Source organism: Azospirillum mesophilum (assembly GCF_053470405.2).
Genome location: NZ_JBPXMQ020000020.1, coordinates 1 through 111574 on the forward strand (window position 1 = coordinate 1; position 111574 = coordinate 111574).

Genomic DNA, 111574 nt, shown 5'->3' on the forward strand with positions numbered 1-111574 from the left:
TCACAGACCTCGGGCGCCCAGTGTCAGCCTTCTTTGGCATCAGCGGTTCTATCAGTGACCATTCCTCGTCGGTCAGGTCCGTCGGATACCGCTTCGTCTTCTTCTCGATCTTGGCCATCCGGCCGCGCGTCGCTTCGGTCCACATACAAAGCTTGAATCACAACACGACCTCAGCGCCAACCCTTTTCAAACAGTCTCTTAGCACCTTTTGAGTCGTCACAGCGTAAGTCGATGCGGAATATAAACCACTAGTTCACATCAGTTCGCGCGTGCATAAAGCACTTTTGCGAATCCACAGGCGCGCATATAAATCAAGCCCCATAAGGGGCTTGATTTACGACAAATCTGTGTGAACTCTTTTGGGGAAGCTCACAGAGATCAATCCCCCGTCTCACGGATCGTACGCATGACATTCTTCACGAAACACTCCAACAGTTACTTGTGGACCCGTGCAGTTTAAAGAGCATTATGGGCGATCAGCAAGCTCGATGCAAGCCTATCTAAACTCTTATTTCGGTAAGGATAGCCGAAATTTGAACGCTTCGACGCTTGGCTGGCGATCGCACACCTCCGCAACGAGAAGCCTTTCACCAAGACGGATTGGAAACTCTTTCGACAGCCCCGCGGCTTCAATCAAAGCCCTGGGCAACCCCCTCTCACTGCACGAATACTCAAAGTATATTTTAGCATTTTTTGTATAACGGACCGGAACCCATTGGTGAAATTTTTCTGCAAGAAAGTATCCTTCATGTATAATTTCCACCTTAGCATCTTCTCCGGCAGCGATATTTATTTTCCAGTTAAGCATAGACCCAGTTAGCGGTATTGGAATAGGCAAGTCTGATTCTGCAACCTGGGACACCCCATCTATTTCCACGCGATGCAGCGCCCCAAGGCGATCCAGAGGAGGGTCGTACTTATCTCCTTCATCCGGCTGCATCCCAAACGTGATGCCTATCAGGAACACTAACATCATGTAGGAAATTCTTTGCTTTTGTTACAGAGTGTATTATAACACGGTAAGCTTTGCGGGATTTATCATATTCCACTATTTTATAAGTTCGCTCCACAGAAACGGAATAATATCCAACTTTTTGAACCGCCTGACACAGGTAATCGATTGACGCTAGATCCGTTACGTTAAATAGATTTGCTACTCTTTGCTGAAAGTTGTCCTCACCCGGCCGATGCAGGGAAACCGCAATACCAGCCAAACCGAACATTAAAAACGCCGCAAAGCCTGCAGTCCATGACTGATAAAAGCCGTACCAAAATCCAACTTGAGAAGCCCAATCAACCATAAACGAAAACACAAGAGTGGCAATAATAGAGGCAACAAACGCTGCAAGGACAAATTGAACAGGCCTCTTCCTAAGAAGACCTTTTGATATATCGATAATTCTTAACGAGAAGCGAGAAAAGTCTCGTTTCTCGTTATAAATCGAAAAACCCATTCCAAGGTTAAAGCTAACTATTGGAAGAATTATGCTTATTTGCCAGTAATCTTCAATGCGCGACCACCGAAAAAGAGAAACTGCGACGGCCGTAACTCCAGCAGAAATCATGGCAGCAATAGCTAAATCGCTATCCCTCCTCTGCACCCCGATACCAAAAGAAAACAGCAGCATCGAAAACATTGCCACTGAAGTATAATGAGCGTAGCTATACAACCAAGCCTCCATATGCATTAACTAGGGTGACTTTTGATAAGCATTCAACTTCACCGCAGCACATATTTGCGCATTATGCATCAAAGCCCTGCTTGCCGCCTCAGGTGAGGCTTTAAAGCGAACAATACAACTTAACAGAAGCCTTTCAGTCAGCGATTGAGCGCAAAACGTTTTGATGTTCCTTTTACCTCAATCGGCAATGCACAGGAAGAGGATATTTGTCCTTAACGCTCCATAAGGGATACATCCTTTCCATTTGATTACAAAAGCAGGCGTCTTCAGCGTTCCGCGGCGTTGAGCCCCGCTGTGCCTGCCGCAGCCCACCTATGCTCTCCCCCACAACGAGAGGTCTGGTTTCCGTCCTTCGGGATTGCTAGTGTTGCGGCCCCTATGCATCCGCACGCAATGTTTGATCCCTGAGGTGGACCCATGCCGCACTATCGCTCCCGCACTTCCACGCACGGCCGCAACATGGCGGGCGCCCGCGGCCTGTGGCGCGCGACGGGGATGAAGGACGGCGATTTCGGCAAGCCGATCATCGCCATCGCCAACTCCTTCACGCAGTTCGTGCCGGGTCACGTCCACCTCAAGGACCTGGGCCAGCTCGTCGCCCGCGAGATTGAGAAGGCCGGCGGCGTCGCCAAGGAATTCAACACCATCGCCGTGGACGACGGCATCGCCATGGGCCACGACGGCATGCTCTACAGTCTGCCGTCCCGCGAACTGATCGCCGATGCCGTGGAGTACATGGCGAACGCCCACTGCGCCGACGCGCTGGTGTGCATCTCCAACTGCGACAAGATCACGCCGGGCATGCTGATGGCTGCCATGCGGCTGAACATCCCGGCGGTGTTCGTGTCGGGCGGCCCGATGGAGGCCGGCAAGGTCAACTGGCGCGGCAAGACGAAGGCGGTCGACCTGATCGACGCCATGGTCGCCGCCGCCGATCCCAACGTCACGGACGAGGAAGCGGCGGAGATGGAGCGCGGCTCCTGCCCGACTTGCGGTTCCTGCTCCGGCATGTTCACGGCGAACTCCATGAACTGCCTGACGGAGGCGCTGGGCCTGTCGCTGCCCGGCAACGGCACCATCCTGGCGACCCACGCCGACCGCAAGGAGCTGTTCCTGGCCGCCGGCCGCATGGCCGTTGAGCTGTGCCGCCGCTGGTACCAGGAGGAGGACGCCACCGCCCTGCCGCGCGGCATCGCCACCTTCGAGGCGTTCGAGAACGCCATGACGCTGGACATCGCCATGGGCGGCTCCACCAACACGGTGCTGCACCTGCTGGCCGCCGCGCAGGAGGGCGAGGTGCCCTTCACCATGGCCGACATCGACCGGCTGTCGCGCCGCGTTCCCAACGTCTGCAAGGTCGCCCCGGCCGTGTCGGACGTCCACATCGAGGACGTGCACCGCGCCGGCGGCATCTTCGGCATCCTGGGCGAGCTTGACCGCGCCGGCCTGCTGAACTGCAACGTCGCGACCGTCCACGCCAAGACGCTGGGCGACGCCATCGAGCGCTGGGACGTCAAGCGCACCCAGGACGAGAGCGTCCACACCCTTTATAAGGCCGCCCCCGGCGGCATCCCGACCACCATCGCCTTCAGCCAGGAAAAGCGCTGGCCGGCGCTGGACCTGGACCGCGAGAAGGGCGTCATCCGCGCCGTCGACAGCGCCTTCAGCAAGGACGGCGGCCTCGCCGTTCTGTTCGGCAACATCGCGGAGAAGGGCTGCATCGTGAAGACGGCGGGCGTCGACGCCTCGAACCTCGTCTTCGCCGGGCCGGCCCGCGTCTTCGAAAGCCAGGACGCGGCGGTGGAAGCCATCCTGGGCGACAGCGTCAAGGCGGGCGACGTGGTCGTCATCCGCTACGAAGGCCCGCGCGGCGGCCCCGGCATGCAGGAGATGCTGTACCCGACCAGCTATCTGAAGTCGAAGGGGCTGGGCAAGGCCTGCGCCCTGGTCACCGACGGCCGCTTCTCCGGTGGCACCTCGGGTCTGTCGATCGGCCACGCCTCGCCGGAAGCGGCGCAGGGCGGAGCCATCGGTCTGGTCGAGGAAGGCGACCGCATCGAGATCGACATCCCGAACCGCTCCATCCGCCTCGCCGTCTCCGACGAGGAGTTGCAGCGGCGCCGCGACGCCATGAACGCCAAGGGGGCGGCGGCCTGGAAGCCGGCCAGCCGCAACCGTGTCGTCTCCCCGGCCCTGCGCGCCTACGCCGCCCTGACCACCAGCGCCGACCGCGGCGCGGTGCGCGACGTGAGCCAGGTGGAAGGCATCACCATCCAGCGCTGACGGCGGCAACTCGCCGGACGGGGTGCGACTCGGGACCGACTCGGGACCACCTTCTTCATAAGCGGTTTGTCGTATTTTGCGGCAATTCGATCGATTTGGGCGGCGCTGCAAGCATTTGCAGCGCCGCTTTTCCGTAATCACGGCCCAAACTGCATACTGATGTATGTGTCGGCGCACGCGGTCCGAAAAGATTGCGTGCAGATTGGTATGAAATCTACAAAGGTGAAATTGCATGCCCTAATATGTCAAAGAGGGCTCCGCGGGGGCTTCGATGGCGGACACACGCTCGAACTTGCCAGAGTTGTCGCAGGCGCAGCCGGCACCGGAACCGGCTGGGGCCGCGCTGGCGCGTGGAGATTCCGCGGGCGCGGAAACGAACGGTGACGCCGCCGTCCGCCGCACCCCGGCCGAGCGCAAGGTGCTCACCGTCCTGTTCGCGGACATCGTCGAATCCTCGACCATGGTGTCCGGCCGCGATCCCGAAGAGGCCGACCAGGCGCTTCTCAGCATCATCCGTATCCTGACCGCCGCGGTGAACCGCTACGGCGGCACCGTCGCGCAGGTGCTGGGCGACGGGATGATGGCGGTGTTCGGCGCCCCCACGGCGCTGGAAGACCACGCGCTGCGCGCCTGCCTCGCCGCCCAGGACATCGCCCGCGCCGCCATCGATTCCGCCGATTTCAAAGTGCGCGTCGGCATCAGCTCCGGCGAGGTCGTCGCGCAGGTCGTCGAAAGCGGCGTGTGGAGCGACTACCGCACCGTCGGCGAGACGGTGCACTTTGCGGCCAAGCTGCAGCAACGCGCCGAACCAAACAGTGTGCTGCTGAGCCGCGAGACACTGGACATGGTGCCGACCGGGCTGACGGTACGTCCCGCCGGGGTTTATCGCCTGTCCGCCACGGCCGAGCCACGACCGGTCTACGCGCTGGAAGCGGCCCATGCCATGCGCCGCACCGCCATGGACCTGCTGTCGTCCGAGTCCAGCCTGTTCGTCGGTCGCGAGCGCGAACTGGCGGAGTTGACGGACGCGCTGCGCAACGCCGAGGAAGGAACCGGCGCCTTCATCCTGATGACCGGCGAGGCCGGCATCGGCAAGTCGCGCCTGACCAGCGAACTGGCGCGCACCCCCGCCGCGCGCGGGTTCGGCGCACTGCACTGGCCGCAATTCCCGATCCGCCGCCTGGGCGAGCCCGACGATCTGGAGGCCGTGGCGCGCAGCCTCGTCCGGCTGGTCGCCGGCACCACCGGCGTCGAGGCTGCTGCCCTGGTGGCCGCTGCCGCGGAGCGGGGCGGCGGCGACCTGGCCGCCGAGGCGGTGCGCGAGCTGTTCGGCACGCCGTCCTTCCATCCGCTGTGGCAGGGCTTGGACCAGGCACAGAAGGTCGAATTCAGCATCGAGGGGCTGGTCGCCGCCATCCTCGATCTGTCCTTCGAACGACCGCTGCTGATCGTGGTGGAGGACGCGCACTGGACGCGCGGCCTGACCACCCGGCTGCTCAACGCGCTGGTGGGGGCGGTGGAGGAGGCACGGGTGATGGTGCTGGTCACCAGCCGGCCCGACACCCCCGGCGGCTGGACCCCGCCCGATCAGGTTCGCCGGATCGCGCTGGAACCGCTGGAACCGGTGCAGATCGACGACTTCCTCGACCACTGGCTGGGGCACCACCCGTCGCTGGCCGACCTGAAGGCGCGGCTGGCGGCGCAGAGCCAGGGCGTGCCGCTCTATCTGGAGGAATCGCTGCGCGCGCTGGAGGGGGCCGGTCGCATCGTCGGCAGCCCCGGCCGTTACGAGGCCGCCGATGCCGACGCCGCGCTGGTGCTGCCGGCCACGGTGCATGGGCTGCTGGCTTCGCGCATCGACGCGCTGCCGCCGGTCGCGCGGCGGACGCTGATGCACGCGGCGGTGCTGGGTACGTCGGTCGATCTGAGCCTGCTGCGGCAGATCGCGCCGGTTCCTTCGGCCGACCTGCCGGCGATCCTGGCGCGGCTGGAAGAGGACGGCTTCCTCGCCCGGTCCCGGTTGCTGCCGAATATGGAGGTCAACTTCCGCCACGCGCTGGTGCAGGAGGTCGCCTACGCGACCCTGACCAGACGCGAGCGGCAGCCCCTGCACGGTCGCGTCCTGCGTGCCCTGCGTGCCCGCCGCGAGCAGGAACTGCCCGGCCGGATCGAGTTGATGGCCCATCACGCCTTCCTCGCGGAGGACTGGGCCGCCGCCTGCGCCTATGGCCGCCGGGCCGGACAGCGGGCGGAAGAGCGCTGCAAGCACGCCGATGCCGGGCGCTTCTATGGGAACGCGCTGAAGGCGCTGGACCATCTGCCGGAAACCCGCCGCAACGCCCAGCGCCGGATCGATCTGTGGATCGCCGTCCCCCGCATTCTGCTGCCCCAGGGTGGGCGGGGGGCCGGCGATTTGCTGGAAAAGGCCCGCGCCTTGGCCGAAAGCTTTGGGGACCGAGGCCGATGCGCACGCGCATCGTCGCTGCTCGCGTCGTTCCAATGGGTCTACGGGGATTTGGAAGCGGCCAAGACGCTGAGCTTGAACGCCTTGGCGATCCTGAACGATTCGGACCGGCGCGACACGCGGGTTCAGCTTCTGGTCCGGTTGGGCGGCGCCTTGTACGAACAGGGCAATTTCCAAGAGGCCGATGCAGCGTTCAGGGAAGCGCGCGATTCCATTCCGGAAACGGATTTGCGCGGCCGCTATGGCCTGACCGCCGTAGCCGCCTCGTGCATCGCGTCGTACCGTTCCCGATGCTTGGCGGAACTTGGTGAATTGACCGAGGGCATCCGCATGGCCCAATCCGCCGTCAGCATCGCCGAGGACAGCGTCCACGCCTTTTCCACGGCGTTGGCGCAGCTTCACCTCGGGCTCGTCAATCTCATTGCCCAACGCTTCACGGACGCCATTCCAACGCTGAAATCGGCCCTGACGATCACCGAAGCGGTCCGACTTCACGTGTACCAACCGCTCACTCTCGGCGCGCTCGGTTACGCGTTGGTCAAGACCGATGCGTTCAACGAAGGAGCCTCCCTGCTTCTGGCAAGCCGCGAGCACGCGCGCATGCTGGGCATCAAACGTTCGGTGCCGCAGTTGCTCATCTGGATCGCAGAGGCATCACTTCGAGCCGGCCAAGCCGAGGACGCCCTGCAGAACGCCCAGGAAGCCGCCAACCTCGCCCACGCTGCCGGACAGTTGGCCGACGAAGCGTGGGCTCGCCTTGCATTGGCCAAGGCGCATGGGTCCTTGAATCAGCGCTCCGAAGCCGAAGAAGCGTTGCTGATGGCGGAAATGCTGGCAAACAGCCTGTCCATGAGGACGCTGGCCGACCGCTGCACCAAGGCACGCGCTACCGTCCTGGCAGTTCCCCACCCCTGATGCCGCGCTGACCGGGTCCGGCGCCAGAACGGCCCGCAAACACCGTGACGGCAAGACGGCGGGCGACCGGTCTCCGGTCAGCCCGCTCCCAACGCGCCCTCAGGGAAGGCGCATCGGCGTGCAGCGCACCCCCCTCAGTTGACGAGCGCCGGGGCGGAGCCGAGCCCCTTGCGGAAGTGATTCAGCACGTAGACCCGCACGCTGGTGGCGAAGGGAATGCCTTCGGTGCGGCTCTCGTGAATTTCGGTGCACAGGGCCTCCAGCGTCTTGCCCTCCTGCTGAGCGATTTCCTTCAGCCCATCCCAGATCGTTGCCTCCACCCGCAGGCTGGCGCGGCGCCCGCCGACCATCACCGACCGTGACACCACGGCGGGCGGAACGGTGAGGGAGCTGAGGTCGGCCATCTCGTCGAGGCTGCGGGGGATGCGGCGGTCCATCTTCATCGGGGCGCTCCTGGTTTCGGCATGACGCGCGTGCACGCGAACATGGGATTTTTACCCGCTCCACCACCTTCCGGAGTGTGAAGTTCTTCACAGTCCGAACAGCCCTCCTCGCCTGATGGTCTTGGCATACCGCGGTACTCGCCGCCCCAACAGACCTCAGGCAAGGAGCAACGTCCATGACCACCGCCATCAATCAGTCCGCCCTCGTCCGCGGCGCCGACGGCCGTCTGTTCGCCGTGTCCGCCCAGGGCGTGACCGAAGTGGCTGATCAGGCCGCGACCCTGAACGCCGGCGCCCGCATCGGCGACCGCCGCGGCTTCAACAACGACGACCAGCAGGCTGGCCGCTTCGTGATCACTCCGGGCCTCTAATCGGCGGGTTTACCCTTCGATTTCGGGCCGTGGCGGCCGGTATGTCCCTGGCCGGCTCGCCACGGTCCCGCCCGACTTCAAAAATCCAATTATCATCATGTCACCAGACCTGATGCCGCTCTAAAAAACACGCCGCCCAAAAAATTATTTTAAAATTTGACAATCTTATTGCTGCGATGAAAATTATTGCATCATTGGATTTAGAACTACACTTAATTGCTCGCCTGTTTCTCCGAATTCCCGCAACAAGATAACAACATCTTAGGGAATTGCGTCCGATCATCTGCGCGCATTGACAGCAGATCAGGCCGGCGGCGGAATGGACGCGATATCCTTATGAACCTTGGCAAGTTATCCGGGCTGCGCAGGCGCAGGATGCTTGGGTTCATGTTCGGAGCCTTGGCCTTTCTCGTCGCGCTGGCCGTGCGCCTGTCCATCGACGAGAGTCTTCCGCCGGGCTTTCCCTTCCTGACCTTCTTTCCAGCCGTCATCCTCACCACCATGCTGGCCGGGCTCTGGCCGGGCATCCTGACCGCCGTTCTGGGCGGGACCGCCGCCTGGCTCCTGTTCATCGACCAGCCGGACGGGGGTCTTGCCCTGACACCCGGCGCGCTGCTCGCGATGGGCTTCTACAGCTTCGTGGTGGCCGTGGACATCGCCGTCATCCACATCATGAACGTGGCGCTGGACCGGCTGGCGGCGGAGCGCAACCGCAGCGCCGCCCTGACGCGCCAGACGCAGGTGATGTTCGCCGAGCTTCAGCACCGCGTGTCGAACAACCTGCAAGTCGTCTCCTCCCTCCTCACCATCCAGCAGGCCAAGGTCGAGGACCCGGCGGCACGGCGCGCGCTGGAGGAGGCGTCCGGGCGCCTTGCGACGCTCGGCCGACTGCACCGCAAGCTGCACGATCCGAACCGCGGCGACACCAGCATGGCGGAGTTCCTGACCGACCTGTGCCACGACGTGCTGGACGGCGCGGGCGCCCGCCACATCCTGTGCCCGGTCGGCGCCGTCGACGTGGACATCCCCGCCGACCGGCTGATCCCACTGGCCCTGATCCTGACCGAGCTGGTCAGCAACGCGCTGGAACACGGCTTCGCCGACCGGCCCGGCGGAACGATTTGGGTCGATCTGCGGAACGGGGATGGCGACGGTCTTCTGGAACTGACCGTCCGCGACGACGGTGCCGGGCTGCCGGAAGGCTTCAGCCTGGACATGCCGACGAGCCTGGGGCTCCAGCTCGTCGAGGCCCTGGCCGCGCAGCTGGACGGGCGCTTCGGCATGGCCGGCAGCGCGGAGCGCGGCACCACCGCCACCCTGGTCTTCCGGGCCGGCTAGCGCGGAGCTCCTTTCCGGTGTCCATGTCCATTTGCGGATGGCGGGGCTGCGGCAATTCGAATTGCGGCCGGTGCGACGCCGGGTCACACTGGCGAAATGCCCAATTCTCCCCATTCCCCCGCGCGGACTGGCGACGTCCGCTTCGCCGAATTCGTTGCGCTGATGGCGCTGCTGATGGCGCTGACGGCGCTGTCCATCGACATCATGCTGGTCGCGCTGCCGGACATCGTGCAGTCCTTCGGCGTGTCCGGAGCGAACGACCGGCAGCTCGTCGTCACCGCCTACATGCTGGGCTTCGCGGGCGGCCAGCCCTTCCACGGGCCGCTGTCCGACCGGTTCGGGCGCAAGCCGGTGCTGGCGGCCGGTCTGGTCATCTTCGCGCTCGCCTCGCTGGGCGCGGCGCTCGCCCCCAGCTTCACCACGCTGCTCGCCGCCCGCGCCCTGCAGGGGTTCGGGGCCGCAGCCCCGCGCGTCGTCGCCGTGGCCATCGTGCGCGACCGCTTCGTCGGGCGCGACATGGCGCGGGTGATGTCCTTCGTCATGATGATCTTCATCATCGTGCCGATCATCGCCCCGGCGCTGGGCGAGGGGATCCTGCATCTCGGCACTTGGCCCTGGGTGTTCGGCGCGCTGTTCCTGGCGGCGGCCGTTGCCTTCGCATGGTCGATGCTGCGCCTGACCGAGACCCGGCCGCCGGAGGACCGCATGCCGCTGACCGCCGCGGCGCTGGGCCACGCCTTCCGTGTCGTGGTGACCACACGGGCCACGGTGGGCTACACGGTCGCCATGGGCTTCCTGTTCGGCGGGCTGCTGAGCTACGTCGGCAGCGCCCAGCAGATCTTCGTGGACGTCTACGGGCTGGGCGCGATGTTCCCGGTGGCCTTCGGGGCCATCGCCGGGGTCATGGCGCTCGCCTCCCTGACCAACGCGCGGCTGGTCGGGCGGCTGGGCATGCACCGGCTGTCGCACATGGCGCTGATCGCCTATGTCGCCACCGGTGCCGTGATGGCGCTGTTGGGCTTCCCGGAGCAGCCGCCGCTGCTCGGGCTCGGCGCCTTCATGGCGATGATCTTCTTCTGCTTCGGCCTGATCGCGCCGAATTTCAACGCCATGGCGATGGAGCCGCTGGGCCATGTGGCCGGCATGGGCTCGTCCTTCGTCGGCTGCTTCAGCACGGGGGCGGCGGCGCTGGTCGGCTGGCTGATCGGCCAGTCCTTCGACGGCACCGTCCGCCCGCTGACCATCGGCTTCGCCGCGTTGGGCGCGCTGGCGCTGGTCACCGTCCTGGTGACGGAAGGCGGCACGCTGATGCGCTCCCGCCATGTCCCGGCGCCCCAGCAGGCGGGGGATTAGGGCCTCGTATAGCCGTAGCTCGCCAGCACGGCCTGCCCGGACGGGGACTGGATGTGCTCGGCCAGGGCGGCGCCCTTCGCCGCGTCGCCCTTCTTCAGGATGGCAAGCCCGTAGACGGCGGTGACGGCCAGCGGTTCCGGCACGGGCACGACGGTCAGGACGGGCTCCTCCTCCACCGCTTGGCGGGCGTTGGTGCAGTAGGTGAGGAAAACGTCCGCGCGGTCCTGCTCCATCAGCCAGCCGAAGACGTTGCGGCCGTCCGGCGGGCGCGGGGAATCGGTGGCGCCGGTAAGCTGCATCGCCTTGGCGCGCAGCTTGTTGGCGGCGCCGGGACGCAACGCCTCGGCCTTGGCGAACAGCTCCCACGCGTGGTCGCCCGCCGGGTCGGCCTTCGGGGTCGAGGTGCCGACGCGCACCGACTGCTCCAGCAGCCGGTCCAGCAGCGTTTCCGGCGTCAGCGCCAGCGGCGGCCGGGCCAGCGCGCACATCGGGTTGCGGGCGAAGGGCCGCGCCGGCGTGGCAAGCCCGGCGTGGCTGAGGGCGCGCGGGTGCTCCATGGAGGTGGACAGGAACAGCTCCGCCGGTTCCCCCTTTTCCAGCCTTTCCCTAAGCTGCGCGGGGGTGCCGAAGGTCACCTCCACGCGAGCGTCCATCGTGGCCTCGAAATCCTTGATGATCTCGGTCAGGGCGGCCTTCAGCGGGGTCGCCGCGAACAGGCGGATGAGGTCCTCCGCCGAGGCCTCAGCCGGCCCGAGGGCGACGCAGAACATCGCCGCCACAGCGCCACCCAGGCGTGCCGCCCCGGTCCTCATGCGTCCCCCCGTTCGTACACAGCGCACGGGCGCATCATTTCCGGAATTCGGCAATTCCTGCAAGGTCGTCGCGCAAGCGCGGCACCCCGGAAGCGTCGATTTCTTACGCGACGGGGATCCGTCCGAAAGTCGGAGTGTTTCGGTTTGCAGTGCCGACCCGCACCCTTTTCGCGTAAGAAACCTGTCGCCACTTCCGGGAGGGAACCGTTCGATGGTGCGAAAGCGTAGCTTTGCCGCTTGGCTGCTGGCGGCCGGAATCGGCGCGGCGCCGCTCGCGGCGGCCCCTGCCCTGGCGGCGGACGCGCCCTCCGCCGCTCCCGCGCTGGCCGCCAAGGCTTGCGGCGTATTGGCCGCCCGCGTGGAGGAGATCTCCGGCTCCGGCCCGCTGTTCCTGCGCAGCTACGACAGCAGCTTCGGCATCGGCCAGACCTCCGAACCGGCGCTGGGCAACGCCGCCTTCACCTACGACAACGCGTTGGCGGCGATCGCTCTGGTCGCCTGCGGCAAGACCGCGCAGGCGCTGCGCATCGGCGAGGCGCTGCTGTCCGCCACGACGCTGGACCGCGCGCGGCTGAAGGGGCGGCTGCGCAACGCCTACCGCGCGGGCGCGCAGAATCAGAAGCCGATCCCGCCCATGGGCTGGTGGGACGTGACGGCGAACCGCTGGTTCGAGGATCCCTATCAGGTCGGCACGGCCACCGGCAACGTCGCCTGGGCGGGGCTCGCCCTGATGACGCTGGGCGACGCGACGGGCGAGACGCGCTTCCGCGCCGGGGCTGCGGAACTGGCGCGCTGGGTCGTGGAGCACACCCGCGACCCGCGCGGGCCGGGCGGCTTCAACGGCGGCGTCCAGGGATTCGACGACGCGCCGCAGCCGCTGACCTGGAAGGCGACGGAGCACAACACCGACCTCGCCGCCCTGTTCGCCTGGCTGGAGCGGACCCGCACGCCCGGCAATTGGCCGGAGGCCGGCAAGGCGGCGCGCGGTTTCCTCGACGCCATGTGGACGGCCGGCGAGAGCCATTTCCCGACGGGCACCGCGCCCGACGGGGTGACGGTCAACCGCGCGACCTCCGGCCTCGACGCGCAGCTCTGGCCGCTTCTGCTGCCGGGCGCGCCGGAAGGCTGGCGCGCGGCCCTGGATTATGCCGAGCGCGCCCATGGCGTCGATGGCGGTTTCGACTTCAACGACGACCGCGACGGGATGTGGGTGGAGGGCACCGCGCAGGCCGCCCTGGCCTACCGCGCCGTGGGCCGTCCCGCCGACGCCGACCGGCTGCTGGCCGAGGTCGCGAAGGAGGTCAGCCCCGGCGGATACATCTGGGCGACCCGTCCGGAGCGCATCACCACCGGCCTCGCCCTCGGGCCGGACAGCAAGACCGACGACTTCTACTACTACCGGCGCCCCCACCTGGGCGCCACCGCCTGGGCGGCGCTCGCGGCCGTGGGGTGGAATCCTTTTACGGGCGAAACGGTGAAGTAGAGCACCGCCCCTTGCTTTCAGGGGCACATTCCGCCAGATGAAGGCCCTTCCCGGATCGCCCGCAGACACACCCACAAACACGATCGTTTTTGCGCATGACCGCCATCGCCCTCAGCGTCGCCCCCATGATGGACTGGACGGACCGGCATTGCCGGACCTTCCACCGCCTGCTGTCGAAGAACACGCTGCTCTACACCGAGATGGTGACCACCGGCGCCGTGCTGCACGGCGACCGGGAGCGGCTGCTGGGCTATGACGCGGCGGAGCATCCGGTGGCGCTCCAGCTCGGCGGGTCGGACCCGGCGGAACTGGCCGCCTGCGCCCGCATCGCCGAGGAGTGGGGCTACGACGAGGTCAATCTGAACGTCGGCTGCCCCAGCGACCGCGTGCAGTCCGGCCGCTTCGGCGCCTGCCTGATGGCGGAGCCGGAGCTGGTCGCCCAGCTGGTCGGCGCCATGCGCGACGCGGTGTCCATCCCCGTCACCGTGAAGTCGCGCATCGCCATCGACGAGATGGAGGAATGGCCGACGCTGGACCATTTCGTCCGCACCGTCTCGGCGGCCGGCTGCTCCCATTTCATCGTGCACGCCCGCAAGGCCTGGCTGAAGGGCCTGAGCCCCAAGGAGAACCGGGACATCCCGCCGCTGCGCTACGACCTCGTACACCGGCTGAAGCGGGAAAACCCGCATCTGACCATCGCCATCAACGGCGGCATCCGCAATCTGGACGAAGCGGCGGAGCATCTGGTGACGCTGGACAGCGTGATGATCGGCCGCGCCGCCTACGAGACACCCTACATCCTGGCCGACGCCGACCGGCGCTTCTTCGGCGGCGCCCCCGGTCCGAGCCGCCACGCGGTCGTCGAGGCCATGGTCCCCTATGTGGAGGCGCGGCTGTCGCAGGGCGCGCCGCTGTCGGCGATCACGCGGCACATGCTGGGCCTGTTCCAGGGACTGCCCGGCGCGCGGGCTTGGCGGCGGCACCTCAGCGAGAACGCGCACCGTCCCGGCGCGGGACCGGAGGTGATGCTGAAGGCCGCCTCCCTGGTCCCGCACGCGGAGGCGCGGGAACCGGTCACGCAGCCAGCGGAATAAGCGTCGCCAGCGTCAGGCCGACGATCACGATCAGGCGCGTCCGCAGGGTCCCGAACCAGTCGGGATAGCGCCCCTCCCCGACCGAGCGGCGGTCGGCGGCCCAAGCCGCCGTGAAGGACAGGATCAGCACCAGCACCGTCAGCCCTTGCGGCAGAAGGGTCGCGAACCAGCCCAGAAGCGACGGGGTGATGCCCCAACCCAGCCAAGCCGGCCCGATGTCCTCCCCCTCCTGTCCGGCCAGCACCCGGCCCCAGTGGATGGCGCCGATGAAGGACAGGATCGCCACGGCGTAGACGATCACGGCCTGGAGGGCGGCGGCCCGCAGTTCCCCGCCCGTCGCCCAGGCCAGCGCCGCACCGCCTACGAAGGGGATCAGTCCCAGATAGGACAAGAGTTTCGCGTTTGCCGTCCGGCGGTCCGATTCGGGTATGGGCATGGGCACTCCTCGTCTTTTCCTCCCTGTACGAGCGGCGGGAGCGTCCGGATCACCCCGCTTTGTTGAAAAGACACCATGCCGTTCGCGCGCATGGGTGCCATGGCGACGTTGCCGTGCGCGATTCCGCGCCCGTTGCCCTACGCTTGGCAAACGTACGAATCGTCATCCGGCCGGCACCCATCCATCCCATGCGCCTTCTCATCCTGATCCTCGGGCTTGCGGGCTTCGCCAGCGCCTTTTCGCTGCGGGCGACCGACCCGATGCTGACCGTCATCGCGGCCGACCTGGGCGTTGGGGTGGCGGAGGCCGCCCTGCTTTCCTCCGCCTACACGCTGCCCTACGCGGCGATGCAGCTCATCCTCGGGCCGGTCGGCGACGCCATCGGCAAGACGCGGCTGATCCGGCTGTCGCTGGTGGTCCTGACGACCGGCGTCGGGCTGTCCGCCCTGGCGCCCGGCTATTATGGCGTGCTGGCGGCGCGCGTGCTGGCCGGCGCCTTCGCGGGCGGCATCATCCCGGCCTCCATGGCGCTGATCGGCGACCGCGTGACCTACACGGAGCGGCAGTTCGCCATCAGCCGCTTCCTGCTGGCGGTCATCCTGGGCCAGATGTCCGGATCGGCCGTAGCCGGCGCCCTGGCCGAGGCGGCGGGCTGGCGGGCGGTGTTCGGACTGGCCGCGGCGACGACCGGAACCATCGCCCTGATCGCTGCCTTTGGCTTGCGTGGCGAGCGGGAGGCGCGGCACCCACTGTCGCTGGCCGACGCGCGGCGGCGCTACGCCTCCGTGCTGGCGAACCCGGCGTCGCTCTGGGTGTTCGCCACCGTTGCGGCGGAAGGGCTGCTGATCTTCGGCGTGTTCCCCTTCGTGGCGCCCATGCTGGCCGGCCATGGCGCCACCGGTGCCTTCGAGGCGGGCGTCACCATCGCCGCCTTCGCCATCGGCGGTGTGCTCTACAGCATGGTGGTGCGCCGGCTGCTCGTCCGGCTGGGCCAATGGGGCATGATGCGGGGAGGGGGACTGCTGTGCGGCGCCGCCTATCTGGCGATGGCCGCCCCGGTGCCCTGGCCGGTGGTGTCGGTCCTGTTCCTGGTGGCCGGCTTCGGCTTCTACATGCTGCACAACACGATGCAGACCCAGGCCACGGAGCTATCCGCCACGGCGCGCGGTTCGGCGCTTGCGCTGTTCGCCTCCGCCTTCTTCCTGGGACAGGGGATGGGGCCGGTCCTGTACGGCGCCGTGGCCGCCCACACGGGCCTGAACGCGCTGTTTCTGGGTGCCGGGCTGCTCATCGCAGGGCTGGGCATCGGGGCCGTCCGGCCGATCCGCGGGCACGCCGTTCAGATATCCCCAAAAGCTGTGGATAACTCTGTTGGCGAATCGAGGGGTAACCCTTAGGAGAGGCGAGCCCTCAAGGGTTCGGCGGGCTTTGCACAGTTTTTGGGCAGCCCGAAAATCCGCGGCAATCAAGGATTTTTTCGCGCTGCCGGCCGGAATTCGCGAGCACCAAGCGACAATTCGGTGTCAAAGGGAGAGTCAAGCGAACGATGCGCCAGCCTGTGAACAACTGCGCTTGACAGGGCCGGCGCGCCCCGTTTGCTGGCTATACCATCCATCGCGTCTCCCCCGTTTCGAGAGCCAATCCCAAGCTCTTGCACGACGGCGGCACGACAACGTGGGCAACGCCTTGCGCGCGGGCCGGGGCTGCGGCATCTTGCCACCATGTTCACCGTCAGCGAATCCGAAGCCGAAATCATCCGCCAAGCCTTCCACGAGCGTGGGGAGTGGGCTGCCGTCGTGGAACTGCGCCGGCTATTTCCGGTGTTCTCGAACAACCCGGAGGCCTTGCGCTGCGTCCGCGCCATAGCGGGCTGGACGCCGGTGACGTCCCCGGTTGTGGAAAAGGTCAGCGTCTTCCGTCGGCGGGAGACTGGGCCTTCGGGGAATCCACACGCCCAAAAGTAATACCGACCGGATTATGGTGGATTGGCGATGGCGTGAACGCGCGGATTGGTGGTAAAAGTGCCCGTTACTTCACAGTCCCCGCGCATAAAGCCATGACCGGCCTGACCCATACCGACCGCATTCTGCTCCGCACCGCCCTGAAAGCTGCCAAGTGCGGCGACGTGCCGTCCGTGGGCATGCCGACGGGCACGCTGGAACGGCTTCTCGCCTATCTGGCGGAACTGGAAAGCGCGCAGGCCGCCACCGCGACCGCTCGCCAAACCGGGGCGACCTGACGCCAAAATCCTTATCGGGCGGTTTACGGATTGCGGTCGGCGGTGTCGTCGCGCGGGTCACCGGTTTGCCGGCGATCGTTCCGGGACGAATCGTCGGGGGACCGGGAATCGGACGCTTCTTCCCGTTCGCGCTGCCGTTGCCACTGGTCGAACTTTTCCGGATCGGTGACGAGGTCGATGACGGACGGTTTGTCGGTGCGGTCGTTGTGACGCGCTGGCATGAACGCCTCCATCGGTGCTTCATGACGACAACAGCGCAGACACCCCGAACGCCCCACCGGATCCGCAAAAGAGATGGGGCGGCGTCCAACCGGGGTCGGAAAAAAGAAAAAGGGGCCGAAAGGCCCCTGATTTTTCGAAGATGGTGCGGTCGAGAAGACTCGAACTTCCACAGCATTTCTGCCACAGCGACCTCAACGCTGCGCGTCTACCAATTCCGCCACGACCGCATCGCGCAGGCCCGCAGGCCGCGAACATCCGAACCGAGAGTTGGTGGAGCCAAGGAGGATCGAACTCCTGACCTCTACAATGCCATTGTAGCGCTCTCCCAGCTGAGCTATGGCCCCACAATACTCTCAAACACAGCACTCTCAAACATCCAACACGCCTTCCCCAATAAAGGAAGAGTGTTGGTGCGCTTGGAGGGACTCGAACCCCCACGGCCTTTCAGCCACTAGGACCTGAACCTAGCGCGTCTACCAATTCCGCCACAAGCGCAACTCTTTGCTTTCGCTCCCGCGTCTCTTGGGGTGACGCGGGAGCGCTGATATAGCCGGGCCAATGCCCCCGCTCAAGCAAAATCTTACGTGCCCAGCACTTTCTTTTTCAGGGGTACGGATTCCAGCCCCAGCGGGTCGCCGCTGTCCCGCAGCGCCCGATCGCGCGCGCGTTCGGGCAGGCAATCCAGAAGCCGGTAGGCCAGCCCCGTATCGGTCAGCGAGCGCTCCAACAGCGTGCGCGCCACGATCGAGATGCGGTCGATGATGCGGTCGCGGTTCGGGGCCTCGCCCACCGCCTGCCAGAAAGCTTCCGCCTCGGCCAGGGTCACTGCGTGCCGCTGCCGTTCCAGATCGCGCAGCACCTTGTCCAACTGCTCGACGACGTCGGTCCGCGTCAGATTGCGCTCGGCCCGCGAGACGCGCGCCTGCCCGCAGCCCGCCATGTCGCCAAGCTGCGCCTGGGTCAGCCCAAGGCGGAGGCGTCGTTCCATGATCTGGTAGTTCACATCCGGCGCCATCGGCAAAAAATGTCCCAGAACCGTAATTGCATATCGGGGTATGATATAGCGGCTCCTGCCGCTCAGCCAGTCGGCATCGAAAAATTCCGGGGGCATCTTGCCGCAGTCGCTACCCCGCACATCTCGAAAAGGGTCACGCCTTCGGCGCACCCCGCAAGGGCGCCTGCCTACACCCTTCCCACTTTCGCGCGGGCGCGGATTCGTTGGTACTCTGACCTTGCCTTCAAGGCGTGTGTCTCCCTGTTTTGCACCTCCCCACCCGCCGTCCTTACGGACGGCGGGTATTTCTTTGGGCCCACCCGCCGCCCTTCCGGACGGCGGGCATTTCTTTGCAAAAGGCTATCGGTTTCGAGCCGCGCGCTTGCGGCGGAGCTTCGCCTTGCGCTGGCTCTTGCGACGTTCCGCGCGGGTGTCGTTCGGGTTTCGCCGTGTCATTGTGATGCCCTCCTTCCAATGGTTTCCAGTCAGGTGGCCCACGAACCGGGTGCGGACAGGCCGCCTTTTGGGAGACCCCCTTGCCGGGCGGTGGTGCCGCACATGATCCAGCGCGGCTACGGGCGCATCGTCAACGTCGCCTCCATCGCCGGGAAGGAGGGCAACCCCACCGCCTCCCACTACAGCGCGTCGAAGGCCGGGCTGATCGCGCTGACCAAGTCGCTGGGCAAGGAGCTGGCGACCAAGGGCATTCTGGTGAACTGCATCACCCCCGCCGCGGCGAAGACCGACATCTTCGCGCAGATGAAGCAGGAGCACATCGACTACATGCTGTCGAAGATCCCGATGAACCGCTTCGTCCAGGTGGAGGAGGTGGCGGCGATGATCGGCTGGCTGGCGACGGAGGACTGCTCCTTCACGACCGGCGCCGTCTTCGACATTTCCGGTGGCCGCGCCGTGTACTGACCGCCGCAAGCCGACCAGGGCGCACAACAAGAACACAAGCGCCCTTCAAACCGAGGAAACGCCCATGTCCGCGAACATGTCCGCGAACGCATCCGCCGTTCCGGCGCCCACTCTGCTCGACCGCACGGTCGGCAAGGTGCAGGCCCGGCTTTTGCCCTTCCTGCTGCTGATGTATGTGCTGGCCTTCCTGGACCGCGCCAACATCGGCTTCGCCAAGAAAGCCTTTCAGGTCGACACCGGCATCGGCGACGCCGCCTTTGCGCTCGGCGCCGGCATCTTCTTCATCGGCTATGCGCTGTTCGAAATCCCCAGCAACCTCGTCATGCACCGCGTCGGCGCCCGCGCCTGGATGTGCCGGATCATGGTCACCTGGGGCCTGATCTCCGCCGCCATGGCCTTCGCCCATTCGGAGAGTGCCTTCTACTGGCTGCGCTTCCTGCTGGGCGTGGCAGAGGCCGGCTTCTTCCCCGGCGTGATCCTGTACCTGACCTACTGGATTCCGGGGAACGCGCGCGGCCGGGCCATGGGCCTGTTCTACTTCGGCGCCCCCATCGCCTTCATCTTCGGCAGCCCGCTGTCCGGCTTGCTGCTGGACCTGCACGGCGCCGCCGGCTTGGCCGGCTGGCAGTGGATGTTCATCGTGGAAGGCATCCTGGCCTCCGTCGTCGGCGTCTGGGCCTTCTGGTACCTGGACAACCGCCCGAAGGACGCGACGTGGCTGACCGCCGAGGAGAAGGACGCCCTGAACGGCGCCATCGGGGCGGAGGAAGCCCACAAGCACGCCCACGGCCCGAAGAGCGTGCTGACCGCCCTGTCCAACCCGCGCCTGCTCTACCTCTGCGCCATCTACTTCCTGATCCAAATGAGCGTCTACGGCGTGGTCTTCTATCTGCCGACCCAGGTCGCCGGCCTGCTCGGCAAGAAGATCGGGTTCGAGGTCGGGCTGGTCACCGCCATTCCCTGGATCTGTGCGCTGGCCGCCGCCTACCTGATCCCGCGCTGGTCCGACCGCACGGGGGAGCGCCGCGTTCCCGCCGCCCTGACGCTGGCCGTGTCGGGCATCGGCATCGCGGTGTCCGTCGCCACCAACTCCCCGCTGATCTCGCTGCTGGCGCTGTGCGTCGCGGCGGCCGGCTTCATCGCCGTGCAGCCCCTGTTCTGGACCTTCCCCACGGGCTATCTGGCGGGCGCGGCGGCGGCCGGCGGCATCGCGCTGGTCAACTCGCTGGGCGCGCTGGGCGGCTTCGTTGCCCCGAACGTGAAGACCTGGGCGGAAAGCGCCTTCGCCTCCAGCGCCGCCGGCCTCTACCTGCTGGCCGCCACCACCCTGCTGGGCGCCCTGCTGTTCCTCGGTCTGAAGGCCGTCGGCCTGTCGGAACCGGGGCTGCCCGCCCACCCCTCCTCGGACGAGCTGCGCAACGTGCGCACCGTCACCCCGCAACACCAGCCGTAATTGGAAGTGATCCCATGAGCGTGCCGACTATCCGACAGCTCCGCGCCTTCACCGTTCGCGGCGGCGGTGCCGACTACCACGACCAGGGCGCCGACCACTGGATCGACGACCACATCGCCACCCCCATGAGCAAGTACCCGGAATACCGGCAGAGCCGCCAGACCTTCGGCCTGAACGTGCTGGGCACGCTGGTGGTGGAGGTGGAGGCGTCCGACGGCACCGTCGGCTTCGCGGTCACCACCGGCGGCGAGATCGGCGCCTGGATCGTGGAGAAGCACCTGTCCCGCTTCGTCGAGGGCCAGCGGGTCACCGACATCGAGAAGATGTGGGACCAGATGTTCAACGGCAGCCTGTTCTACGGCCGCAAGGGCATCGTGCTGAACGCCATCTCCGGCGTCGATCTGGCGCTGTGGGACCTGCTGGGCAAGGTGCGCGGGGAGCCGGTCTACCAGCTTCTCGGCGGGCCGGTGCGGGACGAGCTGCAATTCTACGCCACCGGCGCGCGGCCCGACCTTGCCAAGCAGATGGGCTTCATCGGCGGCAAGCTGCCCCTGCACCATGGCCCCGCCGAGGGGGAGGACGGGCTCCGCAAGAACCTCGCCCTGCTGGCCGACATGCGGGAGCGCGTGGGCGACGATTTCTGGCTGATGTACGACTGCTGGATGAGCCTGGACCTGAACTACGCGACCCGCCTCGCCCAGGGTGCCAAGGCGTTCGGCCTGAAGTGGATCGAGGAGGCCCTGCCCCCCGACGACTACTGGGGCTACGCGGAGCTGCGGCGCAACGTGCCCAAGGGCATGCTGGTCACCACCGGCGAGCACGAGGCCACCCGCTGGGGCTTCCGCATGCTGCTGGAGATGGGCTGCTGCGACATCATCCAGCCGGACGTGGGCTGGTGCGGCGGCATCACGGAACTGATCAAGATCTCCGCACTGGCCGACGCGCACGGCGCGCTGGTCGTCCCGCACGGGTCGAGCGTCTACAGCTACCACTTCGTCGTGACCCGGCATAACAGCCCCTTCGCCGAGTTCCTGATGATGGCGCCGAAGGCCGACAAGGTCGTGCCGATGTTCAACCCGCTGCTGCTGGACGAACCGGTGCCGGTCAACGGCCGCCTGAAGGTGCCCGAAACTCCGGGCTTCGGCGTGCGCCTGAACCCGGACTGCGCGCTGGCAAGGCCGCACACGCACTGAGTGAGCGTCGATATCCCTCTCCCGCCCCGGGAGAGGGAACCTCCTACCGCACCAGCAGGAACATCCCCTGCCCCAGATACACGCTCCCGGTCAGCATGACGATGCGCTGGCTCCAGGAGCGGAACTGGCTGTCGGTCATGCCGTCCAGGACGCGGCGCGACAGGTTGGTCCCCAGGATGGCCATGCCGACGCTGAGCAGCGTGGCCGCCACCTCCACCGGTTCCGACGCCGAGCCGGCGATCATGGAGCCGAAATAGATCGCCTTGAACAGGTGGCCGAACACCTGCAGCGTCGCCTTGGTCGCGACGATGCTCTGCCGGGTCAGGCCGGACTTCACGAAGAACACGTCGAGCAGCGGCCCCGACAGGCCGGCGATCAGCTGGATGCCCATGCAGAACAGGCCCGCCACCTCCGCGTGCCAGCGCCGCGTGGCGTTGGGCGACCAGCGCTCCGGCACCGACAGCGCGATGTAGGGCGACACGCCCAGCACGATCAGCGACACCGCCTTGTCGGGAACGTAGCCGACCAGCGCGAAGGCGGTCACCGCCACGGCCCCACCCGCGAAGAAGCGGGCGACGATGCCCCACACCACATGCTGGCGCCACAGCCACGCCCGCCAGCCGTTGGAGGTCATCTGCGTGATGCCGTGCAGCAGCATCGCGGAGCTGACCGGCAGCAACAGGAGCAGCACGCCCATCAGCACCATGCCGCCGGCCATGCCGAACAGGCCCGACAGGAAGGAGGTGACCAGGGCCGCAAGGCCGATCCCGGCCACCAGGGGAAACGTCAGCATCCCGTCACACCACAGATTTTTAAGGCTATGCCCGATCCTGGCACGCGCGATCTTGCGCCGCAAACGGCATTGTCTGATGCTGAGCCACAGGAAATATTGGGGTGGAGCGGAGAGATCCATGCGGCGCCTGCCGTCCCTGAACGCCCTGCGTGCCTTCGAGGCGGCGGCCCGCACCGGCAGCTTCACGGCGGCGGCGCGGGAGTTGAACGTGTCCCAGGCCGCCATCAGCCGCATGGTCAAGCTGCTGGAGGAGCGGCTGGGCTTCCCCCTGTTCGAACGCCACGCCAACGCGCTGACACTGACGGAGCGCGGACGGGCGCTGCTGCCCGCCCTGACCGGCGCCTTCGACGCCATCGCGCGCAGCGTGGAGCAGGTGTCCGCCATGCGCACGGGTCCGGTGCTGACGCTGGGCGTCGGCGCCACCTTCGCGGTGCGCTGGCTGATCCCGCGCCTGTCCGGCTTCCACACCCGCCACCCGGACGTCGAGGTGCGCATCACCACCGGCGGGGCCGGCAACCCGATCCGCGAGGACTGGACCTGCGCGCTGCTGCTGGGCGACGGCCACTGGCCGGGGCACGAGGCGGAGCCGCTGTTCACCGCCGGCATGCTGCCGGTCTGCGCCCCGACTCTCGCCCGCACGCTGCGGGAGCCGGCGGACCTGCTGGGCGCCACGCGCCTGTCCGTCGCGCACTGGCCGGACGACTGGCCGCAGTGGTTCGCGGCCATGGGGCTGACGCCGCCGGCCGGCGCGGGGCTGTCCTTCGGCAGCTACGCCATGGCCTTGCAGGCGGCGCTGGACGGGGTCGGCGTGGCGCTGGGCGCGCAGCCCTACATCGCCGACGATGTAGCCGCCGGCCGGCTGGTCACGCCCTTCCCGCAGCCGGTGCCCATGGGGCGGGCCTGGTACTTGGTGTCGCGCCCGGCTCGGCAGACCGATCCAGGCTTCGCCGAGTTCCGAACCTGGCTGCTCGACACCGCCGCCGCAGAGTCGCCGTGAGAAGCCGTCACAGCGAGCTTTGCAGATCCTCGGCCATGCCGCCCTCCAGCGCGCGGTCGAGCGCGCGGCGCAGTTGCCGGGGGGTGACTGGCTTGCGGACGACCTTCAGCCCATGCTGGCGCGCGTCCTGTTCGCATTCCGGGCCGGATTCGCCGGTCAGGATCAGGGCGGGGATGTCGGCGCCGGCCATTTCCCGGACGCGCAGCACCGCCTCCGTCCCGACGCTGCCCTCGCGCAGGCGGTAGTCCACCAGCATGACGTCGGGGAAGCGTCCCGCCGCCTCCACCCGCTCCACCGCCTGATCGGCGGAGCCGGCGATCATCACCTCGTAGCCCCATTCCCGGAACATGTCGCGCAGCCCCAGCAGGACGATGGCATCGTCGTCCACCAGCAACGCCAACCGCTTGCCGCCGCTTTCCACCCGATCGTCGGCCACGGACCGGACCGGCTCCGCGTCCGCCTCCGCCCCGTCGACCGGGACCTCGATGCTGAAGACCGAACCCCGGCCGGGCTGGGAGCGCACCTCCACCGGGTGGTCGAGGATGGAGGACAGGCGCTGCACGATGGCCAACCCCAGTCCCAGGCCCCGCGCGCGGTCCCGTTCGGGATTGTCGACCTGATGGAACTCCGCGAAGATCTGGGTCAGCTGGTCCGGCGGAATGCCGATGCCGGTGTCGCTGACCTCGATCCGCACCGTGCCGTCCAGCAGGCGGTAGCCGATCTGCACCGCGCCGCGTTCCGTGTACTTGACGGCATTCTCCACGAGGTTGCGCAGCATGCGGCCGAGCAGCACGCGGTCGCTGCGCACCGACACCGCGCGGTCCTGGACGATGCGGAAGGCCAGCTTCTTGCTTTCCAGGATCGGCGCGTAGGAGGCGACGATCTCGTCGATCAGACCGGTCAGCGGGAAGCTCTCGATGCGCGGCTCGATGGCCCCGGCGTCGAGGCGGGACACGTCCAGCAGGCTGTCCAGCAGGCCCTTCAGCGTGTCCAGCCCGCGTTCCAGCATCTCCAGGCTGCGCTGCCCCTGCTCGTCCTGGATGTGGCGGTGCAGGATGCCGGTGAACAGGAACATGGACTGCATCGGCTGGCGCAGGTCGTGGCTGGCGGCGGCCAGGAACTTCGACTTGGCGCGGTTGGCATGGTCGGCCTCCTCCTTCGCCTGATGCAGGGCCAGTTCCATGGCGCGGCGCTCGCCCACGTCGCGCAGCGTGACAATGGTCAGCGTGACCCGCCCGTCGGCGTCGCGCACGGGGGCGGTGCTGGCGGACAGCATCGCCATGCTGCCGTCGGCCCGACGGTAGGCCATGTCCTCCTGCTCGATCATCTCGCCCCGCCGCAGGGCGCGCGCGAAGGGGCATTCGTCCGGGCCGTAGGGCGTGCCGTCCGGCCGGAACGCCCCGAAGACGGCGGACGCGCATTCGGCGGCATCGCTCACAAGATGTGTGGGGATGGGCGCGCCGAGCAGGAGTTCCGCCGTGGCGTTGGTCTTTACGATCCGTCCGGAGGGCGCCTCGGCGACCAGCAGCCCCGACGGCATGTGGTCGAGCACGGCTTGCAGCAGGCTCCGCTCCGATTCCAGCTGCCGCGTCAGGTGCGCGCGCTCCTCCTCGTGCCGCTTGCGCTGGCCGACGTCCTGGAAATAGATGGCCAGGCCCTTGCGCGACGGGAAGGCGCGCACGGAAAACCAGATGCCCGTGGTCGGCCCCAGGATTTCGAACTCCACGGGGACCCGCTCCTCCATGGCCTTGTGCAGGCAGCGCCACATCTCGCTGCCGACGAGGTAGGGAAGCGCCGCCCACCCGTTCTTGCCGTGGATGGTCGCGGCGGCCGGCAGCAGCGCCTTGGCGCGCTCGTTGACGAAGACCACGCGCCAGTCCCGGTCCACCTCGGCCACGGCGTCGTTGGTGCTCTCCAGCACGGCGGCCATCTCCAGCGCGGTCTCGTGCATCCGCTCGCGCACGCGCAGGAACTGGCGCATCCCCCAGGCCGCCCCCAGGCAGCACAGCAGCAGCACGCCCCCGAAGACCGCGAGCGACCGGACCATCGCCGCCTGCACCGGTCGCATGGCCGAGGTCGGGTCGATGCCGACGGCCAGCATCGTGCCGCGTGTCCCGGTTTCCAGGGGCAGCATGGCGATGACGCGGTTCACGCCGTCCACCCCGACCGCCTCGAAGGTTTCCACACCCTGGGCATTGCGCATGCGCTCCAGAATCTGGTCTGGCAGCGGCCGTCCGATCACCTCCGGCCGCTCGGGCGCCCGCGCCATGATTGTGCCGTTGCGGTCGGCAATCAGGATGGAGGCGCCGGGGGGCATCGGGCGGCGTGAGAGTTCCTGCTCGATCCAGCCGACGTCGAGCAGCACGGTGGCGATCCCGGCCGGCTGCCCGTCGGCCCCCTTGTAGGCCAGCCGGAACGGCAGGACGGGGCGGCCGGTCACGAAATCCCGCCCATATTCGCCAAGCACGAAACCGCCGGTGTCCAGCGCCTGCCGAAAGGTGGCGACTCCGGCGATGGACAGGCCCATGGATTGCGGCTGCGTCGTGCACCAGACGGTGCCCTGGCGGTCCGCCAGTTCGACGGTCAGGTAGCCGGGAAAATGCGATTTCAGCCGGTCGAGCGCCGCCTGGCAGCCGGAGGGTGCCGCCTGGGCGACCCCCGTCTCGACCACGGCGGCCAGCACATGCTGCGCATCCGCGACGACGCCCTTCTGCTCCGCGTCGATCAGCGCGAGCAGCCGAACGGCCTCGTTCTGGACTTCAACCTCGCGGTCGCGACGCAGATTGTACTGCGTCGTGAACTGCAAGGCCGCGAGCGGTATCACCGCCACCACGAGCAAAAGAAACAAGCGAAAGTAGTGCGGCATCGCGAATGCTTATGAGTGGGAACCGCAACCGATGCACCCGGGCGGCCAAAACCGTCTCAAGAGCAACCATCACAGCACCGCAGTCCGTTGGTGTCCATTCTTTTTGCAGTGCGCTTCACGCCACAAGGAAAATCGGATGCAATGGGATATTCTATTCGTAATACCTATTCGCGGCTAAAAACTCATCCGACCCAAGATCTTCCGTCGATTTTCCTAAAATCCATATACCCGAAGCACGGTTTGCTCTAACCCGTTCGCGTTCGTCAGATTGATTCGAAAATTCACCAGTCCTTAACGATAAAACTCTAACCTCACCAACGCTCCGGCCGCATCGTCATGGGCCGGATGCCTGACGCGCGCTGACGCGACACAACTACAAATAATCACCTTGGCAGCCCTTCGTCCCGACCGGACCGAAGGGAAACCGCCGGGTTGGAGACGGCGTTCGATGGATTTGAGCAGCCACCACCAGCCGGCGCTGGTGGCCCTTTCGGTCGCGGTGGCGATTTTCACGGCCTATGTCGCGCTGGACCTGTCCGGCCGGCAGCGGACCACCACGGGTGCCGCGCGCTGGGCTTGGCTGTCGGCTTCGGCCGTCGCGATGGGCGGCGGCATCTGGTCGATGCACTTCATCGGCATGCTCGCCATGACGATGGCGGTCCCCGTCGCCTACGACGTCACGATCACCCTGGTCTCGCTGGTCCTGCCGATCGCCGTGACCGGCGGCGGCCTCGCCATCGCCCGTTGCGACGAGCCGTCCTGGCGGCGGCTGGCGGCCGGCGGGCTGCTGATGGGCGGCGGCATCGGGCTGATGCATTACCTCGGCATGGCGGCGATGACCATGGACGCGGCGGTGACCTACAATCCGCGCATGGTCGCCCTGTCGATGCTGATCGCCGTCGCGGCGTCCACGGCGGCCCTGCGGCTCGCCTGCGCCGTCCAGTCTTCGGTTCAGAGGGCCGCCAGCGCGGTCGTGATGGGCGGCGCGGTGGTCGGCATGCATTACGTCGGCATGGCCGCCGCGACCTTCACGGTCCGGCAGGGGGCCTCCGCCCCGTGGTTCCAGGCCCCGCCCATCGAGCCGCGCCTCCTGGCGCTCCAGGTGGCGGCGGTGACGGGGATCGTGCTGGCGCTCGCCCTCACCTCCTCCACGCTGGCCCGGCGCGGCGCGGAAGCCCGGATCCGGGAGACGGAGGACCGGTTCGCCCGCGAACGCGCGCGGACCGAGGAGCGGCTGCGGCTGGCCGTGCAGGCGACCGGGCTCGGCACCTGGGACTGGGACCTGACCGCCGACGCGCTGCTGTGGTCGGACCGGACCTACGTCCTTTTGGGCCTGCCCGCCGGGGCCGAGGCCAGCTACGCCGCCTTCCTGAACGCCCTGCATCCGGAGGACCGCGCCGCGACCGACGCCGCCGTCAAGGCGGCGCTCGACCCCACGGGCGACGGCCGCTTCACCGCGGAATTCCGCGCCCTGCGGCCGGGCGGGGAGCCCTGCTGGGTGAGCAGCCAGGGCCAAACGCATTTCGAGGAGAGCGGCGACGGCCGGCGCCGCGCCGTCCGCTTCCTCGGCACCCTGCTGGACGTCACCGCCCGCCGTCAGGCGGAGGAGCGGCTGCGCGCCTCGCTGATGGAGAAGGAGATGCTGCTCCGCGAGATCCATCACCGGGTGAAGAACAACATGCAGGCGATCACCGCCATCCTCCAGCTGGAGGCCGCGCAGGTGTCCGACCCCGCCGCCCGCGAGGGCTTCGCCGCGGTGGGCCGGCGCCTTCAGGCCATGGCACGCCTGCACGAGCAACTCTACAGCGCGCAGGATCTGCGCCGGATCGACCTGCGCTCCTATTTTGGGGAGCTGGGCCAGGGCCTCGCCGCCCTGCACACCGGCGTTCCGGTCGGCATCGAGCTGGAGGTGGAGCCGCTGGCCTGCGATCTGGACGTGGCGATGCCGCTGGGCCTGATCGCCAACGAGCTGGTGACCAACAGCCTGAAGCACGCCTTCCCCGACGGCCGTTCCGGCACCATTCGCATCCGTCTGGCCCGCAACGGCGCCTCCGTCCTGTTCGAGGTGAGCGACGACGGCGTGGGCTCCGACGGCGGTGGGCGGGCCAAGGGCCTGGGCAAGCGCCTGATCGCGGCCCTCGCGCAGCAGCTTCACGCGGAGATGGACATCGAGCGCGTCGGCGGTTACCGCACACGCTTCCTCCTGCCCGCCGACCGCTTCGAGATGTGGGAGGAGGCGGGCGTGCAGGAGCCGGTGGCCTAATCAGGTGGGCTGATGGTGGGCTCTGATCAGGCTGACCGGAACCACGCCACCGCGTCGGCCAGCGCCTCCGCCGCCGGGCGGGGCCGGTAGCCCAGCCTCGCCCACGCCTTCGCCGAGCTGAAGAACATCCGCTTGCGCGCCAGCCGCACCCCGTCCACCGTCACCAGCGGCTCCGCGGAGGCGCCGGACAGCCGCGCGAAGGCCTCCATGGCGTAGGCGACCGGCAGCAGCGCGCGCTGCGGCAGGCGGACGACCGGCGGCGTCCGCCCGGTCAGCGTCGCGATGATCGCCAGGATATCGCGCAGCATCAGGTTCTCGCCGCCGAGGATGTAGCGCTCCCCCACCTCCCCCTTGCGCCAGGCGAGCCAATGCCCCTCCGCCACATCGTCGACATGGACGATGTTCAGGCCGGTGTCCACATAGGCCGGCATGCGTCCGGCCGCCGCGTCCCGGATCATGCGGCCGGTGGGCGTCGGGCGGATGTCGCGCGGGCCGACGGGGGTGGATGGATTGACGATCACCGCCGGCAGCCCCCGCTCAGCGACCAGCCGCCGGACCTCCGCCTCCGCCAGGAACTTGGTGCGCTTGTAAGGGCCGATCATGTCGGCGAGCGTCGAGGGCGTGTCCTCGTCCGCCTCCCCCTCCGGGACGAGGCCGAGCGTGGCAACGCTGCTGGTGTAGACGACGCGCGGCACACCCGCCTCCAGCGCCGCCAGCATCAGCGCCCGCGTCCCCTCGACGTTGACGCGCCGCATGCGTTCCGGATCCGGCACCCACAGGCGGTAGTCGGCGGCGACGTGGAACAGCCCCTCGCAGCCCGTCACGGCTCGGCGCAGCGAAGCTTCGTCCAGCAGGTCGCCCTCCGCCATTTCCACGTCGAGGCCGTCCAGGTTGCGGCGGTCGGATCCAGCGCGCCGCAGCACGCGGACGGACAGCCCCTCCGCCAGCAGCCGCCGCGCCACCGCCGAGCCGACGAACCCCGTGGCGCCGGTCACCAGGACGGTCATGCGTTCCCTCTCCTGGCCTATTGCCGCCTCTCCTGGCCTATTGCCGCGCCGTGGCCGCGATCTCGCGCGTTTTGGCGTCGAGCCGCGCGACGAGGCCCGGAATGCCCTCGTCCTGAATGGTCCGCGCGAAGTCGGAACGGCGGGTCGCCAGCTCGCTGATGGTCCGGTCCAGATAGACGTCCGCGATCTTCCAGCCGCTTCCCTGGGTGCTATCGACCGGGCGCAACAGGAAGTTGATGCCGGTGGGCTTGTCGTCCTTCGGAACGATCTGCGTTTCCACCACCATCCCGGCCTGGACTTTTTTTTCCCCCTGCACCTCCAGCCGTTCGCCGTCGTAGCTGCTGAAGTTGGCGGCGTAGTTGGCGACGCTGTAGCGGGTGAAGGCCTCCACGGCCTTCTGCTGCTGGTCCGGCGTCGCGTCGTTCCATCGCGGCCCGACGACGACGCGGGTCATGAGGGGCGCGTTGAAGGCCGCTTCGAAGGCCGGCCGGATGCGGTCGAACCGCCCCTGGAAGCCCAGCGCCTTTCCATTCTTCATGGCGTCCAGCAGTGCGTCGTAGAAGGCCTGCACCACCGAACGCGGCGTCCCCTGCGCCCGCGCCATGCCGCCGGAATAGACCACGGAAAAGGCCAGGACGGCGGCGAACAGGGCAAGACGGGCAAGGGATCGGCGGTCGGAGAGCGAGCGTAAGGACATGCGTTTCCCGGAATCCATCGACGTGCCCTCAACCCCCCTCGCCCGGCCCCGCCGGGAGAGGGAGGGGCCCGCGCCGAAGGCGTGGGAGGGTGAGGGCAAGGTCATCCCGAGAATCCCGTGTTCACATCATCAGGACTCTCGGCGAAACCTTGCCCTCACCCTCCCGCTTCGCGGGCCCCTCCCTCTCCCGCCGGAGGCGGGCGAGGGGATTTGGGCGCGACTACTATGAAGGCCGTATCACCCGCGAACAAGAAACCCCTATGATTCGCCACTACCCCCAAATCTGTGTAATTCCGCGAACCAACAATCCAAAAGCATAGAACAAAAACGCAAAAGCTACATTGTCTGGACGGACGTTCTGTTGTTGTCTGTTCCGGCGCGCTGAGCTTACTCCCTCAATCGACAATCGCGGGGGCGATGACCATCCTGACGGTTCTGGCGGCGGTCTTCGCCCTGATGACGGTGGTTGCGTCGGCGTACCTGATCGCCGCCGCCTGGGCGGTCCGCCGCTTCCGCGCCCTGCCCCCGCCCCGCCCCTCCGCCCGTCCGCCAATCACCGTCCTGAAGCCCCTCTGCGGCGCGGAGGCGGAGCTGCTGGAGAACCTGCACTCCTTCTGCGCCCAGGACTACCCGGCCTTCCAGATCGTCTTCGGCGTCCAGAGCGCCGACGACCCGGCCATCGGCGTTGTCCGCCGGCTGATGGCGGAGCACCCGCAGGCCGACATCGCGCTGGTCGTGGAGGCCCGCCGCCACGGCACGAACCGCAAGGTCGGCAACCTGCTCAACATGCTGCCCAGCGCCAAACACCCGTTTCTGATCGTCGCCGACAGCGACATCCGCGTGCCGCCCGGCTATCTGGACGCCATCGCCGCCGACCTCGCCAAACCGGACGCCGGGCCAGACGCTGGATTGATCACCTGCCTCTACACCGGGCGTGGCGCGGAGGGGCTGTGGGCGCGGCTGGGGGTGGCCTTCATCGACCACGGCTTCCTGCCTTCGGTCCTCGTGGGGCGGCTGATGGGCCGGCGGGACGGCTGCTTCGGCGCGACCATGGCGCTGTCGCGCGCCACCCTCGACCGGCTGGGCGGGCTGGAGCGGTTCCGGGACCATCTGGCCGACGACTACGCGCTGGGTGCCGCGGTGCGCGCGCTTGGACAGCCCGTCACCCTGTCGCCATGCCTCGTCGCCACCACCGTGACCGAGCGCACCGCCGCCGACCTGATCGCGCACGAGCTGCGCTGGATGCGCACCGTGCGCGCCATTGAGCCGGCGGGACACGCGGGCTCCATCGTCACCTTTCCGGTGTTCATGAGCGTGCCGGCCCTGGCCTTCGGGCTTGCCGCCGGATTGCCGTGGCTGGGGCTGGGCGCAGTAGCGCTGGCCCTGACCACCCGTTTCCTTGCCGGGCGGGCCATCGACCGGGCGCTGGAGCAGCCGGCCACCCCGCTTTGGCTGTTGGCGGCCCGTGACCTGTTGTCGGCGGGCCTGTTGGTGGCGAGCTTCTGCGGCACGACGGTGACGTGGCGCGACGCGCGCTACCGCGTGGATTCCGATGGGCGCCTGCATTTCTGCGGAGAAGAGCCATGATGCGGACCCTGTTCCTCCAACCCCCCTCCTTCGACGGCTTCGACGGTGGTGCGGGGTCGCGCTATCAGGCCAAGCGCGAAATCCGCTCCTTCTGGTTCCCGACATGGCTGGCCCAGCCGGCGGCGCTGGTGCCCGGCAGCCGCCTGATCGACGCGCCCCCGGCGGGGTTGACGCTGGACGACGTGCTGCCGCTGGCGCGCGACTACGATCTGGTGGTGATGCACACCTCCACCCCTTCCTTCGCGTCGGACGCGCAAGTGGCGGCGGCGCTGAAGGAGGTGAACCCCACCCTGATCGTCGGCCTCGTCGGGGCCAAGGTGGCGGTGCAGCCGGAGGAAAGCCTGAAGGACGCGCCAGCGGTCGATTTCGTCGCCCGCAACGAGTTCGACTTCACCATCCGGGAGGTCGCGGAAGGCCGCCCCCTGTCCTCCATCGACGGACTCAGTTACCGCACCCCCGACGGCGCGATCGTCCACAACCCAGAGCGCGCGGCGCTGGAAGACATGGACGCGCTGCCCTTCGTGACGGAGGTCTACAAACGTGACCTGCGGGTGGAGGACTACTTCATCGGCTATCTGAAGCACCCCTACGTGTCGCTCTACACCGGCCGGGGCTGCAAGTCGCGCTGCACCTTCTGCCTGTGGCCGCAGACGGTCGGCGGCCACCGTTACCGCACCCGCAGCGTCGAGCATGTCGTGCGGGAGATCGCCTACGCCCGCGAGGCCTTCCCGCAGGTGAAGGAGTTCTTCTTCGACGACGACACCTTCACCGACAACCTGCCCCGCGCCGAGGCCATCGCGCGGGAACTGGGCCGCATGGGCGTCACATGGTCGTGCAACGCCAAGGCCAACGTCCCGCGCGAGACGCTGAAGGTGCTGAAGGACAACGGGCTGCGGCTGCTGCTGGTCGGCTACGAATCCGGCAACCAGCAGATCCTGCACAACATCAGGAAGGGCATGCGGATCGAGGTCGCCAAGCGCTTCACGAAAGATTGCCACGATCTGGGCATCACCATCCACGGCACCTTCGTGCTCGGCCTGCCCGGCGAGACGCCCGCGACCATTGAGGAAACCATCCGCTTCGCCATCGAGGTCAACCCGCACACCATCCAGGTCTCCCTGGCAGCCCCCTATCCGGGGACGGAGCTGTACCGGCAGGCGGTGGAGAACGGCTGGTTCGACACCGATCATGCGGAGCTGATCGACGCGCGCGGCGTGCAGATCGCACCGCTGCATTACCCGCACCTGACCCACACGGAGATTTTCGATTCCGTGGAGACCTTCTACCGCCGCTTCTATTTCCGCCCGCGCAAGATCGGCTCCATCGTCAACGAGATGGTCCGCAGCCCGGAGATGATGAAGCGCCGTTTGCGCGAAGGCGTGGAGTTCTTTCAGTTCCTGCACGCCCGCAAGGCCGCGAAGGCCGGCTGATGAAGGCCGGCTGATGGGCGCGGGGGACCTGCGGACCCTTATCGTCACCGCCGACGACTTCGGCCTGGACCCGGCGGTGAACGAGGCCGTGGAGCAGGCCCACCGAACGGGCATCCTGACCGCCGCCAGCCTGATGGTCGCCGGGCCGGCCGCGTCACAGGCGGTCGCCCTGGCCCGCCGGATGCCGACCCTGGGCGTCGGTCTCCATCTGGCGCTGGTCGATGCCGTGGCGGCGCTTCCGCCCGGCGAGATCCCGAACCTCGTCGATGCCGAGGGGCGCTTTTCGGATCGCCAAGCCCTGGCCGGCGTGTCCTACTTCTTCCGCCCGTCCGTGCGCCGGCAGCTCGCCAGCGAAATCCGCGCGCAGTTCCGCGCCTTCGCCGCGACGGGCCTGCCGCTGGACCATGTGGACGCGCACAAGCACATGCACCTGCACCCCACTGTCGGCCGCCTGCTGGTCGAGATCGGCCGGGAATTCGGGCTGAAGGCCGTCCGCATCCCCGACGAGCCCGGCCACCCCGCCTTCCTCTCCCCCTGGATCGCGCTGCTGCGCCGGCAGGCGCGCCGCGCGGGCTTGAGCACCCCCGACCGCGTGTACGGTATCCAATGGACCGGCGCCATGACCGAGGACCGCGTGAGCGCGCTGCTGCGGTCCCTGCCGCCGGGCGTCACGGAACTCTACGCCCACCCCGCAACGGCCAGCACCCCCGCCCTCGCCGCCGCCATGCCCGGCTACCGCCACTCCGCCGAATTCGCCGCGCTGGCGTCCACGGAGGTGGCGCGGCAGGCGAGGGATGCGGGAATACGCCTGGCGACCTACGGCGCGCTTTCCCGCTCCCCACGGAGGACATTAGAAAGCCCTTCTCCCCTTGGGGGAGAAGGGTTGGGATGAGGGGTCGTTACGCCCAGTAGGGCGGAAAAAGCATAGATTTCCTTCCGGCATCCGCCGACGCCACCCTCACCCCAACCCCTCTCCCCTCAAGGGAGAGGGGCTTTTGCATTTAGATCAACCGCTTACTCTTCCTCCGGGGAGAGAGTCAGGCTGAATAGCTCCCCGTATCTCCGGGACTTCCGGACGCAGGAAGAGGCAATGCCGGCCGCCCGAGCATCGCCGGCAGCACGAACACGGTCGTCACCAGCGTGCAGCCCAGCGCAATGGTCAGCAGCAGTCCCATGCTGGCCGTGCCGGGGTGGTTCGACAGGGCCAGCGTTCCGAAGGCGGATACCGTCGTCAGGGCGCTGAACAGCACCGCGCGCGCGGTCGGCGAGCCCAGCGGCTCGCCCTGCCCGGCCCGCCAGTTCACGACGAAGTAGATGTTGAAGGCCACGCCGATGCCCAACAGAAGCGGCAGGGCGATGATGTTGGCGTAGTTCAGCGGCAGCCCCACGACCACGCAGACCGCCATGGTCAGCAGCAGCGCCAGCAGCAGCGGCGCCACCACCAGCACCACGTCCGCCACCCGCCGCAAGGCCACCGCCAGCAGGACCGTCACGGCGACCAGCGCGAAGAGGGCGGCGCGCAGGAAGGCGGTGCTGATGGTGCGCGCCGATTCCTGGATGGTCACCGCCACGCCGGTCGCCTGCGGAGCCACGCCGCGCACCGCCTCCACGAAGCGGATCACCGTCGCGTTGTCGTGGCTGTCCCCGGCGGGGAAGACCGACACCCGCGCCTGCCCGTCCGGCGCCACCCAGTCGCGGACCAGATCGGCCGGCAGGCTGTCGAGCGTCACCGGCTGCGCGCCGAGCATCCCGGAAATCCCCTCCAGCCGCTCCTTCAGCCCGGCGGTCAGCGCCACGGCGGCGCGTTGCACGGTCGCGTCGTCGGCCTTGGCGAGCCGTTCCAGGGGTGCCGCCCGCTCCACGGCCTCCAGCCCGGACAGGCGCGCGGCCACCCCGGCGGCGGCGCGGCGCAACTCGTCCGCCGTGGGCGGAACCTCATCCCCCATCATCGACAGCGTCGGCCCGATGAACTGCGCCGCGTCCTCCAGCAGCGCCAGCTTCGCCGGTTGGTCCTCCGGCACGAAGCTGTTGATGGAGATGACCTCCGCGACCTCCGGCAGGTGGGACAGCTTCTCCGCGAGGTCGGCGGCGGCCGAAACCGTGGGCGTCAGAATCTCGATGGAAAAGGGCGAACTGCGCGGGCTGTCCATCAGGTCATACATGGTCGCCATGGACTCCGTGCCCGGGTCCTTCAGGTTCAGCGGGTTGAAGTCGAAATGCAGCCACGGCAGCAGCGCCGCCGATCCCAGCGCCGCCAGCCCCGCCAGCGCCAGCACCGCGCGTCGGTGACGCAGCAGCGCGCGGTCCAGCCGCGCCGCCGGGGCGATGCCCACCGGCTCCCGCTCGGCCGCCGGGCGCATCAGGGTCAGCAGTGCCGGCAGCAGCGTCAGGTTCAGCACCACCGCGATCACCATGCCCGCCCCGGCGATGAGGCCGAGCTGCGACACGCCCACATAGGCGGTCGGGACGAAGGCCAGGAACCCCGCCGCCGTGGTCGCCGCCGCCAGCAGCAGGGGCCGCCCGACCTCCCGCCCGGTCGCCCGCATGGCGGCGTCCGGCTCGCTGATTTCGAAACGGCGCGCGCGATAGCGGACGCAGACCTGGATGCCGAAATCCACCGCGATGCCGATGAACATCACCGCGAAGGCGACGGAGATCGGGTTCAGCGTCCCCACCGTCAGCGCAGCGAACCCTGCCGTCGCCACCAGCCCGACCGCCAGCGTCACCATGATCGGCACGATCAGCCGGGGCGAGCGCACCGCCAGGAACAGCAGCACCAGCACCAGCAGCACCGACAGCCCCAGCGAGACCTCCGCCCCCTCCGCCACCGTTGCAAATTCTTCGTCGTTCAGCGCGACGGACCCGGTGATGCGCACCCGCAAGCCGTGATCGGGGGTCAGCCCCAGTTCCCGCACCGTGTCCCGGATGAAGCCGGTGGGCTTGGCCGCCGCCCGCAGCTCCTCGAAATCCAGCACCGGCTGCGCCAGCACGAAGCGGCGAAGCTCCTCCGGCGCCGGGGTTCGTCCGGTCAGCAGGCCGGACCAGGAGACGGGCTCCTCCCGCCCCTCCAGCGCGGCGCGGACGGCGGCGCCCATGGCGTCGAGCGGGGCCGCGACCTGCTCCATGGTCGCCTGCCCGCGCTCCACCCCCTCCAGCATGCGGTCGAGCACGGCGAACAGGCCCCGCGCGGTTGGATCGGCGGCCAGCACGCCGATCAGCGGCTGCGCCTCGATCAGCCGTTCGGTCAGGGCGCGCACCTCCTCCACGGGAAGGAAAAGGATGCCGTTGCGCTCGAAGAAGGGGCCGGAGCCGGGTTGCCGCACGGTCTTGAACAGGTCCGGCCGCGCCGCCAGCCGCGCCGCGATCCCGGCCGCCGCCCGGTCGGCGAGGTCCGGGGTCTTGCCGTCCACCACCACGGCCAGCAGGTCCACCTCCTGCGGGAACAGCCGGTCGAAGGTGATTTCACGCTGGCGCCAGGGCAGGTCGGCGGCGATCAGCTTGGCGACGTCCGTGTCCATGCCCAGCCGCTGCGACGCCACCCAGCCCAGCGCCACCGCCACCGCCAGCGCCAGCAGCAGCACGGCCAGCGCGTGACGGATGCAGAAGGCGACGATCCGCTCCACCAGCGCGTCGATCATGCCACGTTCACGCCTCGCGGTAGCCCAGCAGCACCAGCCCGACCAGCATGAAGCACACCGGCCAGACCAGCCCCGGCAGCCGCCGGTCGCCCTCCAGCAGGCGGATCGCCAGCCAGCGCGCCCAGGCGGCGGCAATGCCGAACAGGGCCAGCGGCGTGTGGGTCATCTCGACCAGCAACTCCTCCCGAATGTTGGCGAGCGCGTGGGAGTGGGTCAGCAGCAGCCCGGCCCCCACAGCGGTCAGCAGCGGAAAGACCAGCGCCGTCCAGCCCGCCCGGAACCGCCCGGTGCGCACGCCCCATTCGAACCCCGCGAAGGCAGCGACCAGCAGCACCAGCAGCCGGTGCTGGACCACCTCCGGATCGCGGAAGCTCTCGAAAAAGCCGATGTCGCCCAGCGGCCAGCCCTCGGGGTCGGAGCGCACCAGCAGGAAGGCGGCCAGCGCCAGGAACAGCAGCGGCCAGTGCCGCGCGACGGGCACGCGTCCGGTCTTCTCCAGCAGGGCCGCCAGCCCGACGGCCAGCACGATCAGCCCAGCCCAGTGGTGGTTGTACTCCGACCAGGCGATGTCCGCGGCGTTGCGCGGCGGCGGCGCGCCGGCCCCCGGCACGAAGGCGCGCGGCGGCTCGTCCTGCGCCGCCTTCTCCTGGTCCAGCTTCGCCTGCAAGGCGGGGATGGCGAGGCTGCCGTGGTCGGGGGTGCTCAGCGTCGGCCAGCGCGGCTCCATCCGCTCGGCGATCTCGGCCAGCGTGACGCGGTTGTCGCGGAGGTCCACGGCCGGCGGCAGGGAGGTCAGGGACGCCGCGGCGAACAGCACGGTGAAGCCGATGCCGATCTCGGCCTCCGCGAAGCGCCGCATGCGCAGGGCCGGCGCCGCGCCGCCGCGCACCGCGCGCTCGATCATGCGGAAGTTCATCAGCCCGAAGCCAAGCAGCATCGCCAGCATGGCCGTCTTGGACGACAGCATCACCCCATAGGCCGTGCCCCAAATCCCGTCCAAATCCCCGACGAAGGCCCAGGCCAGCCCACCCCCGCCGATCAGCAGCGCCGCGACCGCGCCCACCGCCATCATCGAATAGCGCCGCCCGATCCGCGCCCAGCAGGGCCGCGCGCCCACCAGCCCCAGCGCGCCGACGAGGTAGGGCAAGCCGCCGATCCACACGGCGGCACCCGTGACGTGCAGCGCGGTCAGCGCCAGCAGCAGCCCGCGCTCCTCCGGCCGGGCCGCCGCGTGGCTGGTCGCGACCAAGGCCCCGATCAGGACCACCGGCAGCAGCGCCAGCGGCCAGCCCGCTCCATACCCCGCCGCCACCGCCAGGGCCAGCGCGGCAGCGAAGGCGACGGCACCGGCCACCACGAAGTCCGCCCCCCACAGCTCGGCCAGCGGCAGATCCGTCGTCCCCGCCAGCACGGCCAACCCCAGGGCGGCGTCCGCGGCCACCACCACGGCAAGGCCCACCGATGCACCCCTCAACAGCCGCCGGCTCCGCGTCTCGATCCCATCCGCGTACGGAATCAGAGCCGGCCGCAACGGCCGCGCCAGCAGCAGGAGGAAGGCACACCCCCCCACGGCCGTCATCGTCCCGACCAGCACCAGCCCGCGCAGGAGGACCGAGAGAAAGCCGAATATGTCGGTCAGCAGGGCCATCGGATCACGGCCCCTTCACGCGGAAACGGATTTCCCCGCGCGTGATGTGCCCATCCACCGACAGCACCTGCCACAGCAGCCGGTAAGCACCGGGCGCCAGCCCCGTCGCCCGCCCCGTCAGCGCGTCCGGCGGGCTGTTGTCCGCGATGGGGAGTGCTGCCGGTTCCCCCTTCCCCGCCGCGAGGCTCAGGCGGCTGCGCGCATGGTCCACGCGGCTGTTGAAGCGCACGGAAACATCGGCGTCGGGACCGGTGAGCACGGCGCCCTCAGCGGGTGTGGAGTCCTTGACCACCGCGTGCGCGTGGCCGACGGAAGGTGTGAGGAGAAGGGCGAGCAGCCCGCAGAGCGCAATCCAAGCCCTTCCGGACGCCACCATCTTGCTCGACCACAAGCATTCACCGTCATCCCCGCGAAGGCGGGGATCCAGGACCATCGGAACACCATTCGGGGCGCCCTGGATCCCCGCCTTCGCGGGGATGACGGCACAAGACATGGGCAGTTTCAGGAACACCATCCCCATCACCCCATCCCCGACAGCCGTCCCAGGCGCCCGCCCTGCCGCAGCACCGCGCCCACCGAGTCCGCCATGCGGCGGTTCGCCAGCGCCGACACCGCCCCCGCCAGCCGGCCCTCCGACATCCGCGCGAAGGCGTCGCCCAGCGCCACGGCCATGTGCAGCATGACGCTGGCGTCGCGGTAGCAGTCCGTCGTGCAGGCCTGGCAGCCGTCGCGGATCATGCGGCCGGCGTCGAACTCCCACACCGGGCAGAGCGGCGCGCTCCAGTCCTCGCAGCGCCACAGGTCGTAGTTCCAGTCCAGGTAGAAGTATTTGTAGCCGGCCAGACACACGAAGCGTTCCGGCTCGCCGCGCAGGCGGCGCTTCATGTCGGCGACGGAGGCGCGCGGGTTGTGCACCGGGAACCGGTCGCGGAGCGCGTCCACCGCGTCGAAGGCGGCCAGCAGCTCCGCCGCCGACAGGTCCACCAGATCGCTGTCCTCCGACCACACCAGCGACGATGATCCCAGTGGCGCCTTGCGCGGGTAGGAGAAGGTGACGGCGGCGAAGCCCAGCCCCTTCAGGAAGTCGACCAGCGCCCCGTAGTCGGGGATCAGCCGGCTCATGGTCACCGACGCGACGGGGGAGATGCCGAGCGCCGGCATGCGGGCGTTGGCCTCGCGGATGCGTTCGCACACGCCCTTCAGGCCCCGGTTGGTCTCGTGCGTCGCCGCGTCCGCCGCGTCGATGGAGACGAAGAGCGTGGTCATCCCCGCCTCGGCCAGCTCGTCCAGCTTCTTCGGCAGCAGCCAGCCGTTGGTGACCAGCGTCGGCTGCATCCCGGCGGCGGTCGCCGCGCGCGCCATCTCCCCGATGCGGGGGTGGAGCAGCGGCTCGCCCCCCATGAAGGTCACGAAACGCACGGCGGCGCGCTCGCGCAGCAGGGCCAGCGCGTCGGGCAGCCGGTCGGCGTCCAGCCAGCTCCGGTGCGTCACGAAGCCCTTGTCGTGCGCGAAATTGCAGAAGCCGCAGGTCGCGTTGCAGGCGTTGGTGACGGAGATGTTGCAGATGGCCGGTCCGCCGCGCGGGATCAGCCGCAACAGGTCGCCGAGCCGTGAGTCCTTCCCCATCATGCGTCCATCCTTGCTGACGATGCGGTTTCGGAACGGCGCCACGCGACCAGCCCCGGCAGGCCGAACAGCACCTCCCGCGTGCGGCGCACCAGCGCAGTGGTCAGCGCGGGCGTGGGCGGCACGCCAACCAGCGCCGACACGGCGACCACCGCCCCCTCCTGCACGCCGATCGCGCCGGGCAGCATGAAGCCGGCGTTGCGCAGCGCCTGCGACAGGCTTTCGATGACCAGCGCGTCGGTCAGCGACACCGGATGGCCGAGCAGCGCCAGAACTCCGGCGATCTCCACCGCCCCCAGCAGCCACGCCGCACTGTGCAGCAGCACGGCGGCGGCCAGCGCACGCCGCTCCTCGTGCAGGCGCAGTACGGCTTCCTGGAAGTCGGCGATCCAGTGGGGCTGCAGGGCCGGCCAGCGGCGGGACAGGCGGGTCAGCAGCCGTTCCAGGGGGCGTAGCGGCAGCCGCCGTTGCAGCGCCACCATGGCGACGACGCTGGCCGCGGCGATGCTGAGCCCCGCCAGCGTGAAGCCGGTCAGCCCTCCCCCTCCACCGCCCCCTTCTCCGCCCCCTTCTCCGCCCTCTGGCCCGCCGGCCAGCAGCAGGCCGAAACCTGCGAGCGTGACGAACAGCTGCGACACCGCCTCCAGCGTCAAGTCCACCGTGGCGGTCGCCCCGGCGACGCTGCCGGGAACGCCGCGCCGCGCCAGCAGCCGCGCGGTCGCTGCCTGCCCGACCAGAGCGCCGGCGGGCAGCAGGGCGTTGGCGGCCTCGCGGTACCAGCGCAGGATGACGACCGTGCCGATGGAGGGGCGCGGCTCCGCCGTGACCAGCACCCTCCAGGCCAGGCCGGTCAGGACGATCTGCGGCAGATGCACGGCGGCGGAGATGGCGAGCGCCGCCGGCAGGTCGGTCAGCACCCGGCCGATGCCGGTCAGGTCGTCGCGGTTCAGCAGGACGATGGCGAGCAGCGCCAGCAAGCCCAGCGCGGTCCCGTTGAACAGGCCGCGCCGCAACGTCCGCGCGTCCGCGTTGCCGCCGGCACGGGGGGCGGATGCCTCCCCTCTCATCTCCCCATCGCGGCGGGCGGCGTCGGTCCCTTGCGGCAAGGCGCGTCCTTTTCCATCGGTGAATCCGGCCCATCAGTGAATCCGGCGGTGAATCCGGCAGGGCAGGTATCCTGGGCGTCGTCACTGTCCATCATCCCTGGCCGTTTTCGCCATGCCGCAGAGGCGGATTCCACCAATGCGCACGGCCGGGCACCCTCCATGAACGGGAATTCATGGAAGAGGGGGCGACCGGCGGCTGTTGGTTTCAGCGATGCCGGGCGAACCGGCCTCAAATCGACCACCAAATCGTTCTGTGAGGGAGCGAACCACGATGATCACCCGCATCTCGACCCTGGCTGCCGTCATGCTGCTCGCCAGCCCGGTCGCCTTCGCCGCCACCACCGGATCCACCACCAGCCCGCAGTCCGGCGCCGTCACTTCCGGCCCCGGCGTCACCGACCAGACGGCGACGACGGGCACCGCCGCCCCGGGGACCACGACGGGGCGCACGCACCACGCCAAGCGCGGCGGGTTCCAGGCGCTGGACACGAACCATGACGGCGTGGTCGACCTGCAGGAATGGAAGGCGGCTGGCCGGAAGGAAACCTCCTTCAACCGCATCGACGCCGACCACAGCGGCACGGTGACCCAGGCGGAGATGAAGTCCTACCGCACCGCGCACGCCAACACCGCTGCCAAGCATTCCACGACGTCCACGACCGCCGCACCCACGACCGCCGCACCGCCCGCCGCAGGAACCAACCCGCAGTGACGGCTTAGCAGTGACGGCTTAGCAGTGACGGCCCAGACGTGACACGTCGGGCCTGCGCGCTTCCCTCCGCCGCGGCATGGCGGCGGAGGGGATCAGCGGTGCCGGCCCAGGAAGAAGCCCGCCAGAACGCAGCAGAGTGACACAACGACCACGCGGGTCGGCGTCGGGTCGTAGCTGACGACGCCGACCAGAAGGGTCAGGGCGCCCACCATCGCAATCGCACCGGTCAACCGCATCACCCGTCCGCCGCGCCCCCGTCGCCCAAACTTCATCTCTCGCTCCACGCCCGGGCGGGAACGGCGCCCCACTGCCGGTGATCCCCAGCCCCGAGGGCATACGCACTTCGGAGGATGTGCGTCCCTGTGCGTTGATGAAGGGGCTGACATCGTCTCCATACTCCGGTATGGCGATTTGAGCGAAATTTTCGGCGCGCCGCTCTCAATCCTGTAATATTCCTGGTGTCGAATATCCGACGAGCAGTCTCGGTGTTTGCGAGAATCCCATGCCTTCGAAACGCGACGCCACGACCCCGGTTACCGCACTCCAGGCCCTGGCCGCGTTGCGCCGGCACAGCCGGGACTGCCGCAACCTTGAAGCCCGCGAGTATCTGTGGGCCGTGGAGCGGCGGCTCGTCCAACTCATCGATCTGCAGCGGGAGCACCCACAGGGTGATCTGGCGGCAGACTGATACCCCCGTTCAGGCGTTGCGACATTCAGTAGTTTTTCCTGTTGCATATTTTTCTAATGAAACACACCGCGGCCGATCTGAAACAACGCAGACACACTCGACTGGTATAGGCCATAGCGTGTTCAACCGACGCGAGGGCCACCGGTTCATGGCGATGCAGGAGGATAAGAATAGCAACCCCGCAGAGCCCGTCGTTCAAGCCGACCCTGTTCACAGCCGCGTACGCCGGGCCCATCAACGGGCCACATCCCTTCTGGCGGAAGCACTGGCACCTTTCAGCCTGACACCACCCCAGTGGGCGGCCCTTTGCGCGCTGCACCAGTTGGGACCGATGTCGCAGATCGAACTCGGCCGCAGCATTGGCATGGACCCCGCGACCATGCAGGGCGTCGTGGTGCGGCTGATCGCCCGTGGCCTCGTGGTTCGAGGCCCCGATTCCCACGACCGCCGCCGCAATCTGGTCAACCTCGCCCCGCACGGGTACGAGGTGTTCGCCAAGGCCTCCCCGCGCATTGCCAAGGCCGAGGAGGAATTTTCCGGACGGCTGTCGCCGGCGGAACGCGACACGCTGATGGACCTGCTGTCCCGTCTGGTGGCCTGACCCTGGTTCGCACCGCCTCTGGGTCCCTCCCTCGGTTGGTGCGACCAATGGTCCGGGGCAAGGCGAGTTATGCACACCGGATGGCACGTCAGGCTTGACTCCGGTCATGTTGCTTTTCTGTTTCCCAAGCCCCGCCGGACACTCGGAAGGCCGCGGAAACGCGAGGATTTGCGCCATTTTGCGCGCGCCTACTTTTTAGGCAAAGCGGCGGATCCCCTGGAGAATCCGATGTGGGTGCCGGTTGCCCCGGATTCGCCCACAGAGTTACCCACAGATTCTGGGGATATCCCAACGGTATTAACCCTATTCCGGATGGCGGAGTGCTCAGCGCGCGACCCGCCAGCTTCCGTCCGGGTCGAGGCAGGCGGTTCCATGCAGGTCGACCCGGCGTCCGTTCACGACACCGGGCATCTGGAATTCGCGGCAGTAACGCCCGCTGGGCGCCAGATAGGTCGGTGAGGTCGGCGTGGCGACCTGCGGCGGTGGCGCGTAGACGACGGGCGGCGGCGGGTAATAGTAGGGCGCCGGCCAGCCATACCCGAAGGCAAGCGGCAGCGACAGGCTAAGGCCGAAGGAAGTGCCACCGTGATGCCAACCGCCGGCCCACGCCGGAGACGACGCGGCGGCCAACGTGGCAACGCACAAAGCCGGCACCGCAAGCACGGTCCGGCCTGTCCGAAGGACGGTCAGGAGCATGGCGCATCTCCCCCGCGGCCATCACTCGGCCGCTTGGGAAGAGATGGAGGCGCGCGGCCCGGCTTTCGGGTCCACCGTTCGGGGCATATCCGTCCGGACAGGCCCCGAGCAATTTACATGGCGGCGCGCAGGACCGGAGCGCGGCTGCTGCGGGTCTCGGCCGAACGGGCGCTGGCCGATTGGGCGCGGGCGGGCTGGGCCGGGGTGGCCTGGGGAGAGCCGGCCGGCAGCGGGCGGTCCGACTTGGGCGGCTCCAGCCGCTTGGGCGTGGAGGCCGTGCCCGCGGAAGCCGGCGGCGTGGAGGATTGCGGCGTCGATGAGGGCGCGGCGGACGAGGCCTGCGGCGTGGTCGGAACGTCGTCGTAGATCCCGGGGTGCACGCGCACGGTGCCTTCAGCCTCCACCGTTGCGGTCCAGTAGACGAAGCGGACGGGAACGGGGTTCGGCAGGGAAACGGTCTTGGTCTTCCCGCTTTCCAGCTGGCGGTCGATGGCGGCGGTGTCCATCTTGACCGCGCGCAGCAGCGTCTCGGCCACCATCCGCGCGTCGGCCAGACGCACGCAGCCGGAACTGGCGGCCCGCAGGTCGCGCTCGAACAGCTTCGGGTCGTTGGTGCCGTGCAGGAAAATGCTCTCGCCGTTCGTCAGGTTGAAGCGGAAGCGGCCCAGCGCGTTGTCGTCGCCCGGACGCTGCACGATGCGCACGCGGTCCGGCGTGACCGACCACCAGTTGACGGACTCCGGCGCGACCTCGTTGCCATCCAGATAAACGATGGCGTCCTTGATGCCGGAATTGCCCTTCTTGCGCAGATTCGGCAGCTTATCCTCGGCAAGGACGGTCGGCGGGACGGTCCAGGTCGGGTTGATGGTGACGCTGACCACGCGGTCCTGGAGCAGCGGCGTCTGGCGGGACGGACGCCCGACCACGGCGCGCATGGTGAAGGCCAGCTTGCCACGGTCGATGAAGGTCACGGTCTGGCTCGGCAGGTTGACCAGCAGCACCGTGTCCGGGACCGTCTGCTGGAACACGCGCAGCGACGCCATGGCGTTGCGCATCAGCGAGGCCGCCTGGGCCGGCGTGCGGTCCAGGGCTTGGCGCGTCACCTCGCCCACCTTGCCGTCGGGCATCAGCCCTTCGGACATCTGGAAGGCGCGGACCGCGATCTCGATGGCGTCGTCGAAGCTGTCAGTCCACTGCTCCGGCGTCAGGAAGCCCAGTTCGATCAGCCGGGTGGCCAGACGGCCGACGCGGTCGGCGCTGCGCGCCCGCACCTTCATGATGAGCGGCGGCGGCGGAGGCAGCGCCGGCAGCGCGGCCACGGCCTCGGCCGGCGCGGCCCCCGGCTCGCCCGCCGCCGGAGCGGCGCCAGCGATCGGAGCGGGAGCAGGAAGGGGAGCCGGCGCGGGTGCCGCGACGGCAACCGGCGCGGCGGCGGGAGCCGCCGGCGCATCGGAGGGCTGGACCGGACCCGGCACGACCGTGTCGACCAGGCCGCCGTCACCCTTCTTCAGGACGGAGCCGGAACCGACCTTGGTCATCTTCACGCGGGGGGCGGCTTCCAGCTCACCGGCCTTCTGGTCGAGCCGCGTGATCCAGGATCCGATGACGTCGCGCGCCGCAGCCGCCTGCGCGGCACGACCCGGCCCCACCAGCAGTCCGGCGAGGAGGCAGATCGCCACCCCCGCCCTCAGCGAGGGCCGAGCGTAGGTGCGGAAAGGGTTCAGCATCGTCAAAGCATCCCAGGAGGCGGTGAACGGACAGCCAGCGGAGCGGCCCAATCGCCGGGAAACCCGTCATCGGGCGCCCACGGCGCTGCGCGCGCACATTCGGAGTAACACATCTGCCGCCGGGCGCCGCGCCACACAAGTGACATCGCGGGGATTGAGGCATCTGTGCCACATTGTGCACAGAGGCGTGGCATCGACGACACAACACCCCATGCCCGCCGAAGCTGTCGGCCATGATAAAACGCCACCGAAGGTTCGACACATTTTTTGTTAACCTATTTCGGATTACAGCAGGCGACCACCCTCCCATCTGGTCGCCACCATGCCGCGTTCGCCGTTCGGTTTCGTCGTGCCGCTGCTCCTGTCGCTCGCGGTCGCATCCCCTTTCATGCTCACCCCTGTCGAGGCCGCCGCCAAGGCCGCCAAGACCGCCGCCCACGCGCCGGCGAAGGTTAAAGCCAAGGCGAAGGCCACGGCGGGAAAGGCCCGCCGTCACGCCGCCGTGCGCCACGCGGCCGGCCGGCACAGGGTTGCCCACGCCGCCCGCGCGGCCCAGGGCTTCCGCCCGGTCCACGCCTATGTGCTGATGGACGCGCAATCCGGCCGGGTGATCGATTCCGAGAACGCGGACACCGCCACCTATCCGGCGTCGCTGACCAAGATGATGACGCTGCTGCTGACCTTCGAGGCGCTGGACCGGGGCACGCTGCACCTGGACCAGGAACTGCCGGTGTCGCGCAACGCCTGCAATCAGAAGCCCTCGCGCCTGGGCGTCGTGCCCGGCGGCACCATCCGGGTCGAGGACGCCATCCTGGCGCTGACCGTGAAGTCGGCCAACGACGTGGCCGTCGTGCTGGCGGAGGCGCTGGGCGACAGCGAGCAGCATTTCGCGGAGATGATGAACGCCAAGGCGCAGGCGCTGGGGATGACCAACACCAGCTTCCGCAACGCCTCCGGCCTGCCGAACCGGGAACAGCGGACCACCGCCCGCGACATGGCGAAGCTGTCCCGCGCCGTCGTCAGCCTGCCGTCGCGCGAATACGCCTATTTCTCCCGCACGCGCTTCGACTGGAACGGCACGGTGGTGCCCGGCCACAACCGCCTGTTCGGCAAGGTGGATGGCTACGACGGCATCAAGACCGGCTTCGTCAACCTCAGCGGCTTCAACCTCGCGGGCAGCGCCAACCGCAACGGCCAGCGCATGATCGCCGTCGTGCTGGGCGGCACCACCGCCAAGGAGCGCGACAAGGAAGTGGCCGACCTGCTGGAGCAGGGCTTCCGCACCGCGCCGAAGCAGACCGTCGCCGCGTCGGACGCTAAGTCGGTTCAGTAAGGCGCCGCTTATGCTACAGTATGCACAGGTTTTACAAGCACGGTAAGTGGCTGGTGCGACTTGCAAAAGCCCCTCTCCCTTGAGGGGGTGAAGCTGAAGGGCGCCAAGGGCGACCGTAGGCTTCACGGGTTGGGGTGAGGGTGGCGCCGGCTCCGCCGGCCGGAAATCTTCTTCCCGCCTTCCGGCGGTAACGACCCCTCATCCCAACCCTTCTCCCCCAAGGGGAGAAGGGCTTTCCTTACGTCCGGCCATTTCCTGAAAAGCAATGTCCGTGCATGCCGCAGGCCACCTATGGGGACGCAGGCCGGCTTCGGTCCGTGTGCCCCAGCGGCTTGTCGGGTGCCACATGGTCGCGCACCCGTTGCTTCAGTTCGGTGATGTCGGGGAAGCGGCCCTCCTCCTTGCGGGACCAGATCACCGCTTCCCCGCTGCGAACGACGAAGGCGCCCCCCGTTCCGGGGACGAGCGTCACCCCGCCCAACTCCTCCTCGAAGGTTGTCAGAAGCTCCTGCGCCATCCAGGCGGCGCGGAGCATCCAGCGGCATTGGCGGCAATATTCGATTTCGACGATCGGGCGGCTGGTCACGATGCGGCTCCTGTCCCTTTTGACCTTTGTCGCGCTGGCGCGATTTTAAGAACATGCGATAGGACTGGCATGCGATTGTAACGGATCTGGCGTAGAGAGTTGGCCTCTCCGCCGGACGCCACAAGCGCGTGGCCGACACGCGGCCGGCGCCGAAGAAAAAATGAGGGAGACGGGAGACATGAAGGCAAGACTCACCGCCGTCGGGGCGGCCATCGCCACGGCGCTGCTGCTGGCATTGCCGGCCCAGGCCGCGTCGGGCAAGCTGGTGCTCTACACCTCGCAGCTGGAGGCCGACGCCAAGCAGACGGTGGAAGCCTTCAAGGCCAAGAACCCTGGCGTCGAGGTGGAATGGATCCGCAGCGGCACGACCGAGCTGATGAACAAGCTCCGCGCGGAGATCGCGGCCGGCGGCCCGCAGGCCGACCTGCTGCTGATCGCCGACGCCGTGACCATGGAATCGCTGAAGGCGGAAAAGCGCCTGCTGCCCTACACGGACGCCCCGGTCCAGGGCTACCGCCCCGGCACGCACGACCCGGACGGCACCTGGTTCGGCACCAAGCTCATCACCACCGGCATCGCCTACAACACGGCGGCCCCGATGAAGCCCGCCTCCTGGCTCGACCTGCTGAAGCCGGAAGCCAAGGGGACCACGGTGATGCCCAGCCCGCTCTATTCCGGCGCCGCCGCCATCCACATGGCCGCCATGAAGAACCAGCCGGCGCTGGGCATGGGCTGGTACGAGAAGATGCAGGCCAACGGCGCCACCGCCGCCAAGGGCAACGGAGGCATCCTGAAGTCGGTCGCCGGCGGCGAGAAGCTGTACGGCGTCATCGTCGATTACCTGCCGATCCGCGAGCAGCTGAAGGGCGCGCCCGTCGCCTTCGTCTTCCCCAAGGAGGGCGTCAGCGCCGTGACCGAGCCGGTGGCCATCCTGAACACCACCAAGAACCCGGACGCCGCCAAGGCCTTCGTCGCCTTCCTGCTGAGCAAGGACGGGCAGGAGCTGGCGGCCAAGCAGGGTTTCCTGCCGGCCCTGCCCGGCGTGGCGCCGCCGGAGGGTTTTCCCGACCCCGCCACCATCACGCTGTTGCCCTATGATCCCGCCCAGGCGTTGAAGGACGACGAGACCAACAAGAGGGACTTCGCCGACCTGTTCGGCGGCTGAGGGCCAGCGGACAAAAGCATGACCGTCACCACGCTCCACGACCGGCGGCCCGCCCGGACCGCCGGCGTTTTTCCCGTTTCACCGACGCCGCTGCTCTTCGCGCTGGTCGGCCTGCTCGTCCTGATGCCGGTGCTGCGGCTCGTGTGGGAAGTCGCCGGGCCGATGCTGGCCGGCGATGCCAAGGCGCTGACCCGCGTGCTGAACGCCCCGATGACATGGCGGGCCACCAGCAACAGCGTCGCCATCGCCGCCGGAGCGACGCTGGTCGCGGCGCTGCTCGGCGGGCCGTTCGCGCTGCTGGCCGGGCTGACCGACCTGCGCGGCAAGACCGCCCTGTCCTTCTGCCTGATTCTGCCGCTGATGATCCCGCCGCAGATCGTGGCCTTGTCCTGGATCCATCTGGCCGGCTCCGGCAGCCCGCTGCTGAAGCCGCTGGGCCTCGCCCCGCCGCCCGGCTCGGCGAACCCGGTCTATTCCTCGGCCGGCATGATGCTGGTGATGGGGATCGAGCACGCGCCGCTCGTCTTCCTGGCGCTCCGCGCCGCCCTGCGCGCCGTGCCCCGCGATCTGGTGGAGGCGGCGCAGGCCTCCGGCGCGCGGCGCGGGCGCGTCCTGCGCACCATCGTCCTGCCGCTGAGCCTGCCGGGGCTGGCCGCCGGGCTGGCGCTGGCCTTCGTGGCAGCGCTGGGCAATTTCGGGGTTCCGGCGCTGCTGGGCATTCCGGCGGGCATCCCGGTGCTGCCGACGCTGATCTACCGCCGCCTGTCCGGCTTCGGCCCGTCAGTCCTGCCGGAGGTCGCGGTGCTGGCCGTGCTGATCGGCGCCATCGCCTGCGTCGGCATCGCCGCGCAGATGGCGTTGCAGGCGCGCGTCGACGCGCGGGTGCTGGGCGGATCGGCCCCCACGGCGGTGCTGCCGCTGGGCCGCGCGCGGCGCGGGGTGGAGGCTCTGTGCTGGGCCGTGGTGGCGCTGGTTCTGGCGGCCCCGCTGGCGGCACTGGTCTCCACGAGCGTGATCCGCGTCTACGGCCTGCCGCTGGGCGCGGACACCGCAACGCTGGCCCATTACGCCACCGTCCTTGGCCTCGATCAGGTGGGCCGTGCCTTCGCCAACTCCCTGCTGCTGTCGGGCACGGCGGCGCTGCTTCTGACGCTGGCGGCGATTCCGCTGGCCCACGCGCTGTCCCAGTCTGGAACCGGGCGCGCGCGGCTGGTCCGTCTGGTCGGCGTTCTGGTCGAACTGCCGCACGCGGTGCCCGGCGTGGTGCTCGCCATCGGCTGCATCCTCGTGTTCCTGAAGCCGTTGCCGATGCTGGGCGTCAGCCTCTACGGGACACTGGGGATCATCCTGGCGGCCTATCTGGCGCGCTTCCTGTCGCTCGCCCTGCGCCCGGCCCAGGCCGCCTGCGCGGCGCTCAACCCGGCGATGGAGGAAGCGGCGCGCGCCTGCGGGGCGGGACGGCTGCGCCGCCTGCGCACCATCGTAGCGCCGCTGGTGGCGCCCGCGGCGGCGGCCGGCGGGGTGCTGGTCTTCCTGACCGCCTTCAACGAGCTGACCGTCTCCATCCTGCTGTGGTCGCAGGGGCGGGAGACGCTGGGCGTGGTCGTCTACGCGCTGGAGGAAGGCGGCAGCCCGACATTGGCCGCGGCGCTCAGCACCATCACCATCGCCGTGGTCGTGGCGGCCATGCTGGCCGTGGGCGCGCTGGGCCGGCGCCTGCCCCCGGGCATCATTCCGTGGCGGGGATAGCCGGTTCCATGTTGGGCACCACCCAGCCGTCGCGGACGGACAGGCGCAGCGCCTCGCCCGGCGCGACCTGGGCATCGCCGGTGACCCGCAGGATCAGGCGGGTGCCAGGCGCCTCCGCCGGTTCCGCCTCAACCAGCACGAAGCCGCCCTTGTAGGCGGCGCGGACCACCGTGGCGGCGATCGGCCCCTGCGGATCGGGCTGCAAGTCCTCCGGCCGCAGGCAGACCGGCGCGGCGCCTTCCCGCTGGCCGGCTTGGCAGCGCAGGACCGTCTCCGCGCCAAACAGCCGGACGCGGGCGCGGCCATCGGCGACCGGACCGGCCACGAGGCCCGGCACCACCGCCCCCTGCCCCACGAAGCCCGCCACCATCGGCGTCGCCGGTTCCCGGTACAGCGTGCGCGGCGCCGCCACCTGGGCAAGGCGCCCGTGGTCGAGCACGGCGATGCGCGTCGCCAGAGCCATCGCCTCCGCCTGATCGTGGGTGACGTAGACCATGGTGGCGCCGGTCTTGGCGTGGAAGTCGGCGAACTCCTCCTCCATCGCCGCGCGCAGATGCACGTCGAGGTTGGCGAGCGGCTCGTCCAGCAACACCAGTTCCGGGCTCATGACGAGGCAGCGGGCCAGCGCCACGCGCTGCCGCTGGCCGCCCGACAGCTCCGCCGGGCGGCGCGCGCCGAAACCGGTCAGCCCCACCGTCTCCAGCGCGGCGAGGACGCGCCGCTCCCGCTCCGCCTTCGGGACGCGGGCGGTTTCCAGCGGATAGGCGACGTTGCCGGCCACCGTCATGTGCGGCCACAGCGCGTAGGACTGGAAGACGAGGCCGATGCGCCGCTCCTCCGGCGGCACATGAGCGCCGGGGCCGGACAGGGTGCGCCCGCCGACCGCGATGCGCCCGGCGTCCAGCCGTTCGAACCCCGCGATCATGCGCAGCAGCGTGCTTTTCCCGCAGCCCGACGGGCCGAGCAGCGCCAGGAACTCCCCCTTCTCGACCGCCAGGGTCACGCCGTCCACGGCGGGCGCGGGCGTCCCGGCGTAGTGCCGCGAGGCGGCGTCGATCAGAAGGGCGGGCGGCTGGTCGGGCATCGTGAATTGCGCTAAGGACGGGAGAGATAAACGAATCCGCACAGTGCGGAACGGGGGCACGATGTCAAGTGACGGTGCAATGACGGGTCCGAATGAAGGCGTCCGTTTCCGCCCCCTGTCCGGCGTCGGGGACAAGGGGCCGGCCTGCTTCCTGGTGGAGGTGGGCGGGGCCCGGCTGATGATCGACCTGGGCGAGGGACCGGACGTCGGACAGGTGCCGCCGCTGGACGGCGTCGGGCCGGTGGACGCCATCCTCATCACCCACACCCATGAGGACCACGCGGGCGGCCTGCACCTGCGCCCCCGCCTCGGCAACCCGCCGGTCCACGCCACGCCGCTTGCCGCGAAACTGTTGCCGCCGGAACTGGAGGCGCGCCCGCTGCCGCCCTTCGGGACCACGGAGGTCTGCGGCGTGCCGGTGACAACCGGCCGTTCCGGCCACGCGCCGGGCGGAGTGTGGATCCACCTCCCCATTGCCGGAGGGCTGCTCTGCATGGGCGACCATTCCGACGAGTCCCTCCTCTACCCCTTCGACCCGCCGCCCCCGGCCCGGACGCTGATCCTCGATGCCTCCTACGGGGTGGACGATACCCCGCAAGCGGAGCGGCTGGCGGAACTGGAGCCGACGCTGCGCGCGGGCGGCGCCCTGTTCCCCGTAGCGGCGGACGGGCGCGGGCCGGAGATGGCGCTGTGGGCGCTGGACCATGGGGTCGTCCCGGCCATCGACGAGGCGCACCGCGCCATGATCGCCCTGCTGCTGGAGCAGGCCGACACCGCCCTGCGGCCCGGCGCGGCCGACCGGCTCCGCCATCTGCTGGACGTGGCGCGGGAGCCCGGCGATCCGCAGGCCGTCACCATCGCCGCCGGACCGAACGCCACCTCCGGCACCGCTGCCGAACTGGTCCAGAGGTGGGCAACCGGCGCCCGGCCAGAGATCGTCTTCACCGGCTATCTTGCCGCCGGAACGCCATCGCGAACGCTGGTGGACTCCGGCCGCGCCCATTTCCTGCGCTGGAACGTGCACCCCACCCTGCGCCAGCTCCGCGCGCTGGTGGCGGCGACGGGGACGGAGCGGGTGATCCCCGCCTACGGCAACGCCCACCACGCGGAGGCGTGGCGCGCGGCCTTCGCCCCGGCCCTGGTCGACCTGGCGCAGGGCTGAAGCGAGAGTTTGCCACGCCGCCCCTGTTGGCGTGCCGGGCTCTACCCTTCTCCCCGGCGGTGCGCATGGGCTTGTTCGAGCTGGTGTCGATCCTGCTGACCCTGGCGGCGCTGTTCGGCTTCATCAGCCACCGCTGGCTGCGGCTGCCGGGCACCATCGGCGTGTTCATCCTGGCCTTCGGCTTCGCCTTCGCCACCATGGGGGCGGGATCGCTGCTGCCGGGCCTGGGCGTCCATGGCTGGGTGGAGCGGTTGCTCGACACCGCCAACCTGCCGGCGACGTTGCTTCAGGGCGCCCTGGCCTTCCTGCTCTACGCTGGCGCCGTGGAGCAGGACAGCGGCGAGCTGTGGCGGCGGCGCTGGACCGTGGCGGGCTTGGCGACGCTGACCGTCGTCATCTCCACCGCCCTGTTCGGCGCGGCGATGTGGCTGGTCTTCGGCCTGCTGGGGGAGGACGTGCCGTTTCTCTGGTGCCTCGTGCTGGGGGCGGCGCTGGCGCCGACCGATCCGGTGGCCGTGCTTGCTGTGCTGGAGCGCTCCCCCCTGCCCACCGGCCTGCGCGCCGCCATCGCGGGGGAGAGCCTGTTCAATGACGGCGTGGGGGTGGTGCTGTTCTCCATGCTCCTCGCCCTCGCCACCGGGGCCAAGGCCGACCTGACCGCCGGGGAGGTCGCGCTGGATCTCGCCCGCGAGGCCGGCGGCGGCACCCTGCTGGGACTGGCGACCGGCTACGCCGCCTTCTGGGCGAAAAGCCGCGCGGAGGAGGCGGAGGTGGAACTGTCCATCTCCCTGGCGCTGGCGGCGGCGACCTACAGCCTCGCGCTGCGGCTCGGCCTGTCCGGGCCGATCGCCGTGGTGGTGGCGGGCCTGCTGATCGGCAACACGGCGGAGCGCCACGTCTCGTCGAAGCGGGCGGGCTTCATCATGAAGGCCTTCTGGACGATGGTGGACGCCATCCTGAACGCCATGCTGTTCCTGCTGGTCGGGCTGGAGGCGGCGGTGCTGTCGTGGAATGGGACGACCGTGCTGGCGGCGCTGGCGGCCCCCGTTCTGGCGCTGGGCGCGCGGCTGGCGAGCGTGCTGCCCATCGCGGCGGCGCATTGGCGGTACGAGCACAAGGGACCGGCCGTCGCGGTGCTGACCTGGGGCGGCGTGCGCGGCGGCATCGCCGTGGCGCTGGTGCTGTCCCTGCCCGAAAGCCCCCACCGCGACCTGCTGCTGGCGACCTGCTACGCCGTGGTGGCCTTCACCATCGTGGTGCAGAGCCTGACATTGGGGCGGGTTGCGCGCCGGGCCTTTCCGGACGGCGCCTGAGTCCCTCCGCCTATTTCACACTTCGCCGGACGCAGGACAGCGATGCATGCAACGGCCTTTCTCGTGGAGGCCGGCCTGTTATCTACTTCCCGACCTTGTTGCGGTCGTCTTTTTTACGATTTCGCTTTTGTGAATTGGAGTGGCGGGATGGCTGACGTGACTCTCGGCCGGGCGGAGCGCCCGGCAACGCTTCTGCCGGGCATCGACTGGCGCGTGGTCGGGGCCGCGCTGCTGGCGCTGGTCGGCGGCGGCCTGTGGATCGGGGGCGCCGTCTCCGGAACCCAGGCGGCGCTGTACCTGATCGGCGGGGCGATGGGCCTCGTGCTCTACCACGCGCTGTTCGGCTTCACCTCCGCCTTCCGCGTCTTCATCGCGGACCGGCGCGGGGCGGGGCTGCGGGCGCAGATGATCATGCTGGCGGTGGCCTGCGCGCTGTTCTTCCCGGTTCTGGCGGCGGGAGCGCTGTTCGGCACGCCGGTGAAGGGGCTGGTGTCGCCGGTCGGCGTGTCCGTGGTGGTCGGCGCCTTCCTGTTCGGCGTCGGCATGCAGCTGGGCGGCGGCTGCGCGTCGGGCACGCTCTACACCGTCGGCGGCGGCAGCACGCGCATGCTGGTGACGCTATTCTTCTTCGTCGTCGGCTCCGTGCTCGGCGCCTATCACCTGCCCTGGTGGCAGGCGCAGCCGACCGCCGCGCCGGTGTCGCTGGTGGCCGCCTGGGGCTGGCCGGTGGCGCTCGCCGTCAACCTCGCGGTCTTCGCCGCCGTCTACGCGGTCACCGTCGCGCTGGAGAAGCGCCGCCACGGTCGCCTGATCGAGGGCGCCCCCGCTCGCACCGAAGGCGTGCAGCGCTTCCTGCGCGGCCCCTGGCCGCTGGTCTGGGGCGCCCTGGCGCTCGCCGTGCTGAACTTCGCCACGCTGGCGCTCGCCGGCCGCCCGTGGGGCATCACCTCCGCCTTCGCACTGTGGGGAAGCAAGGGGCTGGCGGCGCTGGGCGTGGACGTCGCCTCCTGGCCCTTCTGGCAGCCGCCGGCCCAGGCGAAGTCGTTGCAGGACAGCGTGCTGGCCGACGTCACCTCCGTGATGGACTTCGGCATCATCCTGGGCGCGCTGCTCGCCGCCGGGCTGGCCGGGAAGTTCGCCCCGGTGTGGAAGCTGCCGCTGCGCTCGCTGGTCGCGGCGGTGGTGGGCGGCGTGCTGCTCGGCTACGGCTCCCGCCTCGCCTACGGCTGCAACATCGGCGCCTACTTCAGCGGGATCGCGTCCGGCAGCCTGCACGGCTGGGTGTGGATCGTCGCGGCGCTGGCCGGCAACTATCTGGGCACCGCCCTGCGTCCGCTGTTCGGGCTGGAGGTCGAACGGACGCCGCGCCAGACCTCCTGCTGAGCACCTTTGCTCCCGCGACTGGGCCGCGCCTCCGGGCGCGGCCATTCTTTTTGGATCAGGTTCTTGTCGGGATCAGGCCGCGTTGGGCAGCTTCACGATCCCGCTTTCCTTCAACGCGCGGTCGATAGCGGCCATCACGCGGTCCTGGACGCGCACCACGTCGCCACGATAGGGCTGGCTCCACCAGCGGATATGCAGCACGGCCTTCTCCGGCGTGACGGAGCTGGTCAGCACCTCCGGCGCCGGGTCGGGCAGCACGCCGTCCACCGTGCTCACGGTGGAGAGGATGGCGCGGCGGGCGCGGTCCAGGTCCGCCCCGATGTCCACGGCGAGGTCCACTTCGGAGCGCCGGCCCTTGTAGGCGGTGTTGACCAGCACGGCGTCGGTGAACAGCTTGGAATTCGGGATGACCGCGCGCCGCCCGTCGTAGGTGCGCAGCTCCGTCGCGCGGGTCTGAATGTCCTCCACCGTGCCCTCGAACCCGCCGAAGACGATCTCGTCGCCAATGCGGAAGGGGCGCGTCACCAGGATCAGGATCCCGGCCAGGAAGTTCTGCAGCACATCCTTGAAGGCGAAGCCGACCGCCACACTGCTGATGCCGAGCAGTTGGACGAGACTGCCGGCGGTCAGCGTCGGCACGACGATGGTCAGGGCGACAAACGCCCCGACGATGGTCACCGCCCCCTGGACCAGCCGGCCCAGAACCCGCTCCAGCCCCGGCGAGGCGTGACGGCCGATCAGCCGCAGCACCACGGACCGCACCACCCGCGCCGCGACCAGAAAGATCAGAAAAACCAAAATCGCGATCATCAGGTTCGGCAGCAGGGCGACCGCGCCGTGCAGCATGGACTGGATCCGATCGGCAGCGGCGGACAGATCGATGTTCATCAAAATCCTCTCAATATACCGCGCATCCCTTTGTCAATGCCCGCGCGGCAGGGATGTTCCGCCAATGCGGCGTTGCCAATCGGCGCGCGCTGCGACACCTTCGGTGGCACGAAACAACACGAAACGATGGAGACGGTGGGATGGTGAAGACACGCGCGGCGGTGGCCTGGGAAGCGAAGCGGCCGCTGGAAATCGAAGAGGTCGAGGTCGCCGCCCCCAAGCAGGGCGAGGTTCTGGTGCGCATCGTCGCCACCGGCGTCTGCCACACCGACGCCTACACCCTGTCCGGCGCCGACCCGGAAGGCATCTTCCCGGCCATCCTGGGCCATGAGGGCGGCGGCATCGTGGAGGAAGTCGGACCGGGCGTCACCTCCGTCCAGGTGGGCGACCATGTCATCCCGCTCTACACGCCGGAATGCGGCAAGTGCAAATTCTGCCTGTCCGGCAAGACCAACCTGTGCCAGGCGATCCGCGCGACCCAGGGCAAGGGCCTGATGCCCGACGGCACCACCCGCTTCACCGTGAGGGGCAAGCCGGTCTTCCACTACATGGGCACCTCCACCTTCTCCGAGTACACGGTGCTGCCGGAGATCGCGCTGGCGAAGATCAACAAGGAAGCCCCGCTGGAGAAGGTCTGCCTGCTGGGCTGCGGCGTGACCACCGGCATGGGCGCCGTGCGCAACACCGCGAAGGTCGAGCCGGGCTCCACCGTCGCCATCTTCGGGCTGGGCGGCATCGGCCTGTCGGCGATCATCGGCGCGGTGATGGCCAAGGCGTCCCGCATCATCGGCATCGACATCAACCCCGACAAGTTCGAGATCGCCAAGCAGCTGGGCGCCACCGACGTCATCAACCCCAAGGACTACGACCGCCCCATCCAGGACGTGCTGGTCGAGATGACCGACGGCGGCGTCGACTACAGCTTCGAGTGCATCGGCAACGTGAAGGTGATGCGCGCGGCGCTGGAATGCTGCCACAAGGGCTGGGGCGAGTCGGTCATCATCGGCGTGGCCGGCGCCGGCGAGGAGATCAGCACCCGCCCCTTCCAGCTGGTCACCGGGCGCGTCTGGCGCGGGTCGGCCTTCGGCGGCGTGCGCGGCCGGTCGGAGCTGCCGGGCTATGTGGAAAGCTACCTGAAGGGCGAGTTCGAACTGGACACCTTCATCACCCACACCATGGGGCTGGAGGACATCAACCATGCCTTCGACCTGATGCACGAGGGCAAAAGCATCCGCTCCGTCATCCTCTACGGCCAGAAGTGAGGGCCTGATGGCGCTGACGCAGATCGCCGCCAACCGCTGTTTCGGCGGTTGGCACAAGCGCTTCCGGCACCGCTCGTCGGTGCTGGAGTGCGACATGGTCTTCGCCGTCTACCTGCCGCCGCAGGTGGAGGCCGGCCCTGGAAAAGAACAACAGAAAGTGCCGGTGCTCTACTGGCTGTCCGGCCTGACCTGCACGGACGAGAACTTCATGCAGAAGGCCGGCGCCATGCGGACGGCGGCGGAACTGGGCATCGCCATCGTCGCGCCGGACACCAGCCCACGCGGCCCCGACGTGCCGGGCGACCCGGACGGTGCCTGGGACTTCGGGCTCGGCGCCGGCTTCTACCTCAACGCGACGCGGGAGCCGTGGGCGAAGCACTACCGCATGCACGACTATGTGGTGCATGAATTGCCGGCGCTGGTGGAAGCCGAACTGCCGGTGACCGACCGGCGCTCCGTCTCCGGCCATTCCATGGGCGGGCACGGAGCGATCACCTGCGCGTTGCGCAACCCCGGCCGCTACCGGTCGGTGTCGGCCTTCGCGCCCATCGGCAACCCGGCCAGCGTCCCCTGGGGCGAAAAGGCGTTCGAGCGCTTCTTCGGCTCCGACTACGCGACGTGGCTGGAGTGGGACAGCTGCGCCCTGATCGCCCGCGCCACGGAACGCCTGCCGATCCTCGTGGACCAGGGCGACGCCGACGGCTTCCTGGAAACCCAGTTGAAGCCGGAGTCCCTGCGCAAGGCGGCGGAGGCCGCCGGCTATCCCCTCACGCTGCGCCTGCAGCCGGGCTACGACCACAGCTACTTCTTTATCGCCAGCTTCATCGACGACCACCTGCGCCACCACGCCAAGGCTCTCCTCGGTGCGTAGTGCGTAGGTTGGGTTAAGGCGCAGCCGCAACCCAACATCGTCCGCATGGCGACGGCTGTTGGGTTGCGCTGACGCTTAACCCAACCCACGGCCCCCCATCTCGCACCCGCGAAACCCCGTTTCGGAACCCGTCGAGGCGCCCGCTGTTGGCAAGGGGTTGCCCCGGCCCGACAGGAGTTTCCATGCCCGAACCGGCACTCACCGCCGCGATGACCGCCGATGTGGTGCTCGACATCAACGGAACGCGGCACCGGCTGCACCTCGACGTGCGCACCACGCTGCTGAACGCGCTGCGCGACCATCTGAACCTGACGGGAACGAAGAAGGGCTGCGACCTCGGCCAGTGCGGGGCCTGCACGGTGCTGGCGGACGGCAAGCCCATCGTGTCCTGCCTGACGCTGGCCGTCGCCCAGCAGGGCCGCGCCATCACCACCGTCGAGGGGCTGGAGCGGGACGGCCAGTTGCACCCGGTGCAGGAAGCCTTCATCGAGCATGACGCCTTCCAGTGCGGCTACTGCACGCCGGGCCAGATCATGGCGGCGGTGGGGCTGCTGAACGAGGGCATCCCGCTCACCGACGACACGATCCGCGAGCGCATGAGCGGCAATCTCTGCCGCTGCGGCGCCTATGTGAACATCGTGGAGGCCGTGAAGGCCGCCGCCTCCGCGGCAAAGGGTTAGCGCCATGCATCCCTTCGGCTACACCGCCGCCCGGACCCCGCAGGACGTGACGACGCGCGGCTCCCGCCCGCCGCATCCGGACATCATCGCCGGCGGCACCGACCTGCTGCAACTGCTGAAGGAGCGGGTGCGCACACCGGCCGAACTGATCGACATCAACGGCCTGGATCTACGCGGCATCGAGGAGAAGGACGGAAACCTGCGCGTCGGCGCGCTGGTCCGCATGAGCGAGCTGGCCGCCGACCCGCGCGTGCGGCGCGACTGGCCCGTGGTGGCGAAGGCGCTGATGGAAAGCGCCTCCACCCAGGTGCGCAATCTCGCGACCATCGGCGGCAACCTGCTCCAGCGCACCCGCTGCCCGTATTTCCGCGACGTGACCACGCCCTGCAACAAGCGCGATCCGGACAGCGACTGTTCGGCGCTGGACGGGCTGAACCGCATCCACGCGATCCTGGGCGTCAGCGACCGCTGCATCGCCGCCCACCCCTCCGACCTCGCGGTGGCACTGGTGGCGCTGGACGCGCGGGTGTCCATCCTGGGACCGGACGGCGAGGACGAGGTGTCGGTGGAAAACCTCTACCGCCTCCCCGGCAACACGCCGCATCTGGAGACCGTGCTCCAGCCGGGCGACCTGATCACCGCGATCACCATCCCGGCCAGCGCCGCCGCGCGCCATTCCCACTATGTGAAGGTGCGCGACCGCGCGACCTTCGAATGGGCGCTGGTCTCGGCCGCCGTGGCGCTGGAGGTGGACGGCGGCACCATCCGCGACGCGCGCGTCGCGGTGGGCGGCGTCGGCACCAAGCCCTGGCGCCTGCGCCCCGTGGAATCGCTGCTGCTCGGCCGGCCGCCCGGCCCGACGGTCTTCGAGGCCGCCGCCGACCGCGCCGCCGACGGCGCCCAGCCCCGCCGCGACAACGCCTACAAGGTCGAGATGCTGAAACGAACCGTGGCCCGCGCCCTGATGGACGTCGGAGGTGGCCAGTGACCGGAACAGGATCGAGCGAACACGCCGTCATCGGAAAGCCGGTCAGCCGCGTGGACGGTCGCGCCAAGGTGACCGGCCACGCCACCTATGCCGGGGAGTTCCGGCCGGACAGGCTCGCCCACGCGGCCATCGTGACCAGCACGATCCCCGCCGGCCGCATCCGCGCGCTGTTCACCGACGCGGCGGAGGCCGCGCCCGGCGTCCTCGTCGTCGCCACCCACCACAACGCGCCGCGCCTGCCCTACAACAGCATGGCGCAGCGCCCGCAGGTGGACCCGCAGGCGGGCGACCAGCTCCGCGTGCTCCAGGGACCGGACATCCAGTTCAACGGCCAGCCCATCGCCCTGGTGGTGGCCGAAACCATCGAGCAGGCGACCCACGCCGCCGCCCTGGTCCGTGTCGAATACGACCCCGCCCCCGCCGTCACCCGCTTCGAGGACGCCGCCCCGAACGCCCGCAAGCCGGGGGCCGGCAAGCCCACCGATCTGGCGCGCGGACAGGCCGACGCGGCGTTGGCCTCGGCACCGGTCAGCGTCGACGTGACCTACGACCAGCCGATGGAGCACCACAACGCCATCGAGCCGCACGTCACCATCGCCGCCTGGGATGAGGACCCTTCCAACGCCGCCGGAGGCGGCGGCAGGCTGACCCTGTGGGACAAGACGCAGTGGGTCGGCAACGACCGCGCGGAGATCGCGCACGTCTTCGGCATGCCGGAGGAAAATGTCCGCGTCGTGTCGCCCTTCGTCGGCGGGGCCTTCGGCTCGGCGCTGCGGACGTGGCCGCACGTCACGCTGGCGGCCATCGGCGCGCGCATGGCCGGACGGCCGGTGAAGCTGGAGCTGACCCGGCGGCAGCTCTTCTCGGCCATCGGCTTCCGCCCGCGCACGGTGCAGCGGGTGGCGCTGGGCGCGCGTGAGGACGGCCGCCTGACCGCCCTGATCCAGGAGGCGGTCGGCATGACCTCCGCCTACGAGGATTACGCGGAGACGACGGTCGAGCCGGCCTCCATGCTCTATTCCGTGCCGAACCTGCGCACCGCCTACCGGATCGCGCCGATGAACAGCACCTCGCCCTGCCCCATGCGGGCGCCGGGCGTGATCACCGGCGTGCTGGCGCTGGAGATGGCGATGGACGAGCTGGCCGAGGCCGCCAGCATCGACCCGGTGGAACTGCGCCTGCGCAACCACGCGGACCGCGACGAGAACAAGGACCTGCCCTGGTCCAGCAAGTCGCTGCGCGAGTGCTACCGCGTGGCCGCCGGACGCTTCGGCTGGAGCCACCGCAGTGCCGCCCCCGGCAGCATGCGCGACGGGCGGGAGCTGGTCGGCTGGGGCATGGCGACGGCGGTCTACCCGACCCACCGCGCGGCGGCCAGCGCGTCGGTGGTCATCCGCGACGACGGCACCGCGCTGGTGCGCAGCGCTGCCAGCGACATGGGGCCGGGCACCTACACCTCCATCACCCAGGTCGCGGCGGAGGCTCTGGACCTGCCCGTCGAGCGCGTGCGGTTCGAACTGGGCGACACCGACCTGCCCAAGGCGCCGGTGCATGGCGGCTCCATCACCATGGCAAGCGTCGGGTCCGCCGTGCAGGCGGCCTGCAACGCGGCGCGCGCCCGCATGCGCGCCCTGTCCAACGCGGCCACGGAGGTGCGCGGCGCCGACTACGCCGACATCCTGCGCCGCCACGCCCTGCCGCAGATCGACGTGGAAGCCGACGCCTCCCCCGGCAGCGAGCAGAAGCGCTTTTCCATGTACGCCTTCGGCGCCGTCTTCGCGGAGGTGCGCGTCGACCCGCAGCTCGGCACCGTGCGCGTGCCCCGGTTGGTCGGGGCCTATGGCTCGGGGCGGATCGTCAACCCGAAGACGGCGCGCAGCCAGTGCATCGGCGGCATGGTGCTGGGCGTCGGCATGGCGCTCAGCGAGCAGAGCGAGTGGGACGACCGCTTCGGCAAGGTGATGAACGCCAACCTCGCCGAATATCTGGTTCCGGTGAACGCCGACGTGCCGAACCTGGACGTCACCTTCGTCGACGAGCACGACCCCCACGTCAACCCGCTGGGTGTGAAGGGCCTCGCCGAGATCGCCGCGGTCGGCGTGACCCCGGCCATCGCCAACGCCGTCCACCACGCCACCGGCCACCGCTTCCGCAGCCTGCCCCTCACCCCCGACAAGGTTTTGGCCGCGCTGGCGCGGGGGTAGGGCGCCCTATGGCCGGTCCTCCAGAGTCGCGCGGATCGCCGGCGGGCGTTCCACGGGGAGAACCGGCGCCACCACACGCGACACCTCGTTGTTGGTCGCGGCGCCGAAGTCCTCGCGGCGCTGGGGATGGCCGGGCGGACCATCGGGCTTCACATGCAGCGTCCGGGCGATGGAGAGCTGCGTGGCCGCGCGCTCGACCGGGGTCGGCTCCCGCGCGCTGGGCGGCAGCGGCAGGTCGTCGGGCACCAGCGCGCCGCTGCCGTCCAGACGCATCCCACCGGGCAGGCGCAGACGCGGCTGCGGAGCCGCCTCCGGCGACGGGGCGGCAACCACGGGAGCCTCCACGGCGCGGCACCGCACGTCCCCGTTGGCCGTCTTGCCGACGGGAACCATCCCCACAGGACAGGGCGAGGCCGAAGGGATTCGCGGCTTTCGCGCCGGGATCGGAACGGCCGGGGTCGCCGCGACGGCCGCATCCTCCGGTGACAGCGCCGGAGCCGGCGGAGTCGTCTCGACCGTCTCCGGCAGCGGTTCGGGCGGAAGTACCTCGGCTGGATTTGTATCGGCCGGCGGCGGCTCGGCCGTGTCCTCGGGCGCTTCGACCGGGGCGGGAACGACGATCTCCACCACCGGCACCGGCAAGGGCTCCGGCTCCTCGGGAACCGGATTGCCGATCAGTTGGGCCAGCACCACCACGGCCAGCAAAAGGTGAGCGAACAGAGACAGGGCCAAGGGCGCGGCCCTCGGCGACTCCAGGACGATGGTTTGCCGAACAACGGCGGACATAAGGGACTCGCAATACAGCCGCCGATGGCATAGACGGGGGCCATCACCGCTGCCAAGCGGAAAGGCGGCCCCTGCGACACCGTATCCGGGCGGCGCATCGTGGACAGGGGAAGCCCTGCCTACAAGTTTATCGTTCGTTCGATGGAAGAAATTCCCGCTTGCGGACGTTGATGGCAATATCAGCCGTTATCGGCTCATCGTTATAGGAAAGAGCCGACCATTCCTTTTGCCGAATTGGATTTTCGTCTCCATCGGCCCACTTGGACAAGATGAGCGACCGCACGCACCACATTCAGTACGCAGCACTCCCCTACCGGCTGGTGAACGGCCGTCCGGAAGTCCTTCTGGTCACGTCGCGCGAGACCCGGCGGTGGATCATCCCCAAGGGTTGGGCCGAGAAGGCCGTGAAGCCGCACGCCATGGCGGCGCGCGAGGCCTATGAGGAGGCGGGCGTGCGCGGCAAGGTTGAGCACCGCCCCTTCGGTTCCTACCGCTACATCAAGCGACTGACGGCGAACAAATCGGTGCTGTGCGCGGTCACCGTCTTCCTGCTCGAAGTCGATCAGGAACTGGACGAGTGGCCGGAGAAGGCCGAACGCGAACGGCGCTGGCTGTCCCCCAGCCAGGCCGCCCTCGCGGTGGGCGAGAGCGGCCTGGTGGAAATGCTGCTGCGGCTGGGAATCCCGCCGGGTTAGCCCCGGCTGCCGGACATCACCGGTTCTTCAGCGCCGCCAAGCGGTCCGACAGGTTGGTCGGGGCGGGCGTGCCGCCGGAGGCGGCGGCCAGCGCGGCCTTGATGTTGGGGTCCTCTTCCTCCGGCTTGCTGGGCTTCAGCAAGCGCGCCTTGCTGTTGGCAGCCTCGGCCGAGGCGACGTCGCGGGCGGCGGCGTCCTGCATCGCCTTCAGCGCCGTGCCGAGGCTGGAGGTCGCGCTGCTGAGGCCCGCAGCCTGACGGGCGGCCTCGGCGCGCTGCTGGGCCATGTCGCGCTGCTGCGCCGCGCGGCCCATCTCGCGCTCCGCACGCTGCAGTTCGGCGCGGGCGGACTTCAGCTTGTTGCCGGCCTCGGCGTAGGTCTTCTCCAGAGTGTCCAGGAACTCCTTCGCGTCACGGGCGTCCTGCTCCTCGCGGTCGATGTCCGGGGCCATCTGTTCGAGCATGGTGACCAGCGTCTCCAGGCTCTTTTCAAGCTGCGCCTTGCGGCCGGCGTCGGTTTCCGCCGCAAGCTGGGTTTGCAGATGCTCCGCCGCGGCCATGCGCTGGCGCGAGAGCTGCGAGATCGCGTCGGCCTCCTTCTGCTCCTTCTCGTAGGCGGCGCGGGCCTGCGCGACCTGAAGGCCGAGCTGGTCCAGGTGCTCTTCCATGGTGCGCAGCTCGGCCTCCGTGGCGGCCTTCGGATCCCAACGGACCAGCGCCTCGACGGCGGACTGGACGGCCTGATCGGTCTTCACCCCGAGAAGGTTGCGGATGAACGAGATCATGGTTGCGGTTCCTCTCTCATGTTGGGCGGGCTGACGGCCCGCCGTCGTCCATGTCGGCGGGCCTTCAGCCCGCCATGGCACCGGCGTTCAACAGGGCGACCGCGATCTGGAGGCCCGCCAGCGCCGTGCCCGCGGCGACGTTTCCGGATTCGATCATCGTCCGCAGGTCGCGGAACAGCCAGATGGCGATCATGAAGGTCAACAGCTGGAAGGCCAGGGCGACCGCGCCCCAGATCAGGATGTCCAGCAGGGCGAGGCTGGTCGCCAGCGTCGCCGCCAGCGGGATCGCCAGCGCCACGACCGTGCCGCCCAGCACGATGCCGGCCGCCTGATTGCCGGCGGCCAGCAGTTCGCGCTCGTGCATTGGCGTCACTGCGACGTAGATCGCCACGCCGATGAAGAACAGGACCAGCGTCGCACCGAAGTGCAGCGCCAGAAGCGGCAGTCCGGATTCGAGGCTCTGCAGGATTTGCGCGAAGCTGGTGTCCATGGTCGGGTCCGTCCGGGCTGGCTCAGGTCAGGGAGATCAGAAAAGGATCGTCAGGCAAGGGAAAGGGAGGCGGGGTTGACGTCGATGCCGGCGCGCACGTCGACCCAGGCCTGCCCCATGTCCTCGATGGCAGCGACCAATACATACTCCGTTTCCGGAGCGGGGTCGGCGGCGCCGGTCGAGGCCGAATAGAGCATGGCGGTCAGCCGGCGGGTGCGGCTGCCGCGGTGGTCGGTCAGCGTCTCATTGAAGGTGATGGGCCGGACCTGCCCGGTGCCGGGCGTCCAACGCCGATCGTACAGCTTGCCGTCCTTGGTCTGGAACTGCGGGTAGCCGATCATCCCTTCCGTTTCGGAAAGCCAGAAGTCCCATTCCTCCGCATCGGCCGGGTGCACCTCGTCCAACTGCGAGAACCAGCGGCATTCGTCCGGCGTGCCGTCGGCCCCCAGGTGGATTTGGAAGAAGCCCTTCCCGCCCTGAAGATACAGGCGGTGCAGCACCACGTCGCCGTCCTGGAGCTTGCCCACCGCCTCCACGCTGACGAGCGTGTCGCCGCCGGCCCCGCTGGGCGGCGTGACCTTGGTCGCGGTGCCGGCCAGCAGGAAAGGCGTGGGGTCCAGCGTGATGGTCATGCCGACGCGGAACAGCGACGGTTCGTACTTCGCGCCCGTCACCTTGTTACGGATGATGTTGGCGGCGGTGCCCAGCGGCGAACGGTTCATGGTCGAGGCTCCCTGACCGGAAGAGGCGGAACGGCGGCGCAGCACGATCACCGCGACCACGCCGCCGACGGCGAGCAGCACCAGAACGGCCACCAGCCCGAAGCCCCGCCCGCCCGACGAGGACGGCTGCGGCGCCGGGGCCTGAGCGGCGCGGGAGTCGGCACTGCTCTGGGACTCGCTGCTCTGCGCCTGGGCGACGTTGGGCGGGACGTCCGGCGGGAGGTAGTTGGGGTCGCGCGGCTTGCCCTCCTGGGCGCGCAGGCGCGCGTCCAGGTCGTCGAGCCGTTGCCGAAGCTCGGGATCGTTCTGAGCCCGCCGCTCCGCCTCGGACCGCCACTGGCCGTAGCCGGGATCGCCCTGGTGGTTGTGGAACCAGTCCGCGTATCCGGGCCGGCTGAGGTTGTCGAGCAGGTACCAGAGGAAAATCCCGCTCCAGATGCCGAAGGTCGGGGAGCCGCCGGAGGCCCAGCCCGGCGCCCGCCAGCCGCCATACCAGCCGCCCGGCGCGTAAGGTCCGCCCGGATATCCGGCAGTCGGGTAGGTCCCGCCGGACCGGCGCTGGCCCCAGCCGGTGCCCCAGCTCCCTCCCCAGCTTCCGCCACCGCCGCCCCAGTTCCACCCCGAACCGCTGTCCGGACGCTGCGCCGTGGTCGGCGGCGGGGCGGTGACCGGCGGCGTGCGCTCCCGCTCCTGCTGCGCGCGGTAGCGTTCGAGCGCTTCGCTGCTGGAGCGCCGCGACACCGAAAGATCGCTGCCGCTCTGCGGTGCGGTGCTGGGTGTGCCGACGGACGGCGAGGTCTGCGGCCGGGCGTAGCCCCCGCTGGACGGCGGACGGCTGTAGCCGCCGCTGGACGAGCCGCTCCCGAACCCTCCGCCACCGACCGACGGCACGCGCGAGGTCGACGGGCCGGTGGAGAAGGACGGAGTCCGCGAGGGGCGGCTGTAGCCCCCGCTGGAGCTGCGCCCGCCGCTGCTGCTGGCCCGCGCCTCCGCCGTGTCCGGCCAGACCGTGACAGCGGCGCCGGCGACCATGGACAGCACGGGAACCGGCGCGGCCGGCGCCAGCGCCAGAAGCGCGCTCAGCAGAGAGGCAATGATGCGGTGTCGGAGGGGCATCGGGGCGGATTTCGGATGGGGTGTCTTCATCGAAAACGCCGTCGGCGGCGAAATGTTCGCCGAAGGCCCTGCTCTAGCGTCAGCTTTACCGTTGCAACCCGCTGTCCGTCAAGGGTCCGGCTGGGCGCGAACGGGCTGGTCCATTGCAGAATCCATGTGAAGACCAGCAAATCGCCACGCCCCCGCAGGCCCGCCGGGAGCAAGTTGTAATACCACTTCAATGGCCCTGGACTGAAAAAGCCGAGAGAAACGACCGTCAACTTGACGCTGACGGAGCGGCGACGTAAGACACAGGCGTTCCGCGATGGCTCCTTCGGAGAAGAGGGGGCGGCGGCGGGGGGTGCGCGTCTTTGCCCTGCCATTTTTTGTCGCACGGCATGGGAAGGTGCCGGTGCGGTAAGACTTCGGCGCAAGGACGACGTGCCCCACACCGGGGGGAACGGACATCTGTGAGCAACCTTGGATGAGAGGATCGCACCGTGCTTGAAGCTTACCGCCAGCATGTCGCTGAGCGTGCCGCGCTCGGAATTCCGCCCCTGCCGCTTTCGGCCAAGCAGACCGAGGAGCTGGTCAACCTCCTGCTCAATCCCCCCAAGGGCGAAGAAGATTTCCTGGTCGACCTGATCACCAACCGCGTCCCGGCGGGCGTGGACGATGCCGCCAAGGTGAAGGCCGCCTTCCTGGCCTCCGTCGCCAACGGCAAGGAAAGCTCGCCGCTGATCTCCAAGGTCAAGGCGACGGAGCTGCTGGGCACCATGCTCGGCGGCTTCAACATCAAGCCGCTGATCGACCTGCTGGGCGATGCGGAGTGCGGCAAGGCCGCCGCCGCCGGCCTGAAGACCACGCTCCTGATGTTCGACTATTTCCACGACGTCAAGGAACTGGCCGACAAGGGCAACGCCAACGCCAAGGACGTGCTGCAGTCCTGGGCGGATGCGGAGTGGTTCACCTCCCGTCCGGAAGTCCCGGCCAGCATGACGCTGACCATCTTCAAGGTGTCCGGCGAGACCAACACCGACGACCTGTCGCCGGCCCCGGACGCTTGGTCGCGCCCGGACATCCCGCTGCACGCGCTGGCCATGCTGAAGAACCCGCGCCCCGGCATCGAGCCGGAGGAGCCGGGCGTTCGCGGCCCCGTGAAGCAGCTTGAGGACCTGAAGGCCCGCGGCAACCTCGTCGCCTACGTCGGCGACGTGGTCGGCACCGGCTCCTCCCGCAAGTCGGCCACCAACTCCGTTCTGTGGTTCACGGGCGAGGACATCCCCTACGTCCCGAACAAGCGCTTCGGCGGCGTGTGCCTGGGTTCGAAGATCGCCCCGATCTTCTACAACACCATGGAAGACGCCGGCGCCCTGCCGATCGAGCTGGACGTCTCCAAGATGGAGACGGGCGACGTCGTCGAGCTGCGCCCGTATGAGGGCAAGGCCCTGAAGAACGGCGAAGTCATCACCGAGTTCAAGGTCAAGTCCGACGTGATCTTCGACGAGGTGCGCGCCGGCGGCCGCATCCCGCTGATCGTCGGCCGCGGCCTGACCGCCCGCGCCCGCGAGGCGCTGGGCCTCGCCCCGTCGACCCTGTTCCGCCTGCCGTCCGCCCCGGCCGACAGCGGCAAGGGCTTCTCGCTGGCCCAGAAGATGGTCGGCCGCGCCTGCGGTCTGCCGGAAGGCAAGGGCGTCCGTCCGGGCACTTACTGCGAGCCGAAGATGACCACGGTCGGCTCGCAGGACACCACCGGCCCGATGACCCGCGACGAGCTGAAGGATCTGGCCTGCCTTGGCTTCTCGGCCGATCTGGTCATGCAGTCCTTCTGCCACACCGCGGCTTATCCGAAGCTCGTGGACGTGAAGATGCACCGCGAGCTGCCGGCCTTCATTTCCACCCGCGGCGGCGTCGCGCTGCGTCCGGGCGACGGCGTCATCCACTCCTGGCTGAACCGCCTGCTGATGCCGGACACCGTCGGCACCGGCGGCGACAGCCACACCCGCTTCCCCATCGGCATCAGCTTCCCGGCCGGCTCGGGCCTCGTGGCCTTCGCCGCCGCGACCGGCGTCATGCCGCTGGACATGCCGGAGAGCGTGCTGGTCCGCTTCAAGGGTCAGATGCAGCCGGGCGTTACCCTGCGTGACCTCGTCAACGCGATCCCGCTCTACGCCATCCGCCAGGGCCTGCTGACGGTGGAGAAGAAGGGCAAGAAGAACGTCTTCTCCGGCCGCATCCTGGAGATCGAGGGTCTGCCCGACCTGAAGGTGGAGCAGGCGTTCGAGCTGTCCGACGCCTCGGCCGAGCGTTCCGCCGCCGCCTGCACGGTGCGGCTGAACAAGGAGCCGATCATCGAGTACATGCGCTCCAACATCACCCTGATGAAGTGGATGATCGCGAACGGGTACGAGGACGCCCGCACGCTCGGCCGCCGCATCAAGGCGATGGAAGCCTGGATCGCCAACCCGAACCTGCTGCAGCCGGACGCCGACGCCGAGTATGCGGCGGTGATCGAGATCGATCTGGCCGACATCAAGGAGCCGATCGTCGCTTGCCCGAACGATCCGGACGACGTGAAGCTGCTGTCCGAGGTTGCCGGCGACAAGATCGACGAGGTCTTCATCGGCTCCTGCATGACCAACATCGGCCACTTCCGTGCCGCCGGTAAGGTCCTGGAAGGCAAGTCCGACATCCCGACCCGCCTGTGGATCGCCCCGCCGACCAAGATGGACGCCCAGATCCTGACCGAGGAAGGCTACTACAGCGTCCTCGGCAAGTCGGGCGCCCGCATGGAGATGCCGGGCTGCTCGCTGTGCATGGGCAACCAGGCGCAGGTCCGCAAGGGCTCCACGGCCATCTCCACCTCGACCCGCAACTTCCCGAACCGCCTGGGCATCGACACCCGCGTCTACCTCGGCTCCGCCGAGTTGGCCGCCGTCGCCGCCCTGCTGGGCAAGCTGCCGACCCCGGCCGAGTATCTGGAGCAGGTGAATGTCGTGAACCAGAAGGCCGGCGACATCTACCGCTACATGAACTTCGACCAGATCGAAGCCTTCAAGGAAGTGGCGGACACGGTCGCCGCGTAAGGCACCCCGCGACCTGCACTCCTTCCCCTCCCCCCGCGAAAGCGGGGGGAGGTCGGGAGGGGGCATGCGGAGCGCGTGGTTCGCGAGAAGCAAGAAGCCCCGCCGGGAAACCGGCGGGGCTTTTCTGTCTCGAGTTTTACTTTTCACGCAATAGACTGTTTGCCCTCATCCTTCAACGCATCACCCTTATCACCAACGGACGCGCCAGCGCCCCCCACCCGTGCATGCGCCACAGTGCTGTATGCTCTGCCAGTCATGGCGACCCTCAAGTTTGGCAATTCCTTTTACAGCTTGATCAGCCTTAAAAGCCGACTGCCAAGAACTTTCTTTGTGATTGCATGCATCGACTCGCACTAAAGTATCAATACCTCCGCCACTACCAATCTTTTTATAATAAGCAATGTCACCGCGCCTTAGTGGTTCGTTTTTTTCTATGATACTATATTCTTCAATACTCTCGTCAGATTCCTCAAATTTCTCGACTTGCTTACGAAGACTGTAATTTTTCCCTTCCAAATCGGCAATTCTTCTATTTGCTTCATTTAGCTTATTTGCCAAATCTTCATTTTCTTCTACAATAGAATTAAGCTCTTTCTCAACCGCCGCGCGTTCTGCCTCACTAATTCTTTCAGAAATCGCACCAACAAAAATCGACCGAGCAGTGGCAGGAAGCGTTATTGTCAAGGCAGCAGCAGACATCACCCTTCCGCGCAGCATCGACTGAAATCGCTTCATACCCGTATGATCGTTTCCAAAGGCACGAAGTTGCCTGGGCGTCCAAACCGTTCCTCGCAGGTTTCTAAACCCACCCCTTATGACCGGCCAATACAGCCTGACGGCTCCGAGGTAACAAGAATCCGCTTTGCCGAGCTCAGCAGTCATAGCCCAAGAGCCTTCCTCGTCTACAACTGCGACCTGTGCAAGCCCAACCACGTCCCGGGCAATTTGGTTTGCCAAATCGCCCCAAACCAGTTCTTCGGGATCTATTGAGACGACAATGAGGGGAAAGTTCCGTTTAGGGTCACTTAATTGCTTGCACAGTGCATTTCCACCCGCCTCTCCACTAGCATCAATGACCTTTCCAGAAGGAACAGGATTTCCACCAAAAGTCCAGTCTTCATAGCTCCCAATGAGTTTTCGTACTATGTTCGGACAACGAGGATAGACCTGGTGAGGAGCAATAACATTTTTTTCGTTTGCGACCGACAGGGTCGAAAACACAGTAATTGAAGAGTCTTCTTTAATAATGTGGATGGCGGTCGTGAAATTTTGCCCTGTATGAGCGACCTCGACAAGCGTGGTGTTTGCTATCATTCCCAGCTTTGATATTGCCCTCCCACGCGAGAAGACTCCTTCTCCATCTCCGGTCAACGACCTAAAGCTTCCTTCGACCAGATTTGGGTCTTCAGCACCCTTTTCCTTCAGCCAAACGGAAATTTCGTTGTCGATTGAAGCCGCGCGGGCTTCAGCTTCAGCGCTGCTGAGGTCGGCTTTCAGGAAATATGCGGCAAGCGTCTGCATGGGAATATATCCGATGTCGCAACACCCTTAGGTGTCGCTTAAAAACAGGTAAATTTCAACTACCAATCTCTCCTTGCGGTTTCTATTTTTCATTCGCTTGCAAAGCAATCTTGCTCATCTTCTCTAGGGTAGTTCACCCCGTAGGTTGGGTTGAGCAAAGCGAAACCCAACACCCCAGCCCCGCGACGATGTTGTGTTTCGGCTGCGCCTCAACACAACCTACTCTTCAGTGACCTCCGCGACGCACGCATCGACCGTCCGCCCTGCTGTGTCGATCACGAGGCGGGGCTGGCTCCAGGGCTCGTAGTCGCGGTTCACCACGTCCGCCCAAGTGGGAAGGCGGAGCCCGTCGATGTCGCTCTGCCGGGTCTCGATCCGGCGGCGATGCTCCTCCGGATCGGAACACACCACTTCCACCTCGATCAGCCTCGCCCCGGCCCGTTCCGCCGTGGCGCGCCATGCGTCGCGCGTGGCCTGCACCGGGTTGACGGAATCGGCGATGACCGTGGCCCCGAGGCGGAGGTTGTCTTCGGCGACGCGGTAGGCGACGACGTAGCCGAGGGGGCCGACGTCGGCGCCAAGGCTGCCGGTGGACCGCAGAGCCTGCTCAATGGTGTCGACCCGCAGGTGAAGCGCGCCCAGGCTTTGAGCCAGCGCGCGGGCGATCGTGGTCTTGCCGGTTCCGGGCAGGCCACTCAGAGCGATCAGCATATCGGCACCAGCCCGCCATTCGGGTTGAACAAAGCGTAACCCACCTCACCCGGCGCGGCGACGATGTTGTGTTTCGGCTGCGCCTCAACACAACCTACTCAACACTGATCGCAAGCGGGCCAGTTCGCTGGCGATCCGCTCGGACACGGACGCCCAGTCTCCCGCCTTGCTTTGCCGGAACAGGCGCATGGTCGGGTACCAGGGGCTGTCGTCGCGGTCGAGCAGCCAACGCCAGTCGGGGACCGCCTTGAGCACCAGCCAGACCGGCCGGCCGAGCGCTCCGGCCAGATGCGCCGGGCCGGTGCAGGACGAGATCACGAGGTCCAGGTTTTCCATGATCGCCGCCGTGTCGGCGAAATCACGGATCTCCGGCCCCAGGTCGGTGAAGCTGGCGGGCAGCGGCACGCGTTCCAGATCTTCGCGCCCCGGCCCTTTCTGAAGGCCGAAGAAGCGCACGCCCGGCACGTCCAGCGCGGCGCGCAGACCCTCCAGCCGGGGGGAGCGCTGCCGGTCGCCCGGAAACTGCGGGTTGCCGGCCCAGACCAGGCCGACGCGCGGTTCCGGCCCCTGCCCCAGCCGCTCCTTCCAATGAGCGACGCGCGCGGGGTCGGTGCTCAGATAGGGGACGGTGGCGGGCACGCGGTCGAGCGTGGTGCCGAGCGCGCGCGGCAGGCTGAGCAAGGGGCAGCAGGCGTCGACGTGGGGAAGCGGCTGGCCTTTGGGGATCAGAGTCACGCCCGGCATGGAGCCGAACAGGCCCAACAGGCTGTCCTGCACCTCCAGAACGACGGTCCACCCCAGCGCCTGGACCATCGGGACGTAGCGGACGAACTGGATGGTGTCGCCCAGCCCCTGCTCGGCCTGGAGAAGGATCGTCTTGCCCTGCGCCGCTTCGCCCGACCAGACCGGGCGGTTGAGCCGCCAGTTGGCCTTCGTGAACTCGCGGCACTTCCAGCGCCATTCGTGCTCGTCCCAGCCCTGGCGGAGGTTTCCTTGCAGAAGGAGGGCGATGCCGTGGTTCCAATGGGCTTCGGCGTAGGCGGGGGCGAGCGCCAGGGCACGGCGGTAGGCGGCCAGCGCCTCGGCCACCCGCCTCTGCTCCTTCAACGCGATGCCCAGGTTGCCGAGCGCTTCCGCGTAGTCCGGCTTGAGCCGCAACGCCCGGCGGTAGGCCAAATCCGCGCGGTCCGGCAATCCCTGCTCGATCAGCGCGATGCCGAGGTTGTTGCAGGCGCCTGCGTCGTCGGGGCGAAGGGCGACAGCGATGCGGAAGCGGGCGACGGCCTCCGCCCCGCGATTCCGCTCCAGCAGCGCGTTCCCCAAGCCAGTGTGGACTTGCGGGAGATCGGGCCGCAGCGCCAGGACGTCGCGGTACACGGCAAGCGCGTCCTCCGCCCGCCCGCGTTCCATCAATGCGTCGCCGAGGGTGCACAGGGCGTCCGCATCGCCGGGCTGAAGCCGTGCGGCGGCCCGGAACGCGGCGATCGCGTGGTTGAGGTGCCCGTGCCGCCGAAGCGTGACGCCCAGGTTGAATCCGGCCTCCACGAAGTCCGGCTGGAGGCTGAGGGCGCCGCGGTAGGCGGCGGCGGCCTCATCGAAGCAGCCGTGCGCCTGAAGGGAGGCCCCCAGCTTGAACCAGCTTTCCGGACGGTCTGGCCGCAGCGTCAGGGAACTCCGAAAGGCCTCGGCGGCTTCCGCGAAGCGGCCTTCCCCTTGCAGCGCGACGCCCAGGCGATAGTGGGCCTCCTGGTCGTCCGGACGCAGGCGCGTCAGCGCTCGGTGGGCGTCGGCCGCCGCGCCCAGCCGGCCCTGCATCTGCAAGGCCATGCCGAGCTGTTCGACACTCTGCGCGTCGTCGGGCCGGAGCGTCAGGGCCGTCCGGTAGCAGACGGTTGCCTCGCCCGTCCGGCCCAGTTCGCGAAGGACGTTTCCCAGATTGGCGTGGTAGTCCGCCACGTCCGCCCGTTGCGCGATGGCGCGCCGGATCCGGTCGTTCGCCACGTCCAGCCGACCGGTCTGGGCCGCCAGGATTCCCCAGAGATGCAGCGCGTCGGGCTGCTCCGGAACCGCGTCCAGAATGCGGGCGTACAGTTCGTCGGCTTCCGCGTGCCTGCCGGACTCCTGAAACGACAACGCGGCGAACAGAGCGTCCCGCAAGCCAACCATGCAACACCCTCATCCACGGGGCGATCCCGGCGCACAAGCCTGTGCGTTTGCCTGATTTAAGGCGCGCTTACGCCTTGGCAGCGAACTCCTCCCTGGTCAGCACCAGCACGCCGTCCTCGTCGGCGAAGACCAGATCACCGGGGTTCACGCGGATGCCGGCCATCGTCACGGGCAGCCCCGATTGCCCCTCGCCGTTGCGGACGGTCTTGCGCGGGATGGCGGCCACGGCCTTGATGCCCAGGTCCAGGGTGGCGAGGACGCCCGCGTCGCGGACGCAGCCGTGGATGACCACACCTTCCCAGCCGTTCTTCACCGCGTCCTTGGCGATCAGGTCGCCCATCAGGGCCGCGCGCAGGCTGCCGCCGCCGTCCACCACCAGCACCTTGCCCTGGCCCGGCGTGCCCAGCGTCTCCTTGACGCGCGAGTTGTCCTCGAAGCACTTGATGGTCACGGCCTCGCCGGAGAACTTGCGGCGCGCGCCGAAGTCGCGGAACACCGGATCGGCGACGCGGGCGGTCTTCTCGAAACGGTCGTACAGGTCGCAGGTGCTGTCGAACATGCGCTTTCGCTCCCGATTGGATTTCGCGGGAGCATACCCCCCCATGGGCGAGGGTCAATCCTCCACCGAATGAATAGCTCCGGCGCTGGTGCGTTCCAGGATGGCGCGGCGGCGGAAGCGGTACAACTCGGCGGGGCGGCCGCCGGTCTGGCTCTCGTACTGGCCGGTCGGCTCCACCAGACCGCCGGAGATCATCAGGCGGCGGAAGTTCTGCTTGTGCAGCCGCTCGCCCGACAGGGCCTCCACCACCTGCTGAAGCTGGTGCAGGGTGAAGGTGGGAGGCAGCAGCTCGAACACGATGGGGCGGTATTTCAGCTTACCGCGCAGCCGCTCCAACGCGGTCGCCAGGATGCGCCGGCCGTCGCGCGCCATGGGGCGGCCGAGCGCGCGGGGCATGTCCATGCGCGCCGCTCCGTCCGGCTCCGGGATGCCGGCCCGGCGGGCGAGGTCGCGGTCGCGGAAGGCCTCCACCACCAGACCGGCCTCGTACAGAAGCTCGAACCGCTCCAGCACGCGTTCGGAATCCCACTCCCCGCCATCCAGCGCGAAGGCGATGCGGGCGCGCTCCGCCCGACGGGCGCGGGCGGGCTCGTCGGGGACGGCGGCGACCCAGCGGGACAGCGCCGGCAGGATCACCGAATCGAGCAGGTGCGGACGCTCGTCGCGCCAGTCCTCCCAGGGGAAGAACTCGTAGAGGTCGCGCCACGCCGCCCCGTCGATGCGCAGCGGGGCCTCGCGCACCAGCGCCAGATAGCCGACCACCAGGGAGCGCGGTCCGCCGAACAGCTCGTGCGGGTCGCGGTGGCGGTCGCCGAAGCTGTAGAGCTGCTCCACATAGCGCAGGGCGAGCCCCGCGCTGTCCTCCGCCACCGCGCGCACCGCGTCCTGCAGCGTGCGGAAGCGCGCCGGCTCGAAGGGGGCGCCGGGAAGGGCGTCGCGGTGGGGCAAGGGCTCGTCGCCGCGCCGGTGCGATTCGGGGATTTCGAAGCCGCTGTGGACGGTCACGACGCGCGGGACGGCGCCCGCGGTCCCGCCACCGGTCACCGCGATGACGGCCGCCGCCAACCCCACTTGTGTCAGGCCCACTTGTGTCAGGCCCCCTTGCGTCACGCCCCCTTGCGTCTCTCCGGCCACGCCCCGGCCACCCTTTCCTGTTGAACCGCCGCCGCAGGATAAGCGGGCGCCGCCCGCAAATCACCGGTCTTCGCAACCGAACGGCGGCTGCCGCGTTCCACGCCGGGGCCGGGCCGGGGCCGGGCCGGGGCCGGGAACGCCACACCGGGCCGCGAATTCAGCGAAGGCCGGGCGGGTGAGACACTTTTATGACTCCCCTGTGGCGCTGGGGATGATACATGACGCGCGAACCAAGCCCGTGCGCGCACGGGTCCGCGTCATTGGAGAGCCACGCATGCTGAATCTGTTCCGGGCCATGATGCCGCGCGAGGAACGATTCTTCGACCTCTTCGCCGAACACGCCCGGAAGATCGTCACCGGCGCCGGCGCGCTGCGGACGATGATGGACACAGGCGCCGCTCTGGAGGAGGGGTTCCGCGCGATCCGCCAAGCCGAAAGCGAAGCCGACTCCATCGAGAAGGAGGTGCAGCTCGCCGTCCACCGCACCTTCATCGTTCCCTTCGACCGCTCCGACATCCAGGAGCTGGGCAAGCGGATGGACGACGTGCTCGACCTGATCGAGGAGACGGCGCGCCACCTCGTGGAGGCCGGCTTCACCGACTACACGGACGAGATGCGCGCCCAGGCCGACGCGATCCTGCGCTGCGCCACGCTGCTGGCCGAGGGCGTGCCGATGCTCCGCGCCATCCCGAAGAACGTCGAGCGGCTCCACGCCATGACCGGAGAGATCTCCCGGATCGAAAGCGACGGCGACCGCCTGCTGCGCGAGGCCAAGCACCGGCTGCGCGGCGAGAGCGGCGGCCTCGACGCCCCCATCACCCACCGCCATGCCCTCCAGCGCGAAATCGTCGAGCTGCTGGAACGCGTGCTCGACGCGTGCGAGGACGTGGCCGACACCATCGACGGCATCATCGTCGAACAGGTCTGATCCCATGGAAGCCGCTACCATCGCCTTGCCCATCCTGATCGGGCTGATCGGCGTCGCCCTCCTTTTCGATTTCCTGAACGGGCTGCACGACGCGGCCAACTCCATCGCCACGGTGGTCTCCACCCGCGTGCTGTCGCCGCGCAAGGCCGTCGCGATGGCCGCCTTCTTCAACTTCATCGCCTTCCTGTTCTTCGGCCTGCATGTGGCGACCACCATCGGCACCGGCATCGTCGGCGCCGGCGTGGTGGATTCCAACGTCATCTTCGGCGCGCTGATGGGCGCCATCGTGTGGAACGTCGTCACCTGGTGGCTGGGCATCCCCTCCAGCTCCTCCCACGCGCTGATCGGCGGGCTGGTCGGGGCCGGTGTGGCGAAGGCCGGCTGGGGCGCGGTCGTGGTCTCCGGCCTTACGAAGACGGCCAGCGCCATCGTGCTGTCGCCGGTCGTCGGATTCCTGCTGGCCAGCGTCATGATGATCATCGTGTCCTGGCTGTTCGTGCGCACCACGCCCTTCGCGGTGGACCGGCTGTTCCGGCACCTGCAGCTCGTCTCCGCCTCGCTCTACAGCCTGGGGCATGGCGGCAACGACGCGCAGAAGACCATGGGCATCATCGCCGTGCTGCTCTATTCGCAGGGGCATCTGGGGACGGAGTTCCACGTTCCCTTCTGGGTGGTGCTGAGCTGCCAGACCGCCATGGGCCTGGGCACGCTGTTCGGCGGCTGGCGGATCGTGAAGACCATGGGCTCCAAGCTGACGGAGCTGAAGCCGGTCCACGGCTCCTGCGCGGAGACGGGCGGCGCCATCACGCTGTTCGCCGCGACGTGGCTGGGCGTGCCGGTCAGCACGACCCACACCATCACCGGCGCCATCATCGGCGTCGGCGCCACCCGCCGCACCAGCGCGGTGCGCTGGGGGCTGGCCCACGGCATCGTCATCGCCTGGATCATCACCCTGCCGGCCACGGCCGTGGTGGGCGCGATCTTCTACGAAATCTCGCGCATCCTGTGGTGAGGCGGAAAACGAAAAGGGCGGCCGATTGGCCGCCCTTTTTCGTATCGTTCCGTCCGTGAGACTTTCGTCCCTTCCCTTCGGGAACTTTTGTCCCTTCCCTTCGGGAAGATGGAGCGGGCGAAGGGATTCGAACCCTCGACCCCAACCTTGGCAAGGTTGTGCTCTACCCCTGAGCTACGCCCGCGCCGCTCCAGCGGAGGAGCGCCCGTATACCCGCTGGTGTCCGGCGTGGCAAGGGCATTTTGTCGGTTTGCGATCGAATTTTCGGAAAGGCCGCTCCCCATGCCAGACACAAGCCCCGACACGCATGAGGACCCCGACGCCGTCTGGCGCGGCGACATCGACGCCCTGGTCTTCACGCCCCAAGGGCACCGGGGCCTCTGCGCCGTCCACCGGCTGGCCTTCCGCACCCTGCTCGGCCGGCTGCCGGAACCGGCGGACTGCCTCGCCCACTTCGCCGCGCACCGGGAGGCCTTCCACCGGGCCGCGGCGCAGAAGATCGCCGGGCGCGGTCTGCCACCCGAAGCCAGCCTGCACCTGACCAGCCGCGCCATCCAGCGCGCGGCGGACATCGTCTAACCCGACTCCCCCACCGCTTCCGCGTGCAGCAGAAGCGCGCTCTCCGGCGCCTGTTCCGGGAGCAGCAGGCCGACCTGCCGCAGCAGAGCGCCGGACGCGACCACCCCCTCACCCGCCAGACGGCGCTGCGCCTCGGAGGGGGCGAAGCCGGGCACAGCCTGCGGGCCGGGAAGGGTCAGGCGGTAGCGGCGGGCATCGTCCAGGCCGGGAAGGGTCAGGGGCGGCGGGATGGGCGCCGCCGCGCTGCGCAACTGCGCCACGAGAAACAGCGCCTCACTCCCGTCCATGGCCACGACGCCGTGCAGGCGCCGCCCGTCCGCCTCCGCCAACGCGTGGTGCCGGCCGCCGTGCAGCAGCGGGCGCAGGCGCTTGTGCAGCGCGATCCAGGCGGCGAGATCCTTCGCCTGCCCCGGCGGCAGGGACAGCGGGTCCAGCTCCACCCCGAAATGGCCGAACAGCGCGACGCAGGCGCGGAAGCCGAGGCTGAGGCGCCGCCCCGTCTGCTGGTTGGGGCTTCCGGAGACGTGGGCCCCCATGACCTCCGGCGGCAGGAAACGCAGGAAGCCGCGCTGGATCTCCAGCCGCTCCAGCGCGTCGGTGGCGTCCGACGGCCAGATCCGCACCGCCCGCCGCAGCACGCCCAGATCGGCCCGCCCGCCGCCGGACGCGCAGCTTTCGATCTCCAGCACCGGGTGCGCCGCGCGCAGGCGGTCCATCAGGGCGTAGGTGGCGAGCGTCTGCCGCCGGTCGGCCGGGCGCCCGGCGGAATCGCCCGCGTCGGTCAGGCTGCGGTTCATGTCCCATTTCAGGCAGGCGATGGGGACGGCCCGCAACAGCCCGTCCAGCGCGTCGAACAGATGGTCCGCCACCTCCGGCCGGGTCAGGTCGAGGACGAACTGGTTGCGCCCCGTCACGGCCGGCCGGCCCGGCAGCCCCAGCGCCCAGTCGGGATGCGCGCGGAACAGGTCGCTGTCGGGATTGACCATCTCCGGCTCGACCCACAGGCCGAACTCCATGCCAAGTTCGTTGACGCGGCGGGCAAGCGGCTCCAGCCCGTTGGGGAAGATCGCCGGGTCGGGCGTCCAATCGCCCAGCCCCGCCCGGTCGTTGCGCCGGCCCCGGAACCAGCCGTCGTCCAGCACGAAGCGCTCGATGCCCAGCCGCGCCGCCGCCTCGGCCTGCGCGATCAGGCGGTCTTCCGTCAGGTCGAAGCCGTTGGCCTCCCAGCTGTTCAGCGTCACCGGGCGCGGGCGCATGACGCCGCCCGGCCAGCGCAGAACCCGCCGCCGGACATGCGCGTGAAAGCACCGCGACAGGCCGCTGAAGCCCTCCGCCGACACCGTGCCGTAGGCCGTTGCCGTTTCAAGCCGCTCCCCTGCACCCAGGATCACCTCCCCCAGCTGGAACAGCTCACCCACGGTCACCAGCATGCGGCCGTCGCCGGTCCGTCCGGCGGTCAGGCACTGCCCGCCGCTCCAGCCCAGCTGCACGCCGTAGGCGGTCCCGCTCTCCTCGCCACAGCCGGGCAGGCCGGCCAAAAGGCCGGGGAAATGGCTGTGGGCGCGGTTGCCGCGCGTTTCGATGGTCAGGGCCTCCCGCGCCAGAGGAACCGTCCGTTCCTGGAATTCGCGCGCCCAGCGCCCTTCCAGAACCCGCACCTCCTCCACGGCGGCGGGCAGCAGGAAGACGCCGGAGGCCAGACGCTCCACGATCAGGCCGGGCGCGCCCTCGTTGACCAGCACGCTGCGCGCGGTCAGCACATCGTCGTCGCCGAGGTCCAGGTGAAGCTCCAGCGCCAGCCGCGCGACCGGGTCGCGGGCCACGATCACGCAGGAGCCGGCGGAGCGGCGGACCTCCTGCACGTCGAAGTCCGCCGTCCAGTCCAGCCCGGCCCGATGGGCGATCAGCGCCGGGGCGGTGTCGAGGGCAAGCCCCACCGTAGGCATCAGGGTGGCCTCCGGCACCGTCGCGTCCAGCCGGTTGTTGGCCCGCCCCGCCGCGCGGACGTCGCGCAGTTCCGCCGCATCCAGGCCGTCGGGCAGGCGCCCGCCCCACCAGGCGATTTCCGGCAGCCCGCGCGCGTGCCGCAGCAACAGCAGGGTCACCCCCGGCCCATCCAGGCGGATGGGCTCCGCCGCCCGCTCACCGGCGCCGCCGGCGCGTGGTGCCGCCGCGGAGGTTGCTGGCAGCGAGGCGAGGGTCGTCGCAGCCGCGGCGCCGGCCAGCAGGTGCCGGCGCGCGATTCCGGTTCGCTCTGCCATGCCGTGGACCTTCCGCTCGTGGCCTGTGCCGGGAAGGAACGGAGGTGTCGCCGATTCGGTGCTCGGCAAGGTGATGGCACGGATGGACAGGCGAAGTGCGGACGTGTTTTGTAACGCCGGCCCCGCCAACCGGCGTGTGAAGTTCTTCACAGTGCGGAGGGGGCCTCCCGTCCGATGCTTCGACATACTGCGGTATTCGTCGCCTCCAGCCCTCACGGCCTTGTCCCAGCGGGCGTCCCGGCCCGGAAAGCCTTGCCCATGCCCCTCGCCCCCCTGAGCCTCCGCAAAAGCGCCGAGCAGGCGGTCAAGCTCCACACCACCGGCACGCACCGCATCGTCCCGCCGGAACAGACGCTTGCCCGCGTCGCCCCCTTTCTGCCGATCATGGGCATCACGCGGGTGGCGAACGTCACGGGGCTGGACCGGGTGGGCATCCCGACCGTGATGGTGACCCGGCCGAATTCCCGCTCCATCTCCGTGTCGCAGGGCAAGGGGGTGACGCTGGCCGCCGCCAAGGCCTCCGGCGTCATGGAGTCCATCGAGAGCTACCACGCCGAACGCATCGCCCTGCCGCTCCGCTACGCCAGCTACGAGGAGCTGCGCTGGACGCACCCCGTGGTCGACGTGGCGCGCCTGCCGCGGCTGTCCACCGGCGCCTTCACCCCGCACACCCCCATGCTGTGGATCGAGGGCGAGGATTTGCTGGGCGGCGGCACCAAATGGGTGCCGTTCGAGATGGTGCACCTGAACTTCACCCTGCCCCTGCCGCCGGGCTCCGGCTGTTTCGTCGCCGGCTCCAACGGGCTGGCGTCCGGCAACTCGCTGGCCGAGGCCATCGCCCACGCGGTGACGGAACTGGTGGAGCGGGATGCCGCCACCCTGTGGCGGCTGCGCGAGGAGGAGGCGCAGGAGGGCACGCGCATCGCCCCGGAGAGCGTCGCCGACCCGGTCTGCCAATCGCTCCTGGAGCGGTTCGACGCCGCCGGCGTGGACGTCGGCCTGTGGGAGATCACCAGCGACATCGGCCTGCCGGCCTTCCTCTGCCGCATCGTCACGCGGGAGGACGCGCCGCAGCAGTCCATCCGCCCGGCGCTCGGCATGGGCTGCCACGCCGCGCGGGAGGTCGCGCTGTCCCGCGCCCTGACCGAGGCGGCGCAGAGCCGGCTGACCTTCATCGCCGGGGCGCGCGACGACATGCCCCGCGCGGAGTACGAACGCCACCTCGACCCCACCCACCATGAACGCTGGAAGCAGCGCATCGTCGGCGGAGCCGGGCGCCGCGACTTCGCGACCGTTCCGACCTTCTCCGGCCGCACCATCGAAGAGGATTTGGCCTTCCAGCTCGACCGGCTGCGCGCCGTCGGCATCGAGGAGGCGGTGGCCATCGACCTGACCAAGCCGGAATTCGGCATCCCCGTGGCCCGCGTCGTCATTCCCGGCCTGGAGGGTGTGGACGAGTCCCCGGACTATCTGCTGGGCGCCCGCGCCCAGGCCATCGCCGGTACGGTGGCAGAGGAGAAGCGAGCATGAGCAGCGGCCTTTACGTCTTCCTCGGCCCCACCCTGCCCCGCGAGGACGCGGTGCGGGAACTGGACGCCGCCTATCTGCCGCCGGTCGCCCAGGGCGACATCATCCGCCTGTGCGAGCGCAAGCCGCGCGCCATCGGCATCGTCGACGGCTTCTTCGAGAATATCCCGTCGGTCTGGCACAAGGAGATCCTGTTCGCCATCGACCAGGGGATCGCGGTGTTCGGCGCCTCCAGCATGGGCGCGCTGCGCGCGGCGGAGTTGCACCCCTTCGGCATGGTCGGCGTCGGCGCGATCTACGAGGCGTTCTGCGACGGCCGGCTGGAGGACGACGACGAGGTGGCCGTGGTCCACGGCCCGGCCGAACTCGGCTACCCCAGCCTGTCGGAAGCCATGGTCAACATCCGCCGCACGCTGTCCGACGCCGTGCAGGACGACGTGATCCCCGCCGAAACGGCCCGGCAACTGGAATCGATCGCCAAGGCGCTGCCCTACGCGGAGCGCGGCTACGGCCGCGTGCTGCGGCTGGCCGACGACCAGGGCGTGCCGGAGGAGGAGATCGCCGACCTGAAGCTGTGGCTGCCCAACGGCCGGTTCGACCAGAAGCGCGACGACGCCCGCCAGATGCTGCGCGCCATGCGCCGCTGGGCCGCGCAGGGGGCCGAGCCACCGCGCGCCCGCTTCCATTTCGAGCGCACCGTGATGTGGGACAAGGCGGTCCGCGAGGCTGTTTCTCTCGCGGTCTGATCCTGATTCCGCTGGACGGCCCCTCATCCGGGCTTCATACCGGCGGGCGGACACGCAAGCAGCGGCTTGAAGGCGCATGAGCTTACTGAAGGATGCCGCCGCGATCCTGCGGCGCAACCGGCTTTTGAAGGGACTGGACGACCAGCAGATGGCCGAGCTGGTGGCGCTCGGCCGTCCCTCCCGATTCGCGGAGGAACAGACGCTCTTCTCCAAGGGCGACCCCGGCGACTGCCTTTACGCCATCCTGAAGGGGCAGATTGCCGTCTCCACCTCCTCGGTGGACGGCAAGACGATGCTGCTGAACATCCTGAACCCCGGCGACGTGCTGGGGGAGATCGCCATGCTCGACGGCAAGGAGCGCACCGCCACCGCCACGGCCTTGCGCCCGGCGGAGCTGTTCCGCATCGATCGGCCGGAGTTCATCACGTTTCTGGAACGCCACCCCAGACTGTGCATCCAGATGATGGAGATGCTGTGCGAACGGCTGCGCTGGGTGTCGGAAAACATCGAGGACGCCGTCTTCCACGACGTACCGCGCCGCCTGGCGCGGCGCATCCTGCTGCTGGCGGAAAGCTATGGCCAGCGCACGCCCGCAGGCCTGCGGGTCAATCAGGCCGTGTCGCAGGAGGCCCTGGCCGCCATGCTGGGCGTCACCCGCGAGATGGTGAACAAAAGCCTGCGCGCGCTGCGCAATTCCGGCGCGATCGCCTACACCAAGGGCTTCATCGTCATCACCGATTCCGCCTTGCTGAAGGACATGGCCGGGGAATCCGATCACGCGCCTTGACGCTTAGGTGCACTCCCGATTAGTTTTGTTGGCATGACCTCTTTCAATCGCGCTAAAGTGCAGGCAAAGTGCGAGTGGTCGGGAGCAGGGGGTAGAAAGCCATGGCTGGAATCGAACCGCATGCGGGCAACGTTGGGGCAACGGTCGGCGTCATTCCGCTGGTGGCGCGAACGGTGAAGCTGTTCGGCGAGCCGACCGCGATCCGCCTTGAACCATCCTACTGGGAAGCGCTGGACGAGATCTGCCGCCGCGAAGACCTGACGGTGGATGAACTGTGCAGCGACCTGAAGGAGCGCATGGACCAGCAGACCAAGCGGTCCCGGCGCGTGTCGGGCGTGTCGCTGTCCAACGCGGTGCGCGTCTTCATCGTCGGCTATTACCGGAAGGCGGCGACCGAGAAGGGCCATGACCGCGCCGGCCACGGCCGCGGCGACCCGTTCGTCAGCACCCCCTTCGACCTCCCCGCGTCTCTGGAACGGCCCTGATCCTTGCCGGCCGGGCGCCCGGTGACGAGCGCCTCGCCGGAACGGCCCAACCGGGCCTGAGCCTTCGGGACTGGTCGCACGGGGCGAGACAATCGCAGGGCGCGACATTCTGCGGCTGGCCGGACGGCGCAAAATTTTGCGAACCTCGGCCCCCTTGCCCCGCAGCGGAGCCGATAACCGCATGAGCACGGCCGAGTCGACCGTCACCAGCCCCCTGTATGCGCGCACCGCGCAGGACCGTTCCTACCGGTCCGAAATCGGCTTCATCCTCGGGACCATGGCGGTGCTGTTCCTGGTGATGCAGCGCAATTACCTGCTGTTCCACCTCTGCGCCGAGCTGTTCGCCATCGCCGTGTCCATCACGGTCTTCATGATCGCCTGGAACACGCGCGGAACCAACCAGTCGCCCTTTCTGTCCTTCGTCGGCCTGTCGCTGCCGGCTGTCGCGTTGCTGGACCTGCTGCACAGCATCGCCTACCAGGGCATGAACGTCATCGGCGAAGGCAGCCCCAACCTGGCGACGCAATTGTGGATCGCCGCCCGCTACACCCAGGCGGCGGTGTTCCTGGCGGCGCCGCTGCTGGCCGAAACCCGGCTGCGTACGGGCGATGTCCTGCTGGCGCAGGCCGGCATCATCGGCTGCGCGCTGCTCGCCATCTTCGCCTTCGACATCATGCCCGACTGCTTCGTGCCGGGGCAGGGCCTGACGCTCTTCAAGGTTCTCAGCGAATACGCGATCATCACGGCCGCGGGCGCGGCGAGCCTGCTTCTGCTGCGCAAGCGCCGGCAGTTCGAACGCGGCGTGTTCGGCCTGACGCTGGCCGGGATGGCCTTGCTGATCCCCCAGGAACTGACCTTCACTCTGTACAGCGACCCGCACGGGCTGCTGAACGCGTTGGGGCATTTCATCAAGATCCTGTCCTTCTACCTGCTCTACAAGGCGATCATCGTCACCGCGCTGAAGAATCCCTACGACCTCGCCTTCTACCGGATGCGCCGCAGCGAGGAAGCGCTGCGCGACCATCTGAGCGGCCTGGAGTCGCTGATCGCCACCCGCACCGCCGAACTGCGGGAGAGCGAGGCGCGCTGGCGGGCTCTGCTGGAATGCTCCAACGACTGGTTCTGGGAAACGGACGACCGGGGGCGGTTCACGTCCCTGTCGCCCCGCGCGCAGGAGTCGACCGGGCGCGGCGGGGCGGAGTTGTTGGGCTTCACCCACGCCGACCTTCTCGACCGCAACCGGCCGGAGGAGGACTTCCCCGCCCTGATCGAAGCCCTTCGGCGGCGCGAGCCGTTCCGCCGACTGACCTTCCCCCTGGCCACTCCGGGAGGGGCGGCGCGCTGGGTGCTGGTCAGCGGTACCCCGCGCTATTCCGCGGACGGACAGTTCCTCGGCTACCGCGGCACCACCAGCGACATTTCCGCGCGCCGTCAAGCGGCCGAACTGGCCCGCCAGAAGCAGACCATGTCCGCGCTGGGCAGTCTGGTGGGCGGCCTCGCCCACGAGATCAACAACCTGTTGCAACCGGTCATCAGCCTCTCCGATCTGGCGCTGAACCGCATCGGCGAGGACCCCAAGCTCCGCACCTATCTCGGCGCCATCAACGAAAGCGGCATGAAGGCCCGGGCGATCATGCGCGACGTCCTGCAGTTCGCCCGCGTCGAGGTCGCCGAGTCGCCGCCGGGCGATCTGGTCGAGGCGGTGCGCTCCGCCGTTCAGCTGGCATCGCCGTCCCTGCCGTCGCGGGTGCAGATGCGCACGCGCACGGCCGAGGATCTGGAGCCGGTGACGATCACCGCAACCGAACTGACCCAGGTCTTGTTGAACCTGATCCAGAACGCCGGCGACGCCATGCCGGAAGGCGGGACCTTGAGCATCACCGCCGAGACCGTGACCTTGAAGGAGCCGGAGGCCTTCCGCCGCGAGGTGAGCGAGGGACGCTACGTGCGCCTGACGGTGTCCGACACCGGGACCGGCATGGACGAGCCGACCCGCCAGCGCGTCTTCGACCCGTTCTTCACCACCAAGCCGGTCGGCAAAGGGACAGGGCTTGGGCTTTCGGTTGTCTATGGTATCGTGAGGAACGGCGGCGGCGACATCCTGGTCGAGAGCGCTCCCGGCCGGGGAACTAGCTTCATCATCGACCTGCCCGTATCCGCTCCCGGCGGTTCGGGCGACATGACACATGGGAACAAGGTCCATGGCGAAGGTGCTGGTCGTTGAAGACTCCGCAGCCGTCCGGCTGGCCGTCACGGAAGTGATCGCGCGCGCCGGTCACACCGTCGTCGAAGCGGAAAACGGCCGAGTCGCCATTGATCTGCTGGAGCATGAGAGGTTCGACCTGATCGTTACCGACGTGCTGATGCCCGAAGCCGACGGGGTGGAGGTGATCAAGGCGGTCCGGGTCCGCAGTCCGGGCACGCGCGTGGTCGCCATGTCCGGCGGTGCCCCGAACCTGCCCGCCGGCTATGCCCTGAAGATGGCCGAAATGTTCGCGGCCGACGCCGTGCTGTACAAGCCCTTCCTGAACCAGGAACTGGAACGGACCGTGGCCCGTCTGCTCGCCGAGACCGACGCCTAAAGCGGATTTCAATCCGCTTTGGACCGCGACGGCGGGCCCGGTCGCACGTGCGACCGAAGCCCGGCCGGCAAGTGAGGCCATGTGAATCTAAAGCGAACGGAAGTTCGCTTTAAACGTCCGGCCGCGAGCTTGACAGTCCGCCCGCCCCACGGTATTCGTTACGTCTCTAAACCGTAAGGTTTGGATGGAAACCGGCGGGCAGGGGCGTGGGAGGGAGATCCACAACAACAAGCGCCCCGCCCGCCCTTTCCTTTTGAAAAAAGCTGCTTGAAAAAAGCTGCGCTTCAGGCGGCCTGACGCTTGCTCAAAAGGCCGCGCAGAAGGCGCGACAGCAGATCGGCCAGCTGGAACTGGTCCGCCCCCGGCAGGGCGGCGATCACGCCCGCGAATTCCTTCAGCGGATCATCCTCCAACAACTCCAGCGCCTTGGGCGTGGGGTGGAGCTGGACGACGCGCCGGTCTTCCGGCACCGGCACGCGGGTCAGCAGATCCTTGTTCACCAGCACCTCGACCATCTGGGACGCGGCGCCCCGCGTGGTCGCATGGAAATCGGCGAAGGCGGAGACGGTGCGCTGGCTGGGGTTGGCGCGCGCGAAATAGCGCAAGGCCGTCCACTGCGACGGCTTCAGTCCTTGCGTGTAGCCCATGCTGTCGGCGATGTGTCCGATGTGCATCATGACCTCGGCGATCGCTTGCGCCGATGCCGGTGATGGATGGCTTTTCGACATGACGGCCGGGTCTCGACAGTTTCCTCGGAGGGCGCGACGCCTGGTATTACCAGAGCGGTGTCTACACCGTATAGAGGCTATACGATCAGCATACTAGCTTTCGCGGAGAGGGTTGTCCAGTCTGACGACCCGCCCCGGCGTTGGCCGTCACACTATGCCATGCCGCCTTGAAACGGAACATTGCTGTCGTGTTTCAACCCTAACATGATGTCGCACCCACCTGTCGCAGGGCGGCTACCCCCTCCTGTACGGACGGAATAGCGCGTTTTGGCTGGCGTTGGGCGCCAACTCGCCTATATATGCGCGCCATGAGCAGCACGCCCCCCTCCATCCCCGGTTCGAAGACCAACCCCGCGGCGTCCCCGAAGGTCGGGATCGTCAGCCTGGGTTGCCCCAAGGCGCTCGTCGATTCGGAGCGCATCCTCACCCGCCTGCGCGCGGAGGGCTATGAGATTTCGCCCTCCTACGACGGCGCGGACGTGGTCCTGGTGAACACCTGCGGCTTCCTGGATTCGGCCAAGAAGGAGTCGCTGGAGGCCATCGGGGAGGCGATCAAGGAGAACGGCCGCGTCATCGTGACCGGCTGCATGGGCGTGGAATCGGACATGATCCGGGAGGTCCACCCGGACGTCCTGGCCGTCACCGGCCCGCACCAGTACGAGCAGGTGGTCAATGCCGTGCACGACGCCGTGCCGCCGGTGCACGACCCCTTCACCGATCTGGTGCCGCCCGAAGGGCTGCGGCTGACGCCGCGCCATTACGCCTACCTGAAGATTTCCGAGGGCTGCAACAACCGCTGCAGCTTCTGCATCATCCCGTCCCTGCGCGGCGACCTCGTCAGCCGTCCGGTCGCGTCCGTCCTGCGCGAGGCGGAAAAGCTGGCGACCGCCGGCGTGAAGGAGCTGCTGGTCATCTCCCAGGACACCAGCGCCTACGGCATCGACCGAAAATACGCGGAAGAGGACTGGTACGGCCGCAAGGTGAAGGCCCGCTTCATCGACCTGTGTCGCGAGCTGGCGAACTTCGATGTGTGGGTGCGGCTGCACTACGTCTATCCCTACCCGCATGTGGACGAGGTCATTCCGCTGATGGCGGAGGGCCGCATCCTCCCCTACCTGGACATCCCGTTCCAGCATGCCTCCCCCACCGTGCTGAAGGCCATGCGCCGCCCGGCCGCCCAGGAAAAGCAGCTTGAGCGCATCAAGAAGTGGCGCGCCGAGTGCCCGCATCTGGTGCTGCGCTCCACCTTCATCACCGGCTTCCCCGGCGAGACGGAGGAGGACTTCCAGTTCATGCTGGACTGGCTGAAGGAAGCGCAGCTCGACCGCGTGGGCTGCTTCAAGTACGAGCCGGTCGACGGGGCCGCCGCCAACGACCTGCCCGGCGCCGTCCCCGAAACGGTCAAGCAGGAGCGCTGGGAGCGCTTCATGGAGACCCAGAAGGCGATCAGCGCCGAGCGGCTGAAGCAGAAGATCGGCTACACGCTGGGCGTCCTCATCGACGAGGTGGACGAGGAAGGCGCCATCGGCCGCTCCTACGCCGACGCGCCGGAGATCGACGGCAACGTCTTCCTGAACGGCGAGACCAACGTGAAGCCCGGCGACCTCGTGGACGTCACCATCGAGCACACCGACGAGTACGACCTCTGGGGCTCCATCGAACGTCCTGAGTGACGCTCAAAGGAGTGCTGAACCATGCCCGTCAGCCCTGAAGACACCCAGATCATGGACGTTCTTCAGGGCGGGCGCTGCTTCTATTGCGGAGAGACGGTGGGGGCGAAGGCGACCTTCGACCACCTGATCCCGCAGGCCTACGGCGGCGCCGACGAGCCGGCGAACGTCGTTCTGGCCCACCGCCGCTGCAACCAGAAGAAGGGCGACCGGCTGCCGACGCCGGAGGAGGTCGAGCGCTTCGTCGCCCAGCGCCGGCGCAGCCGCCTGGGAGTCTGGCCGCCGCTGTTCGCCCTGCTGGACGCCGAACCCGGCGATGAATGGATGACCGTGGCGAGGGCCATCGCCGACCTGCGCTGAGTTCCATCCCCCCAGTTCGCACGAAGGAACGCCCGCCCCACTCCGCCGGTTGACGGGGGCGATCCTTCGAACGAAGCATGAGGACCGGCGATGAAGCAGCCGCACACCGAACAGACCGTCAAGCACACCGACGACCAGCAGAACACCGGCAACCACAAGAAGCCCGACGCCCCGGACGCCAAAGGCACCGACCGCTTCGGCGGCACCCGCGCCGGGGCGGAGAATGTGGAGCCGGCCGAGAAGAAGTCCCCGTAAAAGCAAGCCCCGCAAGATCGGCAACGGTGCCCTTCAATTATCGCCGCCGCGATGCCTTGGCAGGGTCGCGGCGGCGTGATAGGCGTGTGCGTCATGAACAAGCTCTTCGCCACCGTCACCGCTCCGGTGCCCCGCTCGGCTCCGGCGGCGTTGTCCACCCGTTGCTTCGTGCGCGATCTGGTCATGGATGCTCTGATCGGCGTCTACGCCCACGAGCGGATCAAGTCGCAACGCATCCGCCTGAACCTCGATCTGGAGGTCGTCGCCCCCGGCGTGACCGGTGAGGACATGGCCGCCGTGGTGAAGGGTCTGGTCAGCCAGGGCCACGTCACCCTGATCGAGACGCTGGCCGAGCGCATCGCCGACCGCTGCTTGTCCGACGCCCGGATCAGCGCGGTGAAGGTGCGCGTGGAAAAGCTGGATGTTTTCCCCGACGCCGCCAGCGTCGGCGTGGAGGTCGAGCGCGCACGCGCCTGACGCGCTTCGCCCCGCGAACTACCCCACCGTTTCCGGCTGCGGTTGCTGCGCCTCCACGCGGCCGGCGGCGACGGCGGGTTGCGCGATGGGGGCGGCGGTCAGCGGCAGGGCGATGGTGAAGCGGCAGCCCCGGCCGGGCTGCGAGTCCACCGAAATGCGCCCGCCCAGCGTGCCCACGACGATGTTGTAGACGATGTGCAGCCCCAGCCCGCTGCCGCCCTCGGTCCGGCGGGTGGTGAAGAAGGGCTCGAAGATTCGTTCCAGGTTTTCCGGCGGGATGCCCTCCCCGTCGTCGGCAAAGTCCAGAACCACACTGGCCAGGCCGTCGCGGCGCACGGTGATGGCGATGGTGCCGGCACCTTCCGGCTTGAAGGCGTGGACCAGCGCATTGATGACCAGGTTCGACACGACCTGCGACAGGGCGCCCGGATAGCTGTCCATGGTGATGCCATCCGGACAGTCGAGCGTCACCCGGTGCGGCGTGCGCTTGAGCTGCGGGGCGAGGCTGCCCAGGACACCGTTCATGTAGCTGCGCAGGTCGAAGGGCCTCCGCGCCTCCGACGTCTGGTCCACGGCCACCTGCTTGAAGCTCTGCACCAACGTGCAGGCGCGCTCCAGGTTGGCCAGGATCATCGCGCCGGCTTCCTCGATCCGATCGATGAACTCGTCCAGGTCCCGGCGGCGCAGACCACCGTCCACGGCCCCGCGCTTGAACTGGCGGGTCAGTTCCCCGAGGTAGGAGGCGGCGGTCACCCCGATGCCCACGGGTGTGTTGATCTCGTGCGCCACGCCGGCCACCAGGGCGCCCAGCGAGGCCAGCTTTTCCGCCTGGACAAGACTTTTCTGCGTGCGTTGCAGGTCGTGCAGGGCGCGTTCGGCCTGCTCCTTGGCGGCGACCAGAGCGTTCTCCGCGTATTTGCGGGCTGAGATGTCGTGCAGCGCCAGGAACATCGCCGCCTCGCCCTCGTAATCCATCGCCATGGCCGACAGCACGCCCCAGAAAGGCCGCCCGTCGGCGGTCTTCAGCCGGGTCTCGAAATCGGTCAGCCGGCCGCGACGGAACACGTCCTGGGCAAAGGCCAGCCAGTCGATGGTGTCCTCCAGGAATTCCGGCACCGCGCGGCCCAGCGCGTCGGCCGCGGGAAGCTCCAGCAGGTCGACGGTCGGTGCGTTGGCGAACAGGATGCGCCCGTCCGTGCGGCGCGCGATGACGATGGGAAAGGGCGAGGATTGCAGGATGGTGTTCAGCCGCCCCTCGCTGGCCCGCAACGCGGCCGTCTGGGTGTGGAGCGCCACCAGCGCGTCGGCGAAGCGTTCCACCGCATGGCCGATGCGGTCGAACTCCTCCAGGGAGGCCGGCGGCAGAGCCACCGGCTGGGGATCCTCCTGCAACACGGCGAGCGCTCTGCTGACGCGCAGCACCGGCTTCACCACATGCCGGCGCAGCAGCACGGTCACGCCGCCCAGCAGCAGCACCGTCGCGGCGATGCCCGCCACGCTGGTCCACAGGCCGCGCCGCCCGTCCTCGACGATGCGTTCGGTCATGCCGAGCGTCGTCGCGGCAGCGTCGCTGGTCAGGCTGTCGGCGAGTTGCTTGAGCTGCCGGTAGGCGAGGTCGCTGTCCTGGCGCACCTGCGCCTGCACGGTCAGGCGGCCGCGGTGCAGGTCGGTCAGCGTGCGCGCGGCCATGAAGCGGTCCAGCACGGAGGCGAGGCGGCCCCGCACGTCGCTCGGCGCCACCGGTCGCTGGACAGGAATGGCGTCGCCGTCGTCATGTTCCGCCGAAGGCCCCCGGACGGGTGCGGACAGGCTGCCGAGCAGGGCTCGCTCGTTGCGCAGCAGGGCGAGGATGTCGTGGTCCACCAGGGCCAGCGCGTCCGCCGTTTCCGTCGCCACCGCTTCACCGTAGAGGCGGCGCAGGTGGTAGAGGTTGCTGAGGAACGTGTAGTCCTGCACCGCCCGGTCCGGCTCGGCCAGCAGCGAGGTGCCCAGAGCCAGCGCGTCGTCCACCCCGGCGAGCGTCTCGCGGATGCTGGCGGTCAGGGCGTCGATCAGATCGGCGCGGTGATTGCTCCGCCGCACCGCGTTCACCGCGCGGTCGAGCTTGTCCAGGACCGACACGTCGACGACCAGGGCGAACTGGCTGGCCAGCGCTTCCGCTTCCTCCAGCGCGGCGGCACGGCGCGCGCGGTCGCGGCTGTTCAGGATCACCTCCGCCAGCCGGCTCAGTTGGGCGGCCGTCATGGCGTTCCGGTGCTGGGCGCCGATGCGCGGAACGGTGGTGTTGCGCGCCTCTTCCGCGATGCCGACGATGCCGAGGAAGGCGGCGCCCACGACGCCGGTCAGGGTGGCGAGCACCAGCGCCACGGCGCCGACCAGCGCCATGGCCGCGGCCTGCAGGCGCGGCTTGCGCCGGGTGCGCCGCCCGTCCATCCGGCGGCCACCGCCGTTCCCGGCGGCCGGACGGTCCGGCACCGCGGGGTCGACCATGGAGGTGCCGGTGTCGGCGCTGTCCGACTCAACGATATCCGCCTCAGCGATGTCCGCCGGCCGAGCCGGCACCCGATCCTGCATGCCCCATTCCCAGACGCTCGCGCACGCGGTGTGCCGCCTTCGGGAATTGCATACTCGAGGATGCTTTCGAAGCCGGCGTCTGCACGCCCTGGTAATCTACCCCCGCCGCCCCATCCTCTCCAGGTGAATTTGTCTCGAACACCAGCGGCTTAGCACCGCAGGTCAAAGATTGGCGGCCGTGATAACCGAGCTTTGGAGCGGGACCGCCGCGATTTCCTGAATCAGCTTTTGCCGCAACGCTTCGACGAAGCTGTCGCGATCCATGGCGGTCTTGACGAAGCAATTGGCGCCGCCGATCACGTTTTCCTGGTAATACTCTTCCAGCCAGGGGAATTCGTCGAGGATGGCCAGCGCGTTGATGGTGATTCCGTGCTTCTCCGCCCGGTCGCGTGCCCCCGCCGGATCCGGCCCGCTGTTGGAAAAGCCGTTCGAGACGATGTCGATGACCTTGCGCGGCGCCTCGATCCCATTGTTCTCGAACAGATTCGCGGAGTCGTCGATGGCGCTGCCCAGCGCCGTGGAATCGGCCTGAAGCCCGCGCGGCGCCGCGGCGATCCTGGCGGAAAAGGCCTTGGCGTCTTCGGCGCTGCCCAGGATCGTCCAGGGCACGAGCACCCGCAGGCTGTGCGGGCCGGAAAAGACCACCAGCGTGGCCGCCACGCCGCCAGCCGACACCGCATCGGCCAGCGAAGGGTCGAGGAAGGCGGCGGCGTGCCCCTGCAACTGGAACTCCAGGTCCCCGTCGGTGATGGAGGCGGAACCATCCACCGCCAGCACCAGTTCCAGCGACACCGATTTCGCGGCGGATCTTGCGGCTGGGGAGTCGGGCTTGGCGGGCGGATCCTTCTTCTTCGGTTCAGCCACCGCGGGCGCGGCCAGCACCAGCGCCGTCAAAAATCCCAGGAACGCCCGCCGCAGCATGCTCCACCCACTCGCCGTTATACGCCTCAAGCGTGGGCAAGCGCGTGGCGCACCACCTTCATCATGACGGAGGGAAGCGCCTGCCCGCCCAGCCGGTCGACGGGAACCCACAGTCCCTCGGCCCGCCGCCAGCCGTCGCCCGCCTGCGCGGCGACCACACCAAGTTCCAGGTGAAAATGGCTGAAAGTATGGCGGACCACGCCGGGCAGCCGGCTCCAGGGCGCGTCCAGCGGCGCGTCCCGCATCACCACCGTGTCCGAGGGGGCGCTGTCGGTCCAGCCGGTGGAGGGCACCTCGGTCATGCCGCCCAGCAGCCCCTCCTCCGCGCGCCGTCGCAGCAGCACGGCGCCCTCCGGGTTCAGCAGCCAGTAGGCGACGCCGCGCCGGGTCGGTTTGTCGGCCTTGGCGGCCTTGCGCGGCAGTTCCTCCTGAATACCGGCGGCCCGCGCCTCGCACCATTCGGCCCAGGGGCAGAGCATGCATTTGGGCTTGCGCGGGGTGCAGACCGTGGCGCCCAGGTCCATCATCGCCTGCGCATAGTCGCCGGGCCGCGCGTCGGGCGTCAGCGTCGCGGCCAGCGCGCGCAGCTTGGGTTTGACGTTCGGCAGGGGCTCCTCGACGGCGAAGATGCGGGCGATCACCCGCTCCACGTTGCCGTCCACCACCGTCGCCTTGCGCCCGAAGGCGATGGAGGAAATCGCCGCGGCGGTGTAGGCGCCAACGCCCGGCAGGTCCAGCAGACGCGCCTCCTCCTCCGGAAAGCGCCCGCCCAGTTCGTTCGCCACGACCTGCGCGCACTTATAAAGATTGCGCGCCCGCGCGTAGTAGCCGAGCCCCGCCCAGGCCACCAGCAAATCGTCCAGCGGCGCGTCCGCGAGGTCGCGCACGGTCGGCCAGCGTTCCGTGAAGGCGCGGAAATAGGGAGCCGCCGCCGGCACGGTGGTCTGCTGGAGCATGATTTCCGACAGCCAGACGCGGTAAGGATCGGCCACCTCCCCCGGCTTGGCGCGCCAGGGCAGGTCGCGGCGGTGATGGTCGTACCAAGTGAGAAGCCGCTCGGCGGCGGCGCGGGGATCGGCGATCATGGACCCAACAGATAGGACTTCCTACCGATCAAAGAAAGTTCGCCGGAGAAAGTCTCCGGTGGGGTGCTGGCGGACACCGGCCCGCTTGCGTTAGGGTGCCGGCATGATTCATCGGGATTTTCGACCATGAGCGGACCGCGACTCATCGGCAAGGCCGTACCGGAGGTGGCTGGCAAGGCGCTGGGCAAGCGCGGTCTGGCCTTCGGCGCGCTCATCAACGACTGGCCGTCCATCGTCGGGCACCAGCTCAGCCTGCGCACGGCTCCCGACAAGCTGAGCTTCCCGCGCGGCAAGCGCGAGGACGCCGTCCTGCACATTCGCGCCATGGGCGCCATCGCGCTGGAGCTTCAGCATCTGGAGCCGCAGATCGTGGAGCGCATCAACAGCTTCTTCGGCTACCGCGCGGTGGCGAAGATCAAGCTGATCCACGCCGCCCCCATTACCCCGACCAAGCCGGTCGTGCGCCCGCGCACCCTGACCATGGACGAGGAGATGTCGGTGATGACCACCACCTCCGCCATCGAGGACGAGGAGCTGCGCGCCACGCTGGAACGCTTCGGCCGCTCCCTTCTGGCGCGGCCGAAACGGTGACGGCCACGCTCTTGCCGCAATGCGGTTGTTCCGTCTATAACATCAACATCTGGTAGGGAAGAGGCCAAAGTGAACCGCAACCTTTTGGGTATTCTGGTCCTGCTCGGCGTTGGGATGACGCTGATCGTGGGGCTCGCCATCGCCGGATCGCGTCCGTCCAACGGCCAGACCCTTCCCGCGCAGCTGGCCGAGTTGCCGGCGACGGCCGACCTGCTGGCCGACCGCGTGATGGGCGACCCGAAGGCACCGGTGACGATCCTCGACTATTCGTCGATGACCTGCCCGCACTGCGCCGCCTTCCACACCGAAACCCTGCCGAAGCTGAAGGAGCAGTACATCGACACCGGCAAGGCGAAGCTGGTGTTCCGCGACTTCCCCTTCGACCAGGCGGCGCTGCGCGCCTCCATGCTGGCCCGCTGCGCGCCGCCGGAGCGCTACTACCCGCTGCTTGAGGTGCTGTTCAAGAGCCAGGCGCAGTGGAGCCGCGCCGCCGACCCGGCCAAGGCGCTCGCCCAGTACGGCAAGCTCGCCGGCATGAGCCAGGCGACCATCGACGCCTGCATGGCGAACACCGCGCTGGCCGACGGTATCCTGCAAAGCCGCCTGACCGGCCAGGACAAGTACAAGGTGGAGGCGACTCCGACCTTCGTCCTGAACGAGGGCGCCGAAACCATCAGCGGCGCCCAGCCGCTGGAGGTCTTCGCCAAGGCCATCGACAAGCTCGCCAAGTAATTCACCAAACAATTCACGCTTACTAAGGTTCGTTCGCGGTGCATTTCACGCGCCTCCGCCTGTCCGGCTTCAAGTCCTTCGTCGATGCGACGGATCTGGTGATCGAGCCGGGCATGACCGGCATCGTCGGCCCCAACGGCTGCGGCAAGTCGAATCTGGTGGAGGCGCTGCGCTGGGTGATGGGGGAAACCTCCGCCAAGAAGATGCGCGGCGACGACATGGACGACGTCATCTTCGGCGGCACGGCCAACCGCCCGGCGCGCAACCTGGGCGAGGTCGCGCTGCTCATCGACAACCGCACGCGCACCGCCCCCGCCGGCTTCAACGAGCATGATGAGCTGGAGGTGACGCGCCGGATCGAGCGCGGCAACGGCTCCGACTACCGCATCAACGGCAAGCTGGTGCGGGCGCGCGACGTCCAGCTTCTCTTCGCCGACAACGCGTCGGGCGCCAACAGCCCGGCGCTGGTCAGCCAGGGCAAGGTCGGCCAGATCATCAACGCCAAGCCGCAGGACCGCCGCATGCTGCTGGAGGAGGCGGCGGGCATCACCGGCCTGCACTCCCGCCGGCACGAGGCGGAGCTGCGGCTGAAGGCGGCCGAAACCAACCTGATGCGCCTCGACGACGTGATCGGGGCGATGGACACCCAGCTCCAGAGCCTGAAAAAACAGGCGCGTCAGGCCGCCCGCTACCGCAACCTGTCCGAACAGATCCGCAAGGCGGAAGCGGTGCTGTGGCACCTGCGCTGGATCGCGCACGAGGCAGAGCTGTCCCGCGCCCGCGCCGCCTTCGCCACGGCGGAGAACGCGGTGCGCGAGCTGATGCTGGCCGTCACGCAGCTGACCACCCGGCGCACGGACGACGCCGCCGGCCTGCCCGAGAAGCGCCAGGCGGAGGCCGCCGCCGCCGCCGGCCTGCAACGGCTGGTCATCGCCAAGGAACAGCTCGACGCCGAGGAAAAGCGCGTTGCCGAGCAGCAGCGTGCCCTCGTCTCCCGCCTTCAGCAGATCGCCGGCGACCTGGGGCGCGAGGAAGCGCTGGCCGCCGACGCGGGCGACGCGCTGGCCCGGCTGGAGGCCGAACGCGACCGCCTCCTGGCCGCCCAGGACGACGAGGAGATGCTGGAGGAGGCTGCCCGCGAGGCGCTGGCCGAGGCCCGCGAGGCCGTGGACGACCTCGACCGCGAACTGACCCGCCTGACCGAGCAGGTCGCCTCCGACGAGGCCCGCCGCGCCGCCACCCAGCGGCAGGTCGCAGAGTTCGAAACGCGCGCCGCCGGCCTCTCTAAGCGCCTGTCGGAGCAGCAGGCCCAGCGCGAGTCCCTCGAACGGGACATCGCCGCCCGCGCCGACGTGGCGGAGGCCGAACTGGCCGTCGAACTGGCCGAGCAGCGCCTTGAGGAAGCCCGCGAGGCTGCCGAGCAAGCCGAACGCGCCAAATCCGACGCCGAACCCGCCCAGGCCCGCGCCCGCGAGGCCCTGCAAGCCGCCGAATCCGCCCGCGCCAAGCTGAAGGCGGAGGAAAAGGCGCTGTCCGAGCTTCTGTCCGCCGGGGCCGGGGACCTGTTCCCGCCTCTGGTGGACGCGGTCACCGTGGCGCCCGGCTATGAAGGCGCGCTCGCCGCCGCCCTTGGCGACGCCCTGACCGCCCCCCTGGACGAGGCCGCGCCCGTCCACTGGCGCCAACTTCCGCCCTACGACTCGACCGCCGCCCTGCCCCCCGGTGCGGAACCGCTCGCCCGGCAGGTCAACGGTCCGGCCGCCGCCACCCGCGCCCTGTCGCACATCGGCGTGGTCCCGAATGCGGAGACGGGCGCCAAGCTCGCCCCCACCCTCGCCCCCGGCCAGATCCTCGTAAGCCGCGACGGCGGGGCGTGGCGCTGGGACGGGCTGATCGTCCAGGCCGGCGCCCCAACCGCCGCCGCCGTGCGCCTGAAGCAGCGCAACCGCCTGAACGAGCTGCGCGGCGAGCTGGACCTCGCCGACGAACAGCTCGACGTGGCTCGCGAATCGCTGGACGAAGCCAAGCGCGCCGTGGAGGAAGCCGCCCAGGCCGACCGCCGCGCCCGCGACGCCGTGCGCGAGGCCTTCGCCGGCGTCACCGCCGCCCGCGACCGCCACGCCAAGCTGGCGCGCGAGGCAGATGCTGCGGCATCAAAGCTGTCCGCCCTCGTGGAGGGCATCGAACGCCTGTCGGCGGACCAGCAGGAGGCCGACGCCAAGCTGGCCGAGGCCAGAGAGCTCCTCGACGCCCTGCCCGACCCTCGGGAGGGCCGCGACGCCGTCAACGATCGCCGCGCCACGCTGGCCGAACGCCGCACCACGCTGGCCGAGAAGCAGAACGCGCTCGACCGCCTGACCCGCGAGGCCCAGGCGCGCCGCCAGCGTCTGTCGGCCATCCAGCAGGACATCGCCTCCTGGGGCACCCGCTCCGCCGGGGCCGGCGGCCGAGTCGCCGAGCTGAAGGAACGCGCGGCCGCCGCCGAAGCCGATCTCGCCCACCTGCAAAGCCGCCCCGCCGAAATCGAGGCCGACCGCCAAACCCTGCTTGGCAAGATCAGCGAGGCCGACCGCGCCCGCAAGCGCGCCGCCGACGTGCTGGCCGAGGCCGAAACCCGCCTCGCCGAGACGGAAAAGGCGCTCAAGCAGGCTGAATCCGGCCTCGCCGACGCCCGCGAGGCCCGCGCCCGCGCCGAGGCCGCCGTTTCCGCCGCCATGCAGAACGGCCAGTCCCTGACCGAACGCATCGCCGAGCGTCTGAACTGCCGCCCCGAGCAGACCCGCGCCGCCGCCGACCTCGCCCCCGATGAGCTCCTGCCCGAGGTGGCCGTCCTCGAATCGCGCCTGGAAAAGCTGACCCGCGAGCGCGAGAACATGGGTCCGGTGAACCTGCGCGCGGAGATCGAGGTCGCTGAACTCGAAACGCAGATCACCAGCCTGCAAACCGAACGCGAAGACCTGATCAGCGCCATCGCCCGCCTGCGCCAGGGCATCAGCAGCCTGAACCGCGAGGCGCGCGAACGTCTGGTCGCCTCCTTCGACACGGTGAACCGCAACTTCCAGGACCTGTTCACCCGCCTGTTCGGCGGCGGCAAGGCTTATCTGGAGCTGGTCAACGCCGAGGATCCGCTGCAAGCCGGCCTGGAAATCTACGCCAGCCCGCCGGGCAAAAAGCTGCAAGTGCTTTCCCTGCTGTCCGGCGGCGAGCAGGCCCTGACCGCGCTGTCGCTCCTCTTCGCCGTCTTCCGCTCCAACCCCGCGCCCATCTGCGTGCTGGACGAGGTGGACGCCCCCCTGGACGAGGCGAACGTCGGCCGCTTCTGCGATCTGGTCGACGACATCGCCCGCGAAGGCAACACCCGCTTCCTGATCATCACGCACCACCGTCTGACCATGGCCCGCGTCGACCGCCTGTTCGGCGTCACCATGGTCGAACGCGGCGTTTCCCAACTCGTCAGCGTAGACCTGAAACGCGCCGAGGAACTGCGCGGCGCGGCGTAACGCAAGTCTCAAGACCAGATCCCGTTCCACTCGCCCCCGCCCAGGGCTTACGATGCTCCGTAAGCACTGCCGTACCGGCTGCCGTGCCGGGAAAGGAGAATCGTGGAGCGCATTGATTTTCTGGTGATCGGGGCCGGCATGGCCGGGGCCTCCGCCGCGTATGAGCTGGCCTCGCATGGCTCCGTCCTCGTGCTGGAGCGGGAGAGCCAGCCCGGCTATCACTCCACCGGGCGGTCGGCGGCGCTCTACACCCAGACTTACGGACACCCGACCGTCCGCGCCCTCACCGTCGCGAGCTGGGACTTTTACGCCTACCCGCCGGAGGGCTTTTCGGAGCATCCGCTGCTGACCCCGCGCGGGGTTCTGTTGATCGGCCGCGCCGACCAGACCGCCGCGCTGGACCGCGACTTCACCGAGGGGCGCCGCCTGACACCGACCGTGGAGCGGTTCGACCGCGCCCAGGCGCTCGCCCGCGCGCCGTTCCTGCGCGAGGACTATGTGGCCGGCGCGGTGTGGGAGCCCGACGCCATGGACATGGACGTCCACGCCATCCACACCGGCTACCTGCGAGGGCTGAAGGCGCGCGGCGGCCGGGTGGTCACCGACGCCGGGGTGCAGGCGGCCCGCCGCCGCGACGGGCTGTGGGAGATCGAAACTCCCGCCGGGATTTTCGCCGCACCGGTGCTGGTCAACGCGGCCGGCGCCTGGGCGGACGCGCTGGCCGGCATGGCCGGGGTGCGCCCCATCGGGCTGGTGCCGAAACGGCGCACCGCCGTCACCTTTGATCCGGTCTTCGATCCCGCCTTCCCCGATCCCACCGACTCCGCCGGGCTGAACGGCTGGCCGATGGTCATCGACGTGGACGAGCAGTTCTACATGAAGCCCGACGCCGGGCGCATCCTGCTCTCCCCCGCCGACGAGACTCCCGTCGAACCCTGCGACGTTCAGCCGGAGGAGATGGACATCGCCATCGCCATCGACCGGCTGGAACAGGCGGTTCGTTTCAGCGTTCGGAGAATCGCGCACAAGTGGGCTGGGCTTCGCAGCTTCGTTTCCGACAAGGTTCCGGTGGCCGGTTTCGACGACGGCGCGGAGGGCTTCTTCTGGCTGGCCGGACAGGGCGGCTACGGCATACAGACGGCCCCCGCGATGGGCCGCACCGCCGCCGCCCTGGCGACCGGCCGTTCCTTGCCGGCGGAGGTCGCCGCACTCGGCGTGCGCGCCGAGGATCTGGCGCCCGCCCGCCTGCGGTGCGCCTGACCGGGGGGGGGGGGGGGAGGAACAGGCATGACCAAGCCGTGGAAGGGAGCGTCCATCCTGGGGCGCTGGCTGGTTCTGACCGGATTCGGAGCGATCGGCGCCTGCGCCAACCCGGCCGCCGATCAGGCGATTTTCGCGCAGAACGCGCTGATCGGCCTGCCCAAGCAGACCCTGCTGTCCTGCGCCGGGGTTCCCGACCGGCAGGCCACGTCCGGAAATCTGGAATTCTTCACCTATCACAGCGGCCGCCTCGTCTCCTACCCGGCCTGGGGCGGCTATGGCGGGTACTGGTGGCCCTATTACGGCTACGGTCCCGGCTGGCCCGGCGGCTATTACGACGTCGCGAGCATCGACTGCGAGGCGACCTTCACCCTGCGCAACGGCGTGGTGGAGCGCATCGTCTATGGCGGCGCATCGTCCGGATCGTCGCGGCTGGGCCAGTGCTACACCATCGTGCAGAACTGCCTGGCGCAGATTCCACAGTCGACGCCCCCCGGAGCCGCGCCGCCGGCGCGGTGAGCGAAGCCGTCCATGCGACATCTCGCCGCTGTTGCAAAGCCGCCGCAGCACACCGGATTGGTTGAACCAACCATAGCAACCCCACGGGAAGTCTGGTATTAGACTTCCAGGCAATAGCCACAAAAAACATCAGCGAAATTTTCTGCCTGGAGCGTGAACCCATGACCATCCTGAAGCGCGCCGCCGCCGCCCTGCTGGCGACCACGGCTCTCGCCGCCGTTTCCTCCCCGTCGCTGGCCCAGGATTTCAAGGGCAAGTCCGCTGGCGACATCCTGGTCCGCGCCCGCGCGCTGGCCGTGGTCCCGCAGGAGAAGGGCGCCCTGAACGCCGGCGCCCCGGTCAACGGCCGCATCGGTGACGCGCAGGTCGGCAACGACTACATCCCGGAACTCGACTTCTCCTACTTCGTCACCGACAACATCGCTCTGGAGCTGATCGCCGGCACCAGCCGCCACAACGTCCGCGGCTCGGTCACCAGCGGCCTGGGCAGCACGGTCGAGATCGGCAAGGTGTCCCTGCTGCCGCCGACCCTGACCGCGCAGTACCACTTCTTCTCGAAGGAGCGCATCAGCCCCTACGTCGGCGCCGGCGTCAACTACACCTTCTTCTACCGTGAAGACGCGTCGAACAACCGCAACGGCAAGGGTCTCGCCATCACCAGCACCGACTACGAGAACCGCTTCGGCTGGGCTCTGCAGGCCGGTGTGGACGTCGCCCTGGCCGGCAACTGGTCGCTGAACTTCGACGTGAAGAAGATCTTCCTGAAGACCGACGTGAAGGCGAACGCCAACCTCGGCGCGCTGAACATTCCGGTCAGCTCGAAGGTCACGCTCGATCCGTGGCTGGTCGGCGTCGGCCTCGGCTACCGCTTCTAATCCAGCGCTTCGCGGCGCCTCCATACGGGCGCCGCGCGGTTGGAATACGGGCCGGGTACCTCTTTGGGGGTGCCCGGCCTGTTCTTTTTCGCGCCTTCCACCGCCGCCGATGCTGCGGGAGCATTCTCCTTCACAAAGTCCGGGAGGAGAGGAACTGCCGCCATGCACATCGCCGCCGTTTTGAAGAGGAAGGGCAGCACCATCATCACGTCCAACCCGAACGACCGGGTGGACGTGGTTGCCCGCAAGCTCGCCCAGCACCGAATCGGCGCTGTTCTGGTGATGAGCGACGATGGATCCCCCGCCGGCATTCTGTCGGAGCGCGACATCGTGCGCGCCGTGGCGGCCGAAGGCTCGGCCGCGCTGGAACGCCCGGCCGGCGACCTGATGACCCGCGAGCTGGTCACCGGGCGCCCCTCCGACACCGTCTCGCAGATCATGGCGGTGATGACCGAACGGCGCATCCGCCACCTGCCCATCGTGGAAAGCGGGCAGCTGGTCGGGCTGGTCAGCATTGGCGACGTGGTGAAGGCCCGCCTCGACGACGCCGAATTGGAGGTCGAGTCGCTGCGCGGCTATGTCGCCGGCATGGGCTGATACACCGCAGGAAAAGCAAAAGGCGCCTGCGGACAGCTCCGCGGGCGCCTTTTGTTTGGACGAATGACGGAGCCCGTTACGCGGAATGCGACTGCGGGAAGGCCATCGCCGCCTGGGTGCGGTTGCGCACGCCCAGCGACTTGAAGATCGCCGTCATGTGAATCTTGACCGTGCCTTCCGACAAGCCGAGTTCATGTGCGATCTGCTTGTTGGACTTGCCTTCGCGCAGGCGGTCCAGCACCTCCCTCTGGCGCTGGGTCAGCAGGTGCTCCAGCTGCGGGTCGGCCGGCGGCACGGCGGCACCGCCGATGCGGGCCTCGACGTCGCCCCCCTCGCGCAGCACCGTCGGCGGCACGTAGACGCCGCCGGAGAAAATCAGGTCCAATGCGCTCAGCATGATCTTCACGCTGGACGACTTCGGAATGTAGCCCGCCGCGCCATGTTCCAGCGCGTCGCGCACGTCGTGGTGCGCCTCCGACGCGGAAACGACGACGACCTTGGCGTCCGGCTGCTTTTCACGCAGCGCCTGGATGCCGGAGAAGCCAGGCCAGCCAGGCATGCGAAGGTCGGTCAGGACGAGATCGTATTTCTCCCCGGCCCCGGCCTTTTCCAGCAATTCATCGAAGTTGCTGGCCTCCTCGAATGTGGCGCCTTCCTTCAGCTGCTCCAGCAGCCTGCGCAATCCCTCCCGGAAAAGCACATGGTCGTCTCCGATCAGGATCCTCATGAGCGGTGCCCCCGTACACTGTGCTTTCAAAGTTCCGTCACACGCTTTCAGAAAAATGCGGTCTGACTTCAAGGATCATATGACCCAAATCCAAAAGATATAAAAAAGCCCTATCCTGCATAATGGCCATTCAGATGTACCACGATTCGGCGTGTCCGGACAACACGAATTTAACCTTAGTCACACTCATAGGCTCGGCGTCACGCATAATGTCGCATAGCAGCATTGAACATCGCGCGGTCCAGGGCAGAAGCTTTCCGTTCGAAGGAAATTTCCCACAAAAGAAACAGGATCTTAGAAAAGAGTTCCGGGTGAACTACCGCCCCTCTTCCATATGCACAAGTCTTTACGAAAAAAGGCCGGGCATGATGCAGATTGCACCACACCCGGCCCCAACACACAAAACCGGCGTGAAAACAACCTCAGAACGCAGCGTCTTCCAACTCCATCAACGGCTTCGCTCCCGCCACGATGGTGATGAACAGAGCATTCGTCTGCGGCAGCAGCTTCGCCATATAGAAACGGGCCGTCTTGATCTTGGCCTCAAGAAAGGCCGCGTTGCCCTGCCCGGCGGCCAGCCTCGCCTGGGCCGCCCGCACCATCCGCAGCCACATCCAGCCCAGCGCCACCAGCCCGAACAGGCGCAGATAGTCGCTGGCCGCGGCCCCCGCCTCCTCGGGGTCCTTCAGGCCCTTCTGGGCGATCACGGCGGTCGCCTGCTGCAGCTTCGCGAAGGCCTTGGCGAGCGGCAGCACGAACTCCGCCAGTTCTTCCTTCTCCATGTCGGCTTCCAGGTCGGCCGCGACGGGATGGAAGAAGCGGCGCAGCAGCCGGCCCATGTCCTGCCCCATCTTGCGGCCCACGAGGTCCAACGCCTGGATGCCGTTGGTGCCTTCGTAGATCTGGCAGATGCGGGCGTCGCGGACATACTGCTCCACGCCGGTCTCCCAGATGAAGCCGTGGCCGCCGTGCACCTGCACCGCGATGTTGGCCGACTCGAAGCCGATGTCGGTGAACAGCGCCTTGACGATGGGCGTCATCAGCTGGACGAACTCGTCGGCCTCCTGCCGCGTCCGGGCATCGGGGTGACGTTCCGCGACGTCGAGCTTGTAGCCGACCAGCGCGCCCAGCGCGCGAGCCCCTTCCGTGTAGGCGCGGGCGGTCAGCAGGTTGCGGCGCACGTCGGGGTGGACGATGATCGGGTCGGCCGGCTTGTCCGGCGCCTTCGCCCCCTTCAGCGACCGGCCCTGGAGCCGTTCCCGCGCGTAGTTTACCGCGTTCTGATAGCTGACCTCGGCCAGCCCCAGCCCCTGGATGCCCACGGCGAGGCGGGCCGCGTTCATCATCACGAACATGGCGCGCATGCCCTTGTGCGGTTCGCCGACCAGCCAGCCGGTGGCGTCCTCGAAGTTCATGACGCAGGTGGCTGAGGCCTTGATGCCCATCTTGTGCTCGATGGAACCGCAGGCGACGCCGTTGCGCGGCCCCGGCGTGCCGTCGTCGTTCGGCAGCAGCTTCGGCACCAGGAACAGGCTGATGCCGCGCGTGCCGGCCGGCGCGTCGGGCAGACGCGCCAGGACGAGGTGCAGGATGTTCTCCGTCAGGTCATGCTCGCCGGCGGAGATGAAGATCTTCGTGCCGGTGATGTTGTAGCTGCCGTCCTCCTGCGGGATGGCCCTGGTGCGGATCAGGCCCAGGTCGGTGCCGCAGTGCGGCTCGGTCAGGCACATGGTGCCGGCCCAGGTGCCGTCCACCAACCGCCCGAGGAAGCGCTGCTTCAACTCCTCGGAGCCATACATGGACAGGGCGTTGTAGGCGCCCAGCGACAGGCCCGGATACATGCCGAAGCTGAGGTTGGCGGAGCAGATGAACTCCTCCAGCATCGTGTTGACCAGCTTCGGCAGGCCCTGCCCGCCATAGGCCGGGTCGCAGGACAGGCCCTGCCAGCCCGCCGCGATGTACGTGTCGTACGCTTCCTTGAAGCCGGTGGGCGTGCGCACGACGCCGTTCTCGAACGTACAGCCTTCCTTGTCGCCGGACTGGTTGAGGGGGAACAGCACCTCCTCGCACAGCTTGGCACCTTCCTCCAACACCTGCTGGATCAGGTCCGGCGTGGCGTCCTCGTATCCCGGCAGTTCGGCCAGCTTGCCCGCACCGACGATCTCGTCGAGGACGAAGCGCACATCCTCCAGCGGAGCCTTGTAGATCGGCATTGTTCGTCCCCTCCCTTTAATTCCGCAGCGGCTTGCCGGTGGTCAGCATGTGCTCGATCCGGTCGATGGTGCCGGCGGTGCGCACCAGTTCCATGAAGGCCTGACGTTCCAGACCCAGCATCTGGTCCTCGGTCACCGGCTCCGTGACGTCGGCCTTGCCGCCGGTCAGCACCTCGGCCAGCTTGCCGCACACCACGACGTCGTGCGGGGTGGCCTTGCCCTGCAGGGCGAAGCCTTCCAGGAACAGTTCCAGCGCGGTTTTGCCGGTCGGTCCGGGCAGCGCGTAGGTCGTCGTCGAAGGCGGGGTGTAGTTGGCCGCCAGTTCCAGCGCCTTGGCCTTGGCGTCGGCCAGCAGGCGGTCGCGGTTCATGGTGATGCCATCGGTCGGGCGCAGGTACATCAGGTCCTTCGCCTCCGCCGCCGACTTGGCGACCTTGGCGAGGCTGATGGTCTCGAAAGCCGTGGCGATGGGGGGCATCGGCCCCTTGGGCGCCTTCGGGTTCTTCGAATAGCGGGCCAGCATCTCCGTGCAGCCGCCCCAGGCCGGGATCAGGCCGACGCCGACCTCGACAAGGCCCATGTAGGTCTCGGCGTGCGCCTGGACGTGGTCGGAATGCAGCAGGATCTCGCAGCCGCCGCCGAGCGCCATGCCGCTGGGCGCCGCCACCACCGGGAAGGGCGCGTATTTCAGCGCGCGGTAGGTGCGCTGTCCGGCTTCCACCATCTCCTCGATCTGCGGCCACAGGCCGATGTTCAGCACGAAGAGCGCAAGGCCCAGGTTGGCTCCGACCGAGAAATTGTCGGCCTCGTTGTGGATGACCAACGCCTTCCAGTCACCGCCCTTCCCATACCCTTGGCCGTCGCCGATCAGCCCCATGGCCTTGCCGTAGGCGGCCATGATGTCGCCGTCCACGGCGTTCATCTTGCTGGTGAACTCGACGCACAGCACGCCGTCGCCGATGTCCCACAGACTGGCCGAGCCGTTCTTCCACACGGGCTTGCTCGCCCGCTTGATGTCGGACAGCAGCAGCACGCCGTCGGGCCGCACCACCGTGTCGTAGACACCGCCGGTGGTCAGGTGCTGGAGCTTGCCGTCCTCGACCCGGTAGAAGGGCCGGCCGGCGGCCTGTTCGACCAGCGGCGGGACTGGAATGCCCTCGCTGCGGCAGAGATCCGCGAACCAGGCGGTGCCCAGCCGGTCGATCAGCTCGAACGGCCCGTGCTTCCAGTTGTAGCCGAGCCGCATGCCCTCATCGACCGCGACGATGCTGTCGGCGATCTCCGGCACCAGCGAGGCGGCGTAGGCCAGCGTGTGGGCCAGCACCTTGCGGGCATACTGGCCGGTCTTGTCGGGGAACTCGGCCAGCGCCTTCAGGTCGCGCCCGGCGGCGGTGACGCTCTCCAGCCTCGGCTTGTCGGAGCGGCGGTACTCGCCGGTGGTCAGGTCGATGGCTTCCTTGACCTTCCCGCCGCCGGTGCGGTTCAGACGGTAGAAGCCGCCCTTGCCCTTGCGGCCGGTGTAGCCCTCCGCGATCATCGTCGTGATGACCGGATGCTCCCGGAAGGCGCTTCGGTAGGCGTCCTGTTCCGGCAGGGTGGCGAGCAGGCTCTTGGCGATGTGCGGCATCAGGTCGAGCCCGACGAGATCCACCAGCCCGAACACGCCCGTCTTCGGGATGCCCATGGGGCGTCCGACGATGGCGTCCGCCTCCTCCACCGTCAGGCCCAGGTCCACGGCGGCGTTGATGGCCGTCTGGATCCAGTAGACGCCGATGCGGTTGGCGATGAAGCCCGGCGTGTCCTTGCAGCGCACCACGCCCTTGCCCAGCCCGCGGTCGCAGAAGTCCGCCACGGCGGCCAGCGCATCCGGCCGCGTCTGCTCCCCGCCGACGATCTCCAAAAGCCGCATGTAGCGCGGCGGGTTGAAGAAGTGGGTGATCAGGAAGTCGCGCTTGAAGGCCTCCGACTGGCCCTCCACCAGCACGCCGAGCGGAATGGTCGAGGTGTTGGAGGACACGACCGAGCCCGCCTTGCGCACCGGGTCGATGCGCCGGTAGAGGTCGGCCTTGACCGCCGGGTTCTCCACGATGGCCTCGACGATCCAGTCGACGTCGGCCAGCAGGTGCAGGTCGTCCTCCAGGTTGCCGGGGGTGACCAGCCGGGCGTTCTTCGGGTGCATGAAGGGCGCGGGATCGGCCTTCAGCAGCTTCTGCACGGCCCCCTTGGCGATGGCGCTGCGGTCTTCCCCCTCCCCCTTTGTTGTATTGGGCGCGGGGATGTCCAGCAGGACGACCGAGATGCCGGCGTTCGCGAAATGGGCGGCGATGCCGCTGCCCATCACGCCGGAGCCGATCACGGCGGCGCGTTCGATTTTCATGAGCGTTGCCTCCCTCGCCTGCCGCCGTCAGACCGCTTCCAGGATGGTGGCGATGCCCTGCCCGCCGCCGATGCACTGGGTGGCAAGCGCGAACTGCTTGCCCTCGCGCTTCAGCAGGGCCGCCGCCTTGCCGGTGATGCGGGCACCGGTGGCGCCCAGCGGGTGGCCGAGCGCGATGGCGCCGCCGTCCAGGTTCACCTTGCCCGGGTCGATGTCGAGATCCCGCATGCAGGCGATGGCCTGGGAGGCGAAGGCCTCGTTCAACTCGATCACGTCGATGTCCCGGATGGACAGGCCGGCGCGCTTCAGCGCCTTCTGGGTCGCCGGGACGGGGCCGAGGCCCATCACCTCCGGCGCGCAGCCGGCGACGGCGATGGAGCGGATGCGGGCCAGGATCGGCAGGCCGTTGGCCTTGGCGTATTCCTCCGTCGTCACCAGCACGGCGGCCGCGCCGTCGGTCAGCGGGGAGGAGGTGCCGGCGGTCACCGAACCGTCGGCCATGAAGGCGGGCTTCAGCGTGCCCAGCGTCTCCGCCGTGGTGCCGGGGCGGATGCAGCCGTCACGCTCCACCGCACCGGCGGGGGTGGCGATCGCGACCATCTCTTCGGCGAAGCGGCCCGCGTCCTGCGCCGCGGAGGCCTTGGCGTGGGAGGCCGCGGCCAGAGCTTCCTGCTCGGCGCGGGTGATCTGGTAGCGGCGGGCGACATTCTCCGCCGTGATGCCCATGGAGCAGTAGGCCTCCGGGTAAATCTCCTTCAGGCCCGGATGGGGCAGCGGGTTGTAGCCCATGATCGGAACGCGGGTCATCGACTCGATGCCGCCGCAGATGAACACGTCGCCGGCCCCCATCTGGATGGCGCCCGCCGCCTGATGCACCGCCTGCATGGAGGAGCCGCAGTAGCGGTTGATCGTCGTGGCCGCCGCCGTCTGCGGCAGCTTCGCCAGGAAGGAGATCGTGCGGGCGACGTTCATGCCCTGCTCGCCTTCCGGAAAGGCGCAGCCGACCACCACGTCTTCGACATCCTGCGGGTTGACGCCGGTGCGCTCGACCAGGGCCGCGATGACGCTGGCCAGCAGGTCGTCCGGGCGGACCTTGGTCAGTTCGCCCTTGTTCGCGAAGGCGAAGGGCGAGCGGGCATAGCCGGCGATAACCACCGATTTCATGGGCGTCGAAGTCATGAGTGCGTGTCCTCCGTGGTCGGCGTCTCCGTGAGTCCGCGGCTGCGGAAATGTTCGGAGATCTGGGTATCGATGGTGCGAAGCTCGTCCAGCGTCTGCCGGACGTCCTGAAGCTGGCGTTCGAGGTCGGCGATGCGCCGCCGGGCGAGCCGCTGCATGAAGCGCATCTGCTCCAGCTGCGCCTCGTCGGCGTCGTAAAGCGTCAGGAATTCCTTGATGTCGGCGAGGCTGAAGCCCAGCCGCTTGCCCCGGCAGATCAGCGCGAGTCGCGCCCGGTCGCGGTGGCTGTAGACGCGGGCCGTGCCCTCGCGCGCCGGGGCGAGCAGCCCTTCGTCCTCATAATGGCGGATGGTGCGGTGGGTCAGGCCGAACTCCTCGGCCAACTCGCCGATGGAATGGGTGCGGGAGTCGTCCTCGCCGATCCCGTCGCGCCCCAGACTCCGCGCCGCCTGCGCCATGCCCGTCCGTTCCTTCCCTGCGACCCTGTTGCCCCATGTTGTCATGGGTTGACGTTTACGTAAAGGTAAGGCGGTCACGGAGGGCTGTCAAGCGGGCACCGGCGCAGCAACCGCTGCTACTCCTGGCTGTTGCGTGGGGGTGCGGCGCACGCGCGCTGTGACAGGATGCCACGGGTGGTTTGGACACCGAACCATGGCACCCTCAAATGGGAATCAAAGATCCGCCGGCCGCGAAAGCCCAGGGCGGACGAGCACGGGTTGGGGCAGCCGATGTCGTCACGCGCCATCGTATCGCTGGGAGTCTGGATCCTCGCCATGGTGCTGGTCGGCACCATGACGGTCGGATTCGCGCTGGTTTTCTACGTCGCGCTGACCGCCTTCTTCGCGGTCGTCGTGGCGGTCATGATGATGCTGACCCGCCGACGGGACGAACGGCAGCAGGGCGCGACCTGGACCGACCGGGCCGCGCCGGCCTCCCCTATCCCTCGCCGAAGGCCGGAGCCGCCAGACGCCGTGCGTGGTCCCGAAGATCGGTGGGCCAGCGCTCCGTAAGCTCCCGGAATCGCACGCCGTCGCCGGCGTAGAGCGCGCGCGAGGCGTCCTCCCAACCCGGTTGGTTGCCGAGCATCGCCAGCATGAAGCGGTCCGCCGCGGACTGTGCCCGACGGATCCGTTCGGTGGCCTCCCCCTTGGCGCGGGCCGCGTCGATCAGCCGCCGGATCGCCGCCGACGCCCCTTCCGGCTGCGCGGCCAACCATTCCCAATGACGCGGGAGCAGCGTCACCTCGCGTGCCACCACGCCCAGCTTGGGACGCCCGCGCGACCGCGCTGTGCCGGCAGCCGGTTCCTCCGGTGCTGGCCGCAGCCGCGTCACGACCTCCTCGTCGCTGCCCCGCAGGTCGAAATCGACCTGACGCCCGGTCCGGTCGTCGAAGACGAGGATCCCCGTGCGGTCGGCGGAATCCGCGTGCTTGATGGCGAGCGCCACGTCCCACGGCGTTCCGCTCGCAAACAGCCCGTCGCCCAGGAAGGCCGTGCAGGATGTGTCCTCGGTCACGATGGCTCTCTCCCGTTCATGTTCACGCAGGATTTATACCCGGATAAAAACCTTGAGCGCAATATCATCCGGGTGTAAATACCGCTGCGAAACGACGGGAGGTCATGATGGGTGAGGACAGGAAGGCCGCCGTGGCCGCCTACAAAGAGCGCAAGGCCGTGGCCGGCGTCTACGCCGTTCGCTGCGCGCCGAGCGGTACGGTGTGGGTCGGCACGGCCCCCGACCTGGGCAAGATCCAGAACCGCCTGTGGTTCGAATTCCGCCTGAAGGGCAGCCCGCACCGCACGCTGCAAGCCGCCTGGGACGAGCACGGCCCC

Annotated in this window: 99 protein-coding genes and 4 tRNA genes (1 of these 103 cut by a window edge); 56 read left to right on the forward strand and 47 right to left on the reverse strand. The window is 68.6% G+C overall.

Annotation, left to right across the window (positions count from 1 at the left end; genetic code table 11):
• The 3 genes from ACSVC7_RS19240 to ACSVC7_RS19250 all read right to left on the reverse strand — a co-directional run.
• On the reverse strand, positions 1-145 hold a 145-nt coding region (locus ACSVC7_RS19240; protein ID WP_483508551.1), incomplete at its 3' end, for a transposase.
• Positions 146-508: 363 nt separating this feature from the next.
• On the reverse strand, positions 509-976 hold the full coding sequence (locus ACSVC7_RS19245) for a hypothetical protein (protein ID WP_448205992.1): 468 nt from the start codon (positions 974-976) through the stop codon (positions 509-511).
• Positions 927-1670: a hypothetical protein gene (locus ACSVC7_RS19250; protein ID WP_448205991.1), complete on the reverse strand. Its 744-nt coding sequence runs from the start codon at positions 1668-1670 to the stop codon at positions 927-929. The genes ACSVC7_RS19245 and ACSVC7_RS19250 overlap by 50 nt, the downstream gene beginning before the upstream one ends.
• Positions 1671-2099: 429 nt before the next feature.
• Here ACSVC7_RS19250 and ilvD point away from each other — a divergent pair, with 429 nt between their 5' ends.
• Positions 2100-3965: a dihydroxy-acid dehydratase gene (gene ilvD, locus ACSVC7_RS19255; RefSeq protein WP_448205990.1), complete on the forward strand. Its 1866-nt coding sequence runs from the start codon at positions 2100-2102 to the stop codon at positions 3963-3965.
• A 271-nt stretch (positions 3966-4236) separates the two neighbouring features.
• Positions 4237-7344, forward strand: a complete 3108-nt coding sequence (locus ACSVC7_RS19260; protein ID WP_448205989.1) for an ATP-binding protein — start codon at positions 4237-4239, stop codon at positions 7342-7344.
• A gap of 134 nt (positions 7345-7478) precedes the next feature.
• On the opposite strand, the gene ACSVC7_RS19265 is transcribed toward ACSVC7_RS19260, so the two are convergent.
• Positions 7479-7787 carry a ribbon-helix-helix domain-containing protein gene (locus tag ACSVC7_RS19265; protein ID WP_448205988.1) on the reverse strand — a complete coding sequence of 103 codons (309 nt, stop codon included), beginning with the start codon at positions 7785-7787 and terminating at the stop codon, positions 7479-7481.
• A gap of 176 nt (positions 7788-7963) precedes the next feature.
• On the opposite strand from ACSVC7_RS19265, the gene ACSVC7_RS19270 reads away from it, so the two are divergent.
• The 3 genes from ACSVC7_RS19270 to ACSVC7_RS19280 all read left to right on the forward strand — a co-directional run bounded on the left by ACSVC7_RS19270 (position 7964) and on the right by ACSVC7_RS19280 (position 10849).
• Positions 7964-8158 carry a hypothetical protein gene (locus ACSVC7_RS19270; protein WP_448205987.1) on the forward strand — a complete coding sequence of 65 codons (195 nt, stop codon included), beginning with the start codon at positions 7964-7966 and terminating at the stop codon, positions 8156-8158.
• Positions 8159-8545: 387 nt separating this feature from the next.
• Positions 8546-9496, forward strand: a complete 951-nt coding sequence (locus ACSVC7_RS19275; RefSeq protein ID WP_448205986.1) for a sensor histidine kinase — start codon at positions 8546-8548, stop codon at positions 9494-9496.
• A gap of 96 nt (positions 9497-9592) precedes the next feature.
• A complete protein-coding gene (locus tag ACSVC7_RS19280) occupies positions 9593-10849 on the forward strand; it encodes a multidrug effflux MFS transporter (RefSeq protein ID WP_448205985.1) in 1257 nt (418 codons plus the stop codon).
• On the opposite strand, the gene ACSVC7_RS19285 is transcribed toward ACSVC7_RS19280, so the two are convergent.
• Positions 10846-11661, reverse strand: a complete 816-nt coding sequence (locus ACSVC7_RS19285; protein ID WP_448205984.1) for a molybdate ABC transporter substrate-binding protein — start codon at positions 11659-11661, stop codon at positions 10846-10848. The genes ACSVC7_RS19280 and ACSVC7_RS19285 overlap by 4 nt on opposite strands.
• Positions 11662-11872: 211 nt before the next feature.
• On the opposite strand from ACSVC7_RS19285, the gene ACSVC7_RS19290 reads away from it, so the two are divergent.
• Both ACSVC7_RS19290 and dusA read left to right on the forward strand, forming a co-directional pair.
• Positions 11873-13144, forward strand: coding sequence for a hypothetical protein (locus tag ACSVC7_RS19290; RefSeq protein WP_448205983.1), 1272 nt, complete (start codon positions 11873-11875; stop codon positions 13142-13144).
• Positions 13145-13239: 95 nt separating this feature from the next.
• Complete coding sequence (gene dusA / locus ACSVC7_RS19295; RefSeq protein ID WP_448205982.1) at positions 13240-14238, forward strand: tRNA dihydrouridine(20/20a) synthase DusA; 999 nt, start codon at positions 13240-13242, stop codon at positions 14236-14238.
• Here the strand turns inward: dusA and ACSVC7_RS19300 are convergent.
• Positions 14219-14674, reverse strand: coding sequence for a DUF3429 domain-containing protein (locus ACSVC7_RS19300; RefSeq protein WP_448205981.1), 456 nt, complete (start codon positions 14672-14674; stop codon positions 14219-14221). The genes dusA and ACSVC7_RS19300 overlap by 20 nt on opposite strands.
• A gap of 188 nt (positions 14675-14862) precedes the next feature.
• On the opposite strand from ACSVC7_RS19300, the gene ACSVC7_RS19305 reads away from it, so the two are divergent.
• The 3 genes from ACSVC7_RS19305 (at position 14863) to ACSVC7_RS19315 (ending at position 16913) form a co-directional block, all read left to right on the forward strand.
• Positions 14863-16071, forward strand: coding sequence for an MFS transporter (locus ACSVC7_RS19305; protein WP_448205980.1), 1209 nt, complete (start codon positions 14863-14865; stop codon positions 16069-16071).
• A 324-nt stretch (positions 16072-16395) separates the two neighbouring features.
• Positions 16396-16638: a hypothetical protein gene (locus ACSVC7_RS19310; RefSeq protein WP_448205979.1), complete on the forward strand. Its 243-nt coding sequence runs from the start codon at positions 16396-16398 to the stop codon at positions 16636-16638.
• A gap of 92 nt (positions 16639-16730) precedes the next feature.
• The gene (locus ACSVC7_RS19315; protein ID WP_448205978.1) at positions 16731-16913 is read left to right on the forward strand and encodes a hypothetical protein; all 183 of its coding nucleotides are present in this window, start codon (positions 16731-16733) and stop codon (positions 16911-16913) included.
• A 23-nt stretch (positions 16914-16936) separates the two neighbouring features.
• Here the strand turns inward: ACSVC7_RS19315 and ACSVC7_RS19320 are convergent, their stop codons facing one another.
• From ACSVC7_RS19320 to ACSVC7_RS19340, 5 genes are all read right to left on the reverse strand, one after another.
• Positions 16937-17134, reverse strand: coding sequence for a hypothetical protein (locus ACSVC7_RS19320; RefSeq protein ID WP_448205977.1), 198 nt, complete (start codon positions 17132-17134; stop codon positions 16937-16939).
• Positions 17135-17275: 141 nt separating this feature from the next.
• Positions 17276-17362: transfer RNA gene (locus tag ACSVC7_RS19325), tRNA-Leu, on the reverse strand.
• A gap of 41 nt (positions 17363-17403) precedes the next feature.
• Positions 17404-17479, reverse strand: a tRNA-Ala gene (locus ACSVC7_RS19330).
• 64 nt (positions 17480-17543) lie between these two features.
• Positions 17544-17630: transfer RNA gene (locus ACSVC7_RS19335), tRNA-Leu, on the reverse strand.
• An 85-nt stretch (positions 17631-17715) separates the two neighbouring features.
• Complete coding sequence (locus ACSVC7_RS19340) at positions 17716-18150, reverse strand: helix-turn-helix domain-containing protein (RefSeq protein ID WP_448205976.1); 435 nt, start codon at positions 18148-18150, stop codon at positions 17716-17718.
• Positions 18151-18603: 453 nt separating this feature from the next.
• Here ACSVC7_RS19340 and ACSVC7_RS19345 point away from each other — a divergent pair, with 453 nt between their 5' ends.
• The 3 genes from ACSVC7_RS19345 (at position 18604) to rhmD (ending at position 21696) form a co-directional block, all read left to right on the forward strand.
• Positions 18604-19050: an SDR family oxidoreductase gene (locus ACSVC7_RS19345; protein WP_483508529.1), complete on the forward strand. Its 447-nt coding sequence runs from the start codon at positions 18604-18606 to the stop codon at positions 19048-19050.
• Between the two features lie 64 nt (positions 19051-19114).
• Positions 19115-20503, forward strand: a complete 1389-nt coding sequence (locus tag ACSVC7_RS19350; RefSeq protein ID WP_448205974.1) for an MFS transporter — start codon at positions 19115-19117, stop codon at positions 20501-20503.
• A gap of 14 nt (positions 20504-20517) precedes the next feature.
• Positions 20518-21696, forward strand: coding sequence for an L-rhamnonate dehydratase (gene rhmD, locus ACSVC7_RS19355; protein WP_448205973.1), 1179 nt, complete (start codon positions 20518-20520; stop codon positions 21694-21696).
• Positions 21697-21739: 43 nt separating this feature from the next.
• Here the strand turns inward: rhmD and ACSVC7_RS19360 are convergent, their stop codons facing one another.
• On the reverse strand, positions 21740-22489 hold the full coding sequence (locus ACSVC7_RS19360; RefSeq protein WP_448205972.1) for a TSUP family transporter: 750 nt from the start codon (positions 22487-22489) through the stop codon (positions 21740-21742).
• Between the two features lie 118 nt (positions 22490-22607).
• Here ACSVC7_RS19360 and gcvA point away from each other — a divergent pair, with 118 nt between their 5' ends.
• Complete coding sequence (gene gcvA, locus ACSVC7_RS19365; RefSeq protein WP_448205971.1) at positions 22608-23486, forward strand: transcriptional regulator GcvA; 879 nt, start codon at positions 22608-22610, stop codon at positions 23484-23486.
• Positions 23487-23493: 7 nt separating this feature from the next.
• Here the strand turns inward: gcvA and ACSVC7_RS19370 are convergent, their stop codons facing one another.
• Positions 23494-26352 carry an ATP-binding protein gene (locus ACSVC7_RS19370; RefSeq protein WP_448205970.1) on the reverse strand — a complete coding sequence of 953 codons (2859 nt, stop codon included), beginning with the start codon at positions 26350-26352 and terminating at the stop codon, positions 23494-23496.
• Between the two features lie 448 nt (positions 26353-26800).
• Here ACSVC7_RS19370 and ACSVC7_RS19375 point away from each other — a divergent pair, with 448 nt between their 5' ends.
• Positions 26801-28615, forward strand: a complete 1815-nt coding sequence (locus tag ACSVC7_RS19375) for an MHYT domain-containing protein (RefSeq protein WP_448205969.1) — start codon at positions 26801-26803, stop codon at positions 28613-28615.
• 26 nt (positions 28616-28641) lie between these two features.
• On the opposite strand, the gene hpnA is transcribed toward ACSVC7_RS19375, so the two are convergent.
• Complete coding sequence (gene hpnA / locus ACSVC7_RS19380; protein ID WP_448205968.1) at positions 28642-29622, reverse strand: hopanoid-associated sugar epimerase; 981 nt, start codon at positions 29620-29622, stop codon at positions 28642-28644.
• 37 nt (positions 29623-29659) lie between these two features.
• Positions 29660-30319 carry an ABC transporter substrate-binding protein gene (locus ACSVC7_RS19385; RefSeq protein WP_448205967.1) on the reverse strand — a complete coding sequence of 220 codons (660 nt, stop codon included), beginning with the start codon at positions 30317-30319 and terminating at the stop codon, positions 29660-29662.
• A gap of 417 nt (positions 30320-30736) precedes the next feature.
• Here ACSVC7_RS19385 and hpnI point away from each other — a divergent pair, with 417 nt between their 5' ends.
• From hpnI to hpnK, 3 genes are read left to right on the forward strand one after another with little or no spacing between them, the layout of a single operon-like run.
• A complete protein-coding gene (gene hpnI / locus ACSVC7_RS19390; protein WP_448205966.1) occupies positions 30737-31906 on the forward strand; it encodes a bacteriohopanetetrol glucosamine biosynthesis glycosyltransferase HpnI in 1170 nt (389 codons plus the stop codon).
• Positions 31903-33336, forward strand: a complete 1434-nt coding sequence (hpnJ, locus tag ACSVC7_RS19395) for a hopanoid biosynthesis associated radical SAM protein HpnJ (RefSeq protein WP_448205965.1) — start codon at positions 31903-31905, stop codon at positions 33334-33336. The genes hpnI and hpnJ overlap by 4 nt, the downstream gene beginning before the upstream one ends.
• A gap of 13 nt (positions 33337-33349) precedes the next feature.
• A complete protein-coding gene (hpnK, locus tag ACSVC7_RS19400; RefSeq protein WP_448205964.1) occupies positions 33350-34228 on the forward strand; it encodes a hopanoid biosynthesis-associated protein HpnK in 879 nt (292 codons plus the stop codon).
• 145 nt (positions 34229-34373) lie between these two features.
• Here the strand turns inward: hpnK and ACSVC7_RS19405 are convergent, their stop codons facing one another.
• The 5 genes from ACSVC7_RS19405 to ACSVC7_RS19425 are packed head-to-tail and all read right to left on the reverse strand — an operon-like array spanning position 34374 to position 41354.
• A complete protein-coding gene (locus tag ACSVC7_RS19405) occupies positions 34374-36974 on the reverse strand; it encodes an MMPL family transporter (protein WP_448205963.1) in 2601 nt (866 codons plus the stop codon).
• Between the two features lie 7 nt (positions 36975-36981).
• Positions 36982-38622 carry a CopD family protein gene (locus ACSVC7_RS19410; RefSeq protein ID WP_448205962.1) on the reverse strand — a complete coding sequence of 547 codons (1641 nt, stop codon included), beginning with the start codon at positions 38620-38622 and terminating at the stop codon, positions 36982-36984.
• A 4-nt stretch (positions 38623-38626) separates the two neighbouring features.
• Positions 38627-39142: a copper resistance CopC family protein gene (locus tag ACSVC7_RS19415; protein ID WP_483508533.1), complete on the reverse strand. Its 516-nt coding sequence runs from the start codon at positions 39140-39142 to the stop codon at positions 38627-38629.
• Complete coding sequence (locus ACSVC7_RS19420) at positions 39142-40251, reverse strand: radical SAM protein (RefSeq protein ID WP_448205960.1); 1110 nt, start codon at positions 40249-40251, stop codon at positions 39142-39144. The genes ACSVC7_RS19415 and ACSVC7_RS19420 overlap by 1 nt, the downstream gene beginning before the upstream one ends.
• On the reverse strand, positions 40248-41354 hold the full coding sequence (locus tag ACSVC7_RS19425; RefSeq protein ID WP_448205959.1) for a lysylphosphatidylglycerol synthase domain-containing protein: 1107 nt from the start codon (positions 41352-41354) through the stop codon (positions 40248-40250). The genes ACSVC7_RS19420 and ACSVC7_RS19425 overlap by 4 nt, the downstream gene beginning before the upstream one ends.
• A 271-nt stretch (positions 41355-41625) precedes the next feature.
• On the opposite strand from ACSVC7_RS19425, the gene ACSVC7_RS19430 reads away from it, so the two are divergent.
• Entirely contained in the window at positions 41626-42066 is a 441-nt protein-coding gene (locus tag ACSVC7_RS19430; protein ID WP_448205958.1) for an EF-hand domain-containing protein, read from the forward strand.
• A 92-nt stretch (positions 42067-42158) separates the two neighbouring features.
• Here ACSVC7_RS19430 and ACSVC7_RS19435 read toward each other — a convergent pair whose 3' ends face one another.
• Entirely contained in the window at positions 42159-42296 is a 138-nt protein-coding gene (locus tag ACSVC7_RS19435) for a hypothetical protein (protein ID WP_448205957.1), read from the reverse strand.
• Between the two features lie 272 nt (positions 42297-42568).
• Between ACSVC7_RS19435 and ACSVC7_RS19440 the strand changes: the two genes are divergently transcribed.
• Positions 42569-42754, forward strand: coding sequence for a hypothetical protein (locus tag ACSVC7_RS19440; protein ID WP_448205956.1), 186 nt, complete (start codon positions 42569-42571; stop codon positions 42752-42754).
• A 154-nt stretch (positions 42755-42908) separates the two neighbouring features.
• On the forward strand, positions 42909-43355 hold the full coding sequence (locus ACSVC7_RS19445; RefSeq protein WP_483508552.1) for a MarR family winged helix-turn-helix transcriptional regulator: 447 nt from the start codon (positions 42909-42911) through the stop codon (positions 43353-43355).
• A 324-nt stretch (positions 43356-43679) separates the two neighbouring features.
• Here ACSVC7_RS19445 and ACSVC7_RS19450 read toward each other — a convergent pair whose 3' ends face one another.
• Entirely contained in the window at positions 43680-44051 is a 372-nt protein-coding gene (locus tag ACSVC7_RS19450) for an RT0821/Lpp0805 family surface protein (RefSeq protein WP_448205954.1), read from the reverse strand.
• Positions 44052-44164: 113 nt separating this feature from the next.
• Positions 44165-45778, reverse strand: coding sequence for a L,D-transpeptidase family protein (locus tag ACSVC7_RS19455; RefSeq protein WP_448205953.1), 1614 nt, complete (start codon positions 45776-45778; stop codon positions 44165-44167).
• A 322-nt stretch (positions 45779-46100) separates the two neighbouring features.
• Between ACSVC7_RS19455 and ACSVC7_RS19460 the strand changes: the two genes are divergently transcribed.
• A complete protein-coding gene (locus ACSVC7_RS19460; protein ID WP_448205952.1) occupies positions 46101-47111 on the forward strand; it encodes a D-alanyl-D-alanine carboxypeptidase family protein in 1011 nt (336 codons plus the stop codon).
• A 289-nt stretch (positions 47112-47400) separates the two neighbouring features.
• Here ACSVC7_RS19460 and ACSVC7_RS19465 read toward each other — a convergent pair whose 3' ends face one another.
• Entirely contained in the window at positions 47401-47697 is a 297-nt protein-coding gene (locus ACSVC7_RS19465) for an Rdx family protein (protein ID WP_448205951.1), read from the reverse strand.
• Between the two features lie 178 nt (positions 47698-47875).
• On the opposite strand from ACSVC7_RS19465, the gene ACSVC7_RS19470 reads away from it, so the two are divergent.
• Positions 47876-48862 carry an ABC transporter substrate-binding protein gene (locus ACSVC7_RS19470; protein WP_448205950.1) on the forward strand — a complete coding sequence of 329 codons (987 nt, stop codon included), beginning with the start codon at positions 47876-47878 and terminating at the stop codon, positions 48860-48862.
• A gap of 18 nt (positions 48863-48880) precedes the next feature.
• Positions 48881-50611, forward strand: coding sequence for an ABC transporter permease (locus ACSVC7_RS19475; RefSeq protein WP_448205949.1), 1731 nt, complete (start codon positions 48881-48883; stop codon positions 50609-50611).
• On the opposite strand, the gene ACSVC7_RS19480 is transcribed toward ACSVC7_RS19475, so the two are convergent.
• Positions 50592-51695, reverse strand: a complete 1104-nt coding sequence (locus ACSVC7_RS19480) for an ABC transporter ATP-binding protein (protein WP_448205948.1) — start codon at positions 51693-51695, stop codon at positions 50592-50594. The two genes, ACSVC7_RS19475 and ACSVC7_RS19480, sit on opposite strands and share 20 nt — an antisense overlap.
• Before the next feature lie 79 nt (positions 51696-51774).
• Here ACSVC7_RS19480 and ACSVC7_RS19485 point away from each other — a divergent pair, with 79 nt between their 5' ends.
• From ACSVC7_RS19485 to ACSVC7_RS19495, 3 genes are all read left to right on the forward strand, one after another.
• Entirely contained in the window at positions 51775-52857 is a 1083-nt protein-coding gene (locus ACSVC7_RS19485) for an MBL fold metallo-hydrolase (RefSeq protein ID WP_448205947.1), read from the forward strand.
• Positions 52858-52922: 65 nt separating this feature from the next.
• Positions 52923-54170 carry a cation:proton antiporter gene (locus ACSVC7_RS19490; protein WP_448205946.1) on the forward strand — a complete coding sequence of 416 codons (1248 nt, stop codon included), beginning with the start codon at positions 52923-52925 and terminating at the stop codon, positions 54168-54170.
• Between the two features lie 147 nt (positions 54171-54317).
• A complete protein-coding gene (locus ACSVC7_RS19495; RefSeq protein WP_448205945.1) occupies positions 54318-55553 on the forward strand; it encodes a YeeE/YedE family protein in 1236 nt (411 codons plus the stop codon).
• Positions 55554-55625: 72 nt separating this feature from the next.
• Here the strand turns inward: ACSVC7_RS19495 and ACSVC7_RS19500 are convergent, their stop codons facing one another.
• Positions 55626-56441, reverse strand: a complete 816-nt coding sequence (locus ACSVC7_RS19500; RefSeq protein ID WP_448205944.1) for a mechanosensitive ion channel family protein — start codon at positions 56439-56441, stop codon at positions 55626-55628.
• Between the two features lie 143 nt (positions 56442-56584).
• Between ACSVC7_RS19500 and ACSVC7_RS19505 the strand changes: the two genes are divergently transcribed.
• The 5 genes from ACSVC7_RS19505 (at position 56585) to ACSVC7_RS19525 (ending at position 62446) form a co-directional block, all read left to right on the forward strand.
• Positions 56585-57703 (forward strand): S-(hydroxymethyl)glutathione dehydrogenase/class III alcohol dehydrogenase, encoded by a 1119-nt coding sequence (locus ACSVC7_RS19505; RefSeq protein WP_448205993.1) that lies wholly within the window; start codon positions 56585-56587, stop codon positions 57701-57703.
• A 7-nt stretch (positions 57704-57710) separates the two neighbouring features.
• Positions 57711-58574, forward strand: coding sequence for an S-formylglutathione hydrolase (gene fghA / locus ACSVC7_RS19510; RefSeq protein WP_448205943.1), 864 nt, complete (start codon positions 57711-57713; stop codon positions 58572-58574).
• Positions 58575-58756: 182 nt separating this feature from the next.
• Entirely contained in the window at positions 58757-59254 is a 498-nt protein-coding gene (locus tag ACSVC7_RS19515) for a (2Fe-2S)-binding protein (RefSeq protein WP_448205942.1), read from the forward strand.
• A 4-nt stretch (positions 59255-59258) separates the two neighbouring features.
• Positions 59259-60242, forward strand: coding sequence for an FAD binding domain-containing protein (locus tag ACSVC7_RS19520; RefSeq protein WP_448205941.1), 984 nt, complete (start codon positions 59259-59261; stop codon positions 60240-60242).
• Complete coding sequence (locus ACSVC7_RS19525) at positions 60239-62446, forward strand: xanthine dehydrogenase family protein molybdopterin-binding subunit (RefSeq protein ID WP_448205940.1); 2208 nt, start codon at positions 60239-60241, stop codon at positions 62444-62446. The genes ACSVC7_RS19520 and ACSVC7_RS19525 overlap by 4 nt, the downstream gene beginning before the upstream one ends.
• 6 nt (positions 62447-62452) lie before the next feature.
• On the opposite strand, the gene ACSVC7_RS19530 is transcribed toward ACSVC7_RS19525, so the two are convergent.
• On the reverse strand, positions 62453-63232 hold the full coding sequence (locus ACSVC7_RS19530) for a hypothetical protein (RefSeq protein WP_448205939.1): 780 nt from the start codon (positions 63230-63232) through the stop codon (positions 62453-62455).
• A gap of 269 nt (positions 63233-63501) precedes the next feature.
• Between ACSVC7_RS19530 and ACSVC7_RS19535 the strand changes: the two genes are divergently transcribed.
• Positions 63502-63927, forward strand: coding sequence for an NUDIX hydrolase (locus tag ACSVC7_RS19535; protein WP_448205938.1), 426 nt, complete (start codon positions 63502-63504; stop codon positions 63925-63927).
• 16 nt (positions 63928-63943) lie between these two features.
• Here the strand turns inward: ACSVC7_RS19535 and ACSVC7_RS19540 are convergent, their stop codons facing one another.
• The 3 genes from ACSVC7_RS19540 to ACSVC7_RS19550 form a co-directional block, all read right to left on the reverse strand.
• Positions 63944-64711 (reverse strand): hypothetical protein, encoded by a 768-nt coding sequence (locus ACSVC7_RS19540; protein WP_448205937.1) that lies wholly within the window; start codon positions 64709-64711, stop codon positions 63944-63946.
• Positions 64712-64775: 64 nt separating this feature from the next.
• Positions 64776-65201, reverse strand: coding sequence for a DUF350 domain-containing protein (locus tag ACSVC7_RS19545; protein ID WP_448205936.1), 426 nt, complete (start codon positions 65199-65201; stop codon positions 64776-64778).
• A gap of 50 nt (positions 65202-65251) precedes the next feature.
• The gene (locus ACSVC7_RS19550) at positions 65252-67039 is read right to left on the reverse strand and encodes a DUF2491 family protein (protein WP_448205935.1); all 1788 of its coding nucleotides are present in this window, start codon (positions 67037-67039) and stop codon (positions 65252-65254) included.
• A 479-nt stretch (positions 67040-67518) separates the two neighbouring features.
• On the opposite strand from ACSVC7_RS19550, the gene acnB reads away from it, so the two are divergent.
• On the forward strand, positions 67519-70104 hold the full coding sequence (gene acnB / locus ACSVC7_RS19555) for a bifunctional aconitate hydratase 2/2-methylisocitrate dehydratase (protein ID WP_448205934.1): 2586 nt from the start codon (positions 67519-67521) through the stop codon (positions 70102-70104).
• 189 nt (positions 70105-70293) lie between these two features.
• Here the strand turns inward: acnB and ACSVC7_RS19560 are convergent, their stop codons facing one another.
• From ACSVC7_RS19560 to ACSVC7_RS19580, 5 genes are all read right to left on the reverse strand, one after another.
• Complete coding sequence (locus ACSVC7_RS19560; protein WP_448205933.1) at positions 70294-71625, reverse strand: hypothetical protein; 1332 nt, start codon at positions 71623-71625, stop codon at positions 70294-70296.
• Between the two features lie 219 nt (positions 71626-71844).
• Positions 71845-72336, reverse strand: coding sequence for a P-loop nucleotide/nucleoside kinase family protein (locus tag ACSVC7_RS19565; RefSeq protein WP_448205932.1), 492 nt, complete (start codon positions 72334-72336; stop codon positions 71845-71847).
• 84 nt (positions 72337-72420) lie between these two features.
• Positions 72421-74502: a tetratricopeptide repeat protein gene (locus ACSVC7_RS19570; RefSeq protein WP_448205931.1), complete on the reverse strand. Its 2082-nt coding sequence runs from the start codon at positions 74500-74502 to the stop codon at positions 72421-72423.
• 67 nt (positions 74503-74569) lie between these two features.
• Positions 74570-75061: a ribonuclease E activity regulator RraA gene (gene rraA / locus ACSVC7_RS19575; RefSeq protein WP_448205930.1), complete on the reverse strand. Its 492-nt coding sequence runs from the start codon at positions 75059-75061 to the stop codon at positions 74570-74572.
• Between the two features lie 54 nt (positions 75062-75115).
• Positions 75116-76147 (reverse strand): NUDIX hydrolase, encoded by a 1032-nt coding sequence (locus tag ACSVC7_RS19580; RefSeq protein ID WP_448205929.1) that lies wholly within the window; start codon positions 76145-76147, stop codon positions 75116-75118.
• 322 nt (positions 76148-76469) lie between these two features.
• Between ACSVC7_RS19580 and ACSVC7_RS19585 the strand changes: the two genes are divergently transcribed.
• Together ACSVC7_RS19585 and ACSVC7_RS19590 are read left to right on the forward strand one after the other, a co-directional pair.
• Positions 76470-77123 carry a DUF47 domain-containing protein gene (locus ACSVC7_RS19585; RefSeq protein ID WP_448205928.1) on the forward strand — a complete coding sequence of 218 codons (654 nt, stop codon included), beginning with the start codon at positions 76470-76472 and terminating at the stop codon, positions 77121-77123.
• 4 nt (positions 77124-77127) lie between these two features.
• Positions 77128-78135, forward strand: coding sequence for an inorganic phosphate transporter (locus ACSVC7_RS19590; protein WP_448205927.1), 1008 nt, complete (start codon positions 77128-77130; stop codon positions 78133-78135).
• 109 nt (positions 78136-78244) lie between these two features.
• Here ACSVC7_RS19590 and ACSVC7_RS19595 read toward each other — a convergent pair.
• Positions 78245-78319, reverse strand: a tRNA-Gly gene (locus tag ACSVC7_RS19595).
• A gap of 98 nt (positions 78320-78417) precedes the next feature.
• Between ACSVC7_RS19595 and ACSVC7_RS19600 the strand changes: the two genes are divergently transcribed.
• Positions 78418-78714: a hypothetical protein gene (locus ACSVC7_RS19600; RefSeq protein WP_448205926.1), complete on the forward strand. Its 297-nt coding sequence runs from the start codon at positions 78418-78420 to the stop codon at positions 78712-78714.
• Here the strand turns inward: ACSVC7_RS19600 and ACSVC7_RS19605 are convergent.
• On the reverse strand, positions 78711-80975 hold the full coding sequence (locus ACSVC7_RS19605; RefSeq protein ID WP_448205925.1) for an alpha-galactosidase: 2265 nt from the start codon (positions 80973-80975) through the stop codon (positions 78711-78713). The genes ACSVC7_RS19600 and ACSVC7_RS19605 overlap by 4 nt on opposite strands.
• A 258-nt stretch (positions 80976-81233) precedes the next feature.
• On the opposite strand from ACSVC7_RS19605, the gene ACSVC7_RS19610 reads away from it, so the two are divergent.
• The 6 genes from ACSVC7_RS19610 (at position 81234) to ACSVC7_RS19635 (ending at position 87102) form a co-directional block, all read left to right on the forward strand.
• Positions 81234-82505 carry a YcaO-like family protein gene (locus tag ACSVC7_RS19610; RefSeq protein ID WP_448205924.1) on the forward strand — a complete coding sequence of 424 codons (1272 nt, stop codon included), beginning with the start codon at positions 81234-81236 and terminating at the stop codon, positions 82503-82505.
• Positions 82502-83248 (forward strand): TfuA-like protein, encoded by a 747-nt coding sequence (locus tag ACSVC7_RS19615; protein WP_448205923.1) that lies wholly within the window; start codon positions 82502-82504, stop codon positions 83246-83248. The genes ACSVC7_RS19610 and ACSVC7_RS19615 overlap by 4 nt, the downstream gene beginning before the upstream one ends.
• Before the next feature lie 76 nt (positions 83249-83324).
• Positions 83325-84035, forward strand: a complete 711-nt coding sequence (locus ACSVC7_RS19620) for a Crp/Fnr family transcriptional regulator (protein ID WP_448205922.1) — start codon at positions 83325-83327, stop codon at positions 84033-84035.
• Between the two features lie 101 nt (positions 84036-84136).
• Complete coding sequence (locus ACSVC7_RS19625) at positions 84137-84520, forward strand: ribbon-helix-helix domain-containing protein (RefSeq protein ID WP_448205921.1); 384 nt, start codon at positions 84137-84139, stop codon at positions 84518-84520.
• 181 nt (positions 84521-84701) lie between these two features.
• Positions 84702-86744, forward strand: coding sequence for an MASE3 domain-containing protein (locus ACSVC7_RS19630; protein ID WP_448205920.1), 2043 nt, complete (start codon positions 84702-84704; stop codon positions 86742-86744).
• Positions 86722-87102: a response regulator gene (locus ACSVC7_RS19635; RefSeq protein WP_448205919.1), complete on the forward strand. Its 381-nt coding sequence runs from the start codon at positions 86722-86724 to the stop codon at positions 87100-87102. Before ACSVC7_RS19630 ends, ACSVC7_RS19635 begins: the two co-directional genes overlap by 23 nt.
• Before the next feature lie 284 nt (positions 87103-87386).
• Here ACSVC7_RS19635 and ACSVC7_RS19640 read toward each other — a convergent pair whose 3' ends face one another.
• Positions 87387-87779, reverse strand: a complete 393-nt coding sequence (locus ACSVC7_RS19640; RefSeq protein ID WP_448205918.1) for a MarR family winged helix-turn-helix transcriptional regulator — start codon at positions 87777-87779, stop codon at positions 87387-87389.
• 359 nt (positions 87780-88138) lie between these two features.
• On the opposite strand from ACSVC7_RS19640, the gene rimO reads away from it, so the two are divergent.
• From rimO to ACSVC7_RS19660, 4 genes are all read left to right on the forward strand, one after another.
• The gene (gene rimO, locus ACSVC7_RS19645) at positions 88139-89503 is read left to right on the forward strand and encodes a 30S ribosomal protein S12 methylthiotransferase RimO (protein WP_448205917.1); all 1365 of its coding nucleotides are present in this window, start codon (positions 88139-88141) and stop codon (positions 89501-89503) included.
• A gap of 21 nt (positions 89504-89524) precedes the next feature.
• On the forward strand, positions 89525-89860 hold the full coding sequence (locus ACSVC7_RS19650; protein ID WP_448205916.1) for an HNH endonuclease: 336 nt from the start codon (positions 89525-89527) through the stop codon (positions 89858-89860).
• Positions 89861-89950: 90 nt separating this feature from the next.
• A complete protein-coding gene (locus ACSVC7_RS19655; RefSeq protein ID WP_448205915.1) occupies positions 89951-90115 on the forward strand; it encodes a hypothetical protein in 165 nt (54 codons plus the stop codon).
• A 93-nt stretch (positions 90116-90208) separates the two neighbouring features.
• Positions 90209-90592 (forward strand): dihydroneopterin aldolase, encoded by a 384-nt coding sequence (locus tag ACSVC7_RS19660; protein WP_448205914.1) that lies wholly within the window; start codon positions 90209-90211, stop codon positions 90590-90592.
• An 18-nt stretch (positions 90593-90610) separates the two neighbouring features.
• Here the strand turns inward: ACSVC7_RS19660 and ACSVC7_RS19665 are convergent, their stop codons facing one another.
• The 3 genes from ACSVC7_RS19665 to mutY all read right to left on the reverse strand — a co-directional run bounded on the left by ACSVC7_RS19665 (position 90611) and on the right by mutY (position 95172).
• The gene (locus ACSVC7_RS19665) at positions 90611-93166 is read right to left on the reverse strand and encodes a sensor histidine kinase (RefSeq protein ID WP_448205913.1); all 2556 of its coding nucleotides are present in this window, start codon (positions 93164-93166) and stop codon (positions 90611-90613) included.
• A 162-nt stretch (positions 93167-93328) separates the two neighbouring features.
• A complete protein-coding gene (locus ACSVC7_RS19670) occupies positions 93329-94087 on the reverse strand; it encodes a DUF1194 domain-containing protein (RefSeq protein WP_448205912.1) in 759 nt (252 codons plus the stop codon).
• Positions 94088-94113: 26 nt separating this feature from the next.
• Complete coding sequence (gene mutY, locus ACSVC7_RS19675; protein WP_448205911.1) at positions 94114-95172, reverse strand: A/G-specific adenine glycosylase; 1059 nt, start codon at positions 95170-95172, stop codon at positions 94114-94116.
• Positions 95173-95298: 126 nt separating this feature from the next.
• Here mutY and ACSVC7_RS19680 point away from each other — a divergent pair, with 126 nt between their 5' ends.
• The 7 genes from ACSVC7_RS19680 to ACSVC7_RS19710 all read left to right on the forward strand — a co-directional run bounded on the left by ACSVC7_RS19680 (position 95299) and on the right by ACSVC7_RS19710 (position 103246).
• Complete coding sequence (locus ACSVC7_RS19680) at positions 95299-95763, forward strand: DUF721 domain-containing protein (protein ID WP_448205910.1); 465 nt, start codon at positions 95299-95301, stop codon at positions 95761-95763.
• Between the two features lie 69 nt (positions 95764-95832).
• Entirely contained in the window at positions 95833-96495 is a 663-nt protein-coding gene (locus ACSVC7_RS19685) for a DsbA family protein (RefSeq protein ID WP_448205909.1), read from the forward strand.
• Positions 96496-96533: 38 nt separating this feature from the next.
• Positions 96534-99995 carry a chromosome segregation SMC family protein gene (locus tag ACSVC7_RS19690; RefSeq protein ID WP_448205908.1) on the forward strand — a complete coding sequence of 1154 codons (3462 nt, stop codon included), beginning with the start codon at positions 96534-96536 and terminating at the stop codon, positions 99993-99995.
• Positions 99996-100097: 102 nt separating this feature from the next.
• A complete protein-coding gene (locus ACSVC7_RS19695; RefSeq protein ID WP_448205907.1) occupies positions 100098-101255 on the forward strand; it encodes an NAD(P)/FAD-dependent oxidoreductase in 1158 nt (385 codons plus the stop codon).
• 27 nt (positions 101256-101282) lie between these two features.
• Positions 101283-101774, forward strand: coding sequence for a hypothetical protein (locus ACSVC7_RS19700; RefSeq protein ID WP_448205906.1), 492 nt, complete (start codon positions 101283-101285; stop codon positions 101772-101774).
• A 161-nt stretch (positions 101775-101935) separates the two neighbouring features.
• A complete protein-coding gene (locus tag ACSVC7_RS19705) occupies positions 101936-102649 on the forward strand; it encodes an OmpW/AlkL family protein (protein ID WP_448205905.1) in 714 nt (237 codons plus the stop codon).
• Positions 102650-102811: 162 nt separating this feature from the next.
• Complete coding sequence (locus tag ACSVC7_RS19710) at positions 102812-103246, forward strand: CBS domain-containing protein (protein ID WP_448205904.1); 435 nt, start codon at positions 102812-102814, stop codon at positions 103244-103246.
• A gap of 76 nt (positions 103247-103322) precedes the next feature.
• On the opposite strand, the gene ACSVC7_RS19715 is transcribed toward ACSVC7_RS19710, so the two are convergent.
• The 5 genes from ACSVC7_RS19715 to ACSVC7_RS19735 form a co-directional block, all read right to left on the reverse strand.
• Positions 103323-103973, reverse strand: a complete 651-nt coding sequence (locus tag ACSVC7_RS19715; protein ID WP_448205903.1) for a response regulator — start codon at positions 103971-103973, stop codon at positions 103323-103325.
• A gap of 422 nt (positions 103974-104395) precedes the next feature.
• Positions 104396-106186 carry an acyl-CoA dehydrogenase C-terminal domain-containing protein gene (locus tag ACSVC7_RS19720; protein ID WP_448205902.1) on the reverse strand — a complete coding sequence of 597 codons (1791 nt, stop codon included), beginning with the start codon at positions 106184-106186 and terminating at the stop codon, positions 104396-104398.
• Positions 106187-106202: 16 nt separating this feature from the next.
• Positions 106203-108563, reverse strand: coding sequence for a 3-hydroxyacyl-CoA dehydrogenase/enoyl-CoA hydratase family protein (locus tag ACSVC7_RS19725; protein ID WP_448205901.1), 2361 nt, complete (start codon positions 108561-108563; stop codon positions 106203-106205).
• Between the two features lie 27 nt (positions 108564-108590).
• Complete coding sequence (locus ACSVC7_RS19730; protein WP_448205900.1) at positions 108591-109727, reverse strand: thiolase family protein; 1137 nt, start codon at positions 109725-109727, stop codon at positions 108591-108593.
• Positions 109728-109738: 11 nt separating this feature from the next.
• Positions 109739-110200 (reverse strand): MerR family transcriptional regulator, encoded by a 462-nt coding sequence (locus ACSVC7_RS19735; RefSeq protein WP_448205899.1) that lies wholly within the window; start codon positions 110198-110200, stop codon positions 109739-109741.
• A gap of 270 nt (positions 110201-110470) precedes the next feature.
• On the opposite strand from ACSVC7_RS19735, the gene ACSVC7_RS19740 reads away from it, so the two are divergent.
• Positions 110471-110752, forward strand: coding sequence for a hypothetical protein (locus tag ACSVC7_RS19740; protein ID WP_448205898.1), 282 nt, complete (start codon positions 110471-110473; stop codon positions 110750-110752).
• Here ACSVC7_RS19740 and ACSVC7_RS19745 read toward each other — a convergent pair.
• A complete protein-coding gene (locus ACSVC7_RS19745) occupies positions 110679-111257 on the reverse strand; it encodes a DUF2239 family protein (protein ID WP_448205897.1) in 579 nt (192 codons plus the stop codon). The genes ACSVC7_RS19740 and ACSVC7_RS19745 overlap by 74 nt on opposite strands.
• A 107-nt stretch (positions 111258-111364) precedes the next feature.
• On the opposite strand from ACSVC7_RS19745, the gene ACSVC7_RS19750 reads away from it, so the two are divergent.
• On the forward strand, positions 111365-111574 hold the 5' portion of the coding sequence (locus tag ACSVC7_RS19750) for a GIY-YIG nuclease family protein (RefSeq protein WP_448205896.1). Its footprint extends 123 nt past the window's final position; the window shows 210 of its 333 coding nt (coding positions 1-210); its start codon is at positions 111365-111367; its stop codon lies off the right edge, out of view.

What these genes read in the sequence shown, in the direction of transcription:
- ACSVC7_RS19245 (WP_448205992.1), bottom strand. Translation starts at nt 976, where the DNA reads ATGATGTTAGTGTTCCTGATAGGCATCACGTTTGGGATGCAGCCGGAT.
- ilvD (WP_448205990.1), top strand. Translation starts at nt 2,100, where the DNA reads ATGCCGCACTATCGCTCCCGCACTTCCACGCACGGCCGCAACATGGCG.
- ACSVC7_RS19260 (WP_448205989.1), top strand. Translation starts at nt 4,237, where the DNA reads ATGGCGGACACACGCTCGAACTTGCCAGAGTTGTCGCAGGCGCAGCCG.
- ACSVC7_RS19265 (WP_448205988.1), bottom strand. Translation starts at nt 7,787, where the DNA reads ATGAAGATGGACCGCCGCATCCCCCGCAGCCTCGACGAGATGGCCGAC.
- ACSVC7_RS19270 (WP_448205987.1), top strand. Translation starts at nt 7,964, where the DNA reads ATGACCACCGCCATCAATCAGTCCGCCCTCGTCCGCGGCGCCGACGGC.
- ACSVC7_RS19275 (WP_448205986.1), top strand. Translation starts at nt 8,546, where the DNA reads ATGTTCGGAGCCTTGGCCTTTCTCGTCGCGCTGGCCGTGCGCCTGTCC.
- ACSVC7_RS19280 (WP_448205985.1), top strand. Translation starts at nt 9,593, where the DNA reads ATGCCCAATTCTCCCCATTCCCCCGCGCGGACTGGCGACGTCCGCTTC.
- ACSVC7_RS19285 (WP_448205984.1), bottom strand. Translation starts at nt 11,661, where the DNA reads ATGAGGACCGGGGCGGCACGCCTGGGTGGCGCTGTGGCGGCGATGTTC.
- ACSVC7_RS19290 (WP_448205983.1), top strand. Translation starts at nt 11,873, where the DNA reads ATGGTGCGAAAGCGTAGCTTTGCCGCTTGGCTGCTGGCGGCCGGAATC.
- dusA (WP_448205982.1), top strand. Translation starts at nt 13,240, where the DNA reads ATGACCGCCATCGCCCTCAGCGTCGCCCCCATGATGGACTGGACGGAC.
- ACSVC7_RS19300 (WP_448205981.1), bottom strand. Translation starts at nt 14,674, where the DNA reads ATGCCCATACCCGAATCGGACCGCCGGACGGCAAACGCGAAACTCTTG.
- ACSVC7_RS19305 (WP_448205980.1), top strand. Translation starts at nt 14,863, where the DNA reads ATGCGCCTTCTCATCCTGATCCTCGGGCTTGCGGGCTTCGCCAGCGCC.
- ACSVC7_RS19310 (WP_448205979.1), top strand. Translation starts at nt 16,396, where the DNA reads ATGTTCACCGTCAGCGAATCCGAAGCCGAAATCATCCGCCAAGCCTTC.
- ACSVC7_RS19315 (WP_448205978.1), top strand. Translation starts at nt 16,731, where the DNA reads ATGACCGGCCTGACCCATACCGACCGCATTCTGCTCCGCACCGCCCTG.
- ACSVC7_RS19320 (WP_448205977.1), bottom strand. Translation starts at nt 17,134, where the DNA reads ATGCCAGCGCGTCACAACGACCGCACCGACAAACCGTCCGTCATCGAC.
- ACSVC7_RS19340 (WP_448205976.1), bottom strand. Translation starts at nt 18,150, where the DNA reads ATGGCGCCGGATGTGAACTACCAGATCATGGAACGACGCCTCCGCCTT.
- ACSVC7_RS19345 (WP_483508529.1), top strand. Translation starts at nt 18,604, where the DNA reads ATGGTTTCCAGTCAGGTGGCCCACGAACCGGGTGCGGACAGGCCGCCT.
- ACSVC7_RS19350 (WP_448205974.1), top strand. Translation starts at nt 19,115, where the DNA reads ATGTCCGCGAACATGTCCGCGAACGCATCCGCCGTTCCGGCGCCCACT.
- rhmD (WP_448205973.1), top strand. Translation starts at nt 20,518, where the DNA reads ATGAGCGTGCCGACTATCCGACAGCTCCGCGCCTTCACCGTTCGCGGC.
- ACSVC7_RS19360 (WP_448205972.1), bottom strand. Translation starts at nt 22,489, where the DNA reads ATGCTGACGTTTCCCCTGGTGGCCGGGATCGGCCTTGCGGCCCTGGTC.
- gcvA (WP_448205971.1), top strand. Translation starts at nt 22,608, where the DNA reads ATGCGGCGCCTGCCGTCCCTGAACGCCCTGCGTGCCTTCGAGGCGGCG.
- ACSVC7_RS19370 (WP_448205970.1), bottom strand. Translation starts at nt 26,352, where the DNA reads ATGCCGCACTACTTTCGCTTGTTTCTTTTGCTCGTGGTGGCGGTGATA.
- ACSVC7_RS19375 (WP_448205969.1), top strand. Translation starts at nt 26,801, where the DNA reads ATGGATTTGAGCAGCCACCACCAGCCGGCGCTGGTGGCCCTTTCGGTC.
- hpnA (WP_448205968.1), bottom strand. Translation starts at nt 29,622, where the DNA reads ATGACCGTCCTGGTGACCGGCGCCACGGGGTTCGTCGGCTCGGCGGTG.
- ACSVC7_RS19385 (WP_448205967.1), bottom strand. Translation starts at nt 30,319, where the DNA reads ATGTCCTTACGCTCGCTCTCCGACCGCCGATCCCTTGCCCGTCTTGCC.
- hpnI (WP_448205966.1), top strand. Translation starts at nt 30,737, where the DNA reads ATGACCATCCTGACGGTTCTGGCGGCGGTCTTCGCCCTGATGACGGTG.
- hpnJ (WP_448205965.1), top strand. Translation starts at nt 31,903, where the DNA reads ATGATGCGGACCCTGTTCCTCCAACCCCCCTCCTTCGACGGCTTCGAC.
- hpnK (WP_448205964.1), top strand. Translation starts at nt 33,350, where the DNA reads ATGGGCGCGGGGGACCTGCGGACCCTTATCGTCACCGCCGACGACTTC.
- ACSVC7_RS19405 (WP_448205963.1), bottom strand. Translation starts at nt 36,974, where the DNA reads ATGATCGACGCGCTGGTGGAGCGGATCGTCGCCTTCTGCATCCGTCAC.
- ACSVC7_RS19410 (WP_448205962.1), bottom strand. Translation starts at nt 38,622, where the DNA reads ATGGCCCTGCTGACCGACATATTCGGCTTTCTCTCGGTCCTCCTGCGC.
- ACSVC7_RS19415 (WP_483508533.1), bottom strand. Translation starts at nt 39,142, where the DNA reads ATGGGGATGGTGTTCCTGAAACTGCCCATGTCTTGTGCCGTCATCCCC.
- ACSVC7_RS19420 (WP_448205960.1), bottom strand. Translation starts at nt 40,251, where the DNA reads ATGATGGGGAAGGACTCACGGCTCGGCGACCTGTTGCGGCTGATCCCG.
- ACSVC7_RS19430 (WP_448205958.1), top strand. Translation starts at nt 41,626, where the DNA reads ATGATCACCCGCATCTCGACCCTGGCTGCCGTCATGCTGCTCGCCAGC.
- ACSVC7_RS19440 (WP_448205956.1), top strand. Translation starts at nt 42,569, where the DNA reads ATGCCTTCGAAACGCGACGCCACGACCCCGGTTACCGCACTCCAGGCC.
- ACSVC7_RS19445 (WP_483508552.1), top strand. Translation starts at nt 42,909, where the DNA reads ATGCAGGAGGATAAGAATAGCAACCCCGCAGAGCCCGTCGTTCAAGCC.
- ACSVC7_RS19450 (WP_448205954.1), bottom strand. Translation starts at nt 44,051, where the DNA reads ATGCTCCTGACCGTCCTTCGGACAGGCCGGACCGTGCTTGCGGTGCCG.
- ACSVC7_RS19455 (WP_448205953.1), bottom strand. Translation starts at nt 45,778, where the DNA reads ATGCTGAACCCTTTCCGCACCTACGCTCGGCCCTCGCTGAGGGCGGGG.
- ACSVC7_RS19460 (WP_448205952.1), top strand. Translation starts at nt 46,101, where the DNA reads ATGCCGCGTTCGCCGTTCGGTTTCGTCGTGCCGCTGCTCCTGTCGCTC.
- ACSVC7_RS19470 (WP_448205950.1), top strand. Translation starts at nt 47,876, where the DNA reads ATGAAGGCAAGACTCACCGCCGTCGGGGCGGCCATCGCCACGGCGCTG.
- ACSVC7_RS19475 (WP_448205949.1), top strand. Translation starts at nt 48,881, where the DNA reads ATGACCGTCACCACGCTCCACGACCGGCGGCCCGCCCGGACCGCCGGC.
- ACSVC7_RS19480 (WP_448205948.1), bottom strand. Translation starts at nt 51,695, where the DNA reads ATGCCCGACCAGCCGCCCGCCCTTCTGATCGACGCCGCCTCGCGGCAC.
- ACSVC7_RS19485 (WP_448205947.1), top strand. Translation starts at nt 51,775, where the DNA reads ATGACGGGTCCGAATGAAGGCGTCCGTTTCCGCCCCCTGTCCGGCGTC.
- ACSVC7_RS19490 (WP_448205946.1), top strand. Translation starts at nt 52,923, where the DNA reads ATGGGCTTGTTCGAGCTGGTGTCGATCCTGCTGACCCTGGCGGCGCTG.
- ACSVC7_RS19495 (WP_448205945.1), top strand. Translation starts at nt 54,318, where the DNA reads ATGGCTGACGTGACTCTCGGCCGGGCGGAGCGCCCGGCAACGCTTCTG.
- ACSVC7_RS19500 (WP_448205944.1), bottom strand. Translation starts at nt 56,441, where the DNA reads ATGAACATCGATCTGTCCGCCGCTGCCGATCGGATCCAGTCCATGCTG.
- fghA (WP_448205943.1), top strand. Translation starts at nt 57,711, where the DNA reads ATGGCGCTGACGCAGATCGCCGCCAACCGCTGTTTCGGCGGTTGGCAC.
- ACSVC7_RS19515 (WP_448205942.1), top strand. Translation starts at nt 58,757, where the DNA reads ATGCCCGAACCGGCACTCACCGCCGCGATGACCGCCGATGTGGTGCTC.
- ACSVC7_RS19520 (WP_448205941.1), top strand. Translation starts at nt 59,259, where the DNA reads ATGCATCCCTTCGGCTACACCGCCGCCCGGACCCCGCAGGACGTGACG.
- ACSVC7_RS19530 (WP_448205939.1), bottom strand. Translation starts at nt 63,232, where the DNA reads ATGTCCGCCGTTGTTCGGCAAACCATCGTCCTGGAGTCGCCGAGGGCC.
- ACSVC7_RS19535 (WP_448205938.1), top strand. Translation starts at nt 63,502, where the DNA reads ATGAGCGACCGCACGCACCACATTCAGTACGCAGCACTCCCCTACCGG.
- ACSVC7_RS19540 (WP_448205937.1), bottom strand. Translation starts at nt 64,711, where the DNA reads ATGATCTCGTTCATCCGCAACCTTCTCGGGGTGAAGACCGATCAGGCC.
- ACSVC7_RS19545 (WP_448205936.1), bottom strand. Translation starts at nt 65,201, where the DNA reads ATGGACACCAGCTTCGCGCAAATCCTGCAGAGCCTCGAATCCGGACTG.
- ACSVC7_RS19550 (WP_448205935.1), bottom strand. Translation starts at nt 67,039, where the DNA reads ATGCCCCTCCGACACCGCATCATTGCCTCTCTGCTGAGCGCGCTTCTG.
- ACSVC7_RS19560 (WP_448205933.1), bottom strand. Translation starts at nt 71,625, where the DNA reads ATGCAGACGCTTGCCGCATATTTCCTGAAAGCCGACCTCAGCAGCGCT.
- ACSVC7_RS19565 (WP_448205932.1), bottom strand. Translation starts at nt 72,336, where the DNA reads ATGCTGATCGCTCTGAGTGGCCTGCCCGGAACCGGCAAGACCACGATC.
- ACSVC7_RS19570 (WP_448205931.1), bottom strand. Translation starts at nt 74,502, where the DNA reads ATGGTTGGCTTGCGGGACGCTCTGTTCGCCGCGTTGTCGTTTCAGGAG.
- rraA (WP_448205930.1), bottom strand. Translation starts at nt 75,061, where the DNA reads ATGTTCGACAGCACCTGCGACCTGTACGACCGTTTCGAGAAGACCGCC.
- ACSVC7_RS19585 (WP_448205928.1), top strand. Translation starts at nt 76,470, where the DNA reads ATGCTGAATCTGTTCCGGGCCATGATGCCGCGCGAGGAACGATTCTTC.
- ACSVC7_RS19590 (WP_448205927.1), top strand. Translation starts at nt 77,128, where the DNA reads ATGGAAGCCGCTACCATCGCCTTGCCCATCCTGATCGGGCTGATCGGC.
- ACSVC7_RS19600 (WP_448205926.1), top strand. Translation starts at nt 78,418, where the DNA reads ATGCCAGACACAAGCCCCGACACGCATGAGGACCCCGACGCCGTCTGG.
- ACSVC7_RS19605 (WP_448205925.1), bottom strand. Translation starts at nt 80,975, where the DNA reads ATGGCAGAGCGAACCGGAATCGCGCGCCGGCACCTGCTGGCCGGCGCC.
- ACSVC7_RS19610 (WP_448205924.1), top strand. Translation starts at nt 81,234, where the DNA reads ATGCCCCTCGCCCCCCTGAGCCTCCGCAAAAGCGCCGAGCAGGCGGTC.
- ACSVC7_RS19615 (WP_448205923.1), top strand. Translation starts at nt 82,502, where the DNA reads ATGAGCAGCGGCCTTTACGTCTTCCTCGGCCCCACCCTGCCCCGCGAG.
- ACSVC7_RS19620 (WP_448205922.1), top strand. Translation starts at nt 83,325, where the DNA reads ATGAGCTTACTGAAGGATGCCGCCGCGATCCTGCGGCGCAACCGGCTT.
- ACSVC7_RS19625 (WP_448205921.1), top strand. Translation starts at nt 84,137, where the DNA reads ATGGCTGGAATCGAACCGCATGCGGGCAACGTTGGGGCAACGGTCGGC.
- ACSVC7_RS19630 (WP_448205920.1), top strand. Translation starts at nt 84,702, where the DNA reads ATGAGCACGGCCGAGTCGACCGTCACCAGCCCCCTGTATGCGCGCACC.
- ACSVC7_RS19635 (WP_448205919.1), top strand. Translation starts at nt 86,722, where the DNA reads ATGGCGAAGGTGCTGGTCGTTGAAGACTCCGCAGCCGTCCGGCTGGCC.
- ACSVC7_RS19640 (WP_448205918.1), bottom strand. Translation starts at nt 87,779, where the DNA reads ATGATGCACATCGGACACATCGCCGACAGCATGGGCTACACGCAAGGA.
- rimO (WP_448205917.1), top strand. Translation starts at nt 88,139, where the DNA reads ATGAGCAGCACGCCCCCCTCCATCCCCGGTTCGAAGACCAACCCCGCG.
- ACSVC7_RS19650 (WP_448205916.1), top strand. Translation starts at nt 89,525, where the DNA reads ATGCCCGTCAGCCCTGAAGACACCCAGATCATGGACGTTCTTCAGGGC.
- ACSVC7_RS19655 (WP_448205915.1), top strand. Translation starts at nt 89,951, where the DNA reads ATGAAGCAGCCGCACACCGAACAGACCGTCAAGCACACCGACGACCAG.
- ACSVC7_RS19660 (WP_448205914.1), top strand. Translation starts at nt 90,209, where the DNA reads ATGAACAAGCTCTTCGCCACCGTCACCGCTCCGGTGCCCCGCTCGGCT.
- ACSVC7_RS19665 (WP_448205913.1), bottom strand. Translation starts at nt 93,166, where the DNA reads ATGCAGGATCGGGTGCCGGCTCGGCCGGCGGACATCGCTGAGGCGGAT.
- ACSVC7_RS19670 (WP_448205912.1), bottom strand. Translation starts at nt 94,087, where the DNA reads ATGCTGCGGCGGGCGTTCCTGGGATTTTTGACGGCGCTGGTGCTGGCC.
- mutY (WP_448205911.1), bottom strand. Translation starts at nt 95,172, where the DNA reads ATGATCGCCGATCCCCGCGCCGCCGCCGAGCGGCTTCTCACTTGGTAC.
- ACSVC7_RS19680 (WP_448205910.1), top strand. Translation starts at nt 95,299, where the DNA reads ATGAGCGGACCGCGACTCATCGGCAAGGCCGTACCGGAGGTGGCTGGC.
- ACSVC7_RS19700 (WP_448205906.1), top strand. Translation starts at nt 101,283, where the DNA reads ATGACCAAGCCGTGGAAGGGAGCGTCCATCCTGGGGCGCTGGCTGGTT.
- ACSVC7_RS19705 (WP_448205905.1), top strand. Translation starts at nt 101,936, where the DNA reads ATGACCATCCTGAAGCGCGCCGCCGCCGCCCTGCTGGCGACCACGGCT.
- ACSVC7_RS19710 (WP_448205904.1), top strand. Translation starts at nt 102,812, where the DNA reads ATGCACATCGCCGCCGTTTTGAAGAGGAAGGGCAGCACCATCATCACG.
- ACSVC7_RS19715 (WP_448205903.1), bottom strand. Translation starts at nt 103,973, where the DNA reads ATGAGGATCCTGATCGGAGACGACCATGTGCTTTTCCGGGAGGGATTG.
- ACSVC7_RS19720 (WP_448205902.1), bottom strand. Translation starts at nt 106,186, where the DNA reads ATGCCGATCTACAAGGCTCCGCTGGAGGATGTGCGCTTCGTCCTCGAC.
- ACSVC7_RS19725 (WP_448205901.1), bottom strand. Translation starts at nt 108,563, where the DNA reads ATGAAAATCGAACGCGCCGCCGTGATCGGCTCCGGCGTGATGGGCAGC.
- ACSVC7_RS19730 (WP_448205900.1), bottom strand. Translation starts at nt 109,727, where the DNA reads ATGAAATCGGTGGTTATCGCCGGCTATGCCCGCTCGCCCTTCGCCTTC.
- ACSVC7_RS19735 (WP_448205899.1), bottom strand. Translation starts at nt 110,200, where the DNA reads ATGGCGCAGGCGGCGCGGAGTCTGGGGCGCGACGGGATCGGCGAGGAC.
- ACSVC7_RS19740 (WP_448205898.1), top strand. Translation starts at nt 110,471, where the DNA reads ATGTCGTCACGCGCCATCGTATCGCTGGGAGTCTGGATCCTCGCCATG.